The sequence below is a fragment of the Streptomyces sp. NPDC006372 genome, from assembly GCF_040612515.1.
In the GTDB taxonomy this organism is placed as follows: domain Bacteria; phylum Actinomycetota; class Actinomycetes; order Streptomycetales; family Streptomycetaceae; genus Streptomyces.
In genome coordinates, this window is sequence record NZ_JBEXQJ010000030.1 from 1 (window position 1) to 114209 (window position 114209).

Here is a 114209-nt window from a genome sequence, read left to right on the forward strand (position 1 = left end):
AGGCCCGACCCCCGCCCACGGTCCGGCCAGGGCCCGAAGAACGCCCACCCCGGCCGCCGCCGCGGCGGCCGCCGGGAGTCCGAACACGCGCCGCCAAGCCCGCTCCGTGATCGCCAGCAGCACACCGGCCACCAGCGATGCCGGAACGAACCACAGCCCGCCGGGCGCCATGATGGTGATGCTCGCGGCCAGCAGGATCACCACCGCGGTGCGCGGGTCGAGCACCCACCCTCCGACCGTGCCCCGGGGTGCCGTGGCGACGATCTCGTCCACCGCCACCGGGGTCGGCTGCGAACGGGTACCGGTCACACCAGGCCGGCTTTCCGGAAGTGCTTGTCCAGCAGCCGGACTCCGAGCGCGCCGCCGATCACACCGAACACCAGCGTGGACACGTCGAACGAGATCAGCACAGCCGGCGAGAGGAGATCGTCGAGCTTCTCGACGTACTCCGCCCCCATCGAGTCCATGTACGGGCTGGAGAGGAATTCATCGCGGGCGTACAGCATCGGCGCGAACAGCCCGGCGAACCAGGTGCTGAACACTGCGTAGGCGAGCACACTCATCTTCCGCGAACGGTACCGGCCGACATAGAGCAGCGCCTCGGCGACCAGCGCCCCAACCACTCCGATGACCAATCCGATCGGCGGGCTTCCGATGAGCAGCATGAAACCGTTCACGATGACGGCTAACACGGTGACCATGCCGGCATGCCGCACCCGGGTGAGAAAGAGCATGAACGGCACGCCCGCTGCGACGATGCTGACCGCACTCGTCACCAGCGTCATGATCGGGCTGATGAATTCGAGCAGGTTGAATATTCCCACGGTAACGATGTAGAGCGCACCGAAGATTCCGATATTGATGAGATCCCGTGGGCTCATCCGGAAGTCCAAGCGCTGATCGGCGGCTTCGGTTGTCACGGTGTTCTGCCTTCGTCTCGGCTTTGTGAGTGGTTTTCGCTCTGGGCGGTCACGGGGCGGAGAGCCATGGGACCGCCGATTCGTCGGACGCCGCGCGTGCGTGCGCCGTCAGGAGTTTGACGACCGGGTCGCGGTGCTCCTCCAGGTAGAAGTGACCGCCCTCGAAGACGCGCACCTCGCACGGGCCGTCGGTGACCTCGCTCCAGGCCTCGGCCTCCCGCGGAAGGATCTCCGGATCCCGGTCGCCGTACAGCACCGTGACCGGAACGTTCAGCCGTGGACCGGGCAGGGCCCGATAGGTTTCGCTCAGCCGGTAGTCGGACCTGATGACGGGCAGGAACGCCTGGATGAACGAGGGGTTGTCGAGGAGGTCGCGGTGCGTCGCCTCGGTACGTCGCAATTCCTCGACCAGCTCCTCGTCGCTGCCGAGATGCACCCGGCCCGGCCGGGTCAGGGCGGGGGCCGGATGCCCCGAGACGACCAGTCCCTGCGGTGGATCGCCGGCTGCGGAGATCCGGCGGGCCACCTCGTAGGCGACGACGGCTCCCATGCTGTGCCCGAACAGAATGGTCGGCAGCTGCGGCCCGTCGACCGGTGGACCGTTCGCCAGCGCGGCGGCCAGACTCTGGATGTCCGCCGGCGCCGGTTCGGAGTACCGGTCCTCACGGCCCGGATACTGGCAGGCGAGGAACTCGATGTCCCAGGGGACCGCCGCGGCCCACGACCGGTAGTAGCTGGCGCTGCCGCCGCCGTGCGGGAACAGCACCACCCGGGCCCGGGCGTAGGGCCGCGATACGAGGCGACGGAACGCACCGGTCGGACTGTCCCGCGCTATGGGATCGACAGACATCTCGGTCTACCTCCTCGCTACGGGTGCCATGGCGATGTTCCAGAACTCGGCGTAACGGCCGCCGCGGCGCAGGAGCTCGTCGTGGCTTCCTTCCTCCACGACCCGGCCTCCGTCCAGGAAGACGACGCGGTCGGCGCGCTGAACGGTGCGCATGCGGTGGGCGACCATGACCACGGTGCGGCCGGCCATCAGGCGTTCGATGCCCTCGTGGACGGCTGCTTCGTTGACCGGGTCGAGTGCGGAGGTCACCTCGTCCAGCAGCACGACGGGCGCGTCCTTGAGCAGCGCGCGAGCGATGGAGACGCGCTGGCGCTCACCACCGGAGAGCAGGGCGCCGCCCTCGCCGACGTTGGCCGCCCATCCGTCGGGCAGCCGATCGATGACCTCGTCCAGGCGTGCCGCGCTCGCTGCCGCGCGCACCTCGGCGTCGGAGGCGTCCGGGCGGCCCAGACGGATGTTCTCCTCGATCGTGCCGTCGAAGAGGTAGACGTCCTGGAAGACGATGGACATCTGCGCCATCAGCGCCTCGGGATTCATGTCGCGTACGTCCACGCCACCGATGCGCACGGCGCCCTGATCGACGTCGTAGAACCGGGCGAGGAGCTGCAGCAGGGTGCTCTTGCCCGCGCCGGAGGGACCCACCACGGCGAGCCGCTGCCCCTGGGGCACGGTCAGCGAGGCGTGGTCGAAGACCGTGCGGTCGCCGTGCTGGAACGTGACGGCGTCGAACTCCAGGTCGTGGCCGGCCGGCTGACGGGGTTCGGCCGGCTCGGGCAGCGGTTCGGTGCGCAGGACCGTGTCGAGCTGGGTCAGCACCGAACGCGCGCCGCGGAGCTTGCCGCCGATGTCCGTCAGGGACAGCAGGGGGTCGGCGCAGCGGGCGGCCAGCACCAGGATCGTCAGGACCTCCGCGACGCCGATGTTCCCGTCCAGCGCCAGGTAGACGCCCAGGACCAGCAGCGCGGTGAACATCGCCTGGACCGTCAGGGTCAGGCCCACCGCGCCGGGCAGCGCGGAGAACGTGGAGCGGCGCGAGGCCCGCTCGACGTCGCGCAGTGAGTCGTCCAGCAGCCCGAAGCGCTCCCCGGTGCGCCCACCGGCCCGCAGGACCGGCTGCACCTGGAGGAACTCGATGACCCGGCCGGTGGCCTCCTCGTCGAGCTTGTGGCGCTCCGCATCGCCGGCGGCCGACGTGCGTGCCGTCCATACCTGGATCCCCACCACGAGCGGCGCGGCGGCCAGCGCGGCCAGTCCGAGCTGCCAGTTGTAGGCCAGCATCACCACGACGATGGTCAACGGCGTCACACTGGCCGAGATGAAGGGCGCCAGCAGGTGCGCGATCACGGACATCGCCTGCAGCACGCCCTGGCTGGCCAGCACCGAGACCTCGCCCAGCCGGCCGGAGTTGCTGTACCAGCCGATCGGCAGCCGGGCCAGGTGATCGCCGAGCCGGTGGTACATGCCGCGAAGCAGCGCCGACCCCACATGGAAGCCGGACAGATCACTGACGTAGCGCAGCAACGCGTAGACCGCGATCGCGATGCCGAACCCGGTCAGCCAGGGCCAGGCGTCCTCGGGCGAGTCGCCCAGCAACTCTCGCAGGACCGGCACCAGCAGCGCGTAGGACAGGCCCTCGGCCACCGAGGTCACCGTCATCAGGGTCACGGTGCGGCGCAGCGGACGGGCGTATTCGCGTCCCAGCACACGCAGCAACATGCGGATCATCGGGACTCATCTCCCTGCAGTACGCCGTCCAGGGCTTCGACGTCGTCGGTGGATGCCGCGTGGTGGGATTGCCAGAACGTGGCGAACCTCCCGTTCTGGGCGAGCAGTTCCGCGGGCCGGCCCCGCTCGACGATCTGCCCTTCGTCCAGCATCACCACGCAGTCGGCGTCCATGATGGTCTCCAGACGGTGGGCGATGACGAGAACCGTCCGCTCGCCGCCCAGCGTCGCCAGAGCATGACGCACCGCCTGCTCGGTCTGCGGATCGGCGAACGCGGTCGCCTCGTCCAGGACCAGAACCGGCGTATCGGCGAGCAGAGCGCGGGCGATCGCGATCCGCTGCGCCTCGCCGCCGGACAGCCTGGCGTCCTCGCCGATCACCGACTCGTAGCCGTGCGGCAGTTCGAGAATCCGCTCGTGGATGTTGGCCAGCTTCGCGGCCCGCACCACGTCGTCGCGATCGGCCTGCGGCACCGCCAGCGCGATGTTGTCCGCGACCGAGGCGCGCAGCAGTCGCACGTCCTGGAAGACGAACGACACCCGCTGGTACAGCTCCCGGCTGCCGAGCTCGCGCAGATCCACTCCGCCCAGCGTCACGGCGCCCTGGCCGGGGTCGAAGAACCGGGGCAACAGCTGCACCAGCGTGGACTTCCCGCTTCCCGAGGGGCCCACCACGGCGGTGACCGTCCCCGGCTCCAGCACCAGATCGACCCCTCGTAGCACCTCGCGGTCGTCCTCATAGCCGAACCGGACCCCGCTCAGCTCCACGCGGTTCCCCTGCGGGATCCGCGGATGCGGCGGCTCCGGAAGCGACTCGACCTCCAGCACCTCGCGGATCCGGCCCACCGCGCGCCCCGCGGCCTGCATCTCGTCGAAACCGTGCCCCAGGGCGGCCACCGGAGCCGTCAGCCCCAGGCCCAGGAGCAGGAACGGCAGCAGATCGGCCGGTGCCAGACCGCCACCGGTGATCCGGATCGTGCCGCCGATCAACACGACAAGCAGCACGAACGGCGGCGCCAGCACCAACTGCATCCCTGCGGCGATCCGCGAGATGCCGTGCACCCACCGGTTGAACGTGCTCACGAAGTCGTCCGCCGCGGTCAGGAACTTGCGGTGCGCACGGCCCGACTGGCCGAACGCCTTGACCACCGCGATGCCCTGCACGAACTCGACCACGGACGTCGAGATCCGGCCCATGGCGGTATCGAATTCCTCCTGCTCCCGCAGCCGCTTCGGCGTCATCATCAGCGGAACCAGCGCGATCGCCATCACCACCGGAATCAGCGTGATCAGCGTCATCTGCCAGTCGACGGTGAACAGATAGATCAGCGAGGCCAGCGGAACCACGAACGCGGAGACGAGCTCCCCAGGGGTGTGGGCGATGAACGGGTGCACCGCACCCACGTCCTCCCCCACCACCTTGGCCAGCTCACCTGTCCGGCGACGGGAGAACCAGCCGATCGGCACCCGGCCCAGCTGCGCCGCCAGCTGCCGGCGGAACGCCAACTGCACCTGGCCGTCGAGGACATGGCCGATCCCGGACGACGCCGCCGTGAAGACCAGCCGCACGAACAGGCCGATCACACCCACGATGACGACATTCCACACGTGATCACGGTCAGCGGGGCCCTCCGCCAGCAGAGTCCGCCCCAGCTCCACCACCGCCAGCAGCGGCGCCAGACCCGCGAGAGCGCCGATCACCTGCAGGAGCACCACAACCGCGAGCTTTTGGACGAACGGACGCAACAACCGCCCGAAGTCCTTCTTTCCGGCCGGACCGGTCTCCGCTAACAACGTGGACCGTTCCCCCGCCACAGCGGGATCGATCGCACTCATGCCTCTCCCATCGATTTTCAAACGTGTTCCGATATGACCGTACCGTGGACGGAGTCGCTGTGTCACCACCAATGACCAACGACTCCAGGGCCGTTCCGCGGCCGGTGTCCGGTGTCCGCTCAACCGGTGAGATCGGCGACCGTCAACGGCTCCCCGGAAGCCGGGTGGGCCACCTCCGGATAGCCGAGGGCCTCGGTCAGCTCCTTCCAGGCGCGGGCGACGGTCAGCGGGCGCTGGCTGCCCTGCAACGGGTCCACGCCCGCGTCGACGCGCTCCCGCAACGCGTCCAGCGCGGCCAGCACCCCGTCCCCCCACACCTCGTGCAGGGCGGTCGCCCAGGTGGGCGTCTCGGCCGCACCCACATAGGCGCCGGTGGTGCCGAGCCCGTGCGGCCACCGCTCCGCCGCGTCCGACGGGCTCGGGAGGAACTGCCCCGTCGCGTCCGACGGCATGTGCAGCGCCGGGCTCCAGATCACCGGACCATGGGTGTTGGCCAGCATCAGGTTGCCCGCGTCGGTCCCGATGGTGATCCGGTGCAGGAACAGGCTCGTGCTGTCGTCGCCCTCCTGCATCCGGTTCTCCACCCGCAGTGTCAGGGGCACGCCCGCGATCTGCCCGTCCACAGCGACCAGCGGGTGGCCCGCCCGCTCCGCGACCGGAGACAGCGACCATGGCCGCAGCCCGTCGAAGATCCCGGCCAGGATGTCGAGCAGATCGAAGGAGACCTGCACCGCGCACATGGCGTCGACGAACACCGGCTTGCGCAGCCGCACCAGCCGGCGAGCGGCGGAGGTGAACCGCTGGACCGGCTCGAGATGCGGATAGAAGGTGTTCACCAGGTACTGGGTCCCCGCCCGGCGCGCCACCCGCAGACAGTCCGCCAGCTCGGTCGGGTGCACCGGGTGTTCCTGCAGCACATGGATGCCGCGCTCGAGCAGGGCCTGGGCCAGCTCGACGCCCCGGCCGCCGCCGACCGCGGTCGACACCACGACGCAGGCCGCGTCGATGTCGTCGGGCAGCTGGTCGACCTTGTCGTACAGCGGGACGCCGTACTCCTGCGCGAGCGCGACGGACCGGGCACTGCCTCGTGCCACGATGCCGGCGAGCCGGAAGCGCTCGGGCGCGGCACGGCGGAGGGCCGAGAGGTACACCTGGCCGAACCGGGTGCCGCATACGACGATGCGCATCGGGTCCGAGGGGGCGCGCGTCATCGGCGGTCCACCTCCGGCACCGTGATCGCGTCCGTCGTTCCCGTCACGTGCGGCGGCCGGAGGCAACTGAAGTGATCGCCCGGAATGTCGACGACCGTCAGGTCGCCCAGGCACACCTCACGCCAGAAGTCGGTCGGATCGCTCTGCGGACCGGGGATCAAGTGCCCGGGCTCGACCGGGCGGAGGAAGGTGATGTCCCCCGCGTACGGCTCCGGCTCGTGGCGTGTCACCGCATCCAGGGTCCGCGCGAAGGCGGTGTGCATGGCCGCGATCTGCGCGGCGTCGGCCCGCTTCGGATCCGCGTCGGCGAGGCCGCGGTGCAGTTCCGCCCGCCGTTCGGCAGTGTCCCGCTGCCCGAGGGCACGGAACCGCTCGGCGACCGCGTCCAGTTGCCCGTCGCCGGTCACCCGCCCGAGGGCGCCCTCCTCCAGGGCTGTCGGCGAGCCGGCCAGCGCGGTCGCGAGAGCCCGGCCGACCGCCGCTTCGTCGGCGGGCCAGCCATGGGCGGCCGGGTCCGCGCCCATCGTCCGTGTGAAGGCGTAGTCCACCATCAGGTCGTCGTGCAGCAGGTACGGGACGCGGTGGCCGGACACGACGGTCAGCCGCCGGACCGTCACGTCCGCCTCGCTCAGGGCCCGGGCCAGCTCCAGTGCGATCGGGCCGCCGAGGCCGTAACCGATGATCTCCACGTCGTCGTGTCCGGCGGCTCGCACCTCGCGTGCGTAGCGGACGGCCAGTTCCTCGACGAGGTCGGGCACGGCAGGGTCGGAGCCGCCGCCGCCGGCGGGCAGGACGAGCCCCAGCAGCGTCGCGTCCGCGCCGAGTCCGTCGATCAGCGCCCGGTACCGTGTCAGGGTTCCCGATCCGTCGTGCACGAGCAGCCGTACCGGCCCCTGCCCCGCTCCGGCCAGCGGGACCAGTGACGACCGCAAGGCGGTCGGCGCCGTCGTCTCCGGCGCCGGCGCCGGAGCGGCGGACTCCAGCCACCGGGCCAGACCGGCGACCGTGGGCCCCTCCAGCAGGGCGCGCAGCAGGACGTCGAAGGTGGTCCGCGCGGCCTGGGGGAGGCGTTCGCGCACCTGTCCGACGAACTGCGCCGCCAGCAGCGAGTTCCCGCCCACGTCGAAGAATCCGTGGTCGCGGGCCGGCGGTTCGCCGCCGAGGACCTCGGCCCACAGCTCGGCGATCCGCCGTTCGAGTCCGGGCCGCGGCGGCTCGGCGGACGCGGCCTGCGGCGCACCGGGCGCCGGTGCCGACTCGAGCAGGCGCTTGCGGTCGACCTTTCCGTTGGGTGTCAACGGCAGCGTCTCGACGATCCGTACCCGCGCCGGGACCATGTGCGCCGGCAGCCGTTCGGACACCCAGCGGACGAGTTCCGCGCCTTCGACGGACGCCGATCGGCTGCGCGGAATCACGAACGCGACCAAGGCCCGCTCGAAGGGGTCGCTGCCCGCCGCCAGCACCACACAGGTGCCCACCTGCGGGTGTTCGCCGAGCACCGACTCGATCTCGCCGAGCTCGATCCGGTGCCCCCGGATCTTGATCTGCTGATCCGCCCGGCCGCAGAACTCGATCTCCCCGTTCGGCAGGTAACGGCCGAGATCGCCGGTGCGATAGAGCGGTTCCGCCGTCTCCGGGTGCCGCAGGAAACGCTCCGCGGTCCGCTCGGGGTCGTTCAGATAGCCCGTGGCCAGACCGGTGCCCGCGATGTACAGCTCGCCGACGACCAGGTCGGGCCGGTCGCGCAGCGCGGCGTCGAGTACGTGGAAACGCTGGTTCGCCAGCGGACTTCCGTACGGAATGCTGCGCCAGTGCGGTTCGACGCCCTTGATGCGGTGGTGGATCGACCAGATCGCCGCCTCCGTCGCTCCGCCCAGACTGACCAGCTCGGCCCCCGGCACGTGCCGTTCGGCGTGACCGGGCAGCGACAGCGGGATCCAGTCACCGGACAGCAGAGCCAGCCGCAGACAGGAGAGTCCGGCGGGTTCGACGTCCAGATAGTGCATCAGCATCTGGAGCTGCGCGGGGACCGAGTTCCATAGCGTGACGCCGTGTTCGGCCACCATCGCGGCCCAGTGCGAAGGGTCGCCGCGCCGCGCGGGGTCCGGCAGCACCAGCGGGGCGCCGACGGCCGGCGGACCGAACAGGTCGTAGACCGAGAGGTCGAAACTGAGCGCCGCCAGACCCAGGACCCGGTCGGAGGCGCCGACGCCGAAGCGCCGATTGATGTCGACCACTGTGTTGAGGGCGGCCTGGTGGGTGATCATCACGCCCTTGGGCACACCGGTCGAACCCGAGGTGTGCATCACGTAGGCGAGTTCACCGGGCGTCGTCGAAGGCGCGTCGGGAACCCGGGCCAACGGCAGCGGCGGCACGCCGGCCACCTCCACCGCCCGGACACCGGGCGGGGGCGCGCCGGTCGTGGCGTCGGCCACGACCGCGAACCGGGCGCCGCTGTCGGTGAGGATCCTGTCCCGGCGGATCCTGGGCTGGCCGAGGTCGACCGGCACGTACACGCCGCCCGCGAGGAGCACTCCGAGCACCCCGACGGCCTGGTCCCGGCTCTTGTCGATCAGTACACCCACGAAGTCACCGGGGCGGCACCCCGCTGCCCGCAGCTGATCGGCCACCGCGGCGGCCCGGCCCAGCCACTGCCCGTAGGTCAGCGTCCCGGCCGGGTCGATCACCGCGGCCCGGTCCGGGAACCGCCGCGCGTACGCCACGAGGGGGTCGTGCAGCAGGCCGTCCGGAACGGGCGCCTGCGTCGCGTTCACCGCGGCCCGCACGGCGCGCTGCCGATCGGGCAGCGGCTGCGGGTCCACCGCGGCCCACGGCTCGTCGTCGGCGGCCAGCCGGTGCAGGAGCCCTTCGAACGCGGCGAACATGTCGTCCACCAGACCGTCGGGGAAGACCCCTTCACGGACGTCCCAGTTCATGTCCAGGCCGCCGTACTGGTCGCCGACCTGGCAGTCGATCCACACCTGCGGCGTCTGGCTGATGCCGTGGACCGGCCGCGTCTTCCGGCCCGCCGGCGACACCGTGTCGCCGCCCCCGACACCGATGCTGCCGGTGAACACCACCGGCAGGAGCGCCGCCTCGCGCCCATGGCGGCGGGTGATCTCGCGCAGCACCTCCACGCCGCTGTACAGCCCGTGATCAAGGTCGTCGAAGATCTGCTCGCCCAGGGCGCGGGCCCGCTCGGCGAAGCTCGTCCTGCCTTCGCGCTCGACGGCGAGCAGGCTCAGCGAGGTGAAGTCGCCGAGCAGCCGGTCCACGTGCGGGTGCAGCGGCATCCGGTTGAGCACGGGAAGGCCGAGGCAGAAGCGCTCGACGCCGCTCCAGCGGCCGATCGTCTCCGCGTACGCCGCCAGCACGGCGTTGGCCGGCGTGATGCCGTGCTCGGCGGCGCGCTCCTTGAGCGACCGCCACACGCGGTCGTCCAGCGTCGCCGTCAGACGCCGGAACCGCGGCGGCGCCGTCGCCGGATCGTGGTCGTCGCGCAGCGGCAGCGCGGGCGCGCCGGCCAGGTCGTCGATGCGGTTCGACCAGTACGCGCGGTCACGAGCGTAGCGATCGGTGTCGCGCAGCCGGCGCTCGGCGAGCACATAGTCGCGGAAGGTGGCGTCCACCGGGGGCAGTTCGCAGTCGGGCCGCTGGTAGCGACGATCGAGCTCGGAGAGCACCTGCTGCATGCTGAGCCAGTCCAGCGCCATGAAGTCCACGGACACGTGGAGCACACTGCGGTCCGGCTCCCGGGTCAGGCGCAGCTCGTACATGGGGCGCTCACCAGCGGGGTGCACCTTGTGGGACAGCTCGTCGCGCACTTCGGCGAGCGTCTTGTCGACCGTGTCGCCGGACGCTCCGCGCAGATCGGCGACCTCGATGCGGGTGTCCCGCAGCACGGGCAGGACCCGTTGGGCGCCGTCCTCGAAGATGACCGTCCGCAGGGTGTCGTGGCGCTGCACCAGGCCGTCCCACGCCTCCTGCAGCCGGTCGGGGTCCAGATCCGCCGGATACTCGAACTCCAGGTAGACATGGCAGGACACGCCGCCGTAGTCGAAGGCGGCATTGCGGCCGAACAGATAGGCCGACTGGATGTCGGTCAGCGGGAAGGGCAGTTCACGGTCCTCGGGCCGGCTCTGCCACACCGGATCGCCGCCGTGCGGCTGCCCCGCCTCCGGGCTCGCGGCCGTGTCCGCCATGATGTCCAGCAGCTCCGCCTTGCAGCGGCGCAACTCCGCCAGACGCTGGTCGGTCATCACCCCGCGAGGCGCGCGGAACCGCAGCTGCTCACCCTCACGCCACAGACGGATCCCTGCGCTCTGAAACTCTTCGAGCAGTTCCCTGGCGTTCACACCGCACCCTCTTCGCAGTCGTCCCCGTTGTCCCAGCCGTCGCTCGGCCGCCCGCCGGCGGTGGAACCGAGCCGGTCGATCAGCGCGCTCAGCCCCGCGACGGTCGGTGTGCGCATGACCTCGCGCATGGGCAGGTCGACGCCCCATGCCCCGCGCACCTCGGCGACGAAGCGCGTCGCGAGCAGGCTGTCGCCGCCGAGCCGGAAGAAGTTCTCGTCGCGGCCCACCGATTCCAGGCCGAGCAGCTTCGTCCACCGCTCGGCGACGAACGTCTCGGTGGCGCCGCGCGGCGGGTCTCCCACGTCACGCGGGCGGTCGACGGAGTGCTCGAGAACCGTCTGAATCCGTCGCCGGTCGACCTTCCCGTTGCCGCTGAGCGGCAGCGCGGGCAGCACGGCGAGGTGGGCGGGGACCATGTGCTCGGGCAGCCGGTCCGCCGCCCACCGGCGCAGCTGCTCCCCGTCGACCCCGCGAGCCGCCCTGGGCCGGTCCGCGACCAGCAGCACCTCCCCGGTGCGCTCCGTGCGCAGCACCCGGACGTCGCACAGTCCGGCCTCGGCGCAGGCGTCCGCCCATCGCTCGCGGCCGTACAGCCAGGCGGCATCCGGCCGGTCCTCGTCGAACCGTCCCGCGCGCGCCTCCAGCGGCAGTGCGGTGACCAGCGCGAGCGGCGTCGGGTATTCACGCTCGAGCAGGTAGAGACGCCCGCCCGGCGCGAGCAGCAGTGCCATGGTGGACACGGCCAGTTCCGGGTCCGGCATCCGGTGCAGGACGTTGTTCGCCACGATTGCGTCGAATGCGTGGACGTGCTGGGCGGCGATCGCGTCGGCGCCCTGCGGCGCGGTCTGCGCGCTGTGCCCCCGCTCGCGCAGCAGCGTCTCGGCCTTGGCCAGCGCCGGCGTCGAGGAACCCAGCAGCGTGTACGCGACCGTGTCCGCGGCGAGTTCGGTGAGCAGCCGCGCGCTGCCACGGCCGCTGACCACGTCCCACTCCGCCACGGCCGGCGGCGCGTCGTCGCCGGCCCGCGCCCGCAGGTCCTTCGCGACGACGCCGAGGCAGTCGGCCGTCCCCGGCATCAGATCGCTGAGCGCCTCGGGAGCCAGGACCGGATCGTCCAGCAACGCGGTGGCGTCCGCGTCACCGGACATGATGGCCGAGAAGAGGGGCCCGGCCCATTCCAGTGCGGTGGCGACGGAGTCGAGACTCGTCCCGCGTGCGGCTTCGCGGACCTGCTCGGCCCAGGCCGGGTCCGTGACCTCGCCCCACCTCGGGCCGTGCCGGTACGCCGCGTCGGCGCCGCGTACCAGCACCGCGCGCTGAGCCAGGTACTCGAGCCAGACGTCCACCACCGGACGCTGTCCGGCACAGACGGACGGCTGCCCGGCCGCGGCGCCGTCGGGCCCGACCAGCGGTGCGACGACACCGGCCAGCAGCAGCTCCACCAGCCGGTGCTCGTGCAGATGCGGATCGGACCGGGGCGCGGGCGGCAGGAAGGCGTTCCTCTGCCGCCTGCCTCCGGGCGTGCGGTCCGTGTGCGCCTGGGCGCGGTCCGGCGCGGACGAGCGCTCGACCACGGCGGCGACCAGTTCCCGGCGCCCCTCGGTCAGCGGTACCGCCACGGCCTGCGCAACCGTGGGATGCGCCTGCAGGCAGGCCTCGATCTCTCCCAGCTCGACCCGGAAGCCGTTGATCTTCACCTGGTGATCGAGGCGCCCGAGGAACTCCAGATTGCCGTCGGGCCAGTAGCGGCCGAGGTCGCCGGTGCGGTACCAGCGCTCGTCGTCCTGCCGGGGGAAGCGTGCCGCGGTCAGCTCGGTGTCGCCCCGATAGCCGAGCGCGACACCGGCGCCACCGATCCAGAGCTCACCGGGCACCCAGTCGGGACAGTCCCGCCCGCGTCGGTCCACCACCCGGAACTTCTGGTTGCGCAGCGGCTTTCCGTAGGGGATCGATCGCCAGCCGTCCGGTACCGCGGTGACCTCGTAGGCGTTCGACCAGATCGCGGCCTCGGTGGCGCCGCCGAGTGCGATCAGCCGGCACCGGCCGTTCGTCGCCCGGTCCAGCCGCTCGGGCAGGTCCAGCCCGATCCAGTCGCCGGACAGCAGGGCCAGGCGCAGCGTGGCGGGGAACGCGGATGCCTCGGCCGCGGTCAGCGCCATGTCGAGCAGGGCCGGCACGGTGTTCCAGACGGTCACCGAGTGCCGTCGGCACAGCGTCAGCCACTCCGCGGCGTCGCGTCGACCGGACTCCGACACGAGGACGGCGCCCGCACCGACCGCGAGGAACCCGAAGATGTCCCACACCGAGAGGTCGAAGTCCAGCGCGGACACCGCCAGCACCCGGTCGCCGGGCCCGATCCCGAACCGCTCGTTGACGTCCTCGACGGTGTTGACCGCGGCGCGATGGCTGATCTCGACCCCCTTGGGCAGGCCCGTCGAGCCCGAGGTGAAGATCACGTACGCGGTGTCACCGGGGTCGGCCGCCACCGGCGCCCCCAGGGGGCGCGCGCCCATCGCCGCCTCGATCGTCAGCACCTCGATCCCGGCATCGGACGGCTCCACGAGCCCGCTGCCGGCGAGCATCACCCGGGCGCCGCTGAGTTCGAGGATGCGGGCGCGCCGTTCGGCCGGCTGGTCCACGCCGATCGGCACGTACGCGGCGCCCGCCGCGAGGACTCCGAGCACGGCCGCGATCTGCTCGGCGCTCTTCGGCGCGGTCACGGCGACGTACGAGCCGCGGCCGATGCCACGCTCCACCAGTGCGCCGGCGATGGCGAGGGCGCGCCGCGCCAGCTCGTCGTGCGCCATCACCTCCTGCTCGCCCCACAACAGGGCGGGCTGCCCGGCCCTTTCGCCGGACCGCTGGAAGAACGCGGTGTGCAGAAGGTTCTCGGTCACCGTGCGGGTCTCCGCATTGACCGCCGCCCGCCGCTCCCGCTGCTCGGCGGGCAGCGGGATCTCCGGCAGCGCGGCCTCCCACTCGCCGGCCATCAGGCCGCGGACCAGGGCCTCGTAGGCCGACAGCATCGCGTCGAGCACACCGTCCGGGAAGAGCTCCTCCACGGCGTCCCACACCAGCAGCACGCCGCCGTCGCGGTTGCGGTAGACCTGGTGGTCGAGCCAGATCTGCGGGGTCTGGGAGATCATCCACGTCGGCTCGCCGAAGCGGGCCGCGAACGCATCCGGAACCAGCGGCGCCGACAGATCGCAGGCGAAGACGACCGGCGCCGTGCGGGGTGCGTCCGGGGCGGTGCGGTGGAAGTCACGCAGCACGTCGACGCCGGAATAGGCGGAGTTGCCGATGTCCTCGTGCATCCGCTTCTGCAGGGCGCGGGCGCAGTCGGCGAAGGTGCCGCCGCCGGACAGATCGACCTCGACCAGCACCAGCCCCGTGAAGTCGGCCACGATGCGGTCGACCTGGGGGTGCGCGTCGAGGTCGCGGTCGAACAACGGCAGATTGAGCAAAAAGTGCTCGTCCCCGCTCCAGCGCCCCAGAACCATCGCGTACGCCGTGGCCAGCACCACGGAGGGCGTCAGACCCGCCTCGCCGGCCCGCCGCTCCAGGACGCGCCACTCGTCCGCCGTGAACTCGCAGGAACGGCGGACGAACCTCGGTACGACGGCCTCCGGATCGGCGGCCAGGGGGAGCTTCGGCCCTCCCGGAAGCGACGGCAGCCTCTCCTGCCAGTACGCGCGGGCCCGTTCGCGGTCCGCGCCGCGGGTCCGGTCCTGGTTCGCGAGATACCGACCGAACGTGTAGGTCAGGTCTTCGAGGCCGAGGGGGTTGTCGTACAGGACGGCCAGATCGCCGAGCAGCACGCGGATGCTGGCGAGGTCGGAGGCCAGCAGGTCGACATTGAAATGGAGCCGGTCCACGTCGCCGGGGAGCCGGGTCAGCTGGACGTCTATGACCTCACCCCGGTCGACGTTCAGGCGCCGGTGCGACAGCCTGTCGCGAAGCGCCAGTGCGGCTGTCGCCGCCTCGTCGCCCGTGCGTTCGCGGAGGTCGTGGACGGTCACGCCCGGCCAGGGCGATTCGGGCATGACGTGCTGGGTGGCGTCGTCGGCGAACGACACGCGCAGCATGGGATGGCGCTCGATCAGGGCGCGAACGGCGTCCTCGAGACACTGTGGGTCCACCTGCTGCCCGTCGAACTCCAGGTAGGCGTGACAGCTGACTCCGCCGAGCGGCTGGTCGTCGGCACGGCCGATCAGGTAGGCCTGCTGCACCGGCGTGAGCGGGGCGGGCTGATCGGCCCGGACCTCGTGCTCCGCCTCGGCGTCGCTCGGCGACTGCGGCAACGGCTCGGCCCCCGCACCGGGCGTGATGAGCTCGAACCAGGCCGACAGCCGCGGCTCGTCGGACAACTGCGCGAACGTGACCTCGGAACCGGCACGGCTGAGCCGGTTCGCCAGCCGCATCATCTCCAGCGACTGCAGGCCGAGTTCGAAGAGGTTGATGTCGTCGTCGGCCTCGGTCACCTCGATGCCGAGCAGGCCGGACACCTCACGGCGCAGGGCGTCCCGGTCCATCCCGGCACCAGTGGCGGCGAGATCCCCCGCGCCACGGTCAGCAATCTCCGATGGCATTTCCAAGCTCCTTTGCACGCTCATGACTTCGCCGCGCCTCACGCCCACCTCGGCAGGTGCGCCGTACCGGCCGATCAACCGTCAGTTGCCGCCCTCAGGCCCGCTCGGCCTGCTCCATGACCTGCGCCAGCTCGGCCAGGGTCCCGGCCTCGAACATCGAACGCATCGGCACGGTCACGCCGAGCTCCTTGCGTATGCGGCTGACCAATTTCGCGGCGAACATCGAATGGCCGCCCAGTTCGAAGAAGTTGTCCTGCGGGCCGGCCTCGTCGACCTGCAGCGTCTCCCTCACCATGCCGCACAGGACTTCTTCGTACGAGGTCACGGCGGCCGCGTCGGCAACGGCACGCGGAGAGGCGTCGTCCGTGCCGGTCCTGCCCGGTGTCCCGCGCACGGCCCGCTCGGCCAGCGCCTTGCGGTCGACCTTTCCGTTCAGCAGGGTCGGAATGTGCTCGAGCACGATGATGCTCGAGGGCACCATGTGCTCGGGAAGGGTGCCGCGCACGTACTGCCGCAACTGCGCCTCGGAGACCTCGTGGCGCGCCGACGTCTTCACATAGGCGACGATGTGCTCGGTGGCGACGTCGTCACCGCCGATCACCGCCACGACGATCTCCACCGCGGGGTGACTCTCCAGCCGCGCTTCGATCTCGCCGAGTTCGATACGGAAGCCGCGGACCTTCACCTGATTGTCGATCCGGCCGGTGAAGTAGAGCTCGCCGTCGGCCGCCAACCTGCCCCGGTCGCCCGACCGGTACATCCTGCTTCCAGGAGGGCCGTACGGGTCGGCGACGAACGTGGCCGCCGTCAGGCCCGGACGGTTCAGGTAGCCGCGGGCCACGCCGGTTCCCGCCAGGAACAGTTCGCCCTCCTGGCCGTCGCGGCGGTCCTGGAGGCCTTCGTCGAGCACGTACACCGCGGCACCGTCCCAGGGTGTGCCGACGGTCACCTCTTCCTGGACACCCTCGATCGGTCCGCCGATGGACGTCCCGACCGTCACCTCGGTCGGACCATAGGCATTGAACAGGCGCCTGTCCTTGGACCACTCCTCGGCCAGGGACCGGGTGCAGACATCGCCGGTGGAGGTGATCGTTCCGCCGACCAGCAGTCCCTCGCTCTCGGTGACGCCCAGGGCGACGGGCGGCAGGACCGCGTGATCGATGTCGTACTTCAGCATGGTCTCGCGCAGCGACTCTCCCGGCATCAGCGCGTGCTGATCGGCCATGACGAGCGTCGCGCCGTTCAGCAGCGCCAGCGCGAAGTCCCAGAACCACGCGTCGAAGCTGAAGGAGGCCCATTGCAGGACACGCTCCCCGGGACCGACTCCGTACAGCCGCTTCTGCGTCGAGACCAGATCCGCGACGCCGGCATGAGTGACCGCGACCCCCTTGGGGACGCCGGTCGAACCGGAGGTGTAGATGACATACATCAGATGGGCCGGACTCAGCGGCACGGGACGCTCGTCCGCGGTGATGTCGTCGCTGCGCTCCTGCGCGCACGCGGCCTCGAAGGAGGCGTCGTCGAGCACGACCTCCGGCACGTCCAGGCGCAGTGAGCTGACGCCCTCCGTTCGCAGCAACAGCACCGGCCGCGAGTCCACGACCATGTGAGCCAGCCGCTCGGTCGGATAGCTCGGGTCCAGCGGCAGGTACGCGCCACCGGCCTTCAGCACCGCCAGCACCGCGACGATCAGCCGGGCCGACCGCGGCACCGCGATGGCGACCAGCGAGTCCGACCCCACGCCGGCCGCCATCAGCCGCCTCGCGAGCCGGTTCGCGCTCTCGTTCAGCTCCGCGTAGTCGACGACGATGTCCCCGAAGACAACGGCCGGCGCATCACCCGACGTGGCCACCACGGACTCGAATATGTCCGAAACAGTGTTCAACTCCGCTCCGCCTCCGACACAGGGTTTCAGCATGAACTGGGCAACAGTCATCGACGATGGCACGGAGCCTTGCCGGCCGACCGAGCCGTGAAAGAACTCTTTCTCCACTCGCTCACCGGGCCGCCGGTCAATCCATGATGAGACAGGGCCTGGCGACGTTGAGCCTTCCGCATGGAGAGAAGGAATCAAAGTGACCGATGACGTTAAGTATCGTGACTACCTCGAACTGGATACTCTGCTGTCCCTCCAGCAGCCCCGCACTGCGGATTCCGCGGCAATGAAGTCCACTGTGCTTTCGGAGCAGTTCTTCATCATCACGCACCAGGCGAGCGAGCTCTGGCTCAGGCAGATCATCTCCGACCTGGAGGCCGTCGTCGATGAGCTGACGACGAGCGACGACACGTCCACCGCGGAATGGATCGTCGATCTCCTCCAGCGTGCCGCAGAACTCATGCGCGTGCTGCACACCCAGTTGACCGCTCTCGACAGATTGCCGCTGCGCGACTTCGCCATCTTCCGGACGCTGCTCGGTACCGCGAGCGGTGCGCAGTCGGAGCAATTCCACCGGCTGGCCCGCCTCATCGGCAACGCCGAGCAGGAAGGGCCGCTGTACGAAGCGTTCGCCGCGTGGGTGGCCAGGTCGGGACACACCGTTTCCGACGTGGCCCGGCAGGGCATCGAAGCGGACGTCTATTACCGCATCATCGAAGCTCTGCTCGACGTCGGCAACGGCTATTGGCGATGGCAGGTGGGTCATATCAGCCTGATCACCCGGGTGCTGGGCCACCACGCCGGAACGGGTGGCACAGCGGGAGCCGACCACCTGGTCAGCCGCTGCACCCTCCCGTTCGCGGAGCTACGCGAGCTGCGCAGTCAGGCGCACCTCGGTCTCAGCGTCGCGACGTCGTGACTGCCGGGCGGCGCCGATGCCGCTAGAGGGGCTCGAGGACGAACCCGCGTCCCCAGACGTTCCGCACCGCGAGACCCACGAGTTGCAGGCGTCGGCGTAGCCGCATCACATGCAGGTCCAGTGCGTTGCTGGACGAACTGGAGCCGGAGTTCTTGAGGATCTCGCGCAATTCGGTGCGGTAGATGATCTGACCGTACCGGGCCACCAGCGGCGCCAGCATCTCGCACTGCGTCAAGGAGAGCGTGACGGACGAATCCTCGAAGTAGAGGATTCCTGTCGGGTCCACCACGGGCTTCGACTTGAGAACGGCGCGATGCTCCAGCTGACGCAGCCGGGCCTGAAGATCTTCGTGAACGATGGGAGGGCGCACCCAGTCCTCGTAGAGACTCAGATGCTCCGGCGGGGACGCGCCGTGCTCGACCACCAGAAGACAGAGATGCCCCCGGGCCTTGCATTGCTCGCGGATATTTCTTTCCGCCGGCCAGCGGACGAACTTGACCCGATTCTTCACATCAACATTCACAGGCATCTCCCCCAAGTAACCGTGTTCCGTTGATCCACGGGTCACGCCCCGGCCGGCGTGCCGCCGTTCGCAGCCATCCTGTCCCGCAAGCTCTTCGGACGCATGTCCGTCCAGGCGTGGTCGATGTAGTCGATGGTCTTCGCCCGGGTGGCCGGGCCGTACACGACCCGCCAGCCGTCGGGAACGGTGATGCCCTGCGGCCACAACGAGTACTGCTCTTCCTCATTGAGCAGCGCCAGATATTCTCGGCTGTCGTCCTCGAATGGATGCGGCATTGCTTCAATCTCCTCTTCGAGCAGAATTCCTGAAACCTGCCCACAATACGAACAGCGGCCGTCAATTCCTGCCGTCGCGCCCCCCGGAAGCGATGTCGACATTAGCAGTCGACTATCATATGTAGACAGCTTTACTCTGCATTCTTCCCCGTGCATTTTGCATATTGACAGGCCCCGCCGGCGTGTGCGTGTCGTACCCCGACCCTCGTTCCCTCGGTACCCGGCGCCCGGGCAGCCGGTTCGCCGAGCAGCGACGATCGGCCCCCGTTGTCGCACCCGACCGGGTTGGCCGAAAGGAACGGGCAAGAGTTCGGACGGTGGCCGGTCTTCGCCTGCCACCATCGGGCAATGACTCAGTCCGCTCTCGGTTTCCGTTCCCTGGATCTCACCGATCCGGCTACCTTCATTGAGAACGACGTCCACGAGTTCTGGCGTGAAGTGCGTGCCGAGCGCCCCGTCTACTGGCATGAACCCACCGGCCGATACCCGGGGTTCTGGGTGGTGTCCCGATATGACGACATCCAGTCGCTGTTCCACGACGCGGCCTTGAGTTCCGCCAGGGGAAACGTCCTCGATGTCGTGCTGCGCGGCGACGATTCCGCGGGCGGCAGCATGCTGGCGGTCACCGACGGCCCGCGTCATCGGCAGCTCCGTAATCTCATGTTCAGCGCGTTCACCCCACGAGCCCTCGGCGAGGTCGTCGAGAACGTCCGCCGGCGCGCCGCCGAGCTGGTGTCGGAGGTCGTCGGACGGGACACGTTCGACTTCGCCGCCTCGGTGGCCGAGCAGATTCCGATGAACACGATCTGCGATCTGATGTCCGTTCCGGCCGCGGACCGCAAGAGCCTGCTCGAATGGAACAAGTCGGCGCTGTCCTCTGGCCATGCGGACAGCAGCGATCTCGATGCGCTGAGCGCCCGCAACGAGATAGTGCTCTATTTCATGGAGTTGGGCCAGGAACGGCGGGACAACCCCGGCGACGACGTCATCAGCATGCTCGCGACCGCGGAGATCGACGACTGTCCGCTCACCCTCGAGGAAATCGCTGTCAACTGCTACAGCCTTATTCTCGGTGGGGACGAGACCTCTCGGATATCCGCGATATGCGCGGTGCTTGCGCTCATCGAGCATCCCGATCAGTGGCACGCCCTGCGGACGGGCGAAGTCTCCCTCGATTCTGCTGTCGAGGAGATCATCCGCTGGTCGACACCAGGGATCCATCTGGCACGTACCGCCGTATCGGATTTCGAGCTGCACGGAAAGAAGATACGGAAGGGCGACATCGTCACGCTGTGGAACATCTCGGCCAACAATGACGAGTCGGTCTTCGACGAACCGCGCCGGTTCACCCTGTCCCGCTCCCCCAACAGGCACCTGGCGTTCGGCCACGGCCCGCACTACTGCCTGGGCGCCTACCTCGGCCGAGCGGAGCTGCGGGCGCTGCTGAGCGCGCTGGTGGCCGAGGTCGCACGGATGGAGTTGCGCGGAACGCCTCGCCACATCTACTCGAACTTCCTCACCGGTTACGAGAGCCTGCCGGTTCACTTCGCACTCCGGCAGCGGTGAGGGGAATTCGCATCCGGGAAAGCACGACCGAAGTCGAGAGGTAACGATGAGGAAGAACGTCTGTGTCATCGGTGCGGGTCCATCGGGCCTGGTCGCGGTGAAGGAGCTGCTGGACGAAGGCCATTCGGTCACCTGCTTCGAGCGCAGCACCGAGATCGGCGGAGTGTTCCGGTCCGGAGTCGGCGCCGACGAAGCCGGGGCCTATGACTCGACGATGCTGACCATCTCCAACTACATGATGACCTTCTCCAGCTTCCCGCCGCCGGAGAACCAGGAGCGACGGTTTTGGTCGGCCGGCGAATACCGCCAGTACCTGCTCGACTTCACCGAGAAATTCCACCTCGGCCCCACCATTCAGGGCGGGACCGATGTGCTGAGCATCTCGAAGAACGACGACGGCGGATACACCGTCGAGGTGGCACCGACGGACGACCCCGGGAAGAGGGTCGCGCATCGGTTCGACGCGGTGGTCGTCTCCACGGGAACCCATCGGGTCCCGAACTACATCGACCTTCCCGGGCAGGAGGACTTCGCCGGCGAGATCGTGCACTCGGCCCACTACCGGAACGCCGAAAGATTCCGCGGAAGGCGGGTCCTGTGCATAGGGATCGGCGAGACGGCAGCGGACGTCGTGAACGAGATCGCCCAGGTGGCCGAGAGTTGCACGCTGTCGGTGCGTCGCTACCAGCCCATCGTCGAGAGGTACCCCGGAGGCGGGGCGCACACGAACGACGCCTACACCTCACACCTGCTGCATTCGGTGCCCCTGGCGGCCGCCGGCGCGTTCATGCGATTCGGCATGCGGCGGAACAAGAGCCGGGGCCGGACGGGCGCCGCCAAGGCCGTGGCAGCGTGGAACTCGAAGAACCGGCACTTCTTCCACCACTTCCTGACCAAGAACGAGGCGTTCATCCACCGGATCGTCGACGGCAGCCTGTCCGTCAACGCCACGGGTATCGAACGCCTCGGCAAGGATTACGTCCTCTTCAAGGACGGCCGCCGGGAAGAGATCGACACGATCATGCTGAACACGGGCTATGTCGAGGACTTCGGCATCCTGAAGGATGCCGACATCACCGATGTGCGCAGACTGTACAAGCACATGATCCATCCGGCCCTCGGTACCGACGTCGTCTTCATCGGGTGGGCGCGGCCGGCCGCCGGCGGCGTTCCGGCCTGCTCCGAGATGCAGAGCCGGTACTTCGCCCTCCTGTGCAGCGGCAAGCTGAAGCTGCCGGACCCCGTTCGGCTCCAGGGGCTCATCGAGCGGCAGGCGTCGTACGAGAACGAGGTCTTCCACGGCAATCCCCAGCTGCGGACCCTGGTCCACTACAACCACTACATGATCGATTTTGCGAAGGTGATCGGATGCTCCCCGTGGCGTCCGGCCGTCTTCCTGAATCCGCGGCTTGCCTACAGGCTGTGGGTCGGGTCCCAGATGCCCCACATCTACCGGCTGTTCGGTCCGCACAGCGATCACCGAACGGCGCGTAAGGCGATCATGGGCGTACCGACGGCGTTCGGGGCCCCACAGGCGCTCGCGATCCTGACGGTCAGCGGTGTGTCGCGGGTACTGATAGCAATGGGCCTGATGAAGCCGGATCCGAAGTACTGATCCGGATGAGGGACGACCGATGAGCCCCGGTCGACTCTGCCCTGAGGCAGGTCGATCGGGGCTCGTCCGGTCCGGCGCGCGGGCCGGCGCTAGACCGCCTGGCGCTCGCGGTGTGTGGCCTTCAGCGCGTTCTTGTCGACCTTGCCGACCGGAGTACGCGGAAGCTCGGGTACGACGATCAGCTCGTCCGGCAGCTTGTAGGAGGCCAGCCCGCGACCGCGGATGTGCTCCCTGATGGTGCGCAACGAGATCGGCGCCGCCGTCTCCGCGTCGCCGCGGAGAACGACGAATACACAGACGCGCTCGTCGAGGTCACCGTCCGGGATGCCCACCACGGCGGTGTCCAGGACCAGAGGGTGGGTCAGGACGTGGCCCTCCACCTCCTCCGCCGACACCTTCTCGCCCAAATGGTGGATGATGTCCTTCAGCCGGCCCTCGATGACGACGTTGCCGTCCTCGGTCATCCGGGCCAGGTCGCCGGTGCGATAGAAGCCGTCGTCGGTGAAGGACCGGCGGTTGTGTTCCGGCGCGGCGAAGTAGCCGCGGATCGTGTAGGGACCGCGAGTGAGCAGTTCGCCGGTCTCACCGGTGACGACGTCCTTGTCGTCGGTGTCCACGATCCTGATCTCGTCGTCCGGGGACACCGCCCTGCCCTCGGTGCCGAACACGACGGCCGGCGGATCGTCGAGGCGCGTGTGAGTGATCAGTCCCTCACCGATGCCGTACACGTTCAGGATCCGGCACCCCAGACTCTCGCTCACCCGCTTCGCCGCGGCAGGTCCGAACTTCGAGCTGCCGACCTGGATGGTCATGCCGCTCATGTCGACCGGAGCGGAGCGAGCCGCTTCCGCCCACAGCAGGGCCAGGGCGGGCACCAGCGTCGTGAGGGTGACGCCCTCCTGTTCGATCAGCGGAAACACGTGGTCGGGACTGGGGTTGGCGGCCAGTACGGCCTTCCCGCCGAGGAGCAGGGCGCCCAGCGCGCCGGGGCAGCCGAGGGCGGCGTTGTGCGGCACGGGGTTCGCGGCGAGGTAGACGCCGCTGTCGTCGAACTGGACGACCTGCGCGCAGGCGGAGACGTTGTACGCGTAGTCGTCGTGGGTCCGGGGAATCAGCTTCGGCACACCCGTGGTCCCGCCCGACAGCAGCAGCAGCGCCACCTCGGACGAGTCGACCGGCGGCAGTTCGCGTACTCCGGAACGGGCCAGCTCGTGCAGCGGTGTGAACTCGCCCGCCTCGCCCGCGATCACGACATGCCGAAGACCGGGCGCGTCGCGGCGGACCTCACGGGCCAGCGCGCGGAAGTCGAACCCTTGCAGCCGGTCCGGGCCGACGTAGGCCACCGCGTCCGACGAGCGCACCAGGTGGAGGATCTCGTCGCGGCGGTGGCCGGGCAGTGCCATCACCGGGATCGCGCCGATGCTGAAACAGGCCAGGATGGTGGACAGGAACGCGATCCTGTTCGGCAGATGCACCACCACCCGGTCGTGGCGGCCGATGCCGAGATCGAGCAGACCGGACGCGACGCGGTCGGCCTCTTCGAGCAACTCCGCGTAGGTGACCCGGCCGGTGGCGTCCACGGCGGCGATCTTGTCCGGGTGGCGTGCGGCGCGGTCGGTCACGAGCTGCCGCAGCGAGAGACCGCGCCAGTAGCCGGCGCGGCGGTAGCGATCCGCGTATTCGGGTGGCCAGGGGACGAACCCGTCCAGCATGTGTCCTCCTAGGTTGCGACGCCTTCAGGTTCGGACAGCAGGCCGTGGGCCGCGTCGGGCCCGACAGAGCTTTGACAGATTGCCGTGGGCGGGGCGCGGGTTCGGGTGAAGCTCGGAGGCGTGATTGGCATAAGAACGCGTGACCGGGGCTGGTTGCGTCCTCTCAACGGTGTGGAGAGCCCGGCCGTCCGGCTGGTCTGCTTTCCCCATTCCGGCGGTTCGGCGGCGACCTTTCGTGCCTGGTCACCGGCGATGCCCAAGGAGGCGTCGCTGCTGGCTGTGCAGTACCCGGGTCACGCCGACCGGATCGCCGAAGCACCTGCGGACAGCGTCGCCGAGATCGGATCGCACGTCGCCGAGGAGCTGTTGCGGCTGGATCCGGCTCCTTGCGCCTTGTTCGGACACAGCCTGGGCGCCCTGGTCGCGTACGAGACGGCGAGAGCCCTGCAGTCGAGCGGCAGTGCCGCGCGCTGGCTCTTCGTGTCGGGTTCGCCCGCCCCCCGGCTGGCCGGCGGCGGCACCACGCACCGGGCCGGCGACGAAGAACTGTGGGGCGCCCTGCGGGATCTCGGCGGGATCGACGCCGACGTCGCCGACAACGCCGAGCTCCGCGAGCTGCTGCTGCCGGTGCTCCGTTCGGACATCACCCTCAACGAGACCTACCGGCCGGCGAAGGACGCCGCACCGCTGCACTGCCAGGTGCGCGGCTACTACACCACCGGGGACCCGCTGGTGAACGGAGCGCAGCTCGACGCCTGGGCCGGCGTGAGCACCGGGCGGTTCGGAGTGCGGGCCTGGCCCGGTGGGCACTTCTGGTTCCTCGCGGACCCGACCGAGCTGATCGGCGACATCCGCGCGGTTCTGGCGGAGAGCGAGGTGCTCCGATGACGCTCGACGGAAAGTCCGTGGTGGTCACCGGCGCGGCCACCGGTATCGGCCGGGGAATCGCGGAATGCGTGCTGAAGGCGGGCGCCCGCGTCACGATCGTCGGGCGTCGTGAGGAGCCTCTGCGCGACCTCGCGGAGCGGTACGGAAGCGCCGTCGCGGTGGTGGCTCAGGACGTCGCCGCACCAGGCGCCGCGGAACGGATCGTCGCGGTGGCGACCGATGCCTTCGGCAGGCTGGACGCCGTGGTCAACAACGCGGGTCTGGCCCGGTTCGGCCGGCTCGACGCCATCGACCCCGCCTTGTTCGAGGCGATGTTCGCCGTCAACGTCCGCGCGCCGGCCGAACTGATCCGCTGCGCGCTGCCGCAGCTGCGGTCCCACTGCGGCAGCGTCGTCAACATCTCGTCGGTCGGTGGTGCGCTGTCCATGCCCGGCCGCGCCTTCTACGGTGCGACCAAGGCGGCCCTCAACAGCCTCACACGTTCGCTGGCGAGGGAGCTCGCACCCGACGTACGCGTGAACGCCATCATGCCCGGCCCGGTGGACACACCGATGTGGAACGAGACCGGACTGGACGAAGCGGACACCCAGCACATGCGCGTCGATCTTCTCGCGTCGACTCCGATGGGGCGGTTCGGCGACGGCACGGAGATCGGCCGGTGGGTGTGCTCGCTGCTGGACCCGGAACTGTCGGGCTGGGTGACGGGAGCACTGATACCCGTCGACGGCGGCCGCACAGCGTGACGCCTCTTGTGACTCCCCGGAACTCTCAACGTAGCGAAGGTGGTACGAGCGTGAGTCCAGACATCCTCTCCGTCGCCGGATCCGTTCCGTCGTCGTGTCTGCACCGCATTTACCGAGCAGCGGAGGCACGAGAGGAGGAGGCCGTCGATGTGGTGAAGCTGCACGTCGGCGATCCCTATTTCGACCCCGCCGACAACGTCGCCGACGCGTTCGTCGACGCCGTACGGCGCGGCGACACCAAGTACACCGGCGTGGAGGGCCTGCCCGAGCTGCGCGTGGCTTTGGTGGACAAGCTTCGAACGGACAACGGGGTGGACACTGCGGTGTCCCGGCTGCTGATCTCGCCCGGTTCGTGCCAGGGCCTGGCCGCTCTGCTGCAGTCGCTGGCCGAGCCCGGAGCCGAGATCCTTCTGCCGGAACTGCACTGGCCCGTCCATCTGCAGCAGAGTCTGCTCGCCGGCTTCCGGCCGGTGCTCTACTCGCTCGGCGACGATTTCCGGCCCGACCCCGAGACGATCGCGGCCGCCGCGACGCCGCGCACCCGGGTTCTGCTGATCAACTCGCCGGCCAACCCGACCGGCGTCGTCCTGGACCGCGACGAACTCGGCGCCCTGCTGGAGCTGGCGCGCAGCCGGGGCTGGCACGTCATCAGCGACGAGGCGTACGAGCATTTCCTCTACGACAGCGAGCACGTCTCGACGGCTTCGCTCGAACGTGACGTCCCGGTGGCCGAGCGCATCGTGCACAGCGTCTTCAGCTTCTCCAAGAGCTTCGCGATGACCGGCTACCGGCTGGGCTACATCGCGCTGGCCAACGACCGGGCCGCCGACGTCATGAAGGTCGCCCAGGAGGCCAACATCATCGGCACGTCGACCCCGGTGCAGTACGCGGGCATCGCCGCACTCGACAGCCGGGCCGAGGCGACGGCGCTCAACCGCAAGCTGGTGCAGCGGAACCGGGACGTGGCGTTGTCGCCGCTGGTCCAGGCCGGACTGCTGCGTGAACTGCCCGCCGGCGGGTGGTACTCGATGCTCGACGTGGCCCGGACCGGGCTGGACGCCGAGACGTTCGCGACCCGGCTGCTGGAGAGCAAGGGCGTCGCGGTCGTGCCCGGCAACGGGTTCGCCCTGCGCCCCGACGTCGACGATCAGGGGCGGATCCGTTCGCACGACTACGCTCCCTGGGCGCGGCATCTGGTCCGGGTCGCGTTCTGTGTGGACCCGGCGGCGCTCGACACCGGGGTGCGCAAGATCCTGGAATTCGTCGACGAATGCGGCGACAGCGGCGCCCCTTCCGCCGCATAAGCCGAAACCGGCGGTGTACGAGGTCCCTTTCCGGAAGTCGGGTCAGTAGGAAAGAAGTGAGGATTCATGGCCAAGAGTGTTGTCATCGTCGGTGGCGGGACCGCGGGCTGGATGACGGCGGCGTATCTGAAAGCGACATTCGGCGATCGGCTCGCGGTAACCCTTGTCGAGTCCAAGAACGTTCCCACGGTCGGTGTGGGTGAAGCTTCCTTCAGTACCATCCGGCACTACTTCGCCTATCTCGGCCTCGCCGAGACCGACTGGATGCCGGAGTGTCACGGCACCTACAAGCTGGGGATCCGCTACGACAACTGGCGGGCCCAGGGGCATCACTTCTACCACCCGTTCGAGCGGCCGCGGACGGTGGAGGGCGTGTCCCTTGCGGACTGGTGGCTGCACAAGCGGCCCAGCGCGGACTACGACAGGGACTGCTCGCTGATCGCCGCGCTCTGCGAGGCCAACCGCTCGCCCCGCCGGCTGGAGGGCAGCCTGTTGGGGCTCGACGCCGGCGAGCGCGAGGCGGGGCGCTCCACCATGGCCGAACAGACCACCCAGTTCCCCTACGCGTACCAGTTCGACGCCACGCTGCTGGCCAGGTTCCTCACCCGGTACGGAACCGATCGTGGAGTCCGGCACGTGCTGGACGACGTGGTCGGCACCGAGGTGGACGAGCGCGGTTTCATCACGCGGGTGCGCACGAAGGAGAGCGGCGACCTGACGGGCGACCTCTTCATCGACTGCACCGGGTTCCGCAGCATGCTGCTCAACAAGCGGCTCGAGGTGCCGTTCCTCTCCTATCAGGACACCCTGCCGAACGACAGCGCGGTCGCTCTGCGCGTGCCGATGGAGATGTCCGATCAGGGAATGGGTCCGTACACCAGGGCCAGCGCGCAGGACGCCGGCTGGATCTGGACGATCCCGCTGTTCGGCCGGATCGGCACGGGTTACGTGTACGCCAGCGACTACTGCACCCCCGAGGAGGCCGAGCGCACGCTCCGCGCGTACGTGGGCCCCGCGGCGAAGGACCTGACCGCCAACCACATCCGGATGCGGATCGGCCGGAGCGAGAACTCCTGGGTGAACAACTGCGTCGCCATCGGCCTGTCCAGCGGGTTCGTCGAGCCGCTCGAATCGACGGGTATCTTCTTCATCCAGAACGCGATCGAACAGCTGGTGAAGCATTTCCCCGGCGGGCGCGACGACGATCAGCTGCGCAAGTCCTACAACCGGCAAGTGGCCAACGTCATGGATGGCGTGCGGGAGTTCCTCGTGCTGCACTACGTCGCGGCCAAGCGCGCCGACAACGAGTACTGGCGGGATGCCAAGACGCGTGCCATGCCGGACGCACTGGCCGAGCGCATCGAGCAGTGGAAGGTGAAGCTGCCCGACCCGGACACCATCTTCCCCTACTACCACGGGTTCGAGCCCTATTCCTACACCGCCATGATTCTCGGCCTCGGTGGTCTCGACGTACGTTCGCTGCCCGGCCTGGCGATGATGGACGACGTCGCCGCGACCAAGGAACTGGCCCTGATCCGCGACCAGGCCGCCTCACTGGTCGAGCAGTTGCCGAGCCACTCGGAGTACCTGGCACACGTCCACAGGCTGAAGGACATGCGTTCCTAGTCGGCTGCGCGGCCGAGCGAGGAGGTAGCAAGCCATGCCGAATCCCGTCACTGGCACGGTAGCGCGAGCACCGGTCGACCAGGCCACGTTCCGCTCTCTCATGACGACGCACCCGGCCGGTGTCGCCATCGTGACGACTGCCGGACCGGACGGCCGGCCGTGGGGCATGACGTGCTCGTCGCTGTGCAGCGTCACTCTGCAGCCGCCGACCTTGCTGGTGTGCCTGCGCGGCGAAAGCCCGACGCTGGCGGCGCTGCTGGAGGCGTCGGCGTTCGCCGTCAACCTGCTGCACGACCGGGCCGCCCCCGTGGCCGATCTCTTCGCCTCCGGCTCCCCGGACCGATTCGACAAGGTCGAATGGGTCCCGGAACCGGAATCCGGGCTGCCGCACCTGATCGAGGACGCCCACACGATCGCGGACTGCCACGTCAGCGAGACACGGCCCGTCGGAGACCACGTCGTGGTCTTCGGGGAAGCGATCCAGGTGGAGACACGGGCGAACCAGTCGTCGAGCCCGCTGCTGTACGGGTTGCGGCAGTACGGGTCATTGAAGGTTCATTCCGGTTGAGGACGAGCCGAGGCCCCTGTTCCTCGACTGCCGCAGGGAAAGCGGCAGTTCGGCGAACAGGAGCCTTTCGGCTTCCCCGGGCCACGCCTCCGTCTTACCCGTTTCTTTCCGGTAGCCCTTCTCGGCGGGCTCGATGACACAGACTCGGGCACCGGACCGTTCCGGGAGACCATTCCGGCCGACGATGGGAGCTGACGGTGAGCAAGGCACGCATTCCCGACTGCCCGCTGGCACGCACGGTCGAGACCATCGGCCACTGGTGGACTCTGGAGATCCTGCACGAGGTCTTCGACGGCTGCACCGGGTTCGAATCGATCCGCCGGAATCTGGCTCTGTCTGCGGATGTGCTCGCGGAGCGGATGGACCACCTGACGGCGAAGGGCCTCCTCGAGAGTGAGGCCGGCGCCGAGGATTCCGGCGACCGGGAGTACCGTCCGACCGCTCGGGGCCGTGCACTGCGTCCGCTCATCCTGGTCATGGCGGCCTATGGGAATCACCAACTGGCCCCGGAGGACCGGAGCCTCGTCCTGGTCGACGTCGAAACGGGCGTGGCCGCGGACCCGGTCGTGGTGGACCGGCTCACCGGCCGCCCGTTGGACACCGCTGATTTCGCCTTCGCCCGCGGCCCCAAGGCCGGCACAGCGATCGCCGCCCGCTATCCGCAGATCCCGGAACGGCACTGACGCGCCCAGGGTGGTCGTGCGGAAACGACCGTCACCGGTGGTGTCCCTTCGAGGACACCACCGGTGACGGTCGTCGGTGCGGGCCGGACGGACCCTCAGGAGGCGGCGGTCGGCCCCAGCGTGGACACGACGCTCGCGAAGGTCTGCGCGGCGAAGTCCGCTTCCTCCGTGGTCATCGTCAGCGGAGGCATCAGCACGACCGTGTCGGGCGTGTAGTGGATCAGCAGGCCCTCGCGCCGGCACGCCGACTCGAGATCGCTCCGGGCCCGCATCGAGAGCGGATGGCCGTCCTGGTCCAGGAGGTCGATCCCCACGTACGCGCCGACGACCCGGACGCCCCCGAACGCGGGCGTCCCCTTGAGCAGGTCGTTCAGCCGGTCGCCCAGGAGCCGCCCGAGCACCCGGCCGTGCACCACCAGGTCTTCGGCGGCGAACGCGCGGAGTGTGGCCAGCGCCGCGGCGCAGGCCACCGGGTGGCCGTCCGTGGTCGACTGGTGCGCGAACACCGTGCTGCTGCTGTCGAATGCCTGGTAGATCCGCTCCGTGGCCAAAAGGGCACCCAGGGCCGAGTAGCCGGCGGTGATGCCCTTCGCGAGGCACATGATGTCCGGCGAGACTCCGGAGATCTCGGCCGCGAACATCTCCCCCATCCGCCCGTACCCCGTGAACGCCTCGTCGAAGATCAGCAGGATGTCATTCTTCGTGCAGTACTCGCGTGCGGCTCGCAGGTACGTGTCGGGGAGAGGCTGCCCGTTCCGGCCCTTCACCGGCTCGACGATCAGCGCCGCGATGCGCTCCGGCCCCAGCTCGTCCAGCTGCGCGGCGAGCCCGTCGCCGGAGTCGTCAGTCGGCTCCGGAATGTGGTGGAACCCCTCCGGCATCGGACCGAAGGCCCAGTGCATCATGCGCTGCCCGCTCGCCGCCATGGCCGCCATCGGAGTGCCGTGGTAGCTGTCGCGGAGACCCACGACGAGGCGCTTGTCGCGCCGGCCGTTGTTCCGGTGGTAGGAGCGGCTCATCATGATCGCGCTCTCGACCGCCGCTCCGCCCGTATGGCAGAACCGCACCCGGTCGAGGCCGGAGGGGGCCACGGCGGTGAGTTCCTGCGCCAGGTCGACGACCACGGGGGCCGGCAGCTCCCACCGCACCGCGCAGACGTACGGCAGCTCGCGCGCCTGGCGGCTCATCGCCTCCACGACGTCGGCACGGCCGTAGCCGAGCACCATGTTGCCGACCCCCGCGCGGGCGTCGAGGGCCCGACGTCCCGAGGCGTCGATCAGCCAGGACCCCTCGCCCCTGACCCACAGGTCCTGCGGCCCGTTCCGGTCGAGGATCGTCGAGGTGGGCACCGTCCCGTGCCAGAGGGCGTACGTGTCGCGGTCCCACGTGCTCGGCGTCATGGCCGTGCCTCCCCGTCTCCGCGCTACTTCTCGGGCGCCTGGACCACGGCGCACGTGAACGTGTATCCGCCGGTGCCCTGGATGATCATTCCGTACTGGCCCGGGTCGAGGCTCTCCTCGATGGCCACCAGGTTCCCGAGGAGGTCGCCGGCGCCGAGGCAGCCGGTGTCGTACTCGAGGTAGCGGTGGTTCGGGCCGATCAGTTCGGCGAGGGCGGGCTTGAACATGCCTTCGCGCATGGTCCGGGTGAGACGCGGCAGAGCGATACTGCTGAGGTCCTCGGACTCGATCCCGGCCGTGCGCAGTGCCCGTCGGACGAGGTCGTGGATCTTGGGAACGGCGAGCTTGACCATCTCCGCCGCCGCACCGGACTCCCTGAACTCCTTGTTGGCGGGCCGGAGGCTGATCGGAGTGCCGTGCCCCAGCGGAACGGAGGTGAACTCGGCGCTCCCGCGCATCTGGACTTCCCACTCGGTGTCCGTGACCATTTCCAGCGCACGGAGGTGGAGGAAGTCCTCGCCCTCTCCGGTACGGCCGAGCAGGACCGCGGTCGCCGAGTCCGAGTAGGCCGCGTCGTCGTCGGTCGACCACCGGTCGAAGCCCGGTCCGGCGAACCGGTCTCCGCTGGTGACGAGGACCGAACTCGTCCCGGGAGTGGCGACCAGCCACTTGGCCGCTATCTGCAGCGCCACGGCGCCGCCGTTGCAGAGCTGCTGGACGTTGATGGGAAGCCCGTCGATGATCCCGGCCTGGTGGGCGATGTAGTGCGCCGGCGACCACATGTCGAAGCCCTGGTGGTAGCTGAAGGCATGGACCAGGGAGGCGACGGAGTTCGGCTCGACTCCGCTCTTCTCCAGGGTGCTGTCCGCGGCCAGCGCGGCCATCTGGGGCGGGGCGACGTCGTCCGGGGCGACGTACAGTTCCGAGACGCCGATGCGCTCGAGGTCCGCCTCGGTGACACCCTCCGCGGGGCCTTCCTTGCCCGGCGGAAGCCAGAGGGTCGCCGCCTTGATGCTCAGCCCGGTCGCAGTCACTGGATCGTGCCCTTCTCTCGTCCTCATTCAGGGGTTCCGCGGCCGGCAAGGAGTGCCTTTCGGTCCACCTTGCCCGAGCCCGTCAGCGGCAGGCTGTCGCGCACGTGAATCTCTCCGGGCACCATGTAGCGGGGAACCTTGGTGACCAGGTGGTCGTGGCATGCCTGGGGTGTGCAGTCGGCGTCGGCCGGCACGACGAAGGCCACCACGACCTTCTCGCCGGATTCCTTCTCGATCGTGGTGACGTGGCTCTGCTTGACGTACGGCACCTCGTTCATGAAGTGCGTGATCTCGCCGAGTTCGATCCGGAAGCCGTTGACCTTCACCTGGTCGTCCAGCCGGCCCTGGAAGACGACATTGCCGTCCTCCCGGCAGAAGCCGCGGTCTCCGGTGTGGTAGAGCACGATCTTCTCGCCGTCGATCTCGTACTCGACGTACTTCTTCTTCGTCAGCTCGTCCATGCCGAGATAGCCCGGCGACAGCCCGGGGCCGGCCAGGCACACCTCGCCGACCTCGCCGGGCGCGCACAGCACGCCGTCCGAGACGATGTACATCGACGTGTTCTGGATGGGCAGGCCGATCGGCAGGGCGGATTCGCCCTGGACCGAAGACCGGACGGGATAGTACGTGGCAAACACGGAACACTCGGTGGGCCCGTAGACGCTGACGACCTTTCCGTCCCCGTAGTGCTTCCGGGCCCTTTCGATGTGCCCCAGGGAATGTGCCTCGCCGCCGGTCAGAATCGTCTGCACGCTGTCGAGCGTGCCCGGGGCCTCGTCCACGATGACGTTGAAGAGAGCCGTCGTGATGAAGAGCGCCGTGACGCCGTTCCGCTCCACGAGCCGCTTCAGCTCCGAAAGCCGGACGTAGTCCGACGGGTAGAGCACGCACGTCCCGCCGTTGAGCAGCGCCCCCCAGATCTCGAAGGCCGCGGCGTCGAAGAACACCGACGCCAGCTGCGGGATGACGGCGTTCTCGTCGAGGGAGACGAAAAGGGGGTCGGTCACCAGGCGGGTGACGCCCCGGTGCCGGATCGGAACGCCCTTGGGGGTCCCGGTCGATCCCGACGTGAAGACGATGTAGGCGAGGGAGTCCGGATCGACCCGCAGGGAAGGGTTCTCCTCGCCGGCGTCCAGCGCCGCCAGGTCGACGGGCACCACTCGCAACTGTGCGAAGCGTGCCGCCAGTTCGCCGGGCGCGTCGGTCAGCAGGGCCGTACAGCCGGTCCGGCCGAGGATGCCGTTCAGACGATCGTCCGGCCACGCGCGGTCGACGGGAAGGTACGTGGCGCCGCACTTGATGATCGCCAGCATGGCGACGATCAGCTCCGGCGAACGCTTGATGGACAGTCCCACGACGTGGCCGGGCTCCACCCCGCCCGCGCGGAGCCGCCCGCTCAGGCTGTTCGCCAGGCCGTTGAGCTCGCGGTACGTGAAGGTGCGCTCCTGGTGGACGACCGCGACGGCCTCGGGACGACGGGCGGCGGCGGCCTCGAAGAGCTCCTTCAGGCTCTCCTCGGGGTACGCGGCATCGGTCCCGTTGATCTTCCGATGAATAGAGAGAGCCTCTTCCGAGAGGGCGATCTTATCCATCCACATTCCCCAGACGTGTGTTGACGATTCTTGTTACGTGTTCCGGGTGGCTGTCCACGAAGAAGTGTCCGCCGGGAACTTCGACCAGCTCGCACTGCCGCGTGGTGAATTTCTGCCAGCCGCGCATGGTTTCCCAGCTGTCAATCGCATCGTCCAGGCTGTATAGGGCGGTGATGGGCACGTCCACACCCGAGGTGTGCCGGTCACCCCATATCTCGGCGAGCCGGATCTCGCTCCGTACGGTCGGCAGGAGCAGGCGCAGCAGCTTCTCCTGCTCGAACAGCTCCGCCGGCGTGCCTCCCATGCCGGCCACCGCACCGCGGAAATCGCTCTCCGTCATCTGATGCATGTACGGGCGCCGTTGCGGCGAGTCCGGGCTCCGGCAGCCGGAGATGAACAGCCGGCTCGTCTTTCCCGGGTACGCGGCGGGCGTCCGGTGGGCCAGCTCGTAGGCCAGCCGGCCACCGAAGCTGTGACCGTAGAAGGCGTGGCGGCGGTCCAGGTAGAGCGAGAGTGCTTCGAAGACGTCGTCCACCAAGGGCTGCCACTGCTCGTAGCGCGCTTCCTTGAGGCGGCGTCCCCGGCCGGGCAGCACCACGCACAGCACCTCGATGTCGTCCGCGATCCCGTCGCACCAGGCGCGGAAGGTCTCGGGACTCCCGCCCGCGTAGGGAAAGCAGATCAACGTGCCGGCGGGCTCTGCCACCGCCTTGAGCGTCATCACCCACTTGTCGTCCGCCGCCGCCACGCCCACTCCGCTAGTCCGACACCGAGTCGGCGTGCTTGGTGTTCCGCTGGATGCTGGCCACGATCTCTGTGACCTTGCTCGTGGTGAACAGCTCGTCCGCGGGAAGCGAGTCGTCGCCGAACTCTCGCTCCGCGCGCTCGATCAGCTTCACCGCGGTCAGCGAGGTGCCGCCGGCCTCGAAGAAGTCGTCCGTGCCGTCCGTGACGCGCAGGCCGAGCTGCTTGCACTCGTCGATGACCCAGGCCTGCAGGGCCTCCGGCGCCATACGGTTGTCCGTCTCGCTCATCGTTCGTCTCTCCTAGTGGCGGGGGAAGTGGAATCCGTTGACGGTGGTCTCGACGAAGCGGTTGTGGCCGTACCGGTCCTCACCGGAGACCAGCACGTTGCCGAACTTCTCAAGGCTGGCCCGCGCTCCGAACTCGTGGAGCTCGTCGGAGTACGGGTAGACCTTGACCTGGGTGGGGAGGTAGCGGGAGGCGAAGCCGAGCCGCATCTGGTCCGTCTTTCCGCTGTGCGGATGCGAGGCATGCATGAGCGTGGACCAGAAGAGGATGAACTGCCCGCGGCGCATGACCTGGGAGACGGCCTTGGACTCGTCGGGGGACCAGTCCGGGTCCTTCTGCAACTGCCGGTAGTCGTAGCCGAAGAGGCCGCGCTTGACGCCCTCCTTCTCCACCTTGTTGATGACGTCCGGGTTGTACTCCATGATCTTCGACTCGTCGTAGTTCATCGACGTGTGCGTGCCCGGGATGAACTGGAGGCAGCCGTTGTCGACCGTCGCCTCGGTGAAGGCGGTCCAGGCCGTGATGGTGCCGCCGAACTCCGCGTCCTCCGGCCAGACGATGTGCGGGTGCTTCGCACCGTCGACGCTGGAGAAGTTGTCCGCCTGGTGCCAGTCCGTGCCCTCGTCACCGGGGTACTTGGGAAAGAGCTCGGTACGCCAGCAGAGCGTGTCGGGACCGAGGATGCTCGACACCCTGTCCACGATCTCCGGCCGGGTGATGTGCTCGGCGAGGAAGTCGACGTCGAGGTGGCGGTCGTAGCTGGCCGCGAGGTTCGTGTTGCCGGACTCCGTCTGCCCGCCGCTGTAAATGGACGTCTTGGTCCGGAGCAGCTTCGGCCTGATCTCCTTGTAATGGACTTCCATCTCGTCTTCGGTGTACAGATCGAAGGGGCCGATGTAGCCGTCTCGGCGGAACTGTTCAAGCTCTTCGGCGCTCAGCGCGAACGTTTTTGTGCGAGCCATGGTTTCTCCTCGATCCTAATCGCGCTCGAAGACGACGCTTGGAGCGGCATAAGGCTGGATGCTTCGGGTGCCGGCGGCTCGGTGGCCGACGCAATGCCCGGAATCTCGATCCAGGATTTCTCGCGGGACTTCCGGTGATCACGGTATCCACACTTGTGGTACCTGCGCGAGATTAGAGTCACACCACGGCCTGTGAATTTCGCATGCCTGCCGCGGTGTTCCTCTCTTCGAGCCGGCGAGAGGGTTGCGCCGGTCAGCGGGAACCACTCTCGGTCGGCACGGGCCGAAGGGCCGCCGGGCCGGCCGGCACCATGCCGCGGCGCCGCTCGGCGCGGTCGATGAGGCTCAGCAGCGGTCCCGTCATCGCCGTGGTTGCCAGGGCCATCACGATGAGGGCCAGGACGAGGGGCGCGGACAGGATTCCCGCGCGGTGCCCGGCCTCCAGCACGATCAGTTCGGTCAGGCCCCGGGTGTTCATCAGGGCCCCGACGCGGCAGGCCGAAGCTCGGCTCATGCCGCCCAGCCGGGCCCCGATGTAGCCGCCGGCCAGCTTGCCCGCGCAGCCCAGTACGAGTGCGGCGGCGATCAGCAGCCAGGGCGCGGCGGAGAAGGCGCCGATGAGCACGGTGACGCCGGTGACGACGAAGAAGACGGGCGTCAGCGCCCGCCCGGCGCGCGACACGGAGGCCACGGGCCCGGCCCATACGGCCATGGTGTCACCGGTGATCGCGAGGCCGACCAGCGCGGCGCCGACGATGGCGGTCATGCCCAGGTGCTCGGTCAGCAGGGCCGTACCCAGCGCGGCCGCGCCGACGAGGGCCGCGGAGGTCCGGGGCATCCGCACGCACAGCCGGCGCGCCGGCCCGGTACGCAGGCCCATGCGCAGCAGCAACGCACAGCCGCCGCCCACGAGAAGCGCGATGCCGGACTCGCCAAGGCCGGACAGGTTGCCCGCGCCGAGCCCGATGGCGAGCGTGAGCATGATCCAGCCGAGGCCGTCCATGGCCACGGTGGCGGCCAGGGAGGACCGCCCTTCCAGCGAGTCGCTCATGCCCCGGTCGCTGAGGATGCGGGACAGCACAGGGACCGCGGTGATGGACATGGCCACCGCGACCATCAGCAGAAAGGCTGGGAGCGACGCTTCGCCACGGACAACCGCGTCGTCGCTGACCTCGATGACGCCGACCAGCAGGAGGCCGGTGACGAGGGGCAGCGCGAAGGCGCCGGCGACGAGGGCGGAAAGGGTGCGCTTCGACGGTCCGTCGGACCCCAGCCCCAAGTTGTGGGCGAGACCGACCAGATAGAGGACGAGTCCCGTCTGACCCAGCAGTTTGAGCACTGTGAGGACGGAGGGCGGCAGCAGCGTGTCGAACAGTTCGCGGTCGGCCAGCGCTAGTACAACGGGCCCGATCAGCACTCCGGCCGTGACCTCCCCGACGACTTCCGGCTGTCGAAGCCACCGGGCGCCCGCCCGCCCCATGACGGCCAGGAGCAGAACGACGGCGAGCGCCGCGATCACATGCAGCGCATGGGAAAGTAACTCGGATATGTTCACGATTGGTTGGCCCTTCGTGGCTGTCCTGTCGTGGAAAGGCAAAGGGGCCGGGTCGTCGCGACGCGGCGCGTGCGCCGGGGCGGGCGGGAGGGGACGCGACGTCCACGAAGAGCGGCCCCGGCGCACGCGGAGTCCGCGTCGGCGAGTGCGGGGTCAGATCCAGTTCGACTTCTGGGCGATCCGCAATGCGTCGATCCTGTTGCGGGCGTGCAACTTCGCCACCACGGACGAGAGGTAGTTGCGTACAGTTCCCCGTGAGAGGTGCAACCGCGCCGCGACCTCGTCGATCGTGTCGCCGCGGGAGATGTTCTCCAGCACGGCGAATTCCCGCTCGGTCAGCGGGCAGTCCTCGTTGACCAGGGCGGCGACCGTCAGTTCCGCGTCGAAGACCCTTTCGCCCTGATGGACACGGTGGATGGCTTCGAAGAACTGGCGGGGCCGCATGCTTCGCTCGACGATTCCGCCGATCCCGGCGGCGAATGCCTGACGGACGATCGACCGGGTGGACGAGGTGACCAGCAGCATACTGCGACAGCCCGGGAGGCTCGCTATCTTTTCGGCAATGGAGATGGCGTCGCTGTCAGCGCCTTCTAAGCTGAGGATGACTACGTCGGGGCTGTGTAACTGGGCGAACTCCAGGGCGCTGAAGTTGTCTTCCGAGGATCCGACGACTCGGATGTCCTCATGGCGTTCCAGCAGTGCTGTGAGCCCGAAGCGCGATAGATGCAGGCCGTCGGACATGAATACATCGATTCTCATTCGTCCCCCAACGTAGATTGTCGATCATCAGTCAAGCCATGTCGGGCTGTGAGCCCTTCTGGTTGCCGACCGTCATCGTGAATCTCGCCGCCTGTCAGAGCCCGCGGCGAGCAGACTCGTAGCAGGTAACTCGCGCCGAGAGTAGCACTGGCGTGCGAAGAGTCAGCGGTATTTTATCCGACCTCTTTTACCCTTGTGAAAGTTGAAAGTCGCACCGTACTTTGTGGCATTCCGATGTGCCTGGCGCGCAGGACCATAACCGCGGTACACCGCTCACGCCAACAGCCGGATAATCCGGGCATGCCGCCGCGAACACCCGTCGACTACACGGCTGTCCGGGGCAGTCTGTGGTTGGGCGCGGTATGGATCCGCTTTCCGTCGAGCCCTCGACGGCCTTTAGCGGAGGCGACGATTCCGAATGCCGCGTCGAAAGCCTTGCGCTGGGGCGTGGGAGTGGGGAACGTTACCTCGCCATCGCCGCAGCCGCCTGTCGCACATCACTCAGAAGTGCGGTGCTGGTGAGCGAACTGAAGATCATAACGTCGGCAAACACGTCTCCCCCGTCTTCAACCCGTTAATGGCCGCCCACGCTAGCAGCGGCCAATCCGATTGTCACCCGACTCCCAAAGGCACATGCGTCACCCGCAGAAACAAGCCATCTTGGCCGGGAGTTCGCAGTCCAGGACATGGAATTTTAACCGCAGGTCGTGAGAACTGCATATGAGGGAGACGGGGGCCGGCGTTGTAGCGTGCCGGTATCGGCGGCCACTGTCCCACCCAGCTGATTCCGGCGAGTTCGGGCGATCCTCCGCCCGTTCGCACGTCGCCCAGGGCGAATAGTCACGCGCGACGGCGCCGTGCCGCCCCGCACGCCCGCCCCGCCCTGCCCGCCCTCGCGGCCGCCGCTGTCGCACGGGGTCCGAAGAGCGTCTGCTGACTACTTGGCCGGTGTGACCCGAGGAGAGTCTCGTGCCCATGGACCGCTTCATCCGCGCCTTGATCCAATGGCAGGCGGGCGACCCACAGGCTCCGGCGCGCACGCTCACGGTCGACCAGGTGCGCCGACGGTACGCCGAAAGCGCCGCCCACACGCGCCGCGACGCCGCGCGGGCACCCGTCGCCGGCGTGACCGATCAGCGGATCGACGGTGTGGACGGCAGCTTCGGCGTGCGGACGTACCGGCCGCAGACCGACCGGGGCCGCCTGGTGACGTACCTGCACGGCGGCGGCTGGACCGTCGGCGACGTCGACACCCACGACGGGGTCTGCCGCCGCGTCGCCGCCGCCCTCGGAGCGGTCGTGGTCTCCGCCGACTACCGGCGCGCGCCGGAGCATCCCTATCCCGGTCCCCTCCAGGACGGGATCGCCGCCGCGGAGTGGGCGGCCGCCGCGTTCCCCGGCCGCGGGCACGTGATCGCCGGCGACAGCGCGGGGGCGGGCCTGGCCGTGGGGGTCGCCCTGCACGAACGCGACCATGGGAACGTCGACTTCGCCGCGCAGCTGCTCGTGTACCCGCCGGCCGACCCGGAGATGACGTCCGAGTCCATCCGCGCCTACGGCTCGGGCTACCTGACCGACGCCGACGATCTGCGGTGGTACTACGAGCAGTACGTGCAGGATCCGCGGCACGGCACCGACCCGGCGATCGACCTGCTCCGCGCCGATCTGCACGGGCTGCCGCCGACGGTGCTCGGTACCGCCGAGTTCGATCCACTGCACGACGAGGGGGTGGAGCTGGCCGCCCGGCTGGCCGCCGCCGGCGTCACGGTGGAACACGTCCCGGGTCCGGGCCTGGTGCACGGCTACCTGCTCCTGGCCGACATCGTCCCCGCGTCCGCGGAGACGACCACCGCGGTACTGGACGCGCTGGAGAGGACCCTCGCGGCGGCAGCGGACGCCCCGGGACGGGAGAGCGAGCCACGCCGGCTCCCCCGCCAGCGTTCCTCCGGTCCCGGGGCCCCCACCCCGAGGCCGCTCGGCGAACCCGGCGGAAGCCCGTCCGCCGGCGCCCCGGTCCCGGCCGGCAGCACCGTTCCGCCGAGACCGTCCGACTCCTGACCCGGACCGCTCCTCGACCACACCGGCCCCGGCGGCACGCCGTACATGAACGGCGGGCGCCACGACGCGCCCGGTCGGCCTTCGAGGTCCCGGCGCCGCACCTCCGGGCCTCACTCACCGAACTCTTCCGTGCACGACCGGCCGACAAGGAGATCCTGACCGTGAGCAGCATCGGACCGCATCCGAGCGCGGACGTGCGTACCGTTCCCGACACCCTGCGGCTGTGCAGTGAGAAGCAACCGGACGAGACCGCCTTCGTCCACCTGCGCGAGGGTGAAGTGCCCCACGAGAGCCTCACCTACCGCGAGCTCCACGAGCTCGCCGGTCTGCGCGCCGCCGCCTTCGCCGCCGCCGGCCTCGCCGGGCGCAGCGCCGTGCTCATGTACCCCTCGGGCCTGGAGTTCGTACGGACCGTCCTCGGGTGCATGTACGGGCGCGTGGCCGGTGCGCCGGTCCAGGTGCCCCGGCGTCGTGAAGAGGTGCACCGGATGCGCCGGATCGCCGACGACGCCGGCACCACGACCGTCCTGACCACCGCCGAGGCGGCCCGCGACCTCCGGGAGAGCTTCGCCGGCCTGCCCGCCCTGGACGGGCTGACCCTGCTGGCCACCGACACCCTCGGGTACGACACGGGCGCCCCCCAGCCGCCGCTGCCGGGCCCCGAGGACACCGCGCTCCTGCAGTACACGTCGGGCTCGACGGGGTCCCCCAAGGGAGTGATGGTCACCCACGCCAACTTCCTCGCCAGCGCGGCCGAGACCGACGAGGCGTTCCCGTGCGAGCCCGACGGCACCGTCGTGAGCTGGCTGCCCCACTTCCACGACATGGGTATGCTCTTCGGCATCGTCATGCCCCTGTGGGCCGGCATCCCCGCGTATCTGATGGCCCCCGAGGCGTTCATCCGCCGTCCGGCGCGCTGGCTCGAGGCCATGGCCTTGTTCGGCGGAACGCACTCGGCGGCGCCCAGCTTCGCCTACGAACTGTGCGCGCGTGCCGCCGCGGACGGCAAGACCGGCGCCGTGGGCGACCTGTCGCGTTGGCGGACGGCCGCCAACGGGGCCGAGCCGGTGCGCTGGGCCGCCCTCCGGTCGTTCATCGACGCGTTCGCGCCGTACGGCTTCGACTCGCGGGCCATGAGCCCCGGTTACGGCCTGGCGGAGAACACGCTCAAGACCACCGCCTCCCGCGCGGACCAGGAGCCCACCGCGCTCTGGGTCTCCGCGGCGGCCCTGGGCGAAGGCGTGGTGCGGCCCGTCGGCGAAGGCGCGGAGGACGCCGTTCCCCTCGTCAGCAACGGCAGTACGTCAGGCCGCACCCGGGTGCGGATCGTGGACCCCGTCACCCGGTGCGCCCTGCCCGAGGGGCGGGTGGGCGAGATCTGGATCGACGGCCCCTGCACGGCGGCCGGTTACCTCGGGCGGCCGGAGGAGACCGAGGAGACGTTCCGGGCACGGATCGCGGGTGAGGGCGCCCTCGACCGGCCTCATCTGCGCACCGGTGATCTCGGCTTCCTGCACGACGACGAGCTGTACGTCGCCGGCCGCCTGAAGGACGTCATCATCCGCAAGGGCCGCAACCACTACCCGCAGGACATCGAGCTGACCGCCGAACGTGCCGTGCCGGGTCTGCACCCGAACAGCGTGAGCGCCTTCTCCTGCGACGACGGGGAGGCCGAGCGGCTCGTGCTGGTCGTGGAGGCGGACGGCCGGCTCCTCAACTCCCCCGGCGCCGCGGCGGTTCGGGCGCAGGTGTACGACGCGATACGGAGCGATCACCGGATCACGCCGGACGACATCGTCGTCGTACGGCGCGGCGCGCTGCCGAAGACCTCGAGCGGCAAGGTGCAGCGCACGGAGTGCAAGCGGCGCTACGAGCACGGCGAGCTGCGGATCGTGGCCTCGGGTGTCGGCGCCGCGGCCGGAAAGGCGTAGCTGGTCGCGATTTCCTCTGTGCAAAACACACGGGTGAGCATGTGAAATCAGCCTGTTGCGCGGCAATTGCTGGCTGGTACCGTCGAGCCCGTTCCGGGGATTCAGGCAGAAGCCAGGGGTCGCCGGCCACATAGGGCGGGCCCCGAACCGTCGGTGCTTTCTTCTTGCTGGAGGGATAGCCCGTGTCAGACAGAACCGAAGTCCCGGGCACACCCTGGGAAAAGGTGGCGGATTCAATCGAGTTCGTCCCCGCCGAGTATTCCGACAAGACCGTGCCGGAGACCGTGGCGCGGGAACTGCTGCGCTGCGGCCCGGCCGAGATCGACCGGCTGGTCGAGGCGTCGCTGCCGTTCGAGGAGCGCGCGGGAGTGCGCCATTTCGACATGAACGACCTGTACAACCTCGGCATGTATTCACAGACGTCGCACACACAGCCGGAATTGACGTTCCGCATGCTGTTCCGGTTCGCCGGCCGTCCGGTCGAGCCTCTGCTGCGTCCGAAGTCCTGGGACTTCCGTGTCCGTCTGGAGTGCCCCGAGTGCGAGGGGCACGCGCCCTGGCACTTCGAGGCGCCCGATGTCGTCCGCTTCGGCGGAACCGTGGTCGGCGGGGCGGCCCTGGAGCCGGGCTCCAAGACGGCAGAGTACGCGGCGACGATCACCACGCGGGGCGCACGCACGCCTCTGGTCTCGCCCGAGCTGCGCACCCTGACCCGCGACTACCTCGACGCCGGCTACCGCTGGCAGATGATCCCGGTCGCCATGCAGGCCGACTACCAGCTCGTGCACGAGATGGGCTCGACCAGCTGCATCGCCGCCAGCCTGCTGCTGGCCGAGCGGTTCCGCGAGGCCGGGTACCCGGCCGAGGCGAAGCGGGGCTGGTTCTGCGGGGTGCTCGGCGGGGCCCTCGACCTACCGCACGCGTGCGTGGAGGTGGAGGACGAGGACGGGGTCCTCAAGAGCGTCGACATCGCCAAGGCGCAGCTGGCCGCGCGGCTGTCTCCGGACACCAGGGACTTCCAGGAACTGTGCCTGGGGTCGACGTACAACAAGGTGATCCAGTCCACCGCTTCGGGCAATGCCTCCTTCGGTCGCCACGCATGCGGTTCACCGGTGCCGGCCCAGGTGCGCGCGGACATCCGACCGGCTCGTTGAAGCCGAATGATCTGCATCACTGTGTGAAAGGGCGAGTAAATGGCGGTGTCTGAGATCGAACCGATCGTGCTCGAGCTGGACCGGCTGGAGAACATGGCCGAATCCGGGTACTACAACCCGTACACGATGTTCGACTGGCCTGACACGATCGAGCCGGACAAGCCCTGGATGAGTGAGAGTCTCACCACGCTGGCGGGCACCCCGATGTGGGACGAGCTCACGCGTGAACAGCAGCTCGCGCTGACCCGCTACGAGGCGATCAATTTCTTCAGTCTCAACATCCACGGAATTCGCGAACTCCTCAGCGAGGTCGTGATGCGCATTCACGAGCGCACCTATGCGGACGCCTCGGAATTCCTGCACCACTTCATCGGTGAGGAAAACGAGCACATGTGGTTCTTCGCGCAGTTCTGCCTGCGCTACGGCGGCAAGCTGTACCCGGCGCAGCCGACGCTGAAGGCCGACTCGGTGCAGCACCTGTCGCCGGTGGCCCGCGAGCTCATCGTGTTCGCGCGCATCCTGATCTTCGAGGAGATCGTCGACTACTACAACGCGTACATGGCGACCGACGAGTCGCTGCCGCACATCGCCCGTGAGATCAACCGGGTGCACCACCAGGACGAGAGCCGGCACGTCGCGTTCGGCCGGATGATCTTCACCAACCTGCTCGGCCAGGTGGTCAAGCGCGACCCGGACGAGGTGCCGGCAGTCGCCGAGTACCTGGAGAACTACCTGCAGTACAGCGTCGCGACCCTCTACAACCCTGCCGCCTACCGCGACGCGGGCATCCCGGACGCCCTCGCGCTGCGCCGCCGCGCGCTGGAGCACCCGGCCCGGGTGGAGGCGCACGACCAGATCCTGAAGCGGACGAGGAAGTTCCTGTCGAAGGCGGGCGTGGGAATGGAACTGATCAAGTGACGGCCGAACCGATGCAGGCGCTGCGGGAGTTCATCCTGAGCCGCAACCCCAAGCTGCAGGACCTGCCCAGCGACCTGGACCTGATCGACAGCCGGGCCATCAACTCGCTGGCCTTCGTCGAGTTCATCTTCCTGCTGGAGGAGCTGACCGGCGAGCCGATCGATCCGGAGGACGTGGACCTGGACGACTTCCGCACGCTCGACGCGATCGCGGCGGCGTTCTTCACGAAGGAAGCGGCACGATGACCACAGCAGCGACCGACAACGGTCTGGGAGTTCTCGACGGAAGCCAGCTGCGACTGCTGCGGGCGTTCGACGCGCTGGTGCTGCGCTGGGCCGGTGAGTGGGGCGCCCCGGAGTTCCGGTACCCCTTCCTGATGCGCTGTCAGGATCTGGACACCTTCGACTACTACGACAACTTCCCGCATCTGGGCTTCACCGCGACCCGGCTCGACCCCCAGCGCCTCGGCGCCCACCTGGCGCAGAGCCCCCGGCCGGTCGACCTGATGCCCACCGAGGTCATGGAGCCGACCGCGTTCGCGCTGCCCTCTGCGGCGTGCTACTCGATCTACCTGGACCTGGCCGGCTCCACGCTGCCCGCCATGGGCACGCTGCGGACCACGGTGGGCACCTGCTTCCGCAACGAGGACCACTACCGGGGCCTGCAGCGGCTGCTCGGCTTCACCATGCGGGAGATCGTCTGCGTCGGGCCGGAGGAGGCGGCGAAGAGCCACCTGGTCCGCGCCAAGGACGCGGTGACGGCCCTGTGCGCCGAACTCGGCCTGGACCTCAAGCTGGAGGTCGCCACCGATCCGTTCTTCGACAAGAACGGCGGCAAGGCGAAGATGCAGCGGCTGTTCCCGGTGAAGGAGGAGTTCGTCGTCAACGGTGTGGCGATCGGCTCCGTCAACTACCACCGGAACTTCTTCGGCGAGCGGTGCGAGATCCAGGCGGGCGACGAGACGGCGCACACCAGCTGCCTCGCCTTCGGCCTGGAGCGCTGGGTGCACGCCCTGACCGACCGGTTCGGCACCACCGCCGCGGCGGTGTCCGCGCTCGAGGGCCTCGGCTGATGCGTGCCACGGTGGCGGCGGTCCTCGGTACGGAGGTGAGCCTGCTCCAGTCGGGCATGGGCGGTGTCGCGGGCACGGGACTCGCCTGCGCGGTGTCCCGGGCCGGCGCGGCGGGCTGCGTGGGCGGGTACAAGCTGGCCGGCGACGCCCTGTCGGCCGTACTGGAACGGCTGGTCGCCGGAACCGACCGGCCCGTCGGCGTGAACCTGATCCCGGAGGTGGTCGGGCCCGATGAGCTCGACCGCCAGGTGGAGCAGGTGCTCGCCGAGACGCCGCGGCACGTGTACGTGTCCCTGTTCGGCATGCCCGAGGACGCGGTGTTCGAACGGGTCGCCGCGGCGGGACGGCACCTGGTGGTGCAGGTGGGGAACGTCGAGGACGGTGTCCACGCGGCCGAGCGCGGCGCCGTAGTGGTGGCCCAGGGCATCGAGGCCGGCGGCCACCTGCTGGGCACGTCGCGGCGGGACGAGCTGGTCGCCGCGCTGCGCGACCGGCTGCCCGACGCCTGCCTCGTCGCCGCGGGCGGCATCGGCGCGCCGGCCGAGGCCGAGCGGGCCGTCGCCGCGGGAGCCGACGGCGTGCTGCTCGGCACCGCCTTCGTCGTCGCGCACGAGTCGCGCGCGCACGGCCGGTTCAAGTCGGCCGTGACCACTGCCGACGCAAGCGACACCGTGATCACCGACGTCTACGAGATCGGGTGGCCCGGCCGCCGGCACCGGGTGCTGGCGACGAGCGTGACCGCCGATCCCGGTCAGCCCAAGAAGTTCATCGGCCGCACGGTGGTCGAGGGGAAGCCGTACCTGGTGCCCCGCTTCAGCGCGGCCGTACCGACCGAAGCGACCACCGGGCGCATCGAGGAGATGGCACTGTACTGCGGCCAGTCCTGCACCGCGGTCACCGCGGAGGCCTCGGCGGCCGACGTCGTCGCCGCGTACGCAGGCGTGCTCCGGGCCCCAACGGCCACAGGAAACCAGAGAAGGACGGAAACCCGTGTCGGACAGTGAAGACCACGAGCCGTACGACCTGTCGTATCGCGAGGACACCCCCCGCATCCGCACCAGGGACGGTGTCGAGCTCTACTACGAGTCCAGCGGTGAGGGCCCCGCCCTCACGCTGCTCAACAACTTCTTCATCACCAGCCCGTTCTGGCGGGCGCACACCCAGGAGCTCGTGAAGAACCACCGTGTCGTGAGCTACGACATGGCCAATCACGGGGCGTCCTCGCGGCTCGACACGGAGCCGACCTGGGAGGAGCACGCGGCGGACGTGATCGGCCTGCTCGACGCGCTGGAGATCGACGCGACCTACCTGGTCGCCACGTCGGCCTCCTCGCAGCTCGCCAGGGACGTGGCGCTCACGCACCCGGGCCGGGTCAAGGGCCTGGTGCTGGCGGGACCGGTCTTCGGCCTCAAGGGCATGCGGCGTCACCGGCAGCTGAACCGCTCGTGGCTGCTGACCCTCCAGCACCACGGCATGGCCGCCCTCTACAACCAGATCTACGCCGAGGTGATCAGCGGCGAGATGAACGAGCAGGGCGGCACCCCGGGATTCCTCGGGCTCCGCGAGAGCTTCCTGGCGATGTCCACCCCCGAGGAGCTGACCAACGGCCTGACGCTCGTCCAGACCGGCGACCCCAGTTCCGCGCTCCTGTCCCGCGTCACCGCGCCGACACTGCTCGTCCTCGGCGACGACGACATCCTGCTGAGCCCGCAGCGCGGGCACGACGTCGCCGCGCTGTTCCCGGACGGGCGCTGCGAGATCATGCCGAACGCCGGCCACGTGCCGTTCCTCGACGACCCCGAGGGCTTCGAGGTGCTCGTCGGCAAGTTCGTGGAGGAAGTGGAATCGCGTGTCTGACACCGGGGCCGAGATCCGGCAGCGCATCCGCGGGCTGCTGGTCGACCTGTCCGGCAGTGAGCGGTTCGCCGACGGCGTCCCGGACTCCGCCTCGCTGCGCGAGTCCGGACTGCCCTCCACCGGTCTGGTGAGCCTGCTGGTGGCGATGGAGGACGCGTTCGGGTTCGAGTGGGACGACGACGTAGAGCCGGAGGCGCTGCGCTCGATCGACTCGCTGGCTCGTCACGTCCTGGCGCTGCGGAACTGAAGGGCACGGGGACGTCCGGTGGCTGTCGCGTGGGAACCGCCCGCGGGCGTCGGTCCGGAGGCGTCGGTCGCGTTCCACCCGGTGGCCCGCCCCTACGGACGGGCTCAGCAGTCCGTGGCGGGGCGTCGGGCGGCGGCCGAGGCCCTCGCCCTGGCCGGGTCGGCCGACCGGATCGTTCCCCGTGAAGCCGACGGGCGGCCACGCTTCCCCCTGGGATTCGCCGGGTCCATCTCCCACACCGAGCGCCGGGCGGTCGCGGTGGTGGTCCCCGGCGCCGAGGCGGTCGGCGTCGACATCGAGAGCGCGGCCGTCAGTCCTCGCATGGCGGCGTTCGTCCTGGCCGAGCACGAGCGGCGCACGCTGCTCGCGCCGGCCGGCGGGTACACGGCGCGCGATCTGTTCACCGCGAAGGAAGCGGCCTTCAAGGCCATGAACGGCCACGGCGGGCTCGGCGAGTTCATGTTCTGGCGGATCCAACTGCGCCGGTCGGGCGACGCGTTGCTCGCCTCGTACCGCGGCGAGCCGGTACCGGTGTGGGTTCGTTCGGAGACGGAGCTCTCGTTCGCCGTGGCGATACGGCGTCGAACGGTGCGACGGGTCCACCCTGCTGAGCCTGTATCGGCTGAACCATTGGCGTTCGAATGGGGAAAGAAGCAATGAACCGCGAAATTCTTGAGGTCGTCGACGAAATGTTCCGGCGCGAGCTCCAGGTTCCCGAACTCGACCCGGGGGCCCCGCTCGTCGACTACGGCCTCGATTCCATCCGGTCCATCAGCCTGGTGGTCGAGATGGAGGCCGCGTTCGACCTGCGCATATCGGACGAACAGGCCGCCGAGATGCGGACCCTGCATGACGTCGTCGAGCAGATCTCCGCGCTGCTCACCGTGCGGGTCGGGCAGGGAGATGGTGACGCGTGAGCGACGTATCCACCTTTGGACGCTTCGTCCGCCCGGAGTTCGCCAGGCTGTTCCGCGCACTCCGCCTGGACGCCACCTATCGGGTCGGCCACGGTGACCACCTGGTCCTGGAGCCGCAGGACGGAGCGGGCCTCTCCCAGGGCGACGACCAGGTGCTCGACCTGGTCGGCGGCGCGGGTTCGTCGCTGTTCGGGCACAACCACCCGGAACTGCTCGACGTGGCGCGCCGGTGCCTCGACCGGCAGATCCCCTTCAACGCCCAGGCCAGCATCCGGCCGGGGGCGGCCGCACTGGCGCAGCGGCTGTCCGACCTCGTCGGCGCCACGACCGGCGCACGGTACGTGGTGACCTTCGGCAGCACGGGCGCGGACGCGGTCGAAGGCGCGGTGAAGCACGCCACGGTCGAGCACCGGCGCCGGCTCGGCGCGCTGCAAGAGGAGTACGAACTCGCCCTGCGCCGGGTGCGCCGCGACGGTCTCGCGGACGTCCCCTGCACGAGCGGGCCCGCGCAGGGGCGCCCCTGCGCGGCGGTGCTGAGCGAGGCCCTCGACCGGATCGCCGCCCTGCGGGACACGGATCCCCTCTTCGTCTCGCTGAGCCACGCCTTCCACGGCAAGTCGGCCGCGGCCGGCACGCTGACGCACGGCGGCAACGTGCCGGCCGATCTGCGCGTACCGGGACCCCGGCACCGGCGGCTCGACGACTGGACGCCCGAGGCCGTGGTGGCCGCGCTCGACTCCGAACGCATACCCGTCCACTCGGTCCGCCTCGACGCCGCCGGGATGCCGCACTCCGGCGTCCGCCACCTGTCGCCGGTGGCCGCCTGCTTCGCCGAGCCCATCCAGGGCGAGTCCGGGGTGCGCGAAGTCCCCGCCGAAACCCTCGCCGCCCTGCGCGAGCTCGCCGACCGGCACGAGGCGGTGCTGGTGTTCGACGAGATCCAGAGCGGCATGGGGCGCACCGGCACGTTCCTCGCCTCCGAGACCTCCGGGGTGGCCGCCGACTACTACCTGTTCTCCAAGTCTCTCGGCGGCGGACTCGCGAAGGTCTCGGCGCTGCTCGTCGCCGCCGACCGGTACGTGGCCGAGTTCGGCCGTCACCACACCTCCACCTTCGCCGACGACGACTTCTCCTCGCTGATCGCCAAGGCCGCGGTGGACCTCTCCGTCGCGTACCGCGACCGCATCGTGGAGACGGGCACGCTGCTGCGCAACCGACTGGCGGAGGTGGCCGCCCGCCGGCCGGACGCCATCGTCGAGGTACGCGGGCGGGGACTGCTCCTCGGCGTCGAGTTCGCCCTGCCGCGGCCCGACTCCGGGCTGCTGCGCGAGGTGTTCGACTCCGAGTCGCTCGGCTACCTGATCGCCGGCCGGCTGCTCCACGAGCACCGGATCAGGGTCATTCCGACCCTTTCCGCGCCCACCACCCTGCGCGTCGAGCCGTCGGCGCTGCTGGAACCCGCCGACGTCGACCGGATCGCCGCCGCGTTCGACGACGTCGCACGGCTGCTCTCCGAGGGCGAGTACGCGACCCTGCTGGAGCACCTGACGGTGCCGGCGGCCGAGGCCTGGCAGCCCCGGCAGCACGTCCCCTTGCCGCGCCGCGACCGGCCGTCGCACCGCGGCGGTGGGTCGCGGGTCGCGTTCCTCGCCAATCTGGATGTGCCGGGCAAGCTGACGCACATGGCGCCGGAGCTGGCGGCCTGGTCCGACGAGCAGTGCGCGGCGGCGCTCGACCGGATGTGGGGTGAGGTCGACCCGTTCGAGGTCGCCCGTCACCGCGTCAAGTCCGAGGCGCAGGGCGAGACCGAGGTCGTCATGGTGGCGGTGCCGTTCACCGCGGCCCAGGCCAACGCCGCGCTGCGGGCAGGCCAGGGCGCCTGGCTGCGCCGGACGGTGCTCGACGCGGTGGAACTGGGCGTCTCGCTCGGCGCCGAGGTCATCGGCCTAGGCGGCCACACCTCGATCGTCACCAACGCCGGACGGGACGTGGTGGAGAGCGATGTCAGGGTGACGTCGGGCAACTCGCTGACCGCCGCCTGCGCCTACGACCTGCTGACGGCGCAACTGGCCCTGACTCCGCCGGGCGAGCGCCGGGTCGGCGTCGTCGGCGGCATCGGGAACATCGGCGCGGTGATGGCCGAACTCGTCGCCCCGCACTGCGATGCGCTGGTGCTGGTCGGCCGGCCCGGTTCGGCGCGGCGACTGGCGACGGTCGCCGACCGGCTCTCCCCGCTGGTCGACGTAAAGGTCGCCGAGGACCTCACCGCCCTGCGTGACTGCCCCATCGTGGTCAGCGCCACCAACGCGGCGGAGCCGGTGATCCTGCCCCCGCACCTCGCCGGCGACCGGGACGTCCTCGTCTGCGACCTCGCGGTTCCCGGTGACGTGCACCCGGCGGTGGAGGGCCTGCCGAACGTCCGACTGGTGTCCGGCGGCCGCATACAGCTGCCCGGCGGGCAGACCCCCCACTTCCCCGGCATCACGCTGCCGCCGGGAATCCTGTACTCCTGCCTGGCCGAGACCATCCTGCTCGGCTTCGAACCCGACACGCCGAGCCCGTCCTACGGCGGACTCTCCTCGGCGGGTGTGCTGGCCGCCAGGGACCTGTCCATACGCCACGGGCTGCTTCCCGCCCGCATCGTAGCCGACGACGTCTCGGTACAGCCGTGGACCGTCGATCCACTCAAGCGCGCTCTCGAGGAGAACTTCGGATGATCACACTTCGCCCGCGTTTCCCGAGCATCCTGCACGCGTTGGCGGCAGAGGCGGAAAGAGGCCCGGACGGATCGGGGCTGACGCTGGTACCGGAGCCGGGCAGAGAGGAGACGCTGCGCTACGACGGCCTCCTCGAAGCGGTCGCGCGGTCCGCGGCGGCCCTCAGGGAGCGCGGTATCGGCCGCGGCGACCGGGTGCTGCTCTGTCTGCCGACGGGCAGGCCGTTCGTCACCGCCTTCCTGGGCTCCCAGCTGCTCGGGGCCATGCCGACGGCGATCTCGCTGCCCGTCAGTTTCGGCGGCGCGGCGGGGTTCGAGGCGCAGCTGAAGGACCTCGTGGGGTACCTGCGTCCCACCGCGATCGTCACGACGGCGGCGGTGATCGAGAACCTCCCCCACCTCGGCGGCACCCAGCTGTTCGACGGAGCCGAGCTGTACGCGCGGGCCACCGCGAGTGACGCGCCGCAGGAACCCCTGCGCCTGCCGGACGGTGACGACCTGGCGCTGATCCAGTGCACCTCGGGTTCCACGGGCACCCCCAAGGGCGTGATGATCTCGCACGCGGCCCTCGCTGCCAACTGCGAGCAGCTGATCGGGGCCTTCGGCTGGACGCGCGAGGACACAATGGTCAGCTGGGCTCCGCTCTACCACGACATGGGGCTGCTCACCGGGGTGCTGTGCCCGGTCTTCGCCGGCGCGAGCACCGTGCTCATGCCGCCCACCCGGTTCCTGCGCGCCCCGGCCGAGTGGCTGCGGCTCATCAGCACGCACCGCGGCAGGTTCGCGACCGGCCCGAACTTCGCGTACGGCTACGTCACCGCCCGTGTGCGCGACGACGAGCTGGAAGGCGTCGATCTGTCGTCCTGGCGGATGGCGCTCTGCGGAGCGGAACCCATCCAGCCCGGCACCGCGCGTCGCTTCACCGAGCGCTTCGCCCGCTGGGGACTGCCCGCCGACGCCTTCACGCCCGGCTACGGCATGGCGGAGGCGACCCTCGTCATCTCCACCACGCGGCCCGAGGAGCCGTTCACGTACGACTCCATCGACCGGACAGCCGCCGTCACCGACGCGCGGGCGGTCGACGTCGACCCGCGGCAGCACCCGGACGCGCTGCAGATCGTGGACTGCGGTGAGCCGGTGGTCGGGGCGGAGGTCCGCATCGTGGACGGCGAAGGCCGCACCCTGGGCGAGAACGAGATCGGACACGTCCAGTTCCGCAGTCCCTCGCGCACGGCCGGATACTTCGACCTGCCGGAGGCGACGGACGCGTCGATCGCCGCGCCGGACTGGTGGAAGACGGGCGACATCGGCTATCTGCGGGGCGGCCGGCTGCGGATCACCAGCAGGGCCAAGGACCTCATCATCATCCGCGGCGCGAACTACTTCCCGTCGGACTTCGAGCAGGCCGCCGAGACCGTGCCCGGCGTGCGCCTCGGCGCGGTGATCGCCGTCGGCCACCGGGACGACGGGAGCGACTCGGAGGAACTGCACCTGATCGTTGAGACGGAGCTGGAGGCGGAGCGGCACGAGGAGTTGCGCCGGTCCGTCAGGGCCGCCGTCAGTGCCCGGACCGGGGTGCGGGCCGCCGCGGTGCACCTGGTGCCCAGGCGCAGCATCCCCAAGACCACCAGCGGGAAGCTGCAGCGGTCGAAGGCGCGCGAGATGTTCGTCGAAGGACGGGCGCCCTCGTCCTGAGTCCGGTGCCTCCGACGTCATGTGACCATGCGATCTCTCCGGAAGTTGGTTCCGATGCATTCCAGAGCGCACATAGCTTCCGAGGAATTCAACGCACAGGTCGCACAGCTCGATCCGCTGCACCTCGACGACGAGCTGCGGCAACTTCCCAAGATGAACGAGTCCGCCGACGTCGACGCGTTGGCGCGGGTCCTCGGCGAGGCGCTCCCCATGGAGGAGCGCGTCGCCGGTTTCACGCTTCCGGAGTGCCTCGCCGCGATGCGCGACCTGGGGATGTACCTCGGCAGCCTGAAGAGGCACGGGGTGGTCGCCTTCGACGTCGTCGCGGGCGCCACCGGAACGTTCGAACTGCTGGGCCGACGCACGCGTCTGATCCCGCGCGACACTGTCTACCACTATACGTGCTGGAATCCTCAGGGAGAGCGCGAGCGGCTCTACACCGGCCACCCGATGGAGCGCAGCCTCGTCGGCGCGGTGCGCACCTGCGTACCGGAGCTGGCGCTCGCCCTCGACGCCGGCCGCTCCCTGTCCGCCATGGACCCGCGCGGCTCCGAGCAGGCCGGCGCATGGGCATGCCTCACCTCGCGGGTCGCGGCGGTCGACACGACGATGAGGAACGTGCTCCTGGGCGTCTCCCCCGAGTTCTTCGCCCGCGAGCTGCGGCCGTACTTCGAGGACATCCGCGTGGCGGGCCGCACGTACATGGGCCCGGCCGCTGCCCATGTGCCCCTCTTCCTGGTCGACATACTGCTGTGGGCGTCGGACCGGGGCAGCGAGGAGTACCTGGCGTTCTGTGACGAACTCGCCTCGCACACGCTCCCCGACTGGCGGACCCGGTACGAGGAATGGAGAGCGGCGCCGTCCCTGGCCTCCCGTTACGCCGCGGCCCTCGGAGACTCCCGCTCGCAGGACGAGACGCGGCACGTGGAGGCCGGCCTGAAGGCGTTGCGGGAGGCGCTCAGGACCCTGGCCGCGTTCCGCGGCAAGCATCTGGTCATGGCGCGGCGCGCCTACCACGAGGAGCTGCGGCTCTACGAACTGGGCAGCGGCGGGGGAAGCACGGACCTCCTCGACGAGATCCTCACTCTCACTCGGCAGAACCACGCCGCGATCGGCTCGATCGCCGCGCAGTGAAGTCATTGTCACGACGCGGAGTGTGGACGGGCGATGAGAATCACGATTGTCGGGGCCGGAATCGGCGGACTGGCCACCGCGACCAGTCTGCACGCCGCGGGCTTCGAGGACGTCACCGTCTTCGAGGCCGCTCCCTGTCCGCGTCTGCTCGGGTTCGGCCTGAACATCCTGCCCAACGCCGTCCGTGAACTGGCGGAACTCGGACTGCTGGACGACCTGCGGCAACAGGCGATCCAGACACGGGAGCTGGTGATGTGCAACCCGCGGGGCCGCCTGGTGTGGCGGGAGGACCGAGGGCTGTCGGCGGGCCACCGCTGGCCCCAGCTCTCGATATCCCGCTCGCACCTCATCACAGTCCTGGCGGCGGAGGTCCGGCGCCGCCTGGGCGACGGCGCGATGGTCACCGGCGCCCGGCTCGTGGGCCTGGACGACGAACGAGGCGGTCCGCGGGGGGTCTTCGCGTACGAGGGCGGCTCCCGGCGCACGGTCGAGACCGACGTCCTCGTCGGGGCGGACGGCATTCACTCCGCCGTGCGGGCGGCCTTCTACCCGGACGAGGGCCCGCCGCGGACCAACGGCGTGACGATGTACCGGGGGACGGCCTGGGGCAGCGGGTTCCTGACCGGGCGTTCCATGGTCGTCCTGGGGGACGACCGGAGGCGGCTCGTCCTGTACCCGATCGACCGGGACGGGACGACGGACCGCTGCCTCGTCAACTGGGTCGCCGCCTCACCGGACTTCACCGACGACGGCCCTCCCCCGGAGGACGTCGCCGGGGTGCGGCGGTTCCTCCTGCGCGAGTTCGGCGGCTGGTCGCCGCCGGACACGGACCTGGCCCGCCTGTTCGAGGACACCGAGCGGATCCACCGGTACCCGATGGCCGACAGGGACCCCGTCCCCCGGTGGACGTTCGGCGGCGTGACGCTCCTGGGCGACGCCGCCCACCCGATGTACCCCGCCGGGTCCAACGGCGCCACGCAGGCCGTCGTCGACGCGCGGGTGCTGGCGTGGCACCTCGCCTCGCACTCCGACCCGGCCGACGCCCTGCGCGCATACGAGGCGGACCGTCTGCCCCAGATGACGGAACTGCAGCGGAGCAACCGCTCTATGGGGCCGGAGAAGGTGCTGACGCTGGCGCACCAGAGGGCCCCGAGGGGATTCGAGAGCATCGGGGACGTCTTCAGCGAGGAGGAACTCGCGGAGATCTCCCGCGGCTACGCGGAGACGGGAAAGTTCGATCACAAGTGGGTCAACTCGCGCCCCACTCTCTCTGTCGGCCGACGTCGGCGGCAGGCCATGCGGCGCGACATCGGGAGTGCGGAGTGACAGACACGGCACGGCAGAGCGACGAGGCGGCAGCCGTCAAGGAGACCGGCTTCATCACCGCCGTCATCAGGGCCATGGAGAACGCCCGTCCCGACCCGTACCTGTCGGACGAGTACGCCGAACTGCTGTGCACGCCGCGGTCGTGGAGGATGGCGGAGGAGGCGCTGGCCGCGGGCGGCACGGTCGGCTCCGTGATCGTGCGGGGGCGTTTCGGCGACATCGCACTGCGGCAGGCCGTCGCCGACGGCATCACGCAGGTGGTGTGCCTGGCGGCGGGCGGCGACACGCGGGCCTGGCGCCTCGGACTCCCGGCGGGCACACGGTACTTCGAGGTCGACCTGCCGGGCCAGCTGGAGGCGAAGGGGACCCTCCTCGCTCCGGTCGCGGACCGGCTCACCTGCCGTCGGGTGGCGCTGAGCGAGGACCTCCGTGGCGAGACGTGGCCGCAGCGGCTGGTGGACGCGGGCTACGAACCGGACCGGCCCGCGGTGTGGATCGCCGAGGGACTGCTGCCGTACCTGCGCGTCGAGCACTTCACCCGGCTGATCACCGACGTCGGAAAGCTGTCGAGTCGCGGTTCGCTGCTGCTCGTCGACGCACCGCACGCCCCGTACTTCCGGGACCCGGCCAATGCGAGGTTCCTGGCGTTCATGAAGTCCCGGGGGGCCGCGTTCCAACTCGGCATGGAGGACTTCGGCGGTTTCCTCGACCGGTACGGCTGGCGGTCGGAGGCGTACACGCTGAGCGCGCTCGCCGCGGGTGAGTGCGCGTGGGCGCCGGCTCCGCCCGAGCGGCTCTGCCCGCCCCACGACCATCACTGGGTGGTCCGCGCACAGCTCGTCTGAAGCCGGCCCGAACGGGGGTGCGAGGTGGATCCGATTGCGGGGCCGAGTGGCTCAATCCGGTTGCATATCAGGTTACTTGATGGACAGTACACTGCCCCGATGCCATTTTAGAAAGCGTTCGAAAATCCACCGAGACACGCAACGACAGAGAGATTGAGACGCAGTGACCAATACGGATTCATTAAAGGGAACGTCGGCCACTGATGGGGGTGCCCGGCCGGGGCTCACGCTCGCCGCGGTGGCTGTCGTGCAGTTCATGGTGTCCCTCGACCTGTCGGTCGTGAACGTCGGGCTCCCTCAGATCCGCACCAGCCTGGGCTTCAGCGAAGTGGGCCTGACCTGGGTGATCCACGCCTACGCCCTCACCTTCGGCGGGCTGCTCCTCCTGGGCGGCAAGATTGCCGACCTGTTCGGCCGCAAGCGGCTCGTGCTGATCGGCCTCACCCTGTTCGGCATCGGCTCCCTCCTCGGCGGCTTCGCGACGGAACCGGGGCACCTGGTGGCCGCCCGGGCCGGGCAGGGCATCGGGGCCGCCGCGCTGGCTCCGGCAGCGCTGGCGCTGCTGACCGCGACCTTCCCGTCCGGCCCGGAACGCGTGAAGGCGTTCGGCGTGTGGAGCGCGGTGAACGCCGCGGGGGCGGCCTTCGGCGTCCTCATCGGTGGTCTGCTCACCGACTACGCGGGCTGGGAATGGGTGATGTTCGTCAACGTGCCGATGGTCGTCGTCGCGATGGTCCTGGCCTGGCGCGGCATCGCGGCCGACGGGCCCTCGGTCGAGCGCGGCCGCCCGGACGTGCTGGGCGCCGTCCTCGCCACCGCCGGCATGAGCCTGTTCGTGTTCGGCGTCGTCCGCACCGACCAGCACCCGTGGACCTCGTCCACGACCCTGATGACGCTGGCCGCGGCCGTCGTCCTGTTGGCCGCCTTCCTCTTCGTGGAGAAGACCACCTCCCGCGACCCGCTCATCCGGCTCGGCCTGTTCCGCAACCACTCGGTCACCGGTGCCAACGTCTTCGTCCTCCTCCTCGGCGGCACCATGGCGTCGGCTTTCTACTTCGTCTCCCTGTACCTCCAGCGTGTGCTGGGGAGCAGCCCTGCCCGCAGCGGCGTCGAATTCCTGCCGCTCGCGTTCGGCGTCGTGGTCGGGTCGGTGCTCGCCATCAAGCTGGGCGGCCGTCTCGCGCCCCGGATGCTGCTCGTCATCGGCGGTGCGCTGACCGGGATCGGATTCGCCTGGTTCAGCCTGTTCACCGCCGACGGTTCGTTCGTCACCGACGTCCTCGGGCCGTCGATCGTCGCCAGCATCGGCATCGGGCTCTGTCTCGCTCCCATGGCCTCCCTCGGCACCATGGGCGTCGCGGCCCACGAGGCGGGCGCCGCATCGGGTCTGCTCAACAGTTCGCGCCAGATCGGCGCCGCGCTCGGGCTGGCCGCCCTGGGCACCGCCGCCAACGCCCGCACCGGGGACTCCGGCACGCTGGATGCCCTCACGGACGGCTACGCGCTCGGCATGCTGATCGGTGCCGTGGTCGTGGTGGGCGGCGTCCTGCTCGCCCTCGTCGTCCTGCCGCGCACCGGCCCCGACGCGGAAGAAACCGAACAGCACTGATCGCCCGGTGGCATGTGGGAAACACACGCGCATTCATGCGGTAACTATCTGCTGCGAAGCGAATTCCGCTGGTAATGTCCAGAGCGTTTCCTGTACTCGGGCAGAGGCCGACGGCGGAGCGCGGCCCGGGGTTTCCAGGTGAGGTTCCGAATTCCCGGGACTCGTCGAGGGGGCCGCGCTTCTCCTGAACAGCCACGGCGCGAAGGAATACCCGCTGCCGCACAGCTCAGGAGGTGCCATGAACGACGCGAGTTGCTGGAGTCGAGTCATTCGTCGCAAAGGAGCGGGAGACCGGACCGCGGCACCGTGTCCCGTGCCGCGCAGCCGTCCGGCAAGCAGCGCGCGGAGTGTCGCGTGATCCGAACAGCGCGCACGCGCGCGGCCCAACGGATGCGCCCGGCCGGCGCCGACGGCATGAAGCACTTGACGGCACGCATGCGCGCGGGCGTGGCCATCGCCACCGCCTTTGACACCGAGGCCCGCCCGTGGGGCACCGCGTGCACCTGCCTGTCGACGGTCACCCACGATCCGCCCACCGTCCTGGTGAGCCTGCACAGCGGAAGCCCCACCGCCTACGCGGCGCTCACCCTCGGGGAGTTCGCGCTCAACGTCCTTCCGCGGAGCGCCCGTTCGGTCGCCGGGCTGTTCGCCCCCGAGGCGTCCGACGCCTTCGACCGTATCGACTGGACCGTACCGCGCGACGCCACCGGACCTCACTTGCGCAGCGACGCGCATGCGGTGGCCAACTGCGCGATCATGGCCCACTCCTCGCACGGCGATCAGGTCACGCTTTTCGCCAAGGTGCGCGAGGTGCTCCTCAGGCCCACCCGCTGCGGGCTGCTGCTTGCGGCGTTGGGCGACGCGCCCTGACCGGGAGCAAGTCGCCCGTCGCGTCAGCATCGTGTGCTGCCCTCGCTCGTGGACCGGCGGGCGGTGCTGCCCGATCCGCGCCGGCGACGCGGGGTGCGTCACCTGTTCGTGGCGGTACTCCTGGTCGCGGCGTGCGCGGTGACTGCCGGTGCCCGCTCGTGGGCGGCGATCGGTCAGTGGTCCAGGGCGGCGACCGAGGACACCCTGGCCCGGCTCGGCGCTCGCAGTGCCGGGACACTTCGCGTACGTGTCGCGCCGTCGCTGTCCACCGTCCGATGGGTCGTGATCGCGGTACGTCCAGGCGGATTTGCGGACCTGACCGGCCAGGACCTGGCCGGGGCCGACACGGTTGCGGTGGACGGAAAATGTGCCCGCGGCTCGCGTCACGGCGCCGTCCCGGCCGTGCATCCGCCGGCGGTGATGACCAGTGACGGCCACACCGTCAGCCAGCTACCGGTGCCGGACACTACCTCTTCCTGGTCAAGGCCAACCAGCCCGACCTGTTCGCTGCCTTGCGCTCACTGCCGTGGAAGGAGGTGACTGCCCGCCACTACGACCGCGAGGCCGGACGGCCGCCGGGAGACGGGAGCCACCCGGGCGCTGACCGTCACAGGTCTGGGGCTGGACTTCCCTCATGCTGTCCAGGCCGCCCGGATCCCGCGCTACCGCGTGGACACCGCGAGCGGCAGGCGCACCCGCGAGGCCGTCTACGCGATCACAGACCTGACCTCGACCGAAGCTCCAGCAAACGGCTCGGCCGCCGCAAACGGCAGGTCAGCGGCCCTTTTCAGCAGGCTCAAGAATCGCCCTCCGGCCGGTACACCGGGCTGTCCGCGCTTCTGATCCCCGTGGCCGTCATGTTGCTGCTCGGGCGGCAGGTCAGCTGCTGGAGGGGCTGCGGGATGCCCGGCACAGCGCTCCCGCCACCGGGCCGCCCCAGACGCGTCCCGGCGACACCCGGGCGCGATTCCTGCGGGCCGCCCCGGTGGCCGGTGATGAGGCCCGGCATCAGCGACGACTCGTCGCCGAGTTTCACCTCGTGCACATCGGCGTCCGACCCCGGACGCCTGCCGGGCTGTGGCTCAGGCGTCGATGATGACGGGGATGATGAGGGGCTGGCGGCGGTGGGTGCGGAACGCCCAGTTCGCCACGGCGCGGGCGACGAGCTGTTCGAGTTGGCGTGCGTCCCCGACGCCTTCCTCGGCGGCGGTGGCCAGGGTCTTCTCGATGACGGGGACGACCGGCTCGAAGGTGGCGTCGTCGTGGACGAAGCCCCGGGCCAGGAAGTCGGGGGCCTCGGCGAGGGCGCCGGTGTCCGCGTCGACGATCGCCACCACCGTGACCACGCCCTCGGCGGCGAGGGCGAGGCGGTCCTTGAGGGACGCTTCGGTGGCGCCGCCGACCTCCATGCCGTCCACGTAGACGTTGCCCGCGGGGACCTTGCCGGTGATGGATGCGCGCCCGTCGACCAGGTCGACGACGACGCCGTCCTCGGCGATGACGACCCGCTCGGGGTCGACACCGGTACGGATGGCGAGGTCGGCGTTGGCCCGCAGGTGGCGCCATTCGCCGTGCACGGGCATGACGTTGCGGGGCTTGACGATGTTGTAGCAGTAGACGAGTTCGCCGGCGCTGGCGTGTCCGGAGACGTGCACCTTGGCGTTGCCCTTGTGGACCACGTGGGCGCCCCACCGGGTGAGTCCGTTGATCACCCGGTAGATGGCGTTCTCGTTGCCAGGGATGAGGGAGCTGGCGAGCAGAATGGTGTCGCCCTTGCCGATGCGGATCTGGTGGTCTCGGTTGGCCATCCGTGACAACGCGGCCATCGGTTCGCCCTGGGAACCGGTGCACACCAGAGTGATCTTGTGGTCAGGGAGCTTCTCCAGCTCCTTCGTGCTCACGACCAGACCGGAGGGGACCTTCAGATAGCCCAGGTCACGGGCGATGCCCATGTTGCGGACCATCGACCGGCCGACGAAGGCGACCTTGCGGCCGTGCTGGTGGGCGGCGTCCAGGACCTGCTGGATGCGGTGCACATGGCTGGCGAAGCTGGAGACGATGACCCGGCGTGGCGCGGTGCGCATCACCTGCTCGATCGCCGGGTTCAGCTCCCGCTCGGAGGTGGTGAAGCCGGGTACTTCGGCGTTGGTGGAGTCGGTGAGGAACAGATCCACGCCCTCCTCGCCCAGGCGGGCGAAAGCCCGCAGGTCGGTGATGCGCTCGTCGAGAGGAAACTGGTCCATCTTGAAGTCGCCGGTGTGCAGCACCATCCCGGCCCGGGTGCGGATCGCGACCGCGAGGCTGTCCGGGATGGAGTGGTTGACCGCCACGAACTCGAGGTCGAAGGGCCCGAAGCCGCGCCGGTCGCTCTCCCGCACCCGCACCGTGCGCGGCCGGATGCCGTGTTCCTTGAGCTTGGCCTCCAGGAACGCCAGCGTCAGTTTGGAGCCGACGACGGGGATGTCGCGCCGTTCGCGCAGGAGGTACGGCACGCCGCCGATGTGGTCCTCGTGGCCATGGGTGAGGACGATGCCCACGATGTCGTCCAGCCGGTCCCGGATCGAGGTGAAGTCCGGCAGGATCACGTCCACGCCGGGCTGGGTCTCCTCGGGGAAGAGCACGCCGCAGTCGACGATGAGCAGCTTGCCCGCGTGCTCGAAGACGGTCATGTTGCGGCCGATCTCACCCAGGCCGCCCAGGGCGATGACCCGCAGCCCTCCTTCGGGAAGGGGCGGTGCGGCTTTCAGCTCGGGGTGCGGATGACTCATACCCTGACGGTACCCGGAGAGCGCCACAGGATGATCCACTACCTGTGCGATCTCTTCCTCCCGACAAGGTCGGGGCACCACAACGGGTGTCCGGAGACGATCCGATGACGCCGGCGGCCGGAGAGGGAGAGGTCAAGGCGGTACCGCCTTCGGTGGGTCAGCCGTGCGCCCGGTGATGCCGGCGAAGATCTCGTGCCCCCCTGTCGTGGCGGCCGGCCTCCGCGGCATCCTGGTGCGCCTCGCCGCTGGGCCACTCGGTTACAGCAGTGCCCGAGTGTTGTCGGCGCTGTCCCGGAAGTGCGCCCGATCTTGCCCCGGGTGCCCGCCGCCCCTCAGCTGGGCAGCGATCACGGCGTCCGTGAAGGCGCGCTGCCACTCGAGCGTGTGCCGGCTCGGCCGGGGTGACCAGGCAGCCGGGCGTGTGAGTCTCGTCGGCTACGGCGAGACCGAGGTACCAGAGGTATCGAGACGGCCCCGCGAAGCCGCTGCCCCGCAGGTACGGGTCGTAGGCGGTGTCACCGGCCCCCTGTGCGCAGGTCAGCACAGCGTCACCGTCGGTACTCAGGAACCAGGACAGTGCGGCGAGCCCGTGCGCCCAGGGGCCGTAGCCGTGCCATTACGAACCCGCCCTCTCGGCAAGGACCAACTGACCGACGCCTCCCACCACCACCAACCGTCCGAGTCGTGCCCGGATTCGTTCGATCTGCTCGAACGTCCCGGATTTATTCGGATGCTTGTGTGTGCCGGCTCGGCCGGGGTCAGACACTCGTCCATGCTTCGATGAAGGCGTTACGTCCGGCCGCATCGGACGGCTTGTGGTCCGCGTGTAGGACGCGCCAGGCGGTGAGTTCCAGGTCCCGGAGCCAAAGCTCGCCGATGACCTGTGTTTTGAGGTCGGGGAGGTGGTCGGACTCGGCGAGCGCCTGGCCGATCACCTCTGCGGCCGCAACGCGCTGGGGAGGCGTCATCTCATCGACGGCAGAGAGGATCTGTCCGGCCAGCCCGGTTCCTTCTCCGGCCAGCGAGCGCAGCACCAGGTCTTTGATATTGGTCGGCAGTAGGTAGGCGGTGCCCGAGGATCTCCACAGGTTCGACCAGAAGCGTTCTCCTGTGTCAGTGGGGGCGGGGAGCGCGGCCAGCAGTCCGAGGAGGTGCGCGGTGGCCGCGTAGCCATTGGAGTGGGCCGCCGCGAGGACGGCGATGCCGGCGACACGCTCCACGTCGAAACGGCCGGTTTCGAACTGTGGGGGCAGCCCCAATCTTTGTTCCAGCTGATCTGCGAGGGGGGCGGATGCGTGGGAGGGGAACTCGGGAAGCATCGGCGGTCCTTGGGCGTAGGTGGGCGGAGACGCGCCCTCGGGAACCTTGGTCCTTCCCATGGCCAGGCGGCTTACACGGCTTCCGCTGGCCCAGTTGGTGGCGAGACCGGCCTCGAGGAACGCTGCCACGAGCAGGCTCTTAGCATGATCGGATGGTTGCCGATGATGCCCAGAAGAACGAGACAGGACGGGAAGTTGCGTCTGGGGACGCCGTAGCCGGTTTTGCCGGCGGATCACATCATGGCAATGCCGGGGAGGAGTTTCACCCGGTTACCGACCTGGTCGAGTGGGCGGCCGACCTGGTCGAGCCGGTCAAACCAAAGTTGCGTGGCTGGCTCCATGCCGCGATGGTCCCTGCCTCGGTGAGTGCCGGCATCGTCCTCGTCTGCCTGGCCCGGACCCAGCAGGCGGCCCTGGCCTGCACCGTGTACTCCGTCACCGCCTGGCTGCTGTTCGGGACGAGCGCCGTCTACCACCTGGGTACCTGGGGGCCGATGGGCGAGGCCGTCCTGCGTCGCCTCGACCACGCCAACATCTTCCTGATCATCGCCGGGACCTGCACCCCTCTGGCCGTGCTCCTCCTCCCTGCTGACCGGCGAAACCTGCTGCTGTGGATCGTATGGACGGGCGCGCTGACCGGTATCGCCTTCCGCGTGCTGTGGGTCAACGCTCCCCGCTGGCTGTACACCCCCTGCTACCTGGCCCTGGGGTGGGCACCGGTGCGTTACCTGCCCGACTTCCTGCACACCGGCGGTGCGGCCGTGGTCACCCTGACAGTGACCGGCGGTCTCCTCTACAGCGCGGGCGCGGTGGTCTACGCCGTCCAACGCCCCGACCCCTCGCCCCGCTGGTTCGGCTTCCACGAGGTGTTCCACGCCTTGACCGTGGCGGCCTTCACCGCGCACTACATCGCCATCTCCCTCGCCGTCTACTGACCACAACAGCAGGCGCATTCACTACTGCGGCACGGTGCTCTCGCCGCACTCGCGGCTCGATCAACGACTGGGGCCGCGTGGGGATGCCTGGAGGGGAGGCGGCGCCCGGGTAGGGAGCACGGCGGCCCCTCGTCACTTCAGGCCACCCGGTCCGGTCGTCAGTCCCGTCGCCGTCGTACACAACCTGGCTTCGAAACTCCACCACCGCACCGTCATACGTGGACTGCTGCCCGGCAGTTCGTGTCTGCCGGGCCCTGCTCGATCTCGGCTACGAAAGAAACCGTAACCCCTAAGGCATCGAATGTCTACTCCAGCGAGCATAGATTTTCTGCGGCTCGACGATGAGGTCTCCCGCTGAGCCGATCTGCGAATGCTGGGGGCCGTCCGCAGTGCAGGTCCGACGCACGGATGAGATCCGAGCACGGTGGCTCGGGTGGGTTGGCGGGCGGGGCACAGGGTCGGGTGGACGAGGGCCGGGCATGAACGATCCGCAGACGAGGGTGACCCTGATGAACACGATGTCCGTCAACGCCACAGCTGCCCCGTTCCACGCGGCCGTTGCCGACGCACGCGATACCGCACAGGCGTTCAACGAAGACCTGCGGCAGCCGACCAATGCCTCGAAGCACGCCCCTGGCTCGCAGCGGCCGCACATGCGCACCCCCTGACCTGTAGTGCGGCACCAGGGGAGCCGTATGCGCCCGTCTCGCCCGGTTGCCCCACCGCTGCACCCGCCCGGGCAGGCCGGTGCATAGAATCCGATCCCATGCCGAAGCCTGACGAGTTGCTCGTTGCGATAGCCACCCTCGTGGAGTCCGGACAGAGCAATCAGATGCCCCTGACCGTGGTCACCAGTGGTGCTGTCATCACCGGTCGGCTGGCCCCGGAAGCCATGTGGAGGCAGAGGGTGTCCGAGGTGCTGACGGACTCCGCCGACCTGGGCGAGTTCTCCGCCGTCTTCGACACCCCCGCGAGGAAGGACGGACCGCCCACGCATCTGCATTTCCACGTCGCCCGGATCCTGCAGGGTACGGTGGGGATACCGGAGACAGGCGGGATGTACCGCGTCGCGATCGAGGACGTCACTGCCTGGACCGTGGGCGACTTCAGCTACTCCGACCACTGACCCACCGACCCACGGCACACAGTGAGGCCCCACCGGCAGGCCGGTGGGGCCTCACTGCTCTGTTCGGCTCACACCTGTCCGTACGTCAGGCGGAAAGGGGAGTGCCGAGCGTCGCGGAAGCCGGCTCGTACGGGTCGGCCAGGGGTGCAGATGCGGCGGTAGGGCGGGTGCGGCAGGTGAAGCCGAGTTGGGTCATGGCCCTGAGGACTTCACCGGTGCTGAAATCGCGCCGGTCCTGGCGGGTGATGACCTGGCCGACCTGCTTGGCGGGGTAGTGGCGTCGTCCGATGATGACGAACTCACCGGTGACCGGCTCAGGTGTGACGCCCTTCATCGATTCCACCACGCCGCCCTTGGTCAGGTCGAACGGGAAGCGGGCGATGACACAGCGCATGATGCCTCCATGGAGACGAGAAGACGGGGCCGGGTAGGGTGAGGGCGGTTCAGCGGGAGAGGGCGAGGACGCCCAGAGCGTTGCCGTGTTCGTCGACCACGGGCGGCTCCCCGAGCCGACGGCAGTGCATCGCACGTTCGGCTTCGGCCCTAGTGGTCAGCGGTGAGGCGAAGGGGCCGATGAGGTCGGCGATGTCACGCAGGCGGATCCGGTCCGTGTATCCGGAGCCGTCACGAACGGCCGCGAGCCGGGCCCGGGTGACCAGGCCGGTGCACAAGCCGTCCTCGTCGCAGACGACCAGATGACTTGTACAGGCGGCGGCCATCACGGACAGTGCCACCTCCACGGTCATGTCCTCCCAGACCTGCGGTCCGGCCGCGTCCGCAGGATCGGCCGCCGTCTGCACGGCGTTGGTACGTGTTGAGCGGAACTGCGTCTGGTCCAGCGTCAAAGCGTGCCTCCTGCGGAGTTGGGCGGGCTTCCTGACACGAAGGTTCTATGCCGCCGCACCGGCGGTGGACTGCCGTACGGGTGCGCGGCGGGCCGCCGAGACGGGGCGGCGTCGGCCGCGTGAAGTGGCGCCGCGCTTCTTGGGGCGTTCGACCACCGGTGCGGTGATGACGACCGGGATGCCGGAGGGGGCCTGGGCGCCGGTGATGCGGTGCAGGGCCTCTTCGCCGGCGCGGACCGGGGTGGTCTGCGGGACGATGCCGGCTGCTGCCATGAGACGCGTCATGCCGCGGCGCTGGTTGGGGGTGACCAGGGTGACGACACTGCCGGACTCTCCTGCGCGGGCGGTACGGCCGCCGCGGTGGAGGTAGTCCTTGTGGTCGGTCGGCGGGTCGACGTTGACGACGAGGTCGAGGTTGTCGACGTGGATGCCGCGAGCCGCGACATTGGTCGCCACCAGTACGTTGACGTGCCCGCTCTTGAACTGTGCCAGCGTGCGGGTGCGCTGCGGCTGCGACTTCCCGCCGTGCAGGGCGGCGGCCCGTACTCCGCTGTTCAGGAGGTGCTCGGTGAGGCCGTCGACGGCGTGCTTGGTGTCGAGGAACATGATCACGCGGCCGTCGCGTGCGGCGATCTGGGTGGTTGCCGTGTGCTTGTCGGCGCCGTGAACGTGGAGCACGTGGTGCTCCATCGTTGTGACCGCGCCGGCCGAGGGGTCGACGGAGTGCACGACGGGGTCGCTGAGGTAGCGGCGCACGAGCAGGTCGACGTTGCGGTCAAGAGTGGCGGAGAACAGCATGCGCTGGCCTTCGGGGCGGACCTGGTCGAGAAGGGCGGTGACCTGCGGCATGAAGCCCATGTCGGCCATCTGGTCAGCCTCGTCGAGGACGGTGATGGAAACCTGGTTCAGTTGGCAGTCGCCGCGGTCGATGAGGTCTTTGAGGCGTCCCGGCGTGGCGACGACGACCTCGGCGCCACCGCGCAGCACGCTCGCCTGCCTGCCGATCGGCATTCCGCCCACCACCGTGGCCAGCCGCAGCCTCACGGAGCGGGCGTACGGGGCGAGCGCGTCGGTGACCTGTTGCGCCAGCTCACGCGTGGGTACGAGGATCAGCGCCAGCGGCTGCCTGGCCTCGGCGCGCTGCCCGGCCGTACGGGCCAGCAGCGCCAACCCGAAGGCGAGGGTCTTGCCGGAGCCGGTGCGACCACGGCCCAGTACGTCCCGGCCGGCGAGGGAGTTCGGCAGAGTCGCGGCCTGGATCGGGAAGGGTACGGTCACGCCTTGCGAGCCGAGCGCGCCCAGCAGCGCCCCGGGCATGTCGAGATCGGCGAAGCCCTCTGCGGCGGGAAGCGCGGGAGTGATCGTCCTGGGCGGCGCGAACTCCCCCTGGACCGCGGCGGGCCTGCGGCCGTGACCACCGGAACGGCTCGGCCCGCCGGAGCGGCTCCTGGCTGACGAACCGAATCGGCTGCCGCCCCTGCCAGAGTCCGTACTGCCGTCACGGGTGCGGGCGAGGCGGTCGTTCGTGCGTGTGCGGTTCATGCGGAACCTTCCTCGACGCGGCACATATCAAGGAATTCCCGCAGCGATGAGCAGCACAGAGAATTGCAAGAATGGACCGGTGGAATGCGAAAGCGAGAGCGACGGAAAATCCGTGCGGGCACAGGCGCTGGAATGAGTGCGCGAAGCGGACGCAATGTTCGAGCGTCCGCCGCGGCTATGAAGGGATGCGTGCATCCCTGAAGGATGCTCCGTATGCGGTGAGCCTACGGGTTTCCTGGTTGTCGTCCGCAGGCGAAACCACTGCGGGAAAATGCGAGTAGCTGGGGCCCGCACCCCGAAGGACGCGGGCCCCAGCTACAAGTACGCGACAGTCAGCGTCAGGCGAGAACGATGTTCTCGGCCGTCGGGCCCTTCTGGCCCTGCGCGATGTCGAAGGTCACCTTCTGGCCCTCCAGCAGCTCACGGAAGCCCTGGGCGGCAATGTTCGAGTAGTGGGCGAACACATCAGCGCCGCCACCGTCCTGCTCGATGAAGCCGAAGCCCTTCTCCGCGTTGAACCACTTCACAGTACCAGCAGCCATGTCATTTCTCCTTTGGGGCAGTGCATCGGGATCCGCACTGCACGGACCCCGTGTCGCCGCGATGATCAGCCCGTCCGGAAAAAGACCGGATAATAAAAGTGCTTCCAGTGGCGCAGGCGCCGCCCGGAGGGCACTTGAAGTTTTGGGAACCACAACTGCAACTGAGATCGACAGTAGCACGCCGCAGCGGCCTGTGTACGGTGAAGAATCCCACTCCACTTAATGCGGTAGAGAATCTGTCTGCCTGTTCCGTTGAAATCTCAGCTCGCGGGCACAGATTTTGACCCAGCCGGAGCGCAACGCTTCGGGAAACATTGGGGGCGCGCCCAGCGTAAGGGCCACTCCCCCAAGGGATGTGCGGGCGGGCGTGGAGATCAGGGTGGCGCCGGCAAGCGTCACGCGGGCCTTCTCGCTGATACGGCAGGACACCAGGGACGAGGAAGACCTCCTCCTCTCCCGGTTGCCGGACACGATGGAGACCGGCCGGCTACGCACACTCGGCACCACCTGGTCGGTCGGTACGACCGACCGCCCCGACGCATCCGCACCCCGTCATCCCCCAGCAGCCTCCCGGAACGCCCTGCTGGGTGTACCGCTGAGCGACGCTCTGGGCATCGGCAGCTCCGCCTCACGACACAGAAGGTGGTCGCGGCCTGGCCGGGATGCTTGCTACCGCTTTCGTGGCCGTCGCGGCACAGCACCCCAAGCGGAACCGAGCGCCTTGAACCGTGTTGCGTCGATCATCGCCGGAGTGCTGCTCTCGACGCGCCTGGCCGCCATTACCATCGCGCAGGTTCCGTCGGTACGCCTGGGCAGCCGTGCCAGCGGTGAAAAGGGCCTCGTCAGCGCTCTGATCGGAGAGCACCGCCTCGGCGATGCCGCACTCGGAGGCGCGGAGTATCCAATCAGCGTGGCCGGCCCTGGTCCGGTCGCCGCCCGACTCGACGCACGAACCGCACACCCCCTCACCCACAACCTGACGCGCCATCAGAGCGAGCGTCACATCAGCGTCAGAACTGCCTGGCGCGGACCCTGCGAAGACGGGGAGCACCACGCGCCCACCTTCCCCGTCCCTGAACGAAGCCACAGGTCAGGGGCGTACGTCCGGCACACGACCTGTTCCACGTCATGCGCTCACCGAAACATGCCGACGCGACCGGCCCGGACCCTGGGAAATCAGGAAAACAGCAGGTCAGAGCCCCTTTGCGACAGGCTCCAAAAACGACCACGCACTCCACGTGCGACGTCATCGGAAAGATGTCGGCCTGAGCGAGTCATGGAAAAGACCAGGTCAGAGTAGCTCTCTCGGCTCGCTGAGCAGCGTGAGGGCGCCCAGAGCGTCAAATGAGCGTCACGACTGGCCGGACGCACCCGCCCTCGGTACGGCAGGCGCGTCACCTTCATCAAGAGCTCTACGGATCTTGTCGCTTTCTGCGGGACGACTGCGCCGCGCCGGTATTCCTACTCCTCCGTGGCAGCGTGGGAGCGTCGGCCGGAGAGCTCCTCTCTGCGCTGAGTGGCCTTACGGCGTGCGGCTCACGCCCCTCGATTTCCTCGGTCCCGGGGATGGGGTCGGTCTGTAGTGGTGCGGGAGCAGAACGCCGGGCGGTGTCCGGGACGGGCAGGACGTTCCGACGCTGCAACTCGGCGACGCTGACCAGCGGTGACATGAGAACACGGTCGAGCAGCTCATTCTGAGCCGGCTGCAGCTCGACCAGATGCCACAGAACGGACAACACGTACTGGAGTTCCTCACTCCAGGCAGGTAGCCACCGCTCGGGCCGGATGCGGTCCAGCTCGCTGAGGGCTCTGCGTGACGGCGGTCCTGTCCTGCGTTTCAACCAACCGTCGAGAACGTTCTGTCCGCTGACCTGGTAATCCCTCATTTGCTGAGTTACTGGCCCGAAAACTCCTTGGCCGAAGTGGATTTCCAGACGGTCGGAGTCGTAGACGAGACTCTCGGGTAGTTCGTCCCTGCCGACCTGTCTCCGGTACGTGATCGCTGGCTGTGCGGTCGTCCAGACCTCCTGAGGCCCGCCGGGCCTCCCCGCCACCGGGTCCACGAGTCTCATGCTTGCCGCCATACGCATCAACCCGCTGGACGGACGACCCCCGAGGACGGGACCAGCACGCCCGGCGGACTGCCAGGAGTCAGCATCGCTCACGGAAGAGCAGACTGCGGCAACCAGCTCACCGGAGGATCCGCCCCCGCTCGCTCCGGACGCCAGCTCGCACATCATGACCCTCACAACATCTCCGGCCGCCATAATGGAGTCATGCCCTCCAGCCCACAGCACCCCGCACCCACCCCAAGGGACGTTTCGGGAGCGGACGCCGAGGACCTCGCGCTGTACCGGGAGAAGTTCCGCCGCCGTCTGCCGGAGTCGCTGGACGAGCTGCGCGGTCCGACCCACGGTGTCGTGGATCTGCCGCTGCACATGGCCTGGTCCGGAATGACCTCATACGACCTGGGCAAGCCGCGCCAGCGCATGGGCCTGTACCGCACCGTCCTGCACGAGGGCCTGTACGACGACCTGCCCCGCTACCTCAACCAGGACCTGCTCCTCCAGCTGTGGCCGGTGCTGCGCACACTCGTTGGCCGCACCGTGCGCGCCGTATGGGAAGACGCCTTCCCCCAGCTCGCCTCCCGCACCCGGGCCGCCGCGTGACGGACATGCCGGAGCTGCACACGCGGCTCCTGGCGGATGTGATCGCCCTCGGTTCCCCGTATCCACTGGTTCTCACCGGTGGATACGCCGTGCGGGCACACCGCCTCGTGAACCGCCCCAGCCAGGACCTCGACGTCGCCACCGAGAACCCGGCGCCCATGTCCGATATCGCCGCCACGCTCCGTGCTGGCCTGGAAGCCCGCGGCTGGAAGGTGCACGCGCTGGAGACCGCCCCGCTGTCCGCCCGCTTCACCGTGACCGACCCGGCCACCGGGCAAGAATGCGAAGTCGACATCCTCAAGGAGATCTTCTGGCGGCCGGTCGCCCAGAGCCCGTACGGGCCCGTCCTCGCGGAGGAGGACGTGATCGGGACCAAGGTCCGCGCCCTCGCCGACCGTGGAGCGCCCCGCGACCTGATCGACGTGTTCGCAGCCTCCCGCCGCTGGACCAATGCCGAGCTCGAAGAGTTCGGCCGCCGCCACGCCCGCGGCCGCTTCGAGCGCGAGGATTTGCAGGCGAACCTCACGGGCGCCGAGTGGACCGACGACGAAGCCTTCGCCGCCTATGGGCTTGATGACGCCACCATTACCGCTCTCCGCTCCTGGGCCGTGGAGTGGGCCGACGACCTCGCGAGCCGTCTCCTCGAAGAGTCCGATGATCCGCACATCGACTGATCACGTCCAAATGAGGGCTCGCGGGACAAGGAGCAGTCTGTGGCATCCGTCCTCGTCCGGATCGCGAGCCGGTCGCGCCAGCCGGGCGGGGTGAATGTCGGTCAACTCGATTCGACGACGCCCAGACTCTCGTCGTGGGAAAGGGGCGGGGCTACGCACCGCCCGGGACGCGGCCGTGACGGACGGCGTTCGCGGCGAGTTCGGCGACGACCAGGACGAACGTGTCGTGTGGCTCGGTGCCGTGCGGGTGGCCCCCACCCGGTTACTGACTTTCGAACTCCGAGAACTGAGCTGCCCCGGTGTGGTGCGGGATACCGAGATCATCCCGCGATGGCCCCAGCAACTCCCAGAGCCCCGAAGCGAGCGTCAGCCGAGCGTCAAGATTCCTCGACGGAACCCCTGAAAGCGCCGCCGAAGCGACCGTCTGCCTCAAGAAGTCGCAGGTCAGGCAACCTTCAAGGATCGATCTATCCATTCGACCCGCTGCGTGGAGAGGAACAGGTCGGTCGAACGGCCTGCGCCACAAAGCCGCAGGTCAGGCGCCCTTCACGGCAGGCTCAAGGATAGCCACGCACTCCACATGCGACGTCATCGGAAGAATGTCGGCTTGAGCAAGTCTCGAAAAGGGCCAGGTCAGAGGCCATTTCTCGGGTCGCTGTCCCGCCTGCGGGAGCCCAGAGCGTCAAACGAGCGTCATGACGTACAGGCTGCCTTCAGAGGGACGATGAGCCCTTGTCGTTTCGTGAGGCCGGCCTACCGGTAGCCCGCCAACTCCGACGGCCGGTGGATCGGGCCGGTGATCTGGGTCAGAGGTCTGCCCGTGCCGTGGTTGGCCTGGGCGATGATCTCCGCGGTGATGGAGACGGCCGTCTCCTCGGGTGTGGAGGCTCCAAGATCGAGGCCGATGGGGGAACGCAGCCGGGCCAACTGGCTCTCCGTGACGCCCTGCTCGCGCAGGCGGCGCATGCGCTCGTCGTGGGTGCGCCGGGAACCCATGGCCCCGACGTAGGCGACGGGCAGGTCGAGTGCCAGGCGAAGCAGCGGGATGTCGAACTTGGCGTCATGCGTGAGGACACATACGGCGGTGCGCTCGTCCACCTCGGTGCGTTCCAGGTAGCGGTGGGGCCAGTCGACGACCACTTCGTCCGCGTGCGGGAAGCGGGCGGGAGTGGCGAAGACGGGGCGGGCGTCGCAGACGGTGACGTGGTAGCCCAGGAAGCGGCCGGCCTGGCTGAGGGCCGCGGCGAAGTCGACGGCACCGAAGACCAGCAGGCGCGGGGACGCATGGACATGAACGAGGACGGACAGCCGTTCGGGGCATTCGTCTGCCTGCCCGCCGATGTCGATGCGGACGGTGCGGCCCGCCCGCATCAGGGCCCTGGCCCGGTCGGCCACGGCCCGGTCCGTCGGGCCGCCGTCCACGCGCCCGTAGGCGGCATGGCCGCCGCCGAGCACGCTCAGCGTGGAGCCGAGGAGACGATCCGGGCCGTCCACGACCTGTGCCACGGCGACCGGACGCCCTTGAGCGATCTCGGAGAGGGCCGTGGACAGGTGCGACTGGGCTGCGGGATCGATGCGCTGGACGAGGACGTCGAGTTCGCCGCCGCAGGTCAGACCGACTGCGAAGGCGTCGTCGTCGGAGTAGCCGAACCAGGCCCGCTGCGGCGTGCCCCGGTCATGGAGCACCTGCCGGCACAGCTCGTAGACCGCTCCCTCGACGCAGCCGCCGGAGATGCTGCCGACGGCGTTGCCGTCCTCGTCCACGGCTACCGACGTACCGACCGGCAGAGGGGCACTGCCGTGCACGCCGACGACGGTGGCCAGGGCGAAGGGGCGTGCCTCGCGGCACCAGCGGTGCAGAGTGTCCGCGATGTTCAGCATGGCAGTTCTCCATGTCTCCATGGCAGGACCAGGATCGGAAGGTGAACGGGCCGCCGCCACGACGCCGGGGAAACGTCACGCGGCGGCGGCCCTGGGAGGTCCGGCAGCCGGACGGGGCAGGCTGCTGGACGAGCGGCGTGCGCTCCGCCGCCCCGAGGGCATGGATCAGAGCAACGCCTCGGCGGTGATGGGCAGTTCGCGGACGCGGCGGCCGGTGGCGTTGAAGACCGCGTTGGCGATGGCGGGCGCCACGCCGATCATCACCAGCTCCCCGAGGCCCTTGACGCCGAGCGGGTCGGCCTCGCGGTCCTCGCCGTCCAGGTAGATCGCCTTGAGGTCGGGGACATCGGCGTTGACGGGGACGAGGTAGTCGGCGAGGTTGGCGTTGACGATCCGCCCGTCGCGGTGGTCGGTGACCGTGTGCTCCAGCAGAGCCGTTCCGATACCGCCGACCATGCCGCCGAGAGCCTGGCTGTCGGCGAGCTTGGGGCTGATGATGCGGCCCGCGTCGTACACCCCGAGTACGCGCCGTACCCGCACCAGGCCCAGCGTCGTGTCGACGGCCACCTCGGCGAAGGTCGCGTTGTAGCCGTAGAAGGAGTGCCGCTCCGGGCCGGACGGCGGCGCGAAGGAGCCGTCCGCTTCCAGGTGGGTGCGGTCGTTGCGGGCGAGCAGCCGCCGGTACGTCTCCCCGCGCGTGGGGTCGTTCTTCACGTGCAGTCGGCCGCCCCGCACCACGACATCGCCGGCGGCCACCCCGTACAGCGGCGACTCGCGGTCTCCGACGGCCAGTTCGATCGCCTGACGGCGGACTTTGTTGCAGGCGTCGAGGGTGGCGGAGCCGACGCTGGCCATGGTCATCGAGCCGCCGTGCGGTGGGGTCGGCGGGTAGAGGGAGTCCCCCAGCCGGAAGGTGACCGTGCGCACGGTGAGTCCGAGGGCGTCGGCGGCGACCTGGGTCTGGGAGGTGTAGGTGCCCGGGCCCATGTCGGTGGCGGCGGCCTCGACCAGTGCGGTGCCGTCGGCGTCGAGGCGGGCGCGGGCCTGGGCGGGCATGCGGGCGGTGTCGTAGACGCCGGCGGCCATGCCCCTGCCGATCAGCCAGTCTCCCCCACGTGTCGAGCGGGGCCTGGGGTTGCGGCGATCCCAGCCGAACTCGCGGGCGCCGACTGCATAGCACTCGCGCAGCCGGCGGGTGGAGAACGGCAGCCCAGACGACTCGTCCTCGTTCGGCTCGTTGCGCCGGCGCAGCTCGATCGGGTCGACGCCGAGCTTGTGGGCGAGTTCGTCCATGGCCGACTCGATGACGAAGGAGGCCGTCTGGAAGCCGGGGCCGCGCATGTACAGCGGTGTGGGCAGGTCCAGCGGCACCGTCCGGTACCTCTGGGACACGTTGGGCATGCTGTAGAGCATCTGCCCGGCCGCCAGGATGGCCTCGGTGAACGTCTCGTACGACGACGTCTCGGCGTCCAGCTCGTGCACCGCGGCGGACAGCCGGCCGCGCCGGTTGCTGCCCAGCCGCAGGCGGTACTCGTACGAGGGCCGGAAACCCGTACCCAGGTACATCTGCTTGCGGCTCAGCACGAGCTTGACCGGACGCTTCGTCTCGCGGGCGGCCAGCGCTGCGACGACCACGTGCGGCCAGCAGCGCAACGCCGTGCCGAAACCGCCGCCGACGAACGGCGAGATGACGCGCACCGCGTCCGTCTCCAGGCCGAACACCGCCGCGAGTTCGGTCTGCGTGCCCACCACCCACTGGGTCTTGTCCCATACGGTGAGCTTGTCGCCGTTCCAGCGGGCGATGGTGGCGTGCGGCTCCATCGGGTTGTGGTGGTTGCGCGCCGTCCGGTACGTCAGGTCCAGTCGTACGGCCGCTGAGCGCAGGGCCGCTTCGGCGTCGCCGCGCGCGTACCGGGTCGGCTCGTCCGGCTCGGCCTCGGTGAGGTCGGTCGAGGGCTGCTCGGCGTCGTAGCCGACCTTGACCAGGCTCGCGCCGTGCTGTGCGGCCTCCAGCGTGGTGGCGACCACGACGGCGACCGGCTGGCCGTGGAAGCGGACACGGTCGTCCTGGAAGACGCGCAGTCGCCGGCCGGGCGGATTGTTCGACCCGGAGTTGTCGCGGTACGGCAGCTTCGGCGCGTTGCGGTGGTGGAGCACCTTCAGGACGCCCGGAAGGGCTTCGGCGGCGGCGCTGTCGATCGACGTGATGCGACCGCGGCCGATGGCTGCGTCGACGATGACGGCGTGCACGGACCCCTCGACCTCGTGCTCGGCGGCGTACAGCGCCTGTCCGGTGACCTTCAGCCGGCCGTCCACCCGGGACAGCGGCGCACCCACGGCTGCCTGCGGCTGGGGGCTCACTTGGCACCTCCTACGACGCGAAGCTGGCGTTCGACAGTGCGCTTGAGCAGCTCGACCTTGAAGCGGTTGTGCTGAAGGGGACGGGCGCCGTCCGCCGCCTTCGCGGCAGCGGCCGACCAGAGGGCCCCCGAGGGGCGTTCACCGACGAGGTGCTGTTCGACGGCGGGCAGCTTCCAGGGCACCGTGCCCACGCCCCCGGCGGCGACCTTTGCCTCGCGGATCACCCCGCCGCGTACGTGCAGCGCGACGGCAGCCGACGTCAGGGCGAACTCGTACGACTGCCGGTCACGCACCTTCAGGTAGCCGGACCTGAGCGGGCGCGGGAAAGCGGGAATCTCCACTGCTGTGATCAACTCGCCTTTACGCAGGGCCTGTTCACGTTGCGGGGTACTGCCCGGCCGCAACAGGAAGTCGGCGAAGGACACCTGACGTGCCCCGTCCGGGCCCAGCAGGTGCACCCGTGCCTCCAAGGCGGCGAAGGCCACGGCGGCATCGGACGGGTGCGTGGCCACGCAGGCGTCAGAGGTCCCGAGGATGGCGTGGGTGCGGTTGACGCCGTGCAGCGCGGCACAACCGGAGCCAGGCTCACGCTTGTTGCAGTCGGCGGTCACGTCACGGAAGTACGTGCACCGGGTGCGCTGCATGATGTTGCCGCCGATGGTGGCCATGTTCCGCAACTGGGCCGAAGCGCTCAGTTCCAGCGCCTCGGATACGACGGGGTACAGCGTGCGCACCTTGGCGTGGGCGGCGGCCTCGGACATGGTCACCAGGGCGCCGATGCGCAGCCCCCCGCGCTCGGTCACCGTGACCTCGCGCAAGGGCAGGCCGCTGATGTCGACCAGGCTGTCGGGACGCTCGACGGTCTCGCGCATCAGGTCGACGAGGGTGGTGCCGCCGGCGAGGTAACGGCCGCCGCGGCGGCCCGCATTGAGGGCCTCACGGGTGTCGGACGCCTTGGTGAAGGCAAAGGGATACATCAGGCCCTCACTTCCGGCCGGCGGTCTGCTCGACCGCCCGCACGATCTTCACGTAACAGCCGCAGCGGCAGATGTTGCCGCTCATCCATTCCCGGATCTCCTCCGGCGAACCGGTGTGACCCTCCTTGATGCAACCCACCCCGGAGACGATCTGACCCGGGGTGCAGTAACCGCACTGGAAGGCGTCCTCGTCGATGAACGCCTGCTGCAATGGGTGAAGTTGATCGCCCTCGGCCAGGCCCTCGATCGTGGTGACCTCGGCCCCCTCCAGACGCACCGCGAGCGTCAGACAGGCGTTGATCCGGTGGCCGTCGACCAGCACCGTGCACGCCCCGCAGGCCCCGGCGTTGCAGCCCTTCTTCGAGCCCGTCAGACCGAGATGCTCGCGCAGCAGGTCCAGCAGCGACGTCCGGTTGTCGACCGTCACCGTCCGGCGGGTGCCGTTGACCGTCAAAGAGACACGGCTGGACGGCGGCCGCTCGGCGGCCGTGACCTCTTCCGCGCCGATGAGGGAGGTCCCTCCAACGACGCTCCCCGCGACGACCGCGCCGCCGACCACGGTACTCGTGGCGATGAAGGTGCGCCGAGTGGGCGCCGGGGAGGACTCGCCGGCTCCGGTGGGGGGTTGAGCGGCAGGTTCGGGGAGTTCAGTTGACATAGGTACGCCTTCGTATCGCTGACGGATCGGCCCTACACATCAGCCGGACGCGAGAGTGGATGGTCGTCACCACGGGGAAGTCGGCAACCGCGCGTTCTGGAGGCGGCTACCGGTCACCTGGGGAGTCTCGCACCACCGGCAACGCTCGTGACAGGGAGACTTTCCTCCCCCCTTGAAGCTCCGTCAGAAGTGACTGACCGACGTCATCGGGGGCACTTGCGCGCGCTGCGAGGCAGGCGGCAGTCCCCGGGACGCCGTGACGTCCTGAGCGAGCCCCGGATGCGCGTGGAATGGGCCGGGGCTACTGGTCGCGGGTGCGGGGGCCGTTGTACTGCTGCTCGGTGACCGGCTCGGCCCAAGTGATCTCGGGAGTGCCGTCGCCCGTGCCCTCCCACAGGGCGATGTGCTCCATGAACCGGTCGGGGGCGGCGCCGTGCCAGTGTTCCTCGTTCGGCGGGCAGGCGACGGTCTCGCCGGGGCGGGCCTCGAAGACGGTGCCGTCCCGGGTGCCGATCAGGGCGATCCCGGAAACGACGTGAAGGGTCTGGCCCAGAGCGTGGGAGTGCCAGTTGGTGCGGGCGCCCGGCGAGAAGCGGACCAGGTTGGCGCGCATCCGCGACGGCTCCTGGCCGGCCACGATGACGTCCCACCACACGTCGCCGGTGAACCAGTCGGCCGGGGCCTTGCTGCTGGGCTGCTGCTTGATGAATTCCATGATCTCTCTCAGCTCTCTTTGCTCTGGGTGGGCCGTCCTCAGCGGGCGACGTAGCCGCCGTCGACGGGGAGGGCGACGCCGACGACGAAGCCGGCTCCGGGGCTGCACAGCCACAGGACCGCCTGGGCGATCTCCTCAGCGGTGCCGAGCCGGTTGATGGGCTGGTTGGCCTCGGCCTCGGCGCGGTCGAGTTCTCCCTTGGCGATCATGTCGCTGACCATGGGGGTGTCGATGGTGCCGGGGCAGATGGCGTTGATGCGGATGCCTCGGGGGGCGTATTCGAGTGCCGCGCTGCTCGTCAGGCCGATGACTCCGTGCTTGGAGGCGTGGTAGGAGGCGCGGCCGGGCAGGCCGACCAGGCCGCCCAGGGAGGAGCAGTTGACGATGGCTCCGCTGCCCTGGGCACGCATGTGCCGCAGCTCGTGCTTCATGCACGTCCAGACACCGCGCAGGTTGATGGCGTTGACGCGGTCGAACCGCTCGGCGGGCTCGTCGGCGGCGTCGCTGGGCGGGACCTGGATGCCGGCGTTGTTGTAGGCCATGTCGAGGCGGCCGAAGGTCTCCACGGTGCGGTCGACGGCGGCGGCGACCTGGTCCTCGTCGCTGACGTCGCAGGTGAGGGCGAGGGCTTGGTGGCCGGCGTCGGTGAGTTCCTTCGCGGCAGCGTTCAGGGCCGCTTCGTCGATGTCGGTGAGGGCGACGGCGGCTCCGGTCCGGGCGAACGCGCGGGCGGTCGCCAGCCCCATGCCGGCGCCGGCCCCGGTGACGAGGGCGACGTGGCCGTTGAAGTCGTAGGTGGGATTCACGGGGCGTTGTCCCTTCAGGTGGCAAGATGTGGCGGTACGGCTGGTGCCCGGGGTGCCTGGCTGAACTGCGGTGGCATGACGCCTTGCCGCGACGCCGTCAGGCGGTTTGGCTGCCGCCGACGACCATGGCGTGGTCGGTGGCGAAGGAGGCGGCGTCCGAGCAGACCAGAACACCGTCCGGGGACAGGTCGGCGAGGGCGACGCGGGCGCCTGCGCGGGCGAAGGCGTCGGCGGTCACGCGGCCGATGCCGGAGCCGGCTCCGGTCACGAAGGCCCCCTTCCCGGTGAAGCCCGTGCTGTTCACAGTCATGTGCGGAGTCCTCTCGCTTGCTGGTACGTCGTCGGCCGTACGCGGATCCAGGCTTGAGTCAGTGCTGCGACGACACCTGCGCGGCCTCATCGCGTCGCCGCTGCCCGGGAGCGCTGCTCCGGGCCACGATCCGGCCCTTGCCGGATGAACCGTGGACGGCGAGGGCGATCAGGGGCAGCAGCGTGAGGGCGGCGATGACGGTGCCGACCAGGGGCGGGCCTGTCAGGCCGAGGGTGGAGTCCAGGGCCGTACCCGCGAGCGCCGATCCGGCGGCGATACCGGTGTTGAAGGCGGAGGTGGTCAGCGCCGAGGCGAGAGTGGGGGCGTCGCCCGCGAAGCGCATGGCGAGGGCGGTGACCACCGGGTTGACCGTGAAGCCGGTCAGGCCCATGAGGAAGACCAGGAGGGTGGCCGTCACCGCGTTGCCGGACAGCGGGATCATCAGGAGCAGGACCAGGGCGGTGGCCGCGGCGGCGGTGATGGTGGTGACCATCGGACGCCGGTCGCCCAGGCGGCCTCCCGTGGTGGTGCCGCCCAGGGCGCCGACGCCGAAGGCGATGAGGACGAGCGGTACGGCGCCTGCGGGGATTCCAGCGCGGTCGGTCAGCAGCAGCGTGACATAGGTGTACGTCGCCAGGACGCCGCCCATGATCAGCATCGCGGCGCCGAGCGCCAGCCACAGCCGGCCCTGCCGCAGGGCCCGGACCTCGGCCCGCAGGGACACCGCGATGCGCCGCTCCTGGACCGGGATGAAGCGGCCGATGAACACGGCGGCGAGCCCGGAGAGGACGGCCAGGGCCCAGAAGGGGCCGCGCCAGCCGGTGAACTGGCCGGCGAAGGAGCCGACCGGCACGCCGATGACGTTGGCCAGGGTCAGGCCGCCGATCATGACGCCCGTGGCGCGGGTGGCGTGGTGCGGGCCCGCGGCGGCGGTGGCGACGACGAAGCCGACGGACCAGAACGCTCCGGTGGCCAGGGCGGTGACGACGCGGGCGGCGAGGACGATCGTGAAGGAGGTGCTGAGGGCGGCGACCAGATGTCCGAGGCAGAACACGGACAGGGCCAGGATCAGTGTCAGGCGCTGCGGAAGGCGCAGCGTCGCCATGGCCATGGTCGGCGCACCGACGATCATGCCGATGGCGAAGGCGGTGATCAGCAGGCCGGCGTGGGAGACGCCGACGCCGAGGTCACCGGCCAGCTCCGGCAGCAGGCCGGCGACGACGAACTCGGTGGTCCCCATCAGGAACGTGCCGGCGGCGAGCACCCAGACGACGAAGGGGAGCTTGCCGGGGGTGGTCCCGGACGCGGAAGGCATACGTGTGGTCTCTCCTTACGTGGAATTCGGCGGATCATGGTGGCGGCTGAAGCCGTCGCGGTGGACAGTGGACGGCGCGGCCACGTCTTCGACGGTTCCATGCAGCGAACCGGACGAAAAGAGGAGGATCTCCTCCCCCCTTCGCGCACGGGCGAGCGGTGGGGCGGGTCAGTGCGCGGCTTCGATGGTGATCTCGTCGGCGCCGGCGAGCCGCTCGGCGCCCCCGTCGGCCATGTGCCCGAGTATGACCAGGCCGGTCGCGTACGGGGCGTCGCGGTAGTAGGTGGCGAGCTGGTTCCAGGGGGCGTAGTAGGCCAGGTCGCCGACCTCGGGGTCGGCGCCTTCCGGGGCGCCGGAGGTGGACAGCTTCCGGGGCAGATCGGCGATCTTCTCAGCCTGGTGGAGGTCGCGCAGGGAGAGGGTCAGGGGGAGCTGCGCGGCGAAGTCGCGGGCTGTGGGGTTGTCGTTCAGGGTGGCGGCGACGGGGTGGCCGTCGAGGGTGAGCCGGATGTTCATCGCTGTGGTCCTGCCGGTCGGTGTGGTGGCTGCCGGGGCCGTCGAAGCCTGCGGCGACGCGGACTCGGAGGAGGAGGCGGAGGAGGGCGGGGAATCGTCGGTGCAGGCGGTCATGACCAGCAGCAGGGCGGCGGCCGGGAAAACGCGGGTGAGAGCGCGAAAGAGGGCGGGATTCACGGGGTCGTCCTGTGGCTAGTCGGGCAGAGGCTCGGAGTAGTGGCGGAAGCCGTCCCGGTCGGTGTGGATGTCGTACAGGCGCTGGGCCAGGGCGTCGGGACTGCTGTGCTCGGCTTCGGGCCGGATGGCTCCGGGGATGATCAGGTGGGCGGCGTGGATGTTCTCCGGGGCGAGCGCGTCGTGAAGCATGCGGGCGTAGGCGCTCTCGGCGGCGAAGGCGATCGAGGTACCGGCGACCTTCGGGTTGGGACGTACGGCGCTGGAGCCGTTGACGAACAGCAGGGTGCCGCGGCCGAGTTCGCGCATGCCGGGCAGGACGGCGTTCACCGCGGTGACAGGGCCCTTGACGGAGAAGGTGAGCGGGGCGTCGAGGTCGTCGGCGCTGGTGTCGAGGACCGGCTTCATGAAGTGGGCCTGGGGAACGGGGCTGTACTGGAGGATCTCGATGGGCCCCAGGGTGGTCCCCGCGGCGTGCAGGGCCGTGGTCAGGGACTCGATGTCGAGCACGTCGGCGGTAAAGCCGCGGGCCCGGATGTCGTCGTGGGCCAGCTCGGCGGTCATCTCCTCCAGGCGCTCGGCGTTGCGTGCGATGAGGGCGACGGCGTGGCCGGCGACGCCGAAGCGACGGGCGGTGGCCAGCCCGAGACCGGGGCCGGCGCCGATGAGCCCGAAGGTTGTCATGGGATTTCTCGTTCCTGGTGTGAGGCGGTGGCTCCCACCCACATCCGCGCTGCCGGTGATGCGGCCCGCGGTGTGGGTGCGGGACGAGAGGGCGCCGAGGGCCGTTGCCAATGTGCGCCCGGCGCCGTCCGGCCCGGCCGTACGCGATGCGCGGCGGCGTGCGATCAGGCCAGGTTCTTGCTGAAGAACGTCTCCAGCTTGTCGAACGGGATCAGGTCCGTCCTGTCGTAAAGATCGACGTGGCCGGCGTTGGGGACGACGTGGAACTCCTTGGGCTCGGCCGCAAGTTCGTAGGCTTCCTCGCTGAAGTACCGCGAGTGGGCGTTCTCGCCGACGACGAACAGGATGGGCCGCGGCGAGATCCACTCGATCTTCGACAGCAGCGGAAAGTTCATCAACGACATGCCGCTCGTCAGCGTGAACTGGGTGATGGAGTTCGGGTGGTAGCCCCGAGGAGTGGAGTAGAACTCACCGAACTCCCGGCCGACCGGGTTGGTGTTCTCGTCGAACCCGATGGGCGCGCCGCGCGGGGTCAGGGCGGGGGCGTGGGCCTCGAAGTCCGCGTACCGCTGCTCGGCGATCGCGTCGAGCACGGCACCTCGCTCCTCCGAGGTGAGAGAGCCCTGCCAGCCCTCCGAGGCGATGCGGGCGATGTCGTACATGACGACCGTGGCAACCGCCCTGATGCGCCGGTCGACCTGGGCCGCGCTGAGCGCGAAGCCGCCGCTGCCGCACATACCGACGACGCCGATGCGGTCCCGGTTCACGAAGTCACGTGTGCCCAGGTAGTCGACGGCCGCATGGAAGTCCTCGGTGAAGACGTCGGCGGAGGAGACGTGTCGCGGATCGCCGCCGCTGTAGCCGTTGAAGGAGGGGTCGAAGGCGAGCGCCACGTAACCGCGCCGGGCCAGGTTCTGGGCGTAGATGCCCGGCCCCTGCTCCTTCACGCCGCCGTACGGTGGGCCGACGATGATCGCGGGGTGTTCCTGGGAGGCGTCGAGGTCCTTCGGCTGGTAGAGGTCTGCGGAGATGGTGATTCCGTACCTGTTCTCGTACGAGACCGGGTTCCGGGTGACGTTCTCGTCCAGGTCGAAGATGTAGTTGTCTGCCGCAGGCATTTCTTGTCTCATTTCTGTGGTGCTCGGCACGGGCATCCGGTCACCGGGCTGGTGATCAGGGCTTGAGCAGGGCCTTGATGGCGCGGCGTTCGTCCATCGCCTGGTAACCCTCGGCGACCTGGTCCAGGGGCAGGGCGAGGTCGAAGACCTTGCCCGGGTCGATGCGGCCGGTCAGCACGCGGTCGATCAGGTCGGGCAGGAAGCGGCGCACGGGAGCGGGGCCGCCGCGCAGGCCGACGTGGGAGAAGAAGAGTTCCTGGCCGTCGACGGCCACCTCGTGCGGGACGCCGACGAAGCCGACGTTGCCGCCAGGGCGGGTGGAATACAGAGCCTGTCGCATCGCATCCGCGGTGCCGACGCACTCCAGGACGCTGTCGGCGCCGATGCCGCCGGTGAGGTCCTTGACGCGGGCGATGCCTTCGTCGCCGCGCTCGGCCACGATGTCGGTGGCGCCGAACTCCAGGGCGAGCTTCTGGCGGGACGCGTGCCGGGACATCGCGATGATCCGCTCCGCACCCAGTTCCCTCGCGGCGATGACACCGCTCAGGCCGACCGCTCCGTCGCCGACCACCACGGCCGTCGAGCCGGGCTTCACCTCGGCGGCGAGGGCGGCGTACCAGCCGGTGCCCATCACGTCCGAGACGGCGAGCAGGCTCGGCACCATCTCGGCGTCCGGGTGCTCGTCCGTGGCGACCAGGGTGCCGTGGGCGTTGGGTATGCGCACGTACTCGGCCTGGCAGGTGCTCATGAACTCGCGGTTCAGACAGGAGGACTGCCAGCCGTTACGGCAGTTGGCGCAGGTGTTGTCCGAGGTGGCGAAGGAACCGACGACGAACTGGCCCGGCCTGACGTTGGTCACCTCGCTGCCGGTCTCCTCGACGATGCCTACGTACTCGTGCCCCATCGGGTGCGGGTCGCCGATGGGTTCCGCACCGCGGTAGGGCCACAGGTCCGAGCCGCACACACAGGTGGCGACCGTGCGGATCACCGCGTCGGTCGGCTCGATGATCTTCGGGTCGTCGAGGTTCTCGAAGCGCACGTCGCCGGGGGCGTGGATGACTGCTCCGCGCATGGGGTGCTTCCTTCAGTGCGGGGATCGGTGGACCGCAGCCGTGATGAGGAATACGACTGCTCACGGTCGAGCCTCACACGCGAGGGCAGGCGCGAAAAGCGGAGAAAATCATCCCGGGAAGGAAACATCCAGGGAGGAAATTCTCCCCCCTTACGCAGGTGCGATCGATGTCATCCTGGGAAGCATGACCGCCAACGTTCCCCTCAATGAGCTGGGAGAATTCCTCAAGAAGCGTCGCTCGAAGCTGAGCCCGCGCACGGTCGGTCTGCCCAAGACCGACAGGCCCCGCCGGGTGGAGGGACTGCGCCGCGAGGAGGTCGCGCAGCTGGCCAATATCAGCACCGACTACTACACCCGCCTGGAACAGGGCCGTATGCAGGCGTCGGCGCCCGTGCTGGACGTCCTCGCCCGGGTGCTCCTGCTGGACGACGACGAGCGGGGCTACCTCTTCCAGCTCGCCGGAAAGACCACCACCCGCACCCGGCGCCGCAGCAGGCAGAAGGTCCAGCCACAGCTGCAACGGGTCCTGGACGACCTCACCGCCACCCCCGCCGTCGTGCAGGGCCGACGCGGCGACATCCTCGCCTGGAACGCACTGGCCGCCGCCCTGGTCACCGACTTCTCCCGCATCCCGGAAAAGCACCGCAACTACCCGCGGATCCAGTTCACCGACCCGGCGATGCGCACCCTGTACGCAGACTGGGAGACTTCCGCGCAGATCTCCGTGGCCCAGCTGCGCATGGAGGCCGCGAAGTATCCGGAGGACCCGCGACTGATCGAGCTGGTCGGTGAACTGTCCCTGCGTGACAAGCAGTTCGCCCGCTGGTGGGGCGATCACCATGTCGCCGCCCGCACCGTGGGCACGAAGACTCTCAACCATCCGGTCGTCGGCGAACTCGTCCTGGACTGGGACACCCTCACCGCCAACACCGACCCCGACCAGCACCTCACCGTCTGGACCGCCGAGCCCGGCTCCCCCACCCACGAACGGCTGCGCATCCTGGCCTCCTGGGCCGCCGACCAGGACCTGCCGGCCTCTTCCCCTCTCACCTGACCGCGACGGTCCGCGCCATGAAGGTGGTTGGAAGGGGCTGTCGGGCTCAGATCACGAGCCGCTGCACGTCCATCAGGCCGCGCTCTCCCGTGCGGTGTTCCGCCGGCAAGATGTAGGTGCGCAGTCCGCAGGCGGCCGCGCCGCCGTCGCGGACCGGGTTGTCGCCGACCATCAGGGTGGCGCGGGGGTCGACGCCGAGGCCGGCGCAGGCTTTGAGGAACAGCTGTGGGTCAGGCTTTTCCCGGCCCTGCTCGTAGGAGATCACGCAGGTGTCGATCAAGGCGTCCAGCCCGTGGTGGGCGAGGTGGGTGCGCAGGTCCCAGGCGAAGTCGCTGACGATGCCGACGCGCATTCCGCGCTGGTGCAGGGCACGCAGGACCGGTTCGGTGTCGGGATAGGGAACCCAGGCGTCCGGAGCGGTGAGCTCCCGGTAGGCCGCCTCCTCCGCGCCGCGCAGGAAGTCCACCTGCTCCCACCATCCCCACACGGCGCGGCGGTGCCGTTCGGAAGAGAGATCACGGCCTTCCTGGAGGGCTACGACGCAGGGCAGCCGGAAGGCGGCGCGCAACTGCTCGGAGATCTTGGCCACCGCGCCGGGCTCGTCCAGCACGGCGAGGCGGCCGGCGGCGGAGCCGACCCGACGCAGCCACGTCTCCAGGTCGATCATCTGGAAGATGGTGTTGCTGAAGTCGAACAGGACGGCCTGGACCGGGGGCACCGGCGCTGCCATCTCGGCGTCGCTGGGGCGGTAGGCGCTCGGAGTTTCGAACAGGGTGCGGGTCACAGGGAAGGCTCTTCGGGTTCGACCGTCTCGACGGGGACTCCGAGGTCGCGTATCGCCGCGAGTTCCGCGTCGGGGGTGGCGGTGTCGGTGATGACGGTGTGGTAGTCGGCCACGGTGCCGTACGCGTACGTAGCGGTCTTGCCGAACTTCGAGTGGTCCACCAGGAGCAGCGCCTGATCGGCGGAGGCAAGCATCGCCAGCTTCACCTCGACGTAGTCGTTCAGGGGGTGGAAGAGGCGTCCTTCCAGGACGGCGGTGGCGGACATCAGGGCGAGATCGGCCCGGATTTGGGACAGGGCGCGGGTGACGGTGGGGCCGGTGCAGGAGTTGAAGTCGCCGCGGTAGTGGCCGCCCAGCAGGGTGACGTTCACCGCGGGGGCGGCGGATCCGAGGCGCTGCGCGAGGCCGACCGAGTTGGTGACGACGTGCAGCTGATCCACCTCCGCCAGCGCCGGGACCAGGGGAAACAGGGTGGTCGAGTCCTCCAGGAGCACGGTGCTGCCCGCTCCGATCCGGTCGGCGACGGCTGCGCAGAGCGCGTTCTTGGCCGCGAGGGCGCTGTTCTCCCGGAAACGGGTGGCCGTCTCCATGGTGAGCGCGGGGAACGCGACGGCCCGGCCGCGCTCCTTGCGCAGCAGATGCCGCCCGGCGAGGTCGTCCAGGTCCCGGTGCATCGTCATCAGACTGACGTCGAAGTGCCGGGCGAGGTCGTCGATGCGGGTCTCGCCATGGTCGGCGACGTACCGCAGCACGGCCTGGCGCCGCTCCTCGACGGCCGCCTGTGACGGTCGCGTACGGGCGGTCACGGCGCCCCTCCTTCCCAGTCGCTCCGGTGTCGCAGTTTCCCACACGGGCCGGTGCGGGGCGGGGTCCGTCCGGCTCGCGGCCCTCGGGCCGTCCGTGCGACGGCTGCTCCGTACGACGTGCGTGTCCGCGTCCATGTCCGCAATCCCTGTCTGCGTGGGGCCGTGGGCTACGGTCCGTCCACCGTGACCAGCACCTTGACCTGTTCGGGGTCGACGGATGCGGCGAACGCCTTGGCGGCGTCCTCCAGCGGGTAGGTGGCGGTGACGATCTCGGCGGTGTCGACGGCGCCGGACGAGATCAGGGACATCGCGGTGCGGTAGTCGTCGCCGGTGTACATCAGCGTGCCCTCGATGCGGATCTCCCGGTCCTGGACCAGGTCGAGGCGGACCGGGGTGGTGCCGGCGGCGCCGACGCCGACGACGATGATCGTGCCGCCCTTGGTGACCAGGTCGGTGGCCTGGGCGATGGACTGTTCGCGCGCCACGCAGTCGAAGACCACGTCGGCCGGTCCGCCGAGCGCCGCGTGGGCTTGGTCGGCGAGGTCGGTGGCGTCGGCGGGCAGGGCCGTGTCGGCTCCCAGACGCAGGGCGCGGTCCCTCTTGCCCGGCAGCAGGTCGGTGACGGCGATCCTCGCGGCACCGGCGTGCCGGGCGGCGGCGAGGACGAGCAGACCAATCGGCCCGGCTCCGAGCACGACGACCGTGCGTCCGGTGAGGTCACCTGCCTTCGCCACGGCGTGCACCGGGGTGGCCAGGGGTTCGACGAGGGCGGCCTCGATGTCGGTCATGCCGTCGGGAACGCGGTGGACGCGGTCGGCCGCGATGGTGAACAGGTCGGCCATGGCGCCGGGCGTCTGGCAGCCGAACACCTTCAACTCCTGGCAGATGTTGTAGCGGCCGGAGCGGCACTGGGGGCAGCGGCCGCAGTACAGGTTGGGCTCGATGATCACCCGGTCTCCGGGCGTGAAGTCCTCGGCTCCCTTCCCTGCCGCGGCGACTGCACCGACCGCCTCGTGGCCGGGGCGGTAGGGCAGGTCGATGAAGGGGTGGTGGCCGGCCGCCGCATGGGTGTCGGAGCCGCACACGCCGACGACGGTGGTACGCACCAGGAGTTCGTCGTCCCCGGGGACGGGGGCGGGCACCTCCTCGAGGGTGATGTCGTCGAGGGAGCGGACGAGAACGCGGCGGATCTGCTCGGTCATGTGGGGGTTCCGTTCGGTTCGGGCGTTCACGCGGTGGCGAGGCCGGGGTGGATCTGGATCTTGCGGCCGATGCCTGCCTGGAAGCGGGCGACTGCGTCCGGAAACGCCGCCAGGGGAAGGCGGTCACTGATGAAGACGCGCGGGTCGATGACACCGGTGGCGAAGAGGTCCGCGGCGCGTTCGAAGCTGTGCAGGACCGCCATGGAGCCGGTGATCGTGATCTCCTGGTTGTAGATCCGGTACGGCTCGATGGTGGCCCGGGTGGCGTAGTCGGCGACCCCGAACTGCAGGTACGTACCGCCTTTGCCCACCCGGCCGAGGGCGTCCTGGATGGCTTTCGCGTTCCCGGTGGCGTCGACGACCAGATCCCAGCCGTAGGGCGGCCGGTCGAGCTCGTCGGCGGACGCGGAAGCGGCGGTGCAGCCCAGTTGCCATGCCGTGGCCAGGCGTTCGGCGTTGATGTCGACGACGTCGACGCTCGCGGCGCCGGTGGCTTTGGCGAGCCGGAGCATCATCAGGCCCATGGTTCCGGCGCCGTAGACGAGCACGCGGGAGGCGAGTCGGCTGCGCAGGACGTCGTAGCCGCGCACCGCGCAGGACAGCGGCTCGATCAGGGCCGCGTCCTGGGCGTCCACGTGGTCGGGCAGTCGTACGCAGTTGGCGGCGGGCGCCACGGCGTACTCGGCGGCGGTGCCCGGGTGGGTGACACCGATGGCGGCCCAGCGTTCGCAGAGGTTGTTGTGTCCGAGGCGGCAGTAGTGGCACGCGAAGCAGTACAGCGACGGGTCCACGGCGACCTGGTCGCCGAGCGCGAGTTCGGTGACCTCGCTGCCGAGGGCCACGACCTCGCCGGCGAACTCGTGGCCGGGGATGATGGGCAGTTTCGGGGCGAACTCCCCCTGGAGGATGTGCAGATCTGTGCCGCACAGCCCGGTGGCCGCGACCTCGACGACGACCTCGCGCGGGCCGGGAGCGGGGTCATCGACCGTGGCGATCTCGACGCTGCCGGGCTGGGTGATGACGGCTGCCTTCACTTGACGGCTCCCAGGGAGAGGCCGCGGACCAGCTTGTCCTGGGCGGCGAAACCGGCGATGAGGACGGGCAGCGAGACCAAGGTGGCCGCCGCGCACAGCCGGGCGAGGAACAGGCCCTCGTTGGTGATGAAGCCGACCAGGAACACCGGCGCGGTGGACGCCTGCGTGGCGGTGAGGTTCACGGCGAACATGAACTCGTTCCAGCTGAAGATGAAGCAGATCAGCGAGGTGGCGGCGAGTCCGGGCATGGCGACGGGTGCGACGACCCGCCACAGGACGGTGAGCAGGCCCGCGCCGTCGACTTCGGCCGCTTCCAGGATCTCCTTGGGGACCTCGGCGAGGAAGGAGCGCATCATCCATACCGCGATCGGCAGGTTCATGGCGGTGTAGAGGATGACCAGCGTCCACACGTTGTCCAGCATCCCGGCGTCCTTGACGATCAGGTACACCGGCAGCAGGGCGGCGATGGCCGGGAGGAACTTGGTGGACAGGAAGAAGAACATCACGTCGGTCCACTTCTCGACCGGCTTGATGGACAGGGCGTAGGCCGCCGGTACCGCCAGGGCGAGGACCAGGATCGTGGAAAGGATGCTGGCCATGGCCGAGTTGAGGAGGAAGGGGGTGATGTCCCGGCTGAAGAGGAGTTTGTACTGGTCGAAGGTGACGGCGGCGAAGGGGGTGGGCGGATTGGTGGCCGCGTCGGCCTCCTGGTGGAAGGAGGTGAGGGCCATCCAGGCCACCGGCGCGAAGAACGCCAGGGTGGCGAGCCAGGCGACGAAGGTCCACAGGGGAGAGAGCCGGGGCTCACCGCCCCGGCCCTCCCTACGGAAGAGCTTTGTGAACTTCGCCCCGGGCGCGGCGACTGCTGCGTGAGCGGTGGTCATCGGGATACCTCCTCGCGGAACAGCGACGCGATGGTGCGCAGCGCGAAGGTCGCGATCACGAACGCGCCGAGGACGACGACGACACCGGCGGCGGCTGCCTCGCCGTACTCGTACTTGCGGAACATGGTCAGGTAGATCTCGTAGGGCAGGTTGGTGGTCTGGGAACCGGGCCCGCCCTGGGTGATGGTGAAGACCGCGTCGAAGGTCTGCACGACGTAGATCGTGCCGAGCAGGACGCCCAGCTCGATGTACTGGCGCAGGTGCGGCAGCGTGATGTGGCGGAAGGTCTGCAGCGCGGAGGCGCCGTCCATGCGGGCCGCCTCCAGGACGTCACCGGGCTGCGCCTGCAGGCCGGCCAGGAGGATCAGCATCATGAACGGGGTCCACTGCCAGACCAGCGACACCACGACGGCGGGCATCGGGTAGGAGGAGATCCAGTCGACCGTGGGGCCGTTGTCCGCGCCGAACAACCGGTAGACGGCGCTGAGGGTGCCGTTGAGCAGTCCGTAGTCGGGGTTGTAGATGGCGTGCTTCCACAGCAGCGCCGCCGCGACCGGCATGACCAGGAACGGGGCGATGAGCAGCGTGCGCGCCAGCCCGCGGCCGGCGAAGCGGCGGTCGAGGAGCATCGCCAGACCGAGTCCGAGGATCACACTGATGATCACCACCGACGCGGTGAGCACGACGGTGTTGAGCACGGCCGTGCGCAGCCGCTCGTCGGTGAAGACGAACGAGAAGTTGGACAGACCGACGAAGTGCCGGTCGCCCGGCTTGAGGATGTTCCACTGGAACGTGGAGATGATCAACGTGGCCACGAAGGGCAGCTGCGTGACGACGATGGTGAAGATAAGCGCCGGCAGTAGCGGGACGCGGCGCTTCCACTTGGCCGCCGCGCCCGAGGACTTCCGGGGACGGGCGGGCGGGGGTGCTGTCTTGGGGGGTGCGGCGAGCGTGGTCATGAAGGGTTCCTCTGCCGGTGAAGGCCGGGGGCGGGGAAGCGGCGCCCGGCCGACGCCGAGGCCGGCCGGGCACTGAAGGTCACTTCTGGTAGTTCTTGGCGACTTCCTCGGCCAGCTTCTGGCCGTCGTTGAGCGCCTTGTCCACGCTGGTCTTGCCGGCGATGGCGGCGGAGATCTCCTGGGTGACCTTGGTGCCCAGGTCCTGGAACTCGGGGATGGCCACGTACTGGATGCCCACGGTCGGCCTCGGCTGGACACCGGGGTGGGCCGGGTCGGCCTGCTCGATGGACTTCAGGGTGATGTCACCGAACGAACCGGCGGCCTTCTTGTACTGCGGGATGTCGTAGGTGCTGGCCCGCTTGCCGGCCGGAACGCGCGCCCAGCCGAGCTTCTCGCCGACGAGGTTCTCGTACTTCTTGCTGGAGGCCCACAGCATGAACTTCGAGGCGGCGTCGGCATTCTTCGTGGTCTTGGGCATGGCCCACGACCAGGCCCACAGCCAGCCGCTGCTGTCCGTCTTGACGGTCGGTGCGTAGGCGTAGCCGACGTTGCCGGCGATCTTGCTGGAGGCGGGGTCCTCCAGCGATCCGGCCGCGCTGGTCGCGTCGTACCACATCGCGACCTTCTTCTGGCTCAGCGCGTTCAGGCACTCGGTGAACCCGGCCTGCGGGGCGCCGGCCTCACCGTGCTTGCGGACCAGGTCGACGTAGAACTTCGTGGCCTCCTTGAAGCCGCCGGTGTTGACCTGCGCCTTCCAGTCCTTGGTGAACCAGGTGCCGCCGAAGGTGTTGACCATGGACGTCAGCGGCGCACCCAACTCGCCCCAGCCGGCCAGGCCGCGCAGGCAGATGCCCTTCATGCCGGGCTCGGCGCCGTCGACCTTGGCCGCGATGTCGGCGATCTGCTGCCAGGTCGGCCGTTCGGGCACCGTGATGCCCTTCGCCTTCATGACGTCCTTGTTGTACATGAGCATGGAGGACTCGCCGTAGAACGGCAGGGCGTAGAGCTTGCCGTCCGAGCCGGTGAGCGACTGGACCATCGGCTTGAGCAGGTCGGCCTTGTCGAAGCCCTTGTCCTTGTCGGCGTAGGAGCCCAGGTCGTGCAGCCAGCCGTTCTTCTCCCAGATGGGCACCTCGTAGGCGCCGATGGTGGCGACGTCGTACTGGCCGGCCTGGGTGGCGATGTCCTGGGTGACCTTGTCGCGCAGTTCGTTCTCGGGGAGGACCGTGAAGTTGACCTTGATCCCGGTGTCCTTGGTGAAGTTGTCCTTGGTCAGCTTCGCGATGTCCTCCATCTGCGGGTTGCCGACCATCAGGACGTTGATGCTCTTCCCTCCACCCGAGGCCCCGCCGGCTCCGGCCCCGGAACAGGCTGTGGCGAGCAGGGCGGTGGCGGCGGCGCCGGCTATGAGGGCGTATCTGGTCGATGCCATGTGACGGGAGGCCTCTCGTGCAGGTTCGCCGGGACCTCGACTGAGGCACGGCGGGTCAAGCAGGGGTGTGGATGCGTCCTTGCGGAGTCGGGCGCGTTTCGATGGCCGAATTATTAGCAGGAGACTGCGCCGTTGTTAACACATCTTGCGAGAAATTCTCTTCAGATTTATCGTCAAGCGGTGGCAGCAGACCGGAAGCCGCAGACCAGCCTGCGGTCGTCGTCGCCGGAGACGCGCTGGTGGACCTCACCACCGCCCGCACGGCCGACGGTGCCGCGGCGTTCCAGCCACGCCCGGGCGGCTCGTGCCTCAACATCGCCGCCGGTCTCGGCCGACTCCGAGTCCCCACGGCACTGCTCGCGCGCATCTCCGACGACCACTTCGGCGATCTCCTGCGCGCGCACCTCGCAGCCCCCGGCACCCGGCTCACCCATGCGCTGCCCGCCTCCAACCCCACCACTCTCGCCGCCGTGCATCTGCGCGAGGACGGGTCGGCCGCCTACCCCTTCCACGCGAACGGCACCGCCGACCGCGGCCTGCGCGCTGAACACCTCGCCGCTCTCCCGGACGGCGGCACGCTGCCCGCGGGGACGGCCCTGCACGTCGGGTCGCCGGGTCTGCTGCTCGAACCCCTGGCCTCCACGCTCGACGGACTGATTCGCCAGGAGGCGGGCCGGCGGCTGGTGTCCCTCGACCCGAACGTGCGGCCGGGCCTGATCACCGACCGCGCCGCCTGTCTCCGGCGGCTCGCCGAGTGGTGGCGCTCGCCGACTGGTGAAGGCGAGCAACGAGGACCTGGCCTGGCTCCATCCCGGTGAGTCGTATGAGGGGGTGGCCGAACGCTGGCTCGCGACACTGTCGGAGCGGGCGATGCCTTCACCGCCGCAGTGCTCGCCCATCTGCACCGCACCGGCCGACTCAGCCGCGAAGGCGTCGACCACCTTGGCGCCGGCGAGCTTGCCCGGCTGCTGTCGTACGTCGTGGAGATCGCTGCCGACACCCGCACCCGCGCCGGTGTCCAGCCGCCGTACCGCTACGACGGCGTGACGACCCCCGTGTAGAGGCAGTGGCCATCCCTGGATGCCCGTCGCTCCCTCATGTCGCCGGCTCGCCCGGCGCTCACTCCGGAGCCTCGCGCGCGTCCAGGCGAGCCCAGACCGGTCCGAGAGCCTCCAACGCCTCTCGGTACACCGCATACGCCTCGTCGAGCACGGCGACCCGGTCGGGGCGGGGTTCGTGGCGCCTGAGTACGTGGGGGGTGGCGCGCGGGTCCGTCACGTCGTCGAGCAGTCCGACGGCTGTGGCGGCGAGCAGCGCAGCTCCCCGGGCAGCACTCTCCTGCACGTCGGTCACCACGACCGGCCGCCGTAGGGCGTCGGCGAACATCTGGCTCCATACCGCACTGTGTGCGGCCCCGCCGGTCAGCCGGGCCGCAGCCCCGGTGATCGGCAGCTTCGAGCGGAGCGCGTCGACATGCCAGCGGTGGTTGAGGACCACGCCTTCCATCAGGGCCCGCAGCAGGTGGCCGCGGCCGTGCCAGCCGCGCAGTCCGAGGAACGTCCCGGACGCGGGATGTGGGTGCGGGGAGCCGTAGACGAACGGGTGGAACAGCACCTCCGACGGACCGTCCAGGCATGCCTCGACCTCGCGGCCGATCGCCTCATGGACGCCGTACCGCTGGTCGGTCGGTGCACCGGTGACCCGCAGGAACCATTCCAGGTTCGCCACCGACGCGGGTGAGGTGGACATGGTCATCCATTGGCCCGGGCGGACGAAGTGACGGACCTGCCAGCGCGGATCGACGACCGGACGCTCGCTGACCACCTGGTTGATGCTGAACGACCCGGCGATCAGGCACAGTTCGCCCGGCGTCGTGCCGCCGATCCCGAGCGCGGCGGCATCGACGTCATGGGCACCCGTGACAACGGGCGTGCCGGCGGTGAGCCCGGTGAGCGCCGCGGCCTCACGGGTGACGGTTCCGCTCACCGCGTCGCAGGGCAGCACGGGCGGCAGCAGGCGGGCGAGCGCGCCGAGGCCGTACAGGTCGAGCAGCTCTGGCGAGTATCCGCCGCGGCGCATGTCGGTGAACGAGGCACTGGCGTCCGTGGGATCGGTGGCCACCGCGCCTGTCAGTCTCAGGCGCAGCCAGTCCTTGCAGGACAGAAGCCACCGGGCCTGCCGAAGCACTCCCGCCTCGTGACGGGCGAGCCAGGCCAGCAGGGCGGCCGGGGAACCAGCGAACGGCACCGTGCCCGACACCTCCAGGGCGCGCGACCAGACCGGAGTGCCCCGCCACTCCCCCAGCATGGGTTCGGCGCGCGTGTCCATCGCCACGATCCCGGCGCGCACCGGCCGGGCGAACTCGTCGACGGCGTACAGGCCGTCGCCGTGCCCGGCCAGTCCCACCGCGGCGACGGCTCGCCCCGCGTCCGGTCCCACCTCGGCGAGACAGGCGGCGATGGCCTGGAACGCGGTCCGCCACACCTCGTCCATATCCCTCTCCACCCAATAAGGTCGAGGGGTCTTCAGGGGCACTGTGCCGCTGCCGCGCGCCACCGCTCGGCCGGTGGCGTCGAACAACACGGCCTTGGTCACGGTATGGCCCGCGTCGACACCGAGTACCAGTTCACGTGCCACAGCTCACACCCGCCCCAGGCCGCAGGCAGCGTCCATCGCGGCGCACCGGCCGGTCGCCACGAGTCCGGCGACGAGCCGCGCCGAACGCAGCATCCCGGTCGCGCCGGAGCCCTTCGGCTGCCGCTCAGTCAACGCCGCGCCCCGGTCCGAAACGGGCCGCACACTCTGCCACGGGGTCGACGTACCCGGCGGGGACCGTCGACCACCGATGACCGGAACGCACACCGGGGTCTCCTCCCGTGCCGAAGACACCATCCACCGGGCCGATCGTCCCACGTAGCCGGTCGACGCGCCCTGACCGTCATCTGTCCGACGCTGTCTGACGCACCGTCGGAAAAAGCGTCAAACGAGCGTCGCAGACAGCGCCCCTCAGCCCGGAAACATGTCGTCACGATCCGTTCGCGACTTGCGACATCAGCGAAGCAGCAGGTCAGACACCCTTTGCTGCGGGCTCAAGAATGGCCACGCACTCCACATGATGCGTCATCGGAAACAGATCGAACGCCCGCAACGTCCGCACCCGGTACCCCCCGTCCCGGAAATACCCCAAGTCCCGCGCCAACGCCGCCGGATCACAAGCCACGTACGCGATCCGCCGCGCCCCCAGCGAAGCCAGATGCTCCACCGTCTTCCGTCCCGCCCCCGCCCGCGGCGGGTCGAGCACGATCAGGTCGACCTCCGTGATGCCGGTCCGCGGCAGCACACTCTCGACCTTGCCCTGCTCGATACGGACCCGGTCGAACTCGGCGAGGTTGTGCCGTGCGTCCTCCACCGCGCGCTTGCCGGCCTCGATACCGAGGACCGCGCCCTGGTCGCCGACCCGGTCGGCCAGGGCGCCCGCGAAGAGGCCGACGCCGCAGTAGAGGTCGAGGGCCATGTCGCCCTTGCGGGGCAGCAGGCCCTGCATGACCGCCGTCACCAGGGTGTCCGCCGACTTCGGGTGAACCTGCCAGAAGCCGCCGCCTCCGACCCGGTGGGTGCGGCCGTCCGCACGCTCGCGGACGAAGGGGCGGCCGTGGACGCGGTGGACGCCGCCGGAGCGTTCGTCCACGCGCAACACCGACACGGGGCGGTCCAGTTCGACCAGCGGGAGGCGCGCGCCCGGCTTCGGGGTCAGGACCACCTGGCGGTCCTGCGAGCCCGTCGCCGCGATCGCCTCGACGGAGTCCATCCCGGTCCAGACCCGCTTCTCGATGCCCAGTTCGCTGACGCCCTCCGCGGCGATCATGCAGTGGTCGATCGGCTCCACCTCGTGCGAGCGGTGCCGGCGCAGGCCCGCGCGGCCGTCGGCGGTGACCGCGTACTGGACACGGGTGCGCCACGCCGGGACCTGGCCCGCCGGCAGCTTGTCGCCCTCCGCGGGCAGCACCGTGCCGTCCCAGCCGGCCTCCTCCGGCGTGAGCCCGGCGAGGCGCTGGAGCTGCTCGGCGATGACGTCGGCCTTCAGGCGGCGCTGCGCGCCCGGCTTGGCGTGCTGCCAGTCGCAGCCGCCGCAGCGGCCGGGGCCGGCGAACGGGCACGGCACGTCGATGCGGTCCTTGGAGGCGTCGAGGATGTCCACCGCGTCGGCGCGCAGGAACCGGGCACCCTCCTCGCCCTCCGTCACCCGCGCGACGACCCGCTCACCGGGCAGCGCGTGCCGGACGAACAGCACCTGCCCCTCGGAGGTGCGGGCGATGCAGTGGCCGCCGTGGGCGACGGGGCCCACCTCGACCTCGTACTCCTCCCCCACCAGCGACTTCTTCGGTTCTGCCTGCATGGCGGGGTGACTCCATAACGCGTGAGGGGGCAGGGCCGAACGGGAACGGCCGGACAACAGCCCACCAGTCTACGTGGGTGCCGCCCGGCCGTTTCACACGAGCCGTCGCCTCAGGGCTTCGGCTCCGAGGACTCCTTCGGCCGCTCCTGCGCCGGCCCGCGCCGTACCGCACCCGGTGCGTTCCAGTCCTGCTGCCTGCGGGCCCGTCGCTTCGCCGCCTCGGAGGACTGGAGCTGGTACGGCACCGAGGTCACCATGATCCCGGGGGTGAACAGCAGCCGGCCCTTCAGCCGCAGCGCGCTCTGGTTGTGCAGCAGGTGCTCGTACCAGTGGCCGACGACGTACTCGGGGATGATCACGGACACGGCGTCGCGCGGCGACTCCTTGCGCAGGCTCTTGACGTACTCGATGATCGGCCGCGTGATCTCGCGGTAGGGCGAGTCGAGGACCTTCAGCGGTACGTCGATGCCGCGCCGTTCCCACTCCTCGCGCAGTGCCTTGGTCTCCGCCGGGTCGACGTTGACGCTCAGCGCCTCCAGCGAGTCCGAGCGCATCAGTTTGGCGTAGGCGAGGGCGCGCAGCGTCGGGCGGTGGATCTTGGAGATCAGCACGACCGAGTGGACCCGCGAGGGCCGTACGAGGTCGTCGCTCGGGCCCTCGGGGGCGGCGATCTCGGCGGCGACCCGGTCGTAGTGCTTCCGGATGGCCGTCATCGTCGCGTAGAAGATCACCATGCCGAGCAGGGCGACCCACGCGCCGTGCGTGAACTTGGTGAGGAGGACGACGACCAGCACGAGGCCGGTGAAGAAGGCGCCGAAGGCGTTGATGGCGCGCGAGCGGATCATGTGGCGGCGCTTGGCCTGGTCCGTCTCGGTGGCCAGGTGGCGGTTCCAGTGCCGGACCATGCCGGTCTGGCTGAGTGTGAAGGACACGAACACGCCGACGATGTAGAGCTGGATCAGGCGGGTGGAGTCGGCGCCGTAGATCCCGACCAGCAGTCCGGCGGCGCCGGCGAGGAGCACGATGCCGTTGGAGAAGGCCAGCCGGTCGCCGCGGGTGTGCAGCTGGCGGGGCAGGTAGCGGTCCTGGGCGAGGATCGAGCCGAGCAGCGGGAAGCCGTTGTAGGCGGTGTTGGCGGCGAGGAACAGCACCAGCGCGGTGGCCGCGGCCAGGATGATGAAGAGGAAGCTGCCCTTGCCGAAGACGGCCTCGGCGACCTGGGAGATCACCGGGTTCTGGACGTAGCCGGGGCCGAGCGGGACGCCGTTGTGGACGAGGTCCTTGGCAGGGTTCTCGGCCATGCGGACGTCGGTGGCGGCGGCCAGCGCGATGATGCCGCAGAACATGGTGACGGCCAGCAGGCCCATCATCGCGAGGGTGGTCGCGGCGTTCTTCGACTTGGGCTTGCGGAAGGCCGGGACGCCGTTGGAGATGGCCTCGACGCCGGTGAGGGCGGCACAGCCGGAGGAGAAGGCGCGCAGCAGGAGGAAGACCAGGGCGAAGCCGGCCAGGCCCTGGTGTTCGGGCTTGATGACGTAGTCCGCCGTCGGTGCCCGCATGGTGTCGTCCAGGACCAGTCCGCGGAAGGCGCCCCAGACGATCATGGTGAAGACGCCCGCGACGAAGATGTACGTCGGGATCGCGAACAGCGTGCCCGACTCGCGCACACCGCGCAGGTTCATCAGCGTCAGCAGCACGATCACGCCGATCGCGCAGGCCACCTTGTTCTCGACGACGAACGGGATCGCGGAGCCGAGGTTCTCGATGCCGGAGGAGATCGACACCGCGACGGTGAGGACGTAGTCGACGAGCAGCGCGCTCGCGACCGTCAGGCCGGCCTTGGGCCCGAGGTTGGTGTTGGCGACCTCGTAGTCGCCGCCGCCGCTGGGATAGGCGTGCACGTTCTGCCGGTACGAGGCCACCACGGTGAACATCAGCACGACGACCGCGACGGCGATCCAGGGGCTGAAGTGGTACGCCGTCACGCCCGCGATCGACAGGACCAGCAGGACCTCGCCGGGCGCGTACGCCACGGAGGACAACGGGTCGGAGGCGAAGACGGGGAGTGCGATGCGCTTCGGCAGGAGCGTTTCACCCAGCCGGTCACTGCGCAGTGCGCGCCCGATCAGGATCCGTTTGGGCACGTCGGTCAGTTTGGACACAACAGAGGATCGTAAGCGTTCGATTGCGGGCTCGCCCACCCGCCACCCCTCATCGGTGTTCCGTCTGCTCTCCGAGTGAATCCAGGGGCCGCTGCGGCTGCGGATTCCGCAGGTCACCCACTTCCCATGCCTATATGACTAAGCCCTGTCCGTCTCCCGGCCGTTGCCGCCCCCTGGAGGTCCCATGCACTCGACCGCAGAACTGATCGGCGCCGCGGCCACTCTCCTCGCCCTCGGATTCCTGACCGTGGCGAGCATCCGCAGCATCAGCCGCCGCAAGGGCGTCTCCCCGGACGCCCCGGGCGCCCGCTAGGCGGTTCCGTCCGCGGACCGCTCCAGTTCCGCCACCCGCGCCCTCAGCTCCTCCCGCCCGATGCCGCCCGTCCGGGTCGACGGGATCGTGCAGGCGTACGCCCCCGCCACCGTGCCGTGGAGGGCGCAGCGCGGGGCCGGCTCGGCGTTCAGCCAGGCGTGGACGAACGCGGCGGCGAAGGCGTCGCCCGCGCCGTTGGAGTCGACCACCGGCGCCGGCGGCGGGGCGGCGGGTACGTGGGTCAGGTCGCCGTCGGCCAGCAGATACGCCCCGGCCGCCCCGGCGGTGGCCACGACCACCCGGGCCCGGCCCCGCTCGGCGATCCGCCGCATGGTCCGCTCCGGGTCGGTCAGCGCCGTGGTGGACAGGAAGACCAGGTCGGCCTGGTGGGCGAAGGGCTCGTGGTAGGGGTTGGAGCCGTCCCAGTCGTGGAGGTCGGTAGAGATCGTGACGCCTGCGGCGCGCAGGACGGGCAGCGCCCGGGCGCACGGCTGGGTGATGACGACGTGGGCGTGCCGGCTGGCGGCGGCCAGTTCCCGCACCGTGGCCTCGGGCAGCCGGTCCGTGTCCGCGGTGCGTGTGGCGTCGTACAGGGACTGGCGTCTGCCGTCGGGGCCGACGAGGTTGATCGCGCGCTTGGTGCCGAGCGGCTGGGGGACGGCGGTGAGCGCGATGCCGTGGTCGCGGTGCAGGGCGCGGACCAGGTCGCCCTCGGGGTCGTCGCCCAGCATGTCGATGTGGTGGGTGCGCAGCCCCAGCGCGGTGGTCCCGAGGGCGACGAAGTCGCCGCTCTGGCCCGCCCGCGTCACGATTCCCGGCCGGATCATGTGGCTGTCCGCGAACGGCAGGGGCAGCTCGGGCACGTTCACGATCGTGTCCACACCCGCGCCGCCCAGGACGAGAACGTCGATCTCGGTACTCATGGCGTGTTCCTCCCCCGGGGACGCCCCGGCAGGGCCCTCGGCAACCCCCGCGACTTTGCCGATACGTTGGAGTCGGGCAGTCGAACGCGGCACCGGCCCCCGAGGGGCATCATGGCCCGATTCCACCGGCATGATGGTGCATGGCGGCCCGCACCCAGGCCGCGACGTGATGCCTGGCGAGCCGAAAGAGAGACATGAGCAGGACAGTCATGAAGGCCAGAGGGCCTGCAGGAAGCACGGTGTGACGCGATGCATATTGTGATCATGGGTTGCGGAAGGGTGGGGTCCGCCCTGGCCCAGAACCTGGAGCAGCAGGGCCACACGGTCGCCGTGGTCGACCAGGACCCCACCGCCTTCCGCCGCCTGGGGTCGTCCTTCGGCGGTCGCCGGGTGACCGGGGTCGGCTTCGACCAGGACACCCTGCGCGAGGCGGGCATCGAGGAGGCCGGCGCCTTCGCCGCCGTCTCCAGCGGTGACAACTCCAACATCATCGCCGCGCGCGTGGCCCGCGAGATGTTCGGCATCGAGAACGTCGCCGCCCGCATCTACGACCCCCGCCGTGCCGAGGTCTACCAGCGCCTGGGCATCCCGACCGTCGCGACCGTCCGCTGGACGGCCGACCAGATGCTGCGCCGTCTGCTCCCCTCCGGTGCCGAGCCGCTGTGGCGCGACCCCACCGGGGGTGTCCAGCTCGCCGAGGTGCACACCTCCACCGCCTGGGTCGGTCACAAGATCAGCCGGATGCAGGAGGAGACCGGCGTACGCGTGGCGTTCCTGACCCGGCTCGGCGAGGCGGTCCTGCCCACCTCGCAGACGGTGTTGCAGGAGGGCGATCTGGTGCACGTGATGATGCGCACCGACGAGGTCGACACGGTCGAGGCGGCGTTCGCCAAGGGTCCCGAAGAGGAGGGCGGTCACTGATGAGGGTCGCCATTGCCGGAGCCGGCGCGGTCGGCCGCTCGATCGCGGGCGAGTTGCTGGAGAACGGCCACGAGGTCCTGCTGATCGACAAGGCGCCGACCGCCATTTCGGTCGAACGCGTTCCGCAGGCCGAGTGGCTGCTCGCCGACGCCTGTGAGATCACGTCCCTGGACGAGGCGGCGCTCCAGCGCTGCAACGTCGTCATCGCCGCGACCGGCGACGACAAGGTGAACCTGGTCGTCTCGCTCCTCGCGAAGACGGAGTACGGCGTTCCGCGTGTCGTCGCCCGGGTGAACAACCCGAAGAACGAGTGGCTGTTCAACGAGTCCTGGGGCGTGGACGTCGCCGTCTCCACGCCGCGTCTGATGTCGGCCCTGGTCGAGGAGGCGGTGAGCGTCGGCGACCTGGTCCGGCTGCTCCGCTTCAGCCACGGCGACGCCAACCTGGTCGAGCTGACCCTGCCGGAGGAGTCCGCCCTGGCCGGCACGCAGGTCGGCGACGTCGAGTGGCCCGAGGACACGTCCCTGGTCACGATCATCCGCGGCACCCGCGTCCTGACCCCCTCCCGGGAGGACTCCCTGGAGGCCGGCGACGAACTCCTCTTCGTGGCCGCGCAGGCACGTGAGGAGCAGCTGGAGGACCTGCTGTCGGTCCGCCGCACCGACACGGCGCGCTGAGCGGCCGGGCAAACGCCGAGAAGGGGCGTCCTGAGTGCTCAGGACGCCCCTTCTGCGCTTGACGTCGGCTGCCTACTCGGCGGACCGGGCGGCGTTCTGCCGTTCCCTCTCCTCGGCCGCCTTCTCCTCGGCTTCCATCTCCGCGAACACGTCGATCGGCGCGGGCGCCTTCGCGAGGAACACCCACGTCAGGTACACGGCGAGCAGGAACGGCGGGATCTTCAGGGCGACCAGGACCCATCCGAGCTGTGCGGTGTCGGCCCACCAGTACAGCGGGAAGAGGATCGCGCACTTGGCGAGCAGGATCGCGCCCCAGGCGTAACTGGCCTTCGCGTACGCCTTCTTGCGGCCCGGGTTCCGGGTGCGCCAGGAGAGGTTCTCCTTGAAGACCGGGCCGAGGATCAACCCGATCAGCGGGACACCGAACAGGGTGGTGATGATGTACGCCAGCGCCAGGCCCAGCGTGTACAGCATGCCGGGCAGGTAGAAGTCCTTGGCGTTGCCGGTCATCATCGCGAAGACGACACCGAAGGCCACACCGAAGACGCCGCTGAAGGCGTGCTTGACGGTGTCCTTCGTCACCAGCCGGACCACGACCAGCACCAGCGACACGGCCAGTGCCGCGATCGCCGACAGGTGCAGATCCTTGTTGATCGTGTAGATCGTGACGAAGAGCAGGCCGGGCAGCACCGTCTCGATCATGCCCCGCAGGCCGCCGAACGCCTCGAAGAGGGCGGCCTCGGTGACCGCCCGGGCGTCGTCCGCAGATGTCTCTTCGGTCGGCTTGTCGAGCGACGTCACCGGCTACTCCCGTCCGAGGGGTCTCAGTTCGTACTTGGGATTGAACAACACACGGCGGCCCCGGCTCATCGAGATCCGGCCCGATGCGATCAGTTTGCGCCCTGGCTCTATTCCCACGATGGAGCGCCTGCCGAGCCACACCACGTCCAGCGCGGCGGAACCGTCGAACAGCTCGGCCTCCAGGGCCGGGACTCCGGCGCGCGGTCGCAGGGTGACCGTGCGCAAGGTACCAGTTACGGTCACTATCTGCCGGTCCTGGCAGTCGCCGATCCGGATGCAGCCGGTGGTCTCGGTGTCCTCGCGCAGCTCCTCGGACTCCAGGTCCTCCTGCGACGAGGAGAGCCGGTCGAGCATGCGCCGGAACCGCCCCGCCGGCTTGTGCGAACGAGGAACAGCACTCATATCTGAAGCCTACCGGGGCATGCCGACAACCCCGTAACCCCACAGGGCGCGCCCTACTTCTCGAACCGATACCCCATCCCCGGCTCCGTGATGCCGCATCCCCCGGGGGGCGACCCCCGGACCCCCGGCCGCCGACGCACCGCTCACTTCTCGAACCGATACCCCATCCCCGGCTCCGTGATGAAGTGCTTCGGATGTGAGGGATCCGCCTCCAGCTTCCGCCGCAGCTGTGCCATGTACACGCGCAGATAGTTCGTCTCCGTCCCGTACGACGGCCCCCACACCTCCTGGAGTAGCTGCTTCTGCCCGACGAGGCGACCGCCGCCTCGGACGAGGACCTCCAGCAGGTGCCACTCGGTGGGCGTCAGCCGTACGTCCTTCCCGGCGCGGACGACCTTCTTCGCGGCGAGGTCGACGGTGAACTCGTCGGTCTCCACCACCACGTCGTCCTCACCGCCGCCGGCCGGCTCGGCCCGGCGCACGGCGGCCCGGAGCCGGGCCAGCAGCTCGTCCATGCCGAACGGCTTGGTGACGTAGTCGTCGGCGCCGGCATCGAGGGCCTCCACCTTCTCGTCGGAGGAGTGCCGCGCGGAGAGCACCAGGATCGGCACCCGGGTCCAGCCGCGCAGGCCTCTGATCACGTCGACACCGTCCATGTCGGGCAGGCCCAGGTCGAGGACGACCACGTCGGGGTGGCGGGCGGCGGCGAGCTCGAGGGCCGTGGTGCCGTCGTGGGCGGCGTCGACCTCGTACTTGCGTGCCTTGAGGTTGATCACGAGAGCGCGCACGATCTGCGGCTCGTCGTCGACCACCAGCACCCGGGTCATGAGGCCTGCCTTTCTGGTTCCACCGTGGGGAGGGGCGCCGGGCGCGTTCGCGCCGCGCGGAGGGTGAGGACCATGGTGAGCCCGCCGCCGGGCGTGTCCTCGGCGGCGAGCGTGCCGCTCATGGCCTCGGCGAAGCCCCGTGCCACCGCGAGCCCGAGGCCCACTCCGGCGCCGCGCGGGGCGTCGCCGTAGCGCTGGAAGGGCTCGAATATGCGGTCCTTGGCCTCGTCGGGGACGCCCGGCCCCCGGTCGACCACCCGCACCTCGACCCGGTCGGCGAGCGCGCTGGCGGCGACCAGCACGGGCGTGCCGGGAGGGCTGTACTTGACGGCGTTCTCGACCAGGTTGGCCATCGCCCGCTCCAGCAGCCCGGGGTCCACCCGCACCATCGGCAGCGTCTCCGGGACGTCCAGGTCGACGCTGCCCTCGGGCACGCCGCCGAGCGCCATCGGCACCACCTCGTCGAGGTCGATCTCGCGGATCAGCGGGGTGACCGTGCCGGTCTGGAGCCGGGACATGTCGAGGAGGTTCCCGACGAGGTGGTCGAGGCGGTCGGCCCCCTCCTCGATGCCCTCCAGCAGCTCCGCCCGGTCCTCCTCGGACCACTCGACGTCCTCGGAGCGCAGGGAGGACACCGCCGCCTTGATCCCGGCGAGCGGGGTGCGCAGATCATGGCTGACGGCGGCCAGCAGCGCCGTACGGATGCGGTTGCCCTCGGCGAGCGCGCGGGCCCGGTCGGCCTCCTCCTGGAGCCGGCGGCGGTCCAGGACGACGGCGGCCTGGGCGGCGAAGGCGGCCAGCACCCTGCGGTCCTCGGCGGGCAGGACGCGGCCCGTCAGCGCCAGCGCCATGTGGTCACCGACCGGCACGTCCACGTCCGCCTGGTCGGGCCGTTCGACGGGGCGCCCCTGGCCGACGCGGCCGGCGCAGGTCCACGGCGCGACGTCGCTCGTCCTCTCCAGCAGGGCCGCCGACTCCATGCCGAACGTCTCGCGGACCCGCTCCAGCAGGTCCTCCAGGCCGGTCTCGCCCCGCAGCACGTTGCCGGCGAGGAAGGACAGGATCTCGGACTCGGCCCGCAGCCGGGCCGCCTGGTGGGTGCGGCGGGCGGCCAGGTCCACCACCGAGGCCACCGCCGCGCCGACGGCCACGAAGATCACGATGGCGACGATGTTCTTCGGGTCGGCGATGGTCCACCGGTGCAGGGGCGGTGTGTAGAAGTAGTTCAGCAGCAGCGACCCCACCGCCGCCGAGGCCAGTGCCGGGAACAGCCCGCCGAGCAGGGCCGCCGCCACCGTCAGCGCCAGAAAGAGCAGCATGTCGTTGGCGAGGCCGAGGTCGACGGCGCTGAGCAGCGCCGCGAGGGCCGGCGGGCCGGCGACACCGACCAGCCAGCCCCACACCCGCCGGGACCGTCCGAGGCGCGCGTCCCGGGCGACCGGCAGCCCGCGGCCCTTGGCGACCTCGTCGTGGGTGACGATGTGCACGTCGAGGTCGGGCCCGGACTCCCGGGCGACCGTCGCCCCGACACCGGGTCCGAAGACGTACTGCCAGGCCTTGCGGCGCGAGGAACCGAGCACGATCTGGGTGGCGTTCACCCCACGGGCGAAGTCGAGCAGGGCGGCCGGTATGTCGTCGCCGACGACGTGGTGGAAGGTGCCGCCGAGATCCTCGACCAGGGTCCGCTGCACGGCCAGTTCCTTGGGCGAGGCCGAGGTCAGTCCGTCGCTGCGGGATATGTAGACGGCCAGCACCTCGCCGCCGGCGCCCTTCTCGGCCAGCCGCGCGCCCCGGCGGATCAGCGTCCGGCCCTCGGGACCGCCGGTCAGCCCGACCACGATCCGCTCCCGTGAGCCCCAGATCGCCGACACCCGGTGTTCGCTGCGGTACTGGGTGAGGTAGGCGTCGACCCGGTCGGCCACCCACAGCAGCGCCAGCTCGCGCAGGGCGGTCAGGTTGCCGGGCCGGAAGTAGTTCGACAGGGCCGCGTCGACCTTGTCGGGCTGGTAGATGTTGCCGTGCGCCATCCGCCGACGCAGCGCCTCCGGCGACATGTCGACCAGCTCGATCTGGTCGGCTCGTCGTACCACCTCGTCGGGGACGGTCTCCTGCTGCCGCACTCCGGTGATCGACTCGACGACGTCGCCCAGCGACTCCAGGTGCTGGATGTTGACGGTCGAGATCACGTCGACGCCGGCCGCCAGCAGCTCCTCCACGTCCTGCCAGCGCTTGGCGTTGCGGGATCCTGGGATGTTCGTGTGGGCGAGTTCGTCGACCAGGGCGACGTGCGGGCGGCGGGCGAGGACGGCGTCGAGGTCCATCTCCGGGAAGACGCCGCCGCGGTACTCCAGCCGTTTGCGCGGCACCTGCTCCAGGCCGTGCAGCATCACTTCGGTGCGCGGCCTGTCGTGGTGTTCGACGAAGCCCACCACGCAGTCCGTGCCCCGTTCGACGCGGCGGTGCGCCTCGGAGAGCATCGCGTACGTCTTGCCGACGCCCGGTGCCGCACCGAGGTAGATCCGAAGCTTGCCGCGTCCCATGGCCTCATTGTCTTCCGGTCTGACGTCTGCGCAGCGTCGACCTTACGACCGGCGACTACGGCAAACGGGTGCCGGGCGCGGCAGCGGGACCGTCTTTGACGGAACCCTGACGTGCCCGGCCGCTCAGACCCTCACGCGGGGTTGTCGCCGTGGGTGAGGGTCTCCCAGGCGACGAAGAGGTTGTTGCTGCCGGCGGGGCGGCCCCGCAGGGTCAGTGTCCCGGTGTTGGTCATGGCGTGTCCGAGACGGTTGGCCAGGGCGTTGTGGCCCACCTCGGAGACCGGTCCGAGACCGAGCTCGAGGGAGCCGCCGCAGAGCCAGGCGGGGACGGCAGCGCCGAGCTGGTACTTGGCGTGGAAGCCGAGCCCGTGCCGCAGTCGCTCGCCCACGTCGGTGCCGTAGAGGTCCTGTCCCTGGATGCGGCTGGTCTCGGCCACGTGGGAGATGGCCGAGAGGCCGTAGCCGGTGTGGGTGAAGTCCCGGCAGGTCTCCTGACTGATCCCGTTGACGAAGGTCGACTGCCCCTGCCAGTACTTGATGATCTTGTCTCTGGTGTCGAGGTTCTGGCTCGGCACGGTCTTCGGCAGGTCGCCGTCGGAGTCGAGGTAGACGTAGGCGGCCGTCCGGGTGCGGAACCTCGCCATGGCCTTGTCGTAGGACGCCTTGTCCTCCAGGAAGACGGAGATGCCGACGGCGGCCTCCGTCATCGACAGCTCCCAGTTTCCGTTGGAGTGGGAGCCGTTGATGATCTCGGGCAGGTAGACGGTGCGGAGCATGGTGGCGAAGCGGCCCGAGCCCGCCCAGTTCCCGCTGTAGGTGTACTTGATGATCTCGGCGGCCTTGGGCCAGGAGGAGCCCGCCCAGCCGGTCTGGAGGGGCGCGTTGCTGCCGGTGTGGTCCTTGATCACGGCCGACCAGGCGTCCATCAGCTCGATGGCCTTGCGCGCGTGCCGTTCGTCGCGGGTCACGTACCAGGCGAAGGCCTGGGTGTAGGCGGCGATCGCGTCCTCGCGTTCGTCGGTGCAGCCGTGGTTGGGGTTGGAGTACGGACCGCACTCGACGACGGCCCGGGGCTCGGGCGTGCGGTCCGGGTCGGCGTACTTGCTCGCCATCATCTGGTCGAAGGCGCCCTTCCAGGGCTGGGCACCGGCGTTGATCTTGGAGCGGGCGAAGTCCAGTTGCCCCTGGGAGACGGTGACACCGGGGTGGACGAAAGTGTGGGGAGCGGCGTCGGCGGGCCAGGCGAGGACGCCGGCGACGAGGGCGGCCGCGGCCGCGAGCAGTGCGGTTCTGCGCATACGTGGGGGCCTTCCGTTCTCTTATATGAACAGGAAGCGCCTTTATGAACAGACGCGTTGGACGGAGAAGCTAGGTACGGACCAATGCGCCGTCAAGGTTCCGCGCGCGAGAAAGGGCCGCGCCCCCGGCGGGGTGCGGCCCTGGTGTGTCTCTGTGGTTCAGCGGACCTCGGTGATCTCCGGTCCGCGCTGGAGCTGGCCCATTCCGCCGGCGAACCGGGAGCCCTCCTCCTGCTGGACGCCCTCGGGCACCATCTGGGCGTCGTTGGGCAGCTTCAGGACGATCGGGTCGCGGGGCGCCATCGGGCCCTCGCCGCGGACCACGACCGTGTCCCGGAAGATCTGCTCGAGCAGCCCGGCGGCCTGCGGCTGCACCGCACCCTGACCCGAGATGACTCCGCGCAGGAACCAGCGGGGGCCGTCCACGCCGACGAACCGCACGACCTGGAAGCCGCCGGTGCCGTCCGGCAGCTGCACCGGCACCTGGGCGCGCAGCTCCCAGCCCAGCGGCCCCTCGACCTCGTCGACGATGCCACCCTGCTGGGTGATGCCGGTGCCGATCTCCTCGCGCACCTCGCCCCAGATGCCCTCACGCTTGGGCGCGGCGAAACCCTGGAGCTGGATCGCGCTGTCCCGCAGCACGACCGTGGCCGCCACGATCGCGTCGCCCGCCACCTCGACGCGCAGCTCCATGCCGTCGACGCCCGGTACGAACAGACCGCCCAGGTCGACCCGGCCCTCGGCCGGGTCATGGACCTCGGAGCTGTCCCAAGGTCCGTCGGGCCGCGGCGCCGGCTCGAGCCTCAGGCGCTCGCCCTCGCCGCCCGCCTCACTGTCGACCCCGTCGACGACCTGCTCGGCCTCGCCGGCCGCGTCCTCGGCGGCATCCCTCTTCTTGCGACGTCCGAACACGTCACTGTCCTTCCCGGTCGGATACGACCGAAGCGTATCGATTCCCACCCGTCTGACCGCCCAGGGCGGCCTGACCGCTTGTGCCGCTCGTCCCGTCCACCACGGCGTGGCCTCCGGTGGACCCGAAGCCCCCCTCGGCCCGCGCGGAGTCGGGAAGCTCCGCCACCTCCTGGAAGCGGACCCTCTCGACCTGCTGGACTACCAGTTGGGCAATCCGGTCGAAGCGCTCGAACCGCACGTCCTCGCGCGGGTCGAGATTCACCACGATCACCTTGATCTCCCCACGGTACCCGGCATCAACCGTCCCCGGGGCATTCACCAGGGCGACGCCGCAGCGAGCGGCAAGACCGGATCGCGGGTGCACGAAGGCCGCGTACCCCTCCGGCAGCGCCACAGACACTCCCGTGGGCAGTACGGCCCGCTCGCCCGGCGCCAGTTGACACGCCTCGGTGGTGCGCAGATCGGCTCCCGCGTCACCGGGGTGCGCGTACGAGGGAAGCGGGACGTCGGGGTCGACGCGCCGGATCAGCACGTCCACCGGCTGACGGCTCACGGGGCTGGTGGGAGTCATGGGGTCTTCCAGGCTCACGGGGCTCGTGGGGGGCATGGAGGGCAACGGGGCTGAGAGGGTTGAGGGAGCCGCAGGGGCGGAGGGGACCGAGGAGGCCGAGGCGACCGAGGGGCACAGCGGGCTCACGGCACCTTCAGGACCAGAGGGGCTCGCCGGGCCGATCGGGCCCACAGGGCTCAAGAGGCTTCCCGGGCTCGACGGGTTGCCCGGGCTCTCGGCGCTTTCAAGGCCAGAGGGGCTTGCAACGCTGAACGGCCTCTCCTGGCTCAAGGGGTTCCCCGGGCTCGACTGGTTGCCCGGGCTCGTGAGGCCACCGGGGCCCAAGAGGCCTCCCTGGCTCACGGATTCACCTCGAAGGCACGGGCGCGCCTGGCCTGGTCCGGGTCGTTCATGGCGGCCTGGATCTCCTCCCGGCGGCCGTGGTCCACGAAGTGGTCGACCTTCACCTCGACGAAGAGCGCGTCGGCGCGGATCGCGACGGGGCCGTCCGGGCCGCCGACGCGTCCGGTGGCGGTCGAGAAGATCTTCCGTCCGGCCACCGCCGTCACCTCGGCCTCCAGGTACAGCGTGGTGCCGACGGGCACGGGCCGTACGAAGTCGGTCTCGAGCCGTCCGGTCACGGCGATCGTGCGCAGCAGCCAGTTCAGCGAGCCGAGGGTCTCGTCCAGGGCGGTGGCGAGCACACCGCCGTGCGCGAGGCCCGGAGCGCCCTGGTGGGCGGGCCGCACGATGAACTCGGCGGTGAGCGACACACCCTCGCCCGCCCGTGCCTCCAGATGCAGCCCGTGCGGCTGGTCGCCGCCACAGCCGAAGCACTGGCCGTAGTGCGCACCGAGGAGCTCACCGGGCGCGGGAGCGTCCGGATGTCGCACCGGTTGCACGGCGTCGGCCGGCGGCTGAAGAGCTGCGGAAGTACGACTCACAGCCGGAGACCTTACCCGCGCGCCGGCCCGTTCCGGACACCGTGTCAAGCTTGGCTCCATGCAGCTCTCCGCCGCCCCGTACGAAGAACGCCTCACCGCTCCGCGGTCCTGGTGGCTGATCTCGTTCCTCGTCGGGGTCTCCATGGCCCTGATCCTGCTCCCGTTCGGCACGCTGCCGATGCTCGGCGGGCTGGCCGGCGGTACCGCGGTCGCGGCCGTCGCGGCGAGTTCGTACGGCTCGATCCGCATCCGCGTGGTCGGTGATTCCCTGATCGCGGGCGAGGCGAAGATCCCGGTATCGGCACTGGGCGAGTCGGAGGTGCTGGACGCCGAGGAGGCCCGCGCCTGGCGCACCCACAAGGCCGACCACCGCGCCTTCCTCCTGCTGCGCGCCTACATCCCCACGGCTCTGCGCGTGGAGGTCACGGACCCGGAGGACCCGACTCCGTACCTGTACCTCTCCACGCGCGAGCCGGAGCGTCTGGCGGAGGCGCTGAGGGCGGCGAAGGCCGCGTAGCACATGCGCGCGGGGCGTCACCCGGCCACCGGCCCGGGCGTGACCCCTGCGTGGGCTCCTGCGCCTCCGCGTGGGCCCGGCTGAGCGGTCTCAGCGGCCGCGGTCGCGTCCGTCGTGCTCGCCGTCGCGCTTGTCGTACCCGCCGTCGCGCCTGTCGCGGTCGTGGCGGCCCAGGGGGTCGTGCGTGATCTCGCCCATCTTGAGCGCGTCCGCCGGGCGTTCCAGGGCGGGAAGGGCCTCGAGGGCCTCCCAGGGCACCTGGATCCTGCGCAGGTCCTCGCGGATCCGGACGGCGAGCTTTCTGGTCTCGCTGCGGTTCATGGCCGCGCCGACGGCTGCGCCCACCAGGAACGGGATCAGGTTCGGCATGTTGCGGACCATCCGCTTCATGATCCGCTGGCGCAGTTCGCGCTTCATACGGCTGTTCAGCGCCGTGCTCACGGTCGACGGCTTGGTCGCGTCGATCCCGCGCTCTCCCGACCAGGAGTCGAGGTACGCGGTGCTGCGCTGCTTGAGGTTGCCGGGCGGCCGGAGGCCGTAGACCTCGTGGAGTTCGGCGATCAGCTTGAGCTCGATCGCGGCGACGCCGGTGACCTCGGCGGCGAGTTCCGTCGGCATCGCGGGCGGCACGGGGAGCATCGCCGCCGCGCCCACACCGGCTCCGACCGTCGCCGTCGCCGCCGCGGCGCCCGCGACGAGTTTGTCCGCGAGCTCTTCCGGCCCCAGGCCCGGGAACTGCCTGCGGAGGGTCGCCAGGTCCCGTACGGGGACCCGCGGGGCCAGTTCGATGATCCGGTCAGCCAGGTACGAGAGCGTGGCCCGAGCCCGTACCGAACTCTTGCGGGCGCCTTCTCTGGCCCGTTGCCGGAACGTCCCCGCCGTCCGCCTCGCGACGGGTGCGGGGACGTCCACGGACGCCGGGAGGTCAGCCCGGTCCGCTGCCGGTTCGAGCGAGGCCGCCCCCGTACCGGTGGAGCCTCGCTCGTTGTCACGCGCGCCGTGCCACGGGCCGTCTGCCGGCCCTTCGTCCGCTTTCCGCTTGGAGAAGCGGCGCTTCCAGGGAGGGGTCGAGCCAGTCACGGCCGACCCGCCCTCAGTCGCAGTCGCGGCAGATCGGCTGACCGTTCTTCTCCCGGGCCAGCTGGCTGCGGTGGTGCACCAGGAAGCAGCTCATGCAGGTGAACTCGTCCTGCTGCTTCGGGAGCACCCGGACGGCGAGCTCCTCGTTCGAGAGATCGGCGCCGGGCAGCTCGAGGCCTTCTGCGGCCTCGAACTCGTCGACGTCCACTGCGGAGGCCGACTTGTCGTTCCTGCGGGCCTTCAGCTCTTCGAGGCTGTCCGAGTCGACGTCGTCGTCGGTCTTGCGTGGAGTGTCGTAATCGGTTGCCATTGTCGCTCTCCCCCTCTGGGTGTCTGCGGTGTCTCCAGCGCACGTAACGCGTGAGAGGCCGGACTTGTGCCCGACCTGAGGCGGAGATTTTGCCTCACATCAAGGTCTGTTACTCAATCGACACCCAACCGGACCCCTCACGAGTGATCGGCTTGGATGGCGATGGGGACCGTACACGGTCCGAATGTCGCACACCAAAGGCGTCTCACCGTGTACTTCCCGTGATCAAGACCCCTGAAAACCGGGATTTTCCCGGCTTTCCGGCAGGGGGCATGATCACGGAGAGTAGATGGCCGGAAAGGCGTCTCTGTGATCGATCACACACGGCGCGCACGCGGAGAGGTCTCAGAAATTCCGCGCAAAGCGAACATCCCCGTGTGCCGCCGAGTTGATCGGCGCCATGATCTCAGATGGGCAGCGTGACCCGCATGACGAGTCCACCTCCCTCTCGCGGCTGGGCGTAGATGTGCCCGCCGTGCGCCCGGGCCACGGACCGGACGATGGACAGGCCCAGCCCGACGCCCTTGTCACTTCCCGTTCGCTCCGTACGCAGCCGCCGGAACGGCTCGAAGAGGTTGTCGATCTCGTACGCCGGGACGACCGGGCCCGTGTTCGAGACGACCAGGATCGCCTGGCCGTGCTGGACCTCGGTGGTGACCTCCACCCAGCCCTCTTCCGCCACGTTGTAGCGCACGGCGTTCTGCACGAGGTTGAGCGCGATGCGCTCCAGCAGCACGCCGTTGCCCTGGACGACGGCGGGCTTCTGCTCGCCGCGGATCCGGACGCCCTTGGCCTCGGCCTCGCCGTGCACCTGGTCGATGGCCTGTGAGGCGACCTCGGCGAGGTCCACCGGGCCCCGCTCGACGACCTGGTTGTCGCTGCGGGCCAGCAGCAGCAGGCCCTCGACGAGCTGCTCGCTGCGCTCGTTGGTGGCCAGCAGCGTCTTGCCGAGCTGCTGGAGCTCCACGGGCGCGTTCGGGTCGGACAGGTGCACTTCGAGGAGCGTGCGGTTGATCGCCAGCGGCGTTCTCAGCTCGTGCGAGGCGTTGCCGACGAAGCGCTGCTGGGCGGTGAAGGCGCGTTGGAGCCGCTCCAGCATGTCGTCGAAGGTGTCCGCCAGCTCCTTCAGCTCGTCGTCCGGGCCGTCCAGCTCGATCCGGCGGGACAGGTCGGAGCCCGCCACCGTGCGTGCGGTGCGGGTGATCCGGCCCAGCGGGGACAGCACGCGGCCGGCCATGGCATAGCCGAAGGCGAAGGCGATGACCGCGAGGCCCAGCAGGGCCAGGAGCGAGCGGCTGAGCAGACTGTCCAGGGCGTGCTGGCGCTGATCGTTGACGCACTGGTTCATCGCGTTGTTGAACTCGCTGGGCGAGGCCTGGTCGGGCAGGTTGCAGATGTCGCTGGTGACCTTGCCCTCGACGATCTTGAACGGCAGCTCGCTGCCCACGTTCAGCGCCTGCGCGGCCAGGAGGTAGATGATCGACAGCAGCAGGATGCCGGCGATCAGGAACATGCCGCCGTAGAGCAGCGTGAGCCGTATGCGGATGGTCGGGCGCAACCACGGGACGGGCGGCACGGGCCGCCTGGGGTCCCAGGTGGGCTTGGGGGGCGCCTGCGGGGGCGCGGGAGTCGCTGCCATGGGATCAGATCCGGTAGCCGGAGCCGGGGACGGTGACGATCACGGGCGGCTCGCCGAGCTTTCGGCGCAGGGTCATGACCGTCACGCGCACGACGTTGGTGAACGGGTCGGTGTTCTCGTCCCAGGCCTTCTCCAGCAGCTGCTCCGCGGAGACGACGGCACCCTCGCTGCGCATCAGCACTTCCAGGACGGCGAACTCCTTGGGGGCGAGCTGGACCTCCTTGCCGTCGCGGAAGACCTCGCGGCGGTTGGGGTCGAGCTTGATCCCGGCGCGCTCCAGGACGGGCGGCAAGGGCACACTGGTGCGCCGGCCCAGGGCGCGCACCCGGGCGATGAGCTCGCTGAAGGCGAACGGCTTGGGCAGGTAGTCGTCGGCGCCGATCTCCAGGCCCTCGACCCGGTCGCTGACGTCGCCGGACGCCGTGAGCATCAGCACGCGCGTGGGCATGCCCAGCTCGACGATCTTGCGGCAGACGTCGTCGCCGTGCACGAGCGGGAGGTCGCGGTCGAGGACGACCACGTCGTAGTCGTTGACGCCGATGCGCTCCAGGGCGGCCGCGCCGTCGTACACGACGTCGACGGCCATGGCCTCCCGGCGCAGTCCGGTGGCCACCGCATCGGCGAGCAGTTGCTCGTCCTCGACGACGAGTACGCGCACGTCACTGGTCCTTCCTGAGGTCCGCCCGCATGACCCTTCACGGGTGCATGCGGGCAGGGGTCTTCCGTGGTGTGTTGCTCTCCATCCTGCCCTTTTCGGCCATAAGTCGGAGGTAAGGCAGGTGGGCGGACCGGACCCGAGGGGGAATACGAGATTTTCTCCTCCGGTTAGGTTTCCACGGAAGGGAGCTTGGGGAGGACGGCTTTACATCCCACGATCACACTCTGCTGGTACCGCACCACCATGCGGTGCGCATCAATCCGCTTTTCCGCAGGGCGGGCGTGGGTGTCCGGCACCGCCGCCGCCCAGCCGAGCGGCGCTGGGCATCCACCGGAGACGTGATCGTCCCTTCCGAACGGCACACCCCCGTGCCATCGACCCACGACCCAGGACGAGGGGGCGCAGCATGGACGCATTCACCGCAGGACTTCTGCAGCGCATAAGGACGACCGAGTCCGATCTGTCCCGGGCTCGCGACGAGGGCGACGACTTCCTCGTCGAGGTGGAGCAGGGCGAGCTCGACGACCTGCGCCGTCTCGCCGCCGAGCACGGTGTGGAGGTCGGCGCGACGAGCGTCTGACGAGGCTGTACGGAGCGGGCCCCGGCGAATCCAGCGCCGGACCCGGGGCGAGCGGCGTGGTGAGCTGAAGCAGTTCCTGACCGTGCCGACGGGCGCGGAGACCTGCGGTCCGATCATCCAGGAGCGGCGTG

105 protein-coding genes are annotated in these 114209 nt (G+C 69.8%); 41 read left to right on the forward strand and 64 right to left on the reverse strand.

Annotated elements, in window-relative coordinates; all coding sequences use genetic code 11:
- From ABZ016_RS32385 to ABZ016_RS32425, 9 genes are all read right to left on the reverse strand, one after another.
- A partial coding sequence (locus ABZ016_RS32385) for a hypothetical protein (protein WP_356920255.1) occupies window positions 1–309 on the reverse strand: 309 nt, incomplete at its 3' end.
- Window positions 306–920 carry an MptD family putative ECF transporter S component gene (locus ABZ016_RS32390; protein ID WP_356920256.1) on the reverse strand — a complete coding sequence of 205 codons (615 nt, stop codon included), beginning with the start codon at window positions 918–920 and terminating at the stop codon, window positions 306–308. The genes ABZ016_RS32385 and ABZ016_RS32390, both read right to left, overlap by 4 nt.
- A gap of 49 nt (window positions 921–969) precedes the next feature.
- Window positions 970–1770: an alpha/beta fold hydrolase gene (locus ABZ016_RS32395; RefSeq protein WP_356920257.1), complete on the reverse strand. Its 801-nt coding sequence runs from the start codon at window positions 1768–1770 to the stop codon at window positions 970–972.
- A 6-nt stretch (window positions 1771–1776) separates the two neighbouring features.
- A complete protein-coding gene (locus ABZ016_RS32400) occupies window positions 1777–3495 on the reverse strand; it encodes an ABC transporter ATP-binding protein (protein WP_356920258.1) in 1719 nt (572 codons plus the stop codon).
- Complete coding sequence (locus ABZ016_RS32405) at window positions 3492–5330, reverse strand: ABC transporter ATP-binding protein (protein ID WP_356920259.1); 1839 nt, start codon at window positions 5328–5330, stop codon at window positions 3492–3494. The genes ABZ016_RS32400 and ABZ016_RS32405 overlap by 4 nt, the downstream gene beginning before the upstream one ends.
- Before the next feature lie 119 nt (window positions 5331–5449).
- Window positions 5450–6541, reverse strand: coding sequence for a Gfo/Idh/MocA family oxidoreductase (locus ABZ016_RS32410; RefSeq protein ID WP_356920260.1), 1092 nt, complete (start codon window positions 6539–6541; stop codon window positions 5450–5452).
- Window positions 6538–10896: an amino acid adenylation domain-containing protein gene (locus ABZ016_RS32415; protein ID WP_356920261.1), complete on the reverse strand. Its 4359-nt coding sequence runs from the start codon at window positions 10894–10896 to the stop codon at window positions 6538–6540. Before ABZ016_RS32415 ends, ABZ016_RS32410 begins: the two co-directional genes overlap by 4 nt.
- Window positions 10893–15485 carry an amino acid adenylation domain-containing protein gene (locus ABZ016_RS32420; RefSeq protein ID WP_356920262.1) on the reverse strand — a complete coding sequence of 1531 codons (4593 nt, stop codon included), beginning with the start codon at window positions 15483–15485 and terminating at the stop codon, window positions 10893–10895. Before ABZ016_RS32420 ends, ABZ016_RS32415 begins: the two co-directional genes overlap by 4 nt.
- Window positions 15486–15579: 94 nt before the next feature.
- On the reverse strand, window positions 15580–17370 hold the full coding sequence (locus ABZ016_RS32425; protein ID WP_356920263.1) for a non-ribosomal peptide synthetase: 1791 nt from the start codon (window positions 17368–17370) through the stop codon (window positions 15580–15582).
- Between the two features lie 190 nt (window positions 17371–17560).
- On the opposite strand from ABZ016_RS32425, the gene ABZ016_RS32430 reads away from it, so the two are divergent.
- Window positions 17561–18280, forward strand: coding sequence for a tryptophan 2,3-dioxygenase family protein (locus ABZ016_RS32430; RefSeq protein ID WP_356920264.1), 720 nt, complete (start codon window positions 17561–17563; stop codon window positions 18278–18280).
- 22 nt (window positions 18281–18302) lie between these two features.
- On the opposite strand, the gene ABZ016_RS32435 is transcribed toward ABZ016_RS32430, so the two are convergent.
- Together ABZ016_RS32435 and ABZ016_RS32440 are read right to left on the reverse strand one after the other, a co-directional pair.
- Complete coding sequence (locus ABZ016_RS32435) at window positions 18303–18803, reverse strand: winged helix-turn-helix domain-containing protein (protein WP_356920265.1); 501 nt, start codon at window positions 18801–18803, stop codon at window positions 18303–18305.
- Between the two features lie 41 nt (window positions 18804–18844).
- Window positions 18845–19078 carry an MbtH family NRPS accessory protein gene (locus ABZ016_RS32440; RefSeq protein WP_356920266.1) on the reverse strand — a complete coding sequence of 78 codons (234 nt, stop codon included), beginning with the start codon at window positions 19076–19078 and terminating at the stop codon, window positions 18845–18847.
- Between the two features lie 348 nt (window positions 19079–19426).
- Between ABZ016_RS32440 and ABZ016_RS32445 the strand changes: the two genes are divergently transcribed.
- Together ABZ016_RS32445 and ABZ016_RS32450 are read left to right on the forward strand one after the other, a co-directional pair.
- Complete coding sequence (locus ABZ016_RS32445) at window positions 19427–20644, forward strand: cytochrome P450 (RefSeq protein ID WP_356920267.1); 1218 nt, start codon at window positions 19427–19429, stop codon at window positions 20642–20644.
- Between the two features lie 46 nt (window positions 20645–20690).
- Window positions 20691–22259, forward strand: coding sequence for an NAD(P)-binding domain-containing protein (locus ABZ016_RS32450; protein ID WP_356920268.1), 1569 nt, complete (start codon window positions 20691–20693; stop codon window positions 22257–22259).
- Between the two features lie 89 nt (window positions 22260–22348).
- Here the strand turns inward: ABZ016_RS32450 and ABZ016_RS32455 are convergent, their stop codons facing one another.
- On the reverse strand, window positions 22349–23971 hold the full coding sequence (locus ABZ016_RS32455; RefSeq protein ID WP_356920269.1) for an AMP-binding protein: 1623 nt from the start codon (window positions 23969–23971) through the stop codon (window positions 22349–22351).
- Window positions 23972–24091: 120 nt separating this feature from the next.
- On the opposite strand from ABZ016_RS32455, the gene ABZ016_RS32460 reads away from it, so the two are divergent.
- The 6 genes from ABZ016_RS32460 to ABZ016_RS32485 all read left to right on the forward strand — a co-directional run bounded on the left by ABZ016_RS32460 (window position 24092) and on the right by ABZ016_RS32485 (window position 29783).
- A complete protein-coding gene (locus tag ABZ016_RS32460) occupies window positions 24092–24859 on the forward strand; it encodes an alpha/beta fold hydrolase (protein ID WP_356920270.1) in 768 nt (255 codons plus the stop codon).
- Window positions 24856–25602, forward strand: coding sequence for an SDR family oxidoreductase (locus tag ABZ016_RS32465; protein WP_356920271.1), 747 nt, complete (start codon window positions 24856–24858; stop codon window positions 25600–25602). Before ABZ016_RS32460 ends, ABZ016_RS32465 begins: the two co-directional genes overlap by 4 nt.
- 50 nt (window positions 25603–25652) lie before the next feature.
- Entirely contained in the window at window positions 25653–26906 is a 1254-nt protein-coding gene (locus tag ABZ016_RS32470; protein ID WP_356920272.1) for a pyridoxal phosphate-dependent aminotransferase, read from the forward strand.
- Between the two features lie 66 nt (window positions 26907–26972).
- Window positions 26973–28532, forward strand: a complete 1560-nt coding sequence (locus ABZ016_RS32475; protein WP_356920273.1) for a tryptophan halogenase family protein — start codon at window positions 26973–26975, stop codon at window positions 28530–28532.
- 100 nt (window positions 28533–28632) lie between these two features.
- Entirely contained in the window at window positions 28633–29100 is a 468-nt protein-coding gene (locus ABZ016_RS32480) for a flavin reductase family protein (protein WP_356920274.1), read from the forward strand.
- Window positions 29101–29297: 197 nt separating this feature from the next.
- Window positions 29298–29783, forward strand: coding sequence for a helix-turn-helix domain-containing protein (locus ABZ016_RS32485; protein WP_356920275.1), 486 nt, complete (start codon window positions 29298–29300; stop codon window positions 29781–29783).
- A 95-nt stretch (window positions 29784–29878) separates the two neighbouring features.
- Here ABZ016_RS32485 and ABZ016_RS32490 read toward each other — a convergent pair whose 3' ends face one another.
- The 8 genes from ABZ016_RS32490 to ABZ016_RS32525 all read right to left on the reverse strand — a co-directional run bounded on the left by ABZ016_RS32490 (window position 29879) and on the right by ABZ016_RS32525 (window position 38099).
- Window positions 29879–31183 carry an aminotransferase class III-fold pyridoxal phosphate-dependent enzyme gene (locus ABZ016_RS32490; RefSeq protein ID WP_356920276.1) on the reverse strand — a complete coding sequence of 435 codons (1305 nt, stop codon included), beginning with the start codon at window positions 31181–31183 and terminating at the stop codon, window positions 29879–29881.
- Window positions 31184–31206: 23 nt separating this feature from the next.
- Complete coding sequence (locus ABZ016_RS32495) at window positions 31207–32217, reverse strand: ketoacyl-ACP synthase III family protein (RefSeq protein ID WP_356920277.1); 1011 nt, start codon at window positions 32215–32217, stop codon at window positions 31207–31209.
- A 23-nt stretch (window positions 32218–32240) separates the two neighbouring features.
- Window positions 32241–33809, reverse strand: a complete 1569-nt coding sequence (locus tag ABZ016_RS32500) for an amino acid adenylation domain-containing protein (RefSeq protein ID WP_356920278.1) — start codon at window positions 33807–33809, stop codon at window positions 32241–32243.
- On the reverse strand, window positions 33802–34557 hold the full coding sequence (locus tag ABZ016_RS32505) for an alpha/beta fold hydrolase (RefSeq protein ID WP_356920279.1): 756 nt from the start codon (window positions 34555–34557) through the stop codon (window positions 33802–33804). The genes ABZ016_RS32500 and ABZ016_RS32505 overlap by 8 nt, the downstream gene beginning before the upstream one ends.
- Before the next feature lie 10 nt (window positions 34558–34567).
- Entirely contained in the window at window positions 34568–34843 is a 276-nt protein-coding gene (locus tag ABZ016_RS32510) for a phosphopantetheine-binding protein (RefSeq protein ID WP_356920280.1), read from the reverse strand.
- 12 nt (window positions 34844–34855) lie between these two features.
- Window positions 34856–35803 carry a chlorinating enzyme gene (locus ABZ016_RS32515; protein ID WP_356920281.1) on the reverse strand — a complete coding sequence of 316 codons (948 nt, stop codon included), beginning with the start codon at window positions 35801–35803 and terminating at the stop codon, window positions 34856–34858.
- A gap of 253 nt (window positions 35804–36056) precedes the next feature.
- Entirely contained in the window at window positions 36057–37358 is a 1302-nt protein-coding gene (locus ABZ016_RS32520; RefSeq protein WP_356920282.1) for a cation:proton antiporter, read from the reverse strand.
- A gap of 153 nt (window positions 37359–37511) precedes the next feature.
- A complete protein-coding gene (locus ABZ016_RS32525) occupies window positions 37512–38099 on the reverse strand; it encodes a response regulator transcription factor (RefSeq protein WP_356920283.1) in 588 nt (195 codons plus the stop codon).
- A gap of 993 nt (window positions 38100–39092) precedes the next feature.
- Here ABZ016_RS32525 and ABZ016_RS32530 point away from each other — a divergent pair.
- The 19 genes from ABZ016_RS32530 to ABZ016_RS32620 all read left to right on the forward strand — a co-directional run bounded on the left by ABZ016_RS32530 (window position 39093) and on the right by ABZ016_RS32620 (window position 59006).
- Window positions 39093–40175 carry an alpha/beta hydrolase gene (locus ABZ016_RS32530; RefSeq protein ID WP_356920284.1) on the forward strand — a complete coding sequence of 361 codons (1083 nt, stop codon included), beginning with the start codon at window positions 39093–39095 and terminating at the stop codon, window positions 40173–40175.
- A gap of 161 nt (window positions 40176–40336) precedes the next feature.
- Window positions 40337–42106: a fatty acyl-AMP ligase gene (locus ABZ016_RS32535; protein WP_356920285.1), complete on the forward strand. Its 1770-nt coding sequence runs from the start codon at window positions 40337–40339 to the stop codon at window positions 42104–42106.
- 224 nt (window positions 42107–42330) lie between these two features.
- Window positions 42331–43260 carry a hypothetical protein gene (locus ABZ016_RS32540; RefSeq protein ID WP_356920286.1) on the forward strand — a complete coding sequence of 310 codons (930 nt, stop codon included), beginning with the start codon at window positions 42331–42333 and terminating at the stop codon, window positions 43258–43260.
- Between the two features lie 39 nt (window positions 43261–43299).
- Window positions 43300–44178: a diiron oxygenase gene (locus tag ABZ016_RS32545; RefSeq protein WP_356920287.1), complete on the forward strand. Its 879-nt coding sequence runs from the start codon at window positions 43300–43302 to the stop codon at window positions 44176–44178.
- Window positions 44175–44423, forward strand: coding sequence for an acyl carrier protein (locus ABZ016_RS32550; RefSeq protein ID WP_356920288.1), 249 nt, complete (start codon window positions 44175–44177; stop codon window positions 44421–44423). The genes ABZ016_RS32545 and ABZ016_RS32550 overlap by 4 nt, the downstream gene beginning before the upstream one ends.
- Complete coding sequence (locus tag ABZ016_RS32555; protein ID WP_356920289.1) at window positions 44420–45250, forward strand: aminoacyl--tRNA ligase-related protein; 831 nt, start codon at window positions 44420–44422, stop codon at window positions 45248–45250. The genes ABZ016_RS32550 and ABZ016_RS32555 overlap by 4 nt, the downstream gene beginning before the upstream one ends.
- Complete coding sequence (locus ABZ016_RS32560; protein ID WP_356920290.1) at window positions 45250–46254, forward strand: nitronate monooxygenase; 1005 nt, start codon at window positions 45250–45252, stop codon at window positions 46252–46254. Before ABZ016_RS32555 ends, ABZ016_RS32560 begins: the two co-directional genes overlap by 1 nt.
- Complete coding sequence (locus ABZ016_RS32565; RefSeq protein ID WP_356920291.1) at window positions 46241–47107, forward strand: alpha/beta fold hydrolase; 867 nt, start codon at window positions 46241–46243, stop codon at window positions 47105–47107. Before ABZ016_RS32560 ends, ABZ016_RS32565 begins: the two co-directional genes overlap by 14 nt.
- Window positions 47100–47354 carry an acyl carrier protein gene (locus ABZ016_RS32570; RefSeq protein ID WP_356920292.1) on the forward strand — a complete coding sequence of 85 codons (255 nt, stop codon included), beginning with the start codon at window positions 47100–47102 and terminating at the stop codon, window positions 47352–47354. Before ABZ016_RS32565 ends, ABZ016_RS32570 begins: the two co-directional genes overlap by 8 nt.
- An 18-nt stretch (window positions 47355–47372) precedes the next feature.
- A complete protein-coding gene (locus ABZ016_RS32575) occupies window positions 47373–48014 on the forward strand; it encodes a 4'-phosphopantetheinyl transferase superfamily protein (protein WP_356920293.1) in 642 nt (213 codons plus the stop codon).
- Window positions 48011–48271 (forward strand): acyl carrier protein, encoded by a 261-nt coding sequence (locus ABZ016_RS32580; protein WP_356920294.1) that lies wholly within the window; start codon window positions 48011–48013, stop codon window positions 48269–48271. The genes ABZ016_RS32575 and ABZ016_RS32580 overlap by 4 nt, the downstream gene beginning before the upstream one ends.
- Window positions 48268–50988 carry an aminotransferase class III-fold pyridoxal phosphate-dependent enzyme gene (locus ABZ016_RS32585; protein ID WP_356920295.1) on the forward strand — a complete coding sequence of 907 codons (2721 nt, stop codon included), beginning with the start codon at window positions 48268–48270 and terminating at the stop codon, window positions 50986–50988. Before ABZ016_RS32580 ends, ABZ016_RS32585 begins: the two co-directional genes overlap by 4 nt.
- On the forward strand, window positions 50985–52682 hold the full coding sequence (locus tag ABZ016_RS32590; RefSeq protein WP_356920296.1) for a fatty acyl-AMP ligase: 1698 nt from the start codon (window positions 50985–50987) through the stop codon (window positions 52680–52682). Before ABZ016_RS32585 ends, ABZ016_RS32590 begins: the two co-directional genes overlap by 4 nt.
- A gap of 54 nt (window positions 52683–52736) precedes the next feature.
- Window positions 52737–53816 (forward strand): monodechloroaminopyrrolnitrin synthase PrnB family protein, encoded by a 1080-nt coding sequence (locus ABZ016_RS32595; RefSeq protein WP_356920297.1) that lies wholly within the window; start codon window positions 52737–52739, stop codon window positions 53814–53816.
- Window positions 53817–53849: 33 nt separating this feature from the next.
- Window positions 53850–55142: a flavin-dependent oxidoreductase gene (locus ABZ016_RS32600; protein WP_356920298.1), complete on the forward strand. Its 1293-nt coding sequence runs from the start codon at window positions 53850–53852 to the stop codon at window positions 55140–55142.
- Window positions 55139–55987 (forward strand): SAM-dependent methyltransferase, encoded by an 849-nt coding sequence (locus ABZ016_RS32605; protein ID WP_356920299.1) that lies wholly within the window; start codon window positions 55139–55141, stop codon window positions 55985–55987. Before ABZ016_RS32600 ends, ABZ016_RS32605 begins: the two co-directional genes overlap by 4 nt.
- A 238-nt stretch (window positions 55988–56225) precedes the next feature.
- Complete coding sequence (locus tag ABZ016_RS32610; RefSeq protein ID WP_356920300.1) at window positions 56226–57596, forward strand: MFS transporter; 1371 nt, start codon at window positions 56226–56228, stop codon at window positions 57594–57596.
- 354 nt (window positions 57597–57950) lie between these two features.
- Window positions 57951–58466 (forward strand): flavin reductase, encoded by a 516-nt coding sequence (locus ABZ016_RS32615; protein WP_356920301.1) that lies wholly within the window; start codon window positions 57951–57953, stop codon window positions 58464–58466.
- Window positions 58467–58529: 63 nt separating this feature from the next.
- Complete coding sequence (locus ABZ016_RS32620) at window positions 58530–59006, forward strand: transposase family protein (RefSeq protein WP_356920353.1); 477 nt, start codon at window positions 58530–58532, stop codon at window positions 59004–59006.
- A 256-nt stretch (window positions 59007–59262) separates the two neighbouring features.
- Here the strand turns inward: ABZ016_RS32620 and ABZ016_RS32625 are convergent, their stop codons facing one another.
- From ABZ016_RS32625 to ABZ016_RS32635, 3 genes are all read right to left on the reverse strand, one after another.
- Window positions 59263–59511, reverse strand: coding sequence for a hypothetical protein (locus ABZ016_RS32625; RefSeq protein WP_356920302.1), 249 nt, complete (start codon window positions 59509–59511; stop codon window positions 59263–59265).
- Window positions 59512–59548: 37 nt separating this feature from the next.
- Window positions 59549–61234, reverse strand: a complete 1686-nt coding sequence (locus ABZ016_RS32630; protein WP_356920303.1) for a ribonuclease J — start codon at window positions 61232–61234, stop codon at window positions 59549–59551.
- Window positions 61235–61992: 758 nt separating this feature from the next.
- Window positions 61993–62553, reverse strand: coding sequence for a hypothetical protein (locus ABZ016_RS32635; protein ID WP_356920304.1), 561 nt, complete (start codon window positions 62551–62553; stop codon window positions 61993–61995).
- A gap of 347 nt (window positions 62554–62900) precedes the next feature.
- Here ABZ016_RS32635 and ABZ016_RS32640 point away from each other — a divergent pair, with 347 nt between their 5' ends.
- From ABZ016_RS32640 to ABZ016_RS32650, 3 genes are all read left to right on the forward strand, one after another.
- Complete coding sequence (locus tag ABZ016_RS32640) at window positions 62901–63488, forward strand: hemolysin III family protein (RefSeq protein WP_356920305.1); 588 nt, start codon at window positions 62901–62903, stop codon at window positions 63486–63488.
- Between the two features lie 479 nt (window positions 63489–63967).
- Window positions 63968–64156, forward strand: coding sequence for a hypothetical protein (locus ABZ016_RS32645; protein WP_356920306.1), 189 nt, complete (start codon window positions 63968–63970; stop codon window positions 64154–64156).
- Window positions 64157–64254: 98 nt separating this feature from the next.
- Entirely contained in the window at window positions 64255–64614 is a 360-nt protein-coding gene (locus ABZ016_RS32650) for a hypothetical protein (protein WP_356920307.1), read from the forward strand.
- Window positions 64615–64699: 85 nt separating this feature from the next.
- Here the strand turns inward: ABZ016_RS32650 and ABZ016_RS32655 are convergent, their stop codons facing one another.
- From ABZ016_RS32655 to ABZ016_RS32675, 5 genes are all read right to left on the reverse strand, one after another.
- Window positions 64700–65008 (reverse strand): SCO5918 family protein, encoded by a 309-nt coding sequence (locus ABZ016_RS32655; RefSeq protein ID WP_356920308.1) that lies wholly within the window; start codon window positions 65006–65008, stop codon window positions 64700–64702.
- 49 nt (window positions 65009–65057) lie between these two features.
- Window positions 65058–65459, reverse strand: coding sequence for a CBS domain-containing protein (locus tag ABZ016_RS32660; protein ID WP_356920309.1), 402 nt, complete (start codon window positions 65457–65459; stop codon window positions 65058–65060).
- A gap of 45 nt (window positions 65460–65504) precedes the next feature.
- Entirely contained in the window at window positions 65505–67001 is a 1497-nt protein-coding gene (locus ABZ016_RS32665) for a DEAD/DEAH box helicase (RefSeq protein WP_356920310.1), read from the reverse strand.
- A gap of 338 nt (window positions 67002–67339) precedes the next feature.
- Entirely contained in the window at window positions 67340–67543 is a 204-nt protein-coding gene (locus ABZ016_RS32670; RefSeq protein ID WP_014145516.1) for a cold-shock protein, read from the reverse strand.
- Between the two features lie 1412 nt (window positions 67544–68955).
- Window positions 68956–69615 (reverse strand): type ISP restriction/modification enzyme, encoded by a 660-nt coding sequence (locus ABZ016_RS32675; RefSeq protein WP_356920311.1) that lies wholly within the window; start codon window positions 69613–69615, stop codon window positions 68956–68958.
- Window positions 69616–69819: 204 nt separating this feature from the next.
- Here ABZ016_RS32675 and ABZ016_RS32680 point away from each other — a divergent pair, with 204 nt between their 5' ends.
- Together ABZ016_RS32680 and ABZ016_RS32685 are read left to right on the forward strand one after the other, a co-directional pair.
- A complete protein-coding gene (locus ABZ016_RS32680; protein ID WP_356920312.1) occupies window positions 69820–70212 on the forward strand; it encodes a hypothetical protein in 393 nt (130 codons plus the stop codon).
- A 5-nt stretch (window positions 70213–70217) separates the two neighbouring features.
- Entirely contained in the window at window positions 70218–70886 is a 669-nt protein-coding gene (locus tag ABZ016_RS32685; protein WP_356920313.1) for a nucleotidyl transferase AbiEii/AbiGii toxin family protein, read from the forward strand.
- A gap of 753 nt (window positions 70887–71639) precedes the next feature.
- Here ABZ016_RS32685 and ABZ016_RS32690 read toward each other — a convergent pair.
- The 12 genes from ABZ016_RS32690 to ABZ016_RS32745 form a co-directional block, all read right to left on the reverse strand.
- Window positions 71640–72767 (reverse strand): XdhC/CoxI family protein, encoded by a 1128-nt coding sequence (locus ABZ016_RS32690; RefSeq protein WP_356920314.1) that lies wholly within the window; start codon window positions 72765–72767, stop codon window positions 71640–71642.
- Between the two features lie 165 nt (window positions 72768–72932).
- The gene (locus ABZ016_RS32695; protein WP_356920315.1) at window positions 72933–75128 is read right to left on the reverse strand and encodes a xanthine dehydrogenase family protein molybdopterin-binding subunit; all 2196 of its coding nucleotides are present in this window, start codon (window positions 75126–75128) and stop codon (window positions 72933–72935) included.
- Window positions 75125–76105 carry a xanthine dehydrogenase family protein subunit M gene (locus tag ABZ016_RS32700; RefSeq protein ID WP_356920316.1) on the reverse strand — a complete coding sequence of 327 codons (981 nt, stop codon included), beginning with the start codon at window positions 76103–76105 and terminating at the stop codon, window positions 75125–75127. Before ABZ016_RS32700 ends, ABZ016_RS32695 begins: the two co-directional genes overlap by 4 nt.
- A gap of 7 nt (window positions 76106–76112) precedes the next feature.
- Window positions 76113–76763: a (2Fe-2S)-binding protein gene (locus ABZ016_RS32705; RefSeq protein WP_356920317.1), complete on the reverse strand. Its 651-nt coding sequence runs from the start codon at window positions 76761–76763 to the stop codon at window positions 76113–76115.
- A 301-nt stretch (window positions 76764–77064) separates the two neighbouring features.
- Window positions 77065–77478: a cupin domain-containing protein gene (locus ABZ016_RS32710; RefSeq protein ID WP_356920318.1), complete on the reverse strand. Its 414-nt coding sequence runs from the start codon at window positions 77476–77478 to the stop codon at window positions 77065–77067.
- Window positions 77479–77516: 38 nt separating this feature from the next.
- A complete protein-coding gene (locus ABZ016_RS32715) occupies window positions 77517–78284 on the reverse strand; it encodes a glucose 1-dehydrogenase (RefSeq protein WP_356920319.1) in 768 nt (255 codons plus the stop codon).
- Between the two features lie 97 nt (window positions 78285–78381).
- A complete protein-coding gene (locus ABZ016_RS32720; protein ID WP_356920320.1) occupies window positions 78382–78594 on the reverse strand; it encodes an SDR family NAD(P)-dependent oxidoreductase in 213 nt (70 codons plus the stop codon).
- Between the two features lie 58 nt (window positions 78595–78652).
- Window positions 78653–79909, reverse strand: a complete 1257-nt coding sequence (locus ABZ016_RS32725; RefSeq protein ID WP_356920321.1) for an MFS transporter — start codon at window positions 79907–79909, stop codon at window positions 78653–78655.
- Between the two features lie 168 nt (window positions 79910–80077).
- Complete coding sequence (locus ABZ016_RS32730; protein ID WP_356920322.1) at window positions 80078–80602, reverse strand: cyclophilin-like fold protein; 525 nt, start codon at window positions 80600–80602, stop codon at window positions 80078–80080.
- Window positions 80603–80617: 15 nt separating this feature from the next.
- Window positions 80618–81283: an SDR family NAD(P)-dependent oxidoreductase gene (locus ABZ016_RS32735; protein WP_356920323.1), complete on the reverse strand. Its 666-nt coding sequence runs from the start codon at window positions 81281–81283 to the stop codon at window positions 80618–80620.
- 164 nt (window positions 81284–81447) lie between these two features.
- Entirely contained in the window at window positions 81448–82401 is a 954-nt protein-coding gene (locus tag ABZ016_RS32740) for an alpha/beta hydrolase (protein WP_356920324.1), read from the reverse strand.
- Between the two features lie 55 nt (window positions 82402–82456).
- The gene (locus ABZ016_RS32745) at window positions 82457–83473 is read right to left on the reverse strand and encodes a zinc-dependent alcohol dehydrogenase family protein (RefSeq protein WP_356920325.1); all 1017 of its coding nucleotides are present in this window, start codon (window positions 83471–83473) and stop codon (window positions 82457–82459) included.
- A gap of 184 nt (window positions 83474–83657) precedes the next feature.
- Between ABZ016_RS32745 and ABZ016_RS32750 the strand changes: the two genes are divergently transcribed.
- Window positions 83658–84527, forward strand: coding sequence for a helix-turn-helix transcriptional regulator (locus tag ABZ016_RS32750; protein WP_356920326.1), 870 nt, complete (start codon window positions 83658–83660; stop codon window positions 84525–84527).
- A gap of 46 nt (window positions 84528–84573) precedes the next feature.
- Here the strand turns inward: ABZ016_RS32750 and ABZ016_RS32755 are convergent, their stop codons facing one another.
- From ABZ016_RS32755 to ABZ016_RS32785, 7 genes are all read right to left on the reverse strand, one after another.
- Window positions 84574–85311: an HAD-IA family hydrolase gene (locus tag ABZ016_RS32755; protein WP_356920327.1), complete on the reverse strand. Its 738-nt coding sequence runs from the start codon at window positions 85309–85311 to the stop codon at window positions 84574–84576.
- A complete protein-coding gene (locus ABZ016_RS32760; protein ID WP_356920328.1) occupies window positions 85308–86117 on the reverse strand; it encodes a DeoR/GlpR family DNA-binding transcription regulator in 810 nt (269 codons plus the stop codon). The genes ABZ016_RS32755 and ABZ016_RS32760 overlap by 4 nt, the downstream gene beginning before the upstream one ends.
- A gap of 167 nt (window positions 86118–86284) precedes the next feature.
- Window positions 86285–87319, reverse strand: coding sequence for an alcohol dehydrogenase catalytic domain-containing protein (locus tag ABZ016_RS32765; protein WP_356762746.1), 1035 nt, complete (start codon window positions 87317–87319; stop codon window positions 86285–86287).
- Between the two features lie 26 nt (window positions 87320–87345).
- The gene (locus ABZ016_RS32770) at window positions 87346–88353 is read right to left on the reverse strand and encodes a zinc-dependent alcohol dehydrogenase family protein (protein ID WP_356920329.1); all 1008 of its coding nucleotides are present in this window, start codon (window positions 88351–88353) and stop codon (window positions 87346–87348) included.
- Window positions 88350–89237: a carbohydrate ABC transporter permease gene (locus ABZ016_RS32775; protein ID WP_356920330.1), complete on the reverse strand. Its 888-nt coding sequence runs from the start codon at window positions 89235–89237 to the stop codon at window positions 88350–88352. The genes ABZ016_RS32770 and ABZ016_RS32775 overlap by 4 nt, the downstream gene beginning before the upstream one ends.
- The gene (locus ABZ016_RS32780; RefSeq protein ID WP_356920331.1) at window positions 89234–90196 is read right to left on the reverse strand and encodes a sugar ABC transporter permease; all 963 of its coding nucleotides are present in this window, start codon (window positions 90194–90196) and stop codon (window positions 89234–89236) included. The genes ABZ016_RS32775 and ABZ016_RS32780 overlap by 4 nt, the downstream gene beginning before the upstream one ends.
- 79 nt (window positions 90197–90275) lie before the next feature.
- A complete protein-coding gene (locus ABZ016_RS32785; RefSeq protein ID WP_356920332.1) occupies window positions 90276–91628 on the reverse strand; it encodes a sugar ABC transporter substrate-binding protein in 1353 nt (450 codons plus the stop codon).
- 101 nt (window positions 91629–91729) lie between these two features.
- Here ABZ016_RS32785 and ABZ016_RS32790 point away from each other — a divergent pair, with 101 nt between their 5' ends.
- Complete coding sequence (locus ABZ016_RS32790; RefSeq protein ID WP_356920333.1) at window positions 91730–92446, forward strand: PfkB family carbohydrate kinase; 717 nt, start codon at window positions 91730–91732, stop codon at window positions 92444–92446.
- Window positions 92447–92515: 69 nt separating this feature from the next.
- On the forward strand, window positions 92516–92689 hold the full coding sequence (locus ABZ016_RS32795) for a hypothetical protein (protein ID WP_356920334.1): 174 nt from the start codon (window positions 92516–92518) through the stop codon (window positions 92687–92689).
- 58 nt (window positions 92690–92747) lie between these two features.
- Here ABZ016_RS32795 and ABZ016_RS32800 read toward each other — a convergent pair whose 3' ends face one another.
- The 4 genes from ABZ016_RS32800 to ABZ016_RS32815 all read right to left on the reverse strand — a co-directional run bounded on the left by ABZ016_RS32800 (window position 92748) and on the right by ABZ016_RS32815 (window position 98186).
- Window positions 92748–94265, reverse strand: coding sequence for an FGGY-family carbohydrate kinase (locus ABZ016_RS32800; RefSeq protein ID WP_356920335.1), 1518 nt, complete (start codon window positions 94263–94265; stop codon window positions 92748–92750).
- Between the two features lie 3 nt (window positions 94266–94268).
- Window positions 94269–94397 carry a hypothetical protein gene (locus tag ABZ016_RS32805; RefSeq protein WP_356920336.1) on the reverse strand — a complete coding sequence of 43 codons (129 nt, stop codon included), beginning with the start codon at window positions 94395–94397 and terminating at the stop codon, window positions 94269–94271.
- A gap of 298 nt (window positions 94398–94695) precedes the next feature.
- Window positions 94696–96024, reverse strand: coding sequence for a class I SAM-dependent RNA methyltransferase (locus ABZ016_RS32810; RefSeq protein ID WP_356920337.1), 1329 nt, complete (start codon window positions 96022–96024; stop codon window positions 94696–94698).
- Between the two features lie 110 nt (window positions 96025–96134).
- Window positions 96135–98186, reverse strand: coding sequence for an APC family permease (locus ABZ016_RS32815; RefSeq protein WP_356920338.1), 2052 nt, complete (start codon window positions 98184–98186; stop codon window positions 96135–96137).
- Between the two features lie 184 nt (window positions 98187–98370).
- Here ABZ016_RS32815 and ABZ016_RS32820 point away from each other — a divergent pair, with 184 nt between their 5' ends.
- Complete coding sequence (locus ABZ016_RS32820; RefSeq protein WP_356920339.1) at window positions 98371–98499, forward strand: hypothetical protein; 129 nt, start codon at window positions 98371–98373, stop codon at window positions 98497–98499.
- Here ABZ016_RS32820 and ABZ016_RS32825 read toward each other — a convergent pair.
- The gene (locus ABZ016_RS32825) at window positions 98496–99422 is read right to left on the reverse strand and encodes a PfkB family carbohydrate kinase (RefSeq protein ID WP_356920340.1); all 927 of its coding nucleotides are present in this window, start codon (window positions 99420–99422) and stop codon (window positions 98496–98498) included. The genes ABZ016_RS32820 and ABZ016_RS32825 overlap by 4 nt on opposite strands.
- Window positions 99423–99671: 249 nt before the next feature.
- Between ABZ016_RS32825 and ABZ016_RS32830 the strand changes: the two genes are divergently transcribed.
- Together ABZ016_RS32830 and ABZ016_RS32835 are read left to right on the forward strand one after the other, a co-directional pair.
- The gene (locus ABZ016_RS32830; RefSeq protein ID WP_356920341.1) at window positions 99672–100343 is read left to right on the forward strand and encodes a TrkA family potassium uptake protein; all 672 of its coding nucleotides are present in this window, start codon (window positions 99672–99674) and stop codon (window positions 100341–100343) included.
- Window positions 100343–101020, forward strand: coding sequence for a TrkA family potassium uptake protein (locus tag ABZ016_RS32835; RefSeq protein WP_356920342.1), 678 nt, complete (start codon window positions 100343–100345; stop codon window positions 101018–101020). The genes ABZ016_RS32830 and ABZ016_RS32835 overlap by 1 nt, the downstream gene beginning before the upstream one ends.
- A gap of 72 nt (window positions 101021–101092) precedes the next feature.
- On the opposite strand, the gene ABZ016_RS32840 is transcribed toward ABZ016_RS32835, so the two are convergent.
- The 8 genes from ABZ016_RS32840 to ABZ016_RS32875 all read right to left on the reverse strand — a co-directional run bounded on the left by ABZ016_RS32840 (window position 101093) and on the right by ABZ016_RS32875 (window position 109294).
- A complete protein-coding gene (locus ABZ016_RS32840; RefSeq protein WP_356920343.1) occupies window positions 101093–101821 on the reverse strand; it encodes a DUF3159 domain-containing protein in 729 nt (242 codons plus the stop codon).
- Window positions 101822–101824: 3 nt separating this feature from the next.
- Window positions 101825–102223 carry an OB-fold nucleic acid binding domain-containing protein gene (locus ABZ016_RS32845; RefSeq protein WP_356920344.1) on the reverse strand — a complete coding sequence of 133 codons (399 nt, stop codon included), beginning with the start codon at window positions 102221–102223 and terminating at the stop codon, window positions 101825–101827.
- 143 nt (window positions 102224–102366) lie between these two features.
- Window positions 102367–103050 carry a response regulator gene (locus ABZ016_RS32850; protein WP_356920345.1) on the reverse strand — a complete coding sequence of 228 codons (684 nt, stop codon included), beginning with the start codon at window positions 103048–103050 and terminating at the stop codon, window positions 102367–102369.
- Window positions 103047–105590, reverse strand: coding sequence for a sensor histidine kinase KdpD (locus ABZ016_RS32855; protein ID WP_356920346.1), 2544 nt, complete (start codon window positions 105588–105590; stop codon window positions 103047–103049). Before ABZ016_RS32855 ends, ABZ016_RS32850 begins: the two co-directional genes overlap by 4 nt.
- A gap of 131 nt (window positions 105591–105721) precedes the next feature.
- Entirely contained in the window at window positions 105722–106888 is a 1167-nt protein-coding gene (locus ABZ016_RS32860) for an alginate lyase family protein (protein ID WP_356920347.1), read from the reverse strand.
- A 159-nt stretch (window positions 106889–107047) separates the two neighbouring features.
- Window positions 107048–107800, reverse strand: a complete 753-nt coding sequence (locus tag ABZ016_RS32865) for a DUF3710 domain-containing protein (RefSeq protein ID WP_356920348.1) — start codon at window positions 107798–107800, stop codon at window positions 107048–107050.
- Between the two features lies 1 nt (window position 107801).
- The gene (gene dut, locus ABZ016_RS32870; RefSeq protein ID WP_356920354.1) at window positions 107802–108353 is read right to left on the reverse strand and encodes a dUTP diphosphatase; all 552 of its coding nucleotides are present in this window, start codon (window positions 108351–108353) and stop codon (window positions 107802–107804) included.
- 356 nt (window positions 108354–108709) lie between these two features.
- On the reverse strand, window positions 108710–109294 hold the full coding sequence (locus tag ABZ016_RS32875) for a PaaI family thioesterase (protein ID WP_356920349.1): 585 nt from the start codon (window positions 109292–109294) through the stop codon (window positions 108710–108712).
- 58 nt (window positions 109295–109352) lie between these two features.
- Here ABZ016_RS32875 and ABZ016_RS32880 point away from each other — a divergent pair, with 58 nt between their 5' ends.
- Window positions 109353–109811 (forward strand): DUF3093 domain-containing protein, encoded by a 459-nt coding sequence (locus tag ABZ016_RS32880; protein ID WP_356920350.1) that lies wholly within the window; start codon window positions 109353–109355, stop codon window positions 109809–109811.
- Window positions 109812–109901: 90 nt separating this feature from the next.
- On the opposite strand, the gene ABZ016_RS32885 is transcribed toward ABZ016_RS32880, so the two are convergent.
- From ABZ016_RS32885 to ABZ016_RS32900, 4 genes are all read right to left on the reverse strand, one after another.
- Window positions 109902–110891, reverse strand: a complete 990-nt coding sequence (locus ABZ016_RS32885) for a hypothetical protein (RefSeq protein WP_356920351.1) — start codon at window positions 110889–110891, stop codon at window positions 109902–109904.
- A gap of 13 nt (window positions 110892–110904) precedes the next feature.
- Window positions 110905–111201 carry a DUF4193 domain-containing protein gene (locus tag ABZ016_RS32890; protein ID WP_003993510.1) on the reverse strand — a complete coding sequence of 99 codons (297 nt, stop codon included), beginning with the start codon at window positions 111199–111201 and terminating at the stop codon, window positions 110905–110907.
- A 406-nt stretch (window positions 111202–111607) separates the two neighbouring features.
- Window positions 111608–112840, reverse strand: coding sequence for a HAMP domain-containing sensor histidine kinase (locus ABZ016_RS32895; RefSeq protein ID WP_356920352.1), 1233 nt, complete (start codon window positions 112838–112840; stop codon window positions 111608–111610).
- 4 nt (window positions 112841–112844) lie between these two features.
- On the reverse strand, window positions 112845–113498 hold the full coding sequence (locus tag ABZ016_RS32900; RefSeq protein WP_003993508.1) for a response regulator transcription factor: 654 nt from the start codon (window positions 113496–113498) through the stop codon (window positions 112845–112847).
- Between the two features lie 406 nt (window positions 113499–113904).
- On the opposite strand from ABZ016_RS32900, the gene ABZ016_RS32905 reads away from it, so the two are divergent.
- Window positions 113905–114078, forward strand: a complete 174-nt coding sequence (locus tag ABZ016_RS32905) for a hypothetical protein (RefSeq protein ID WP_345663588.1) — start codon at window positions 113905–113907, stop codon at window positions 114076–114078.
- Window positions 114079–114209 lie beyond the last annotated feature (131 nt).

What these genes read in the sequence shown, in the direction of transcription:
- ABZ016_RS32395 (WP_356920257.1), bottom strand. Translation starts at nt 1,770, where the DNA reads ATGTCTGTCGATCCCATAGCGCGGGACAGTCCGACCGGTGCGTTCCGT.
- ABZ016_RS32400 (WP_356920258.1), bottom strand. Translation starts at nt 3,495, where the DNA reads ATGATCCGCATGTTGCTGCGTGTGCTGGGACGCGAATACGCCCGTCCG.
- ABZ016_RS32405 (WP_356920259.1), bottom strand. Translation starts at nt 5,330, where the DNA reads ATGAGTGCGATCGATCCCGCTGTGGCGGGGGAACGGTCCACGTTGTTA.
- ABZ016_RS32410 (WP_356920260.1), bottom strand. Translation starts at nt 6,541, where the DNA reads ATGACGCGCGCCCCCTCGGACCCGATGCGCATCGTCGTATGCGGCACC.
- ABZ016_RS32420 (WP_356920262.1), bottom strand. Translation starts at nt 15,485, where the DNA reads ATGCCATCGGAGATTGCTGACCGTGGCGCGGGGGATCTCGCCGCCACT.
- ABZ016_RS32440 (WP_356920266.1), bottom strand. Translation starts at nt 19,078, where the DNA reads ATGCCGCATCCATTCGAGGACGACAGCCGAGAATATCTGGCGCTGCTC.
- ABZ016_RS32445 (WP_356920267.1), top strand. Translation starts at nt 19,427, where the DNA reads ATGACTCAGTCCGCTCTCGGTTTCCGTTCCCTGGATCTCACCGATCCG.
- ABZ016_RS32450 (WP_356920268.1), top strand. Translation starts at nt 20,691, where the DNA reads ATGAGGAAGAACGTCTGTGTCATCGGTGCGGGTCCATCGGGCCTGGTC.
- ABZ016_RS32455 (WP_356920269.1), bottom strand. Translation starts at nt 23,971, where the DNA reads ATGCTGGACGGGTTCGTCCCCTGGCCACCCGAATACGCGGATCGCTAC.
- ABZ016_RS32465 (WP_356920271.1), top strand. Translation starts at nt 24,856, where the DNA reads ATGACGCTCGACGGAAAGTCCGTGGTGGTCACCGGCGCGGCCACCGGT.
- ABZ016_RS32475 (WP_356920273.1), top strand. Translation starts at nt 26,973, where the DNA reads ATGGCCAAGAGTGTTGTCATCGTCGGTGGCGGGACCGCGGGCTGGATG.
- ABZ016_RS32480 (WP_356920274.1), top strand. Translation starts at nt 28,633, where the DNA reads ATGACGACGCACCCGGCCGGTGTCGCCATCGTGACGACTGCCGGACCG.
- ABZ016_RS32490 (WP_356920276.1), bottom strand. Translation starts at nt 31,183, where the DNA reads ATGACGCCGAGCACGTGGGACCGCGACACGTACGCCCTCTGGCACGGG.
- ABZ016_RS32500 (WP_356920278.1), bottom strand. Translation starts at nt 33,809, where the DNA reads ATGGATAAGATCGCCCTCTCGGAAGAGGCTCTCTCTATTCATCGGAAG.
- ABZ016_RS32510 (WP_356920280.1), bottom strand. Translation starts at nt 34,843, where the DNA reads ATGAGCGAGACGGACAACCGTATGGCGCCGGAGGCCCTGCAGGCCTGG.
- ABZ016_RS32515 (WP_356920281.1), bottom strand. Translation starts at nt 35,803, where the DNA reads ATGGCTCGCACAAAAACGTTCGCGCTGAGCGCCGAAGAGCTTGAACAG.
- ABZ016_RS32525 (WP_356920283.1), bottom strand. Translation starts at nt 38,099, where the DNA reads ATGTCCGACGGCCTGCATCTATCGCGCTTCGGGCTCACAGCACTGCTG.
- ABZ016_RS32530 (WP_356920284.1), top strand. Translation starts at nt 39,093, where the DNA reads ATGGACCGCTTCATCCGCGCCTTGATCCAATGGCAGGCGGGCGACCCA.
- ABZ016_RS32545 (WP_356920287.1), top strand. Translation starts at nt 43,300, where the DNA reads ATGGCGGTGTCTGAGATCGAACCGATCGTGCTCGAGCTGGACCGGCTG.
- ABZ016_RS32555 (WP_356920289.1), top strand. Translation starts at nt 44,420, where the DNA reads ATGACCACAGCAGCGACCGACAACGGTCTGGGAGTTCTCGACGGAAGC.
- ABZ016_RS32560 (WP_356920290.1), top strand. Translation starts at nt 45,250, where the DNA reads ATGCGTGCCACGGTGGCGGCGGTCCTCGGTACGGAGGTGAGCCTGCTC.
- ABZ016_RS32580 (WP_356920294.1), top strand. Translation starts at nt 48,011, where the DNA reads ATGAACCGCGAAATTCTTGAGGTCGTCGACGAAATGTTCCGGCGCGAG.
- ABZ016_RS32590 (WP_356920296.1), top strand. Translation starts at nt 50,985, where the DNA reads ATGATCACACTTCGCCCGCGTTTCCCGAGCATCCTGCACGCGTTGGCG.
- ABZ016_RS32595 (WP_356920297.1), top strand. Translation starts at nt 52,737, where the DNA reads ATGCATTCCAGAGCGCACATAGCTTCCGAGGAATTCAACGCACAGGTC.
- ABZ016_RS32600 (WP_356920298.1), top strand. Translation starts at nt 53,850, where the DNA reads ATGAGAATCACGATTGTCGGGGCCGGAATCGGCGGACTGGCCACCGCG.
- ABZ016_RS32630 (WP_356920303.1), bottom strand. Translation starts at nt 61,234, where the DNA reads ATGAGTCATCCGCACCCCGAGCTGAAAGCCGCACCGCCCCTTCCCGAA.
- ABZ016_RS32635 (WP_356920304.1), bottom strand. Translation starts at nt 62,553, where the DNA reads ATGCTTCCCGAGTTCCCCTCCCACGCATCCGCCCCCCTCGCAGATCAG.
- ABZ016_RS32640 (WP_356920305.1), top strand. Translation starts at nt 62,901, where the DNA reads ATGGTCCCTGCCTCGGTGAGTGCCGGCATCGTCCTCGTCTGCCTGGCC.
- ABZ016_RS32645 (WP_356920306.1), top strand. Translation starts at nt 63,968, where the DNA reads ATGAACGATCCGCAGACGAGGGTGACCCTGATGAACACGATGTCCGTC.
- ABZ016_RS32650 (WP_356920307.1), top strand. Translation starts at nt 64,255, where the DNA reads ATGCCGAAGCCTGACGAGTTGCTCGTTGCGATAGCCACCCTCGTGGAG.
- ABZ016_RS32655 (WP_356920308.1), bottom strand. Translation starts at nt 65,008, where the DNA reads ATGCGCTGTGTCATCGCCCGCTTCCCGTTCGACCTGACCAAGGGCGGC.
- ABZ016_RS32665 (WP_356920310.1), bottom strand. Translation starts at nt 67,001, where the DNA reads ATGAACCGCACACGCACGAACGACCGCCTCGCCCGCACCCGTGACGGC.
- ABZ016_RS32670 (WP_014145516.1), bottom strand. Translation starts at nt 67,543, where the DNA reads ATGGCTGCTGGTACTGTGAAGTGGTTCAACGCGGAGAAGGGCTTCGGC.
- ABZ016_RS32675 (WP_356920311.1), bottom strand. Translation starts at nt 69,615, where the DNA reads ATGAGACTCGTGGACCCGGTGGCGGGGAGGCCCGGCGGGCCTCAGGAG.
- ABZ016_RS32680 (WP_356920312.1), top strand. Translation starts at nt 69,820, where the DNA reads ATGCCCTCCAGCCCACAGCACCCCGCACCCACCCCAAGGGACGTTTCG.
- ABZ016_RS32685 (WP_356920313.1), top strand. Translation starts at nt 70,218, where the DNA reads ATGCCGGAGCTGCACACGCGGCTCCTGGCGGATGTGATCGCCCTCGGT.
- ABZ016_RS32690 (WP_356920314.1), bottom strand. Translation starts at nt 72,767, where the DNA reads ATGCTGAACATCGCGGACACTCTGCACCGCTGGTGCCGCGAGGCACGC.
- ABZ016_RS32700 (WP_356920316.1), bottom strand. Translation starts at nt 76,105, where the DNA reads ATGTATCCCTTTGCCTTCACCAAGGCGTCCGACACCCGTGAGGCCCTC.
- ABZ016_RS32705 (WP_356920317.1), bottom strand. Translation starts at nt 76,763, where the DNA reads ATGTCAACTGAACTCCCCGAACCTGCCGCTCAACCCCCCACCGGAGCC.
- ABZ016_RS32710 (WP_356920318.1), bottom strand. Translation starts at nt 77,478, where the DNA reads ATGGAATTCATCAAGCAGCAGCCCAGCAGCAAGGCCCCGGCCGACTGG.
- ABZ016_RS32720 (WP_356920320.1), bottom strand. Translation starts at nt 78,594, where the DNA reads ATGACTGTGAACAGCACGGGCTTCACCGGGAAGGGGGCCTTCGTGACC.
- ABZ016_RS32725 (WP_356920321.1), bottom strand. Translation starts at nt 79,909, where the DNA reads ATGCCTTCCGCGTCCGGGACCACCCCCGGCAAGCTCCCCTTCGTCGTC.
- ABZ016_RS32735 (WP_356920323.1), bottom strand. Translation starts at nt 81,283, where the DNA reads ATGACAACCTTCGGGCTCATCGGCGCCGGCCCCGGTCTCGGGCTGGCC.
- ABZ016_RS32740 (WP_356920324.1), bottom strand. Translation starts at nt 82,401, where the DNA reads ATGCCTGCGGCAGACAACTACATCTTCGACCTGGACGAGAACGTCACC.
- ABZ016_RS32745 (WP_356920325.1), bottom strand. Translation starts at nt 83,473, where the DNA reads ATGCGCGGAGCAGTCATCCACGCCCCCGGCGACGTGCGCTTCGAGAAC.
- ABZ016_RS32750 (WP_356920326.1), top strand. Translation starts at nt 83,658, where the DNA reads ATGACCGCCAACGTTCCCCTCAATGAGCTGGGAGAATTCCTCAAGAAG.
- ABZ016_RS32765 (WP_356762746.1), bottom strand. Translation starts at nt 87,319, where the DNA reads ATGACCGAGCAGATCCGCCGCGTTCTCGTCCGCTCCCTCGACGACATC.
- ABZ016_RS32775 (WP_356920330.1), bottom strand. Translation starts at nt 89,237, where the DNA reads ATGACCACCGCTCACGCAGCAGTCGCCGCGCCCGGGGCGAAGTTCACA.
- ABZ016_RS32780 (WP_356920331.1), bottom strand. Translation starts at nt 90,196, where the DNA reads ATGACCACGCTCGCCGCACCCCCCAAGACAGCACCCCCGCCCGCCCGT.
- ABZ016_RS32785 (WP_356920332.1), bottom strand. Translation starts at nt 91,628, where the DNA reads ATGGCATCGACCAGATACGCCCTCATAGCCGGCGCCGCCGCCACCGCC.
- ABZ016_RS32790 (WP_356920333.1), top strand. Translation starts at nt 91,730, where the DNA reads ATGGCCGAATTATTAGCAGGAGACTGCGCCGTTGTTAACACATCTTGC.
- ABZ016_RS32810 (WP_356920337.1), bottom strand. Translation starts at nt 96,024, where the DNA reads ATGCAGGCAGAACCGAAGAAGTCGCTGGTGGGGGAGGAGTACGAGGTC.
- ABZ016_RS32820 (WP_356920339.1), top strand. Translation starts at nt 98,371, where the DNA reads ATGCACTCGACCGCAGAACTGATCGGCGCCGCGGCCACTCTCCTCGCC.
- ABZ016_RS32825 (WP_356920340.1), bottom strand. Translation starts at nt 99,422, where the DNA reads ATGAGTACCGAGATCGACGTTCTCGTCCTGGGCGGCGCGGGTGTGGAC.
- ABZ016_RS32830 (WP_356920341.1), top strand. Translation starts at nt 99,672, where the DNA reads ATGCATATTGTGATCATGGGTTGCGGAAGGGTGGGGTCCGCCCTGGCC.
- ABZ016_RS32835 (WP_356920342.1), top strand. Translation starts at nt 100,343, where the DNA reads ATGAGGGTCGCCATTGCCGGAGCCGGCGCGGTCGGCCGCTCGATCGCG.
- ABZ016_RS32845 (WP_356920344.1), bottom strand. Translation starts at nt 102,223, where the DNA reads ATGAGTGCTGTTCCTCGTTCGCACAAGCCGGCGGGGCGGTTCCGGCGC.
- ABZ016_RS32850 (WP_356920345.1), bottom strand. Translation starts at nt 103,050, where the DNA reads ATGACCCGGGTGCTGGTGGTCGACGACGAGCCGCAGATCGTGCGCGCT.
- ABZ016_RS32855 (WP_356920346.1), bottom strand. Translation starts at nt 105,590, where the DNA reads ATGGGACGCGGCAAGCTTCGGATCTACCTCGGTGCGGCACCGGGCGTC.
- ABZ016_RS32860 (WP_356920347.1), bottom strand. Translation starts at nt 106,888, where the DNA reads ATGCGCAGAACCGCACTGCTCGCGGCCGCGGCCGCCCTCGTCGCCGGC.
- ABZ016_RS32880 (WP_356920350.1), top strand. Translation starts at nt 109,353, where the DNA reads ATGCAGCTCTCCGCCGCCCCGTACGAAGAACGCCTCACCGCTCCGCGG.
- ABZ016_RS32890 (WP_003993510.1), bottom strand. Translation starts at nt 111,201, where the DNA reads ATGGCAACCGATTACGACACTCCACGCAAGACCGACGACGACGTCGAC.
- ABZ016_RS32895 (WP_356920352.1), bottom strand. Translation starts at nt 112,840, where the DNA reads ATGGCAGCGACTCCCGCGCCCCCGCAGGCGCCCCCCAAGCCCACCTGG.
- ABZ016_RS32905 (WP_345663588.1), top strand. Translation starts at nt 113,905, where the DNA reads ATGGACGCATTCACCGCAGGACTTCTGCAGCGCATAAGGACGACCGAG.